Below are 115,343 nucleotides of genomic sequence, written 5' to 3'. Positions count from 1 at the left end.
GTATGCGCGAATCATCACCGCTGGCGGCGATCCGCTGTACGTTGCCCGTCGCTGTCTGGCGATTGCCTCTGAAGATGTCGGCAACGCCGACCCTCGCGCCATGCAGGTGGCGATTTCCGCGTGGGATTGCTTTACCCGTGTGGGACCCGCGGAAGGTGAACGAGCCATTGCTCAGGCGATTGTTTATCTGGCCTGCGCGCCGAAAAGTAATGCGGTTTACACCGCCTTCAAAGCTGCGCTGGCTGATGCCCGTGAACGTCCGGATTACGACGTGCCGGTTCACCTGCGCAACGCGCCAACGAAGCTGATGAAAGAGATGGGCTACGGTCAGGAGTATCGTTATGCCCATGATGAGCCTAATGCCTATGCCGCCGGAGAAGAGTACTTCCCGCAGGAAATGGCACAAACACGCTATTATCACCCCACAAACAGAGGTCTTGAAGGCAAGATTGGCGAAAAGCTCGCCTGGCTCGCCGGACAGGATCAAAATAGCCCTATAAAACGCTACCGTTAGTGTTATCGTTGCGGTAATGTTGTCTCTGTATCCCTGTGACCGCAGGCTGTGGTCACTTTCTCCTATTTTAATTCGATAAGCACAGGATAAGCATGCTCGATCCCAATCTGCTGCGTAATGAGCCAGACGCAGTCGCAGAAAAACTGGCAAGCCGGGGCTTTAAGCTGGATGTAGATAAGCTGCGCGCTCTTGAAGAGCGTCGTAAAGTTCTGCAGGTACAAACTGAAAACCTGCAGGCAGAGCGTAACTCTCGATCGAAATCCATCGGCCAGGCAAAAGCGCGCGGGGAAGATATCGAGTCTTTACGTCTGGAAGTGAACAAACTGGGCGAAGAGCTGGATGCCGCGAAAGCTGAACTTGATACCTTACAGGCCGAGATCCGCGACATTGCGCTGACCATTCCTAACCTGCCAGCGGACGAAGTTCCGGTGGGTAAAGATGAAAATGACAACGTCGAAGTCAGCCGTTGGGGTACGCCGCGTGAGTTTGATTTTGAAGTGCGCGATCACGTTACCCTGGGTGAAATGCACACGGGTCTTGATTTCGCTGCGGCAGTTAAGCTGACCGGCTCTCGTTTCGTCGTCATGAAAGGGCAGATCGCGCGTATGCACCGTGCGCTGTCTCAGTTCATGCTGGATCTGCACACCGAACAGCATGGCTACAGCGAAAACTACGTTCCGTATCTGGTTAACCATGACACGCTGTACGGTACAGGCCAACTGCCGAAATTCGCGGGCGATCTGTTCCACACGCGTCCGCTGGATGAAGAAGCGGACAGCAGCAACTATGCGCTGATCCCAACGGCGGAAGTGCCGCTGACCAACCTGGTACGTGACGAAATCATTGACGAAGATGCGTTGCCGATCAAAATGACCGCGCATACGCCGTGCTTCCGTTCTGAAGCCGGTTCTTACGGTCGTGACACTCGTGGTCTGATCCGTATGCACCAGTTCGATAAAGTTGAGATGGTGCAGATCGTTCGCCCGGAAGACTCGATGGATGCGCTGGAAGAGATGACCGGTCATGCCGAGAAGGTCCTGCAATTGTTGGGTCTGCCATACCGTAAGATCATCCTGTGCACAGGTGACATGGGCTTCGGCGCATGCAAAACTTACGATCTGGAAGTGTGGATCCCGGCGCAGAACACCTATCGCGAAATTTCTTCTTGCTCCAACGTGTGGGATTTCCAGGCTCGTCGCATGCAGGCGCGTTGCCGTAGCAAATCCGACAAAAAGACCCGTTTAGTGCATACGCTGAACGGTTCCGGTCTGGCGGTTGGGCGTACGCTGGTTGCGGTGATGGAAAACTATCAGCAGGCTGATGGCCGTATTCAGGTTCCTGAAGTGTTACGTCCGTACATGAATGGCCTGGAATTCATCGGCTAAGCTACCTTTCTCTGCTAAAAAAGCGCCTCAGGGCGCTTTTTTTATGCCCGTTTGACGTCGGACAATAACGACTACTCCCATAGGAGTAATACTGCCTTCGAATGAAAGTCAGTATTTATCTCTGTCTTTTAGCAAATTCAGTATTTAACAGCCTGTATATCGATATTAACGTTATATAAAAAACTATACAGCGAGTGTTTGTATTTTTTTATTGTGAGCAGCAGAGTGAGCCACTATGAAAACTAAAATCCCCGATGCCGTGCTGGCAGCTGAGGTTAGTCGCCGCGGTTTGGTGAAAACGACGGCAATAGGCGGACTGGCGGTGGCCAGTAGCGCGTTTACCCTGCCATTTACCCGTATTGCAAATGCCGCAGAAGCCCTTAATCCGTCACAGATTAATGAGAAGGTGATCTGGAGCGCATGTACGGTGAACTGCGGTAGCCGCTGCCCGCTGCGTATGCATGTGGTCGATGGTGAAATAAAGTATGTCGAAACCGACAACACCGGCGATGACAACTATGACGGTCTGCACCAGGTGCGCGCTTGTCTGCGTGGTCGCTCCATGCGTCGTCGCGTCTATAATCCCGATCGGCTGAAATACCCGATGAAACGCGTCGGCAAACGTGGAGAAGGCAAATTTGAGCGCATCAGTTGGGATGAAGCCTACGACATCATTGCCAGCAATATGCAGCGTCTTATTAAAGACTACGGCAACGAGTCTATCTACCTGAACTACGGCACCGGTACGCTGGGCGGCACCATGACGCGCTCGTGGCCGCCGGGTAAAACGCTGGTAGCACGGTTGATGAACTGCTGCGGCGGCTACCTTAACCACTACGGTGACTACTCTTCAGCGCAAATCGCTGCCGGGTTGAACTACACTTACGGCGGCTGGGCTGACGGTAACAGCCCGTCAGACATTGAAAACAGCAAGTTGGTGGTTCTGTTCGGGAATAACCCTGGTGAAACCCGTATGAGCGGGGGTGGGGTAACCTATTACCTTGAACAGGCGCGTCAAAAATCCAATGCCCGCATGATCATTATCGATCCCCGCTACACGGATACCGGCGCTGGTCGTGAGGATGAATGGATCCCGATCCGTCCAGGAACTGATGCGGCGCTGGTTAATGGTCTGGCGTATGTCTTGATCACCGAAAACATGGTTGACCAACCGTTCCTCGATAAGTACTGCGTAGGTTACGACGAGAAAACCTTACCGGCCGATGCGCCGAAGAACGGTCACTACAAGGCGTATATTCTAGGGCAGGGCAAGGACGGTATTGCCAAGACTCCGGAGTGGGCGGCGCAGATTACTGGTATTCCCGCTGATCGAATCGTCAAACTGGCGCGTGAAATCGGTAGCGCTAAACCAGCATACATCAGCCAGGGATGGGGACCGCAGCGTCACGCCAACGGTGAAATAGCGACCCGCGCCATTTCTATGCTGGCTATCCTGACCGGTAACGTAGGGATCAACGGCGGCAACAGCGGGGCGCGTGAGGGCTCATATAGTTTGCCGTTTGAACGTATGCCTACGCTGGAAAACCCTGTTGAAACCAGCATTTCGATGTTCATGTGGACGGACGCGATTGAGCGAGGCCCGGAGATGACGGCCCTGCGTGACGGCGTACGCGGTAAAGACAAGCTTGATGTTCCTGTTAAGATGATCTGGAACTATGCCGGTAACTGCCTGATTAACCAGCATTCTGATATCAACCGTACGCATGAAATCCTGCAGGATGAGAACAAATGCGAGATGATCGTCGTCATCGACTGCCATATGACTTCCTCGGCGAAATACGCGGACATTTTGCTGCCGGACTGCACCGCATCTGAGCAGATGGACTTCGCGCTGGATGCCTCCTGCGGCAACATGTCCTATGTGATTTTCACCGATCAGGCGATCAAGCCGCGATTCGAATGCAAGACTATTTACCAGATGACCAGCGAGCTGGCGAAGCGCCTTGGCGTCGAGCAGCAGTTTACAGAAGGTCGTACTCAGGAAGAGTGGATGCGCCATCTCTACGAGCAGTCGCGCAAAGCGATTCCTGAACTGCCAACGTTTGAAGAATTCCGTAAACAAGGGATCTTTAAACAGCGCGATCCGCAAGGGCATCACGTGGCGTATAAGGCATTCCGTGAAGATCCTAAAGCTAATCCGCTGACCACGCCGTCAGGTAAGATCGAAATTTATTCGCAGCAGCTTGCTGAGATCGCGGCAACCTGGGAGCTTCCTGAAGGTGATGTGATCGATCCCCTGCCGATTTACACCCCAGGCTTTGAGAGCTTAAACGATCCGCTGGTGGAGAAATTCCCTCTGCAGTTGACCGGCTTCCACTATAAGTCTCGCGTCCACTCGACCTATGGCAACGTAGATGTTCTGAAAGCATCCTGCCGCCAGGAAATGTGGATCAACCCGATGGATGCGCAGCGACGCGGCATTAACAACGGCGACAAGGTGCGCATCTATAACGACCGCGGTGAAGTGCATATCGAGGCGAAGGTCACACCACGTATGATGCCCGGCGTGGTGGCATTAGGAGAAGGCGCCTGGTATGACCCGGATGCAAAACGCGTGGATCAGGGCGGGTGCATTAACGTTCTGACGACCCAGCGTCCGTCTCCTCTCGCGAAGGGGAACCCGTCACACACGAACCTTGTTCAGGTTGAAAAGGTGTAAGGAGTAGCCGATGACAACCCAGTATGGATTTTTTATTGATTCCAGTCGTTGCACCGGTTGCAAAACCTGCGAACTGGCCTGCAAAGATTTCAAAAATTTAACCCCTGAAGTCAGCTTCCGCCGCATTTATGAATACGCAGGCGGTGACTGGCAGGAGGACAACGGCGTCTGGCATCAGAACGTCTTTGCCTATTACCTCTCCATTGCCTGTAACCACTGTGAAGATCCGGCCTGTACCAAGGTATGTCCGAGCGGTGCGATGCACAAACGTGAAGATGGCTTTGTCGTAGTCGATGAAGATGTGTGCATTGGCTGTCGGTATTGCCACATGGCCTGTCCTTACGGCGCACCGCAGTACAACGCTGAAAAAGGGCACATGACTAAATGTGACGGCTGCCATGAGCGCGTCGCTGAAGGCAAAAAACCTATCTGCGTGGAGTCCTGCCCACTGCGTGCGCTGGATTTTGGTCCGATTGAAGAGTTGCGCAAAAAACACGGTACTTTGGCAGCGGTCGCACCACTGCCGGGTGCGCACTTTACCAAACCGAGTATTGTCATCAAACCTAACGCCAATAGCCGCCCGACCGGGGATACAACAGGTTATCTGGCTAATCCGAAGGAGGTGTAAGATGGGAAGTGGATGGCATGAATGGCCGCTGATGATCTTCACGGTCTTCGGACAGTGTGTGGTTGGCGGCTTTATCGTTCTGGCGCTGGCGTTGATGAAAGGCGACTTACGTCCAGAATCGCAGCAGCGCGTGATTGCCTGCATGTTCGGGCTGTGGGTATTAATGGGCATTGGCTTTATTGCTTCCATGCTCCATCTGGGCTCGCCGATGCGCGCTTTTAACTCACTCAATCGCGTAGGATCTTCTGCATTAAGTAATGAGATTGCCAGTGGCTCAATTTTCTTTGCTGTTGGCGGTATCGGCTGGTTGCTGGCTACGTTGAAAAAAATGTCGCCCGCATTACGTAATCTGTGGTTAGTTGTCACCATGGTGCTGGGCGTGGTTTTTGTCTGGATGATGGTACGCGTGTATAACACCATCGATACCGTGCCGACCTGGTACAGCGTCTGGACGCCGCTGGGCTTCTTCCTGACGATGTTTATGGGCGGGCCGCTGCTGGGATATCTGTTACTCAGAATTGCTGGCGTGGATGGTTGGGCAATGCGCCTGCTGCCGGCTATCTCAGTGCTTGCTCTGGTCGTGAGCGCCATCATGTCTGTCATGCAGGGGGCTGAACTGGCGACGATCCACAGTTCGATTCAACAGGCTTCTGCGCTGGTTCCGGATTACGGATCGCTGATGGCGTGGCGGATTGTGGCGCTGGCATTAGCGCTGTGCTGCTGGATTGTGCCGCAGGTGAAGGGCTACCAGCCTGCCGTTCCGCTGCTTTCTGTGGCGTTTATTTTGCTTCTGGTCGGTGAGCTGATTGGTCGTGGCGTGTTTTACGGTTTGCATATGACCGTTGGTATGGCGGTGGCGGGTTAATTTATAGTATCTCGGATTAACTCAAGTCTTATCAGGCCTGCACGATCTGTAGGCCTGATAAGTGAAGCGCCATTAACAATACATCAGGCCAGGGGGTTCGCCCTGGTTTTACTTCTGCTTGGTCAACGTGTCGTAGCTGGTCATCAGATTGCGATAATCCGGAATGTGATTCGAGAACAACGTCGCCAGACCTTCGACATCGTTACGCCAGTCGCGGTGCAGCTCACATGCGACGCCGAACCATGTCATCAATTGAGCACCGGCCTGCGACATCCGATCCCATGCTGAATGGCGGGTAATTTCATTAAATGTGCCTGAAGCATCGGTGACAACAAAGACGTCAAAACCTTCTTCAATCGCCGAGAGCGCAGGGAAGGCAACGCAAACTTCCGTCACGACACCGGCGATAATCAGCTGCTTTTTGCCGGTCGCTTTTACTGCTTTCACGAAATCTTCGTTATCCCACGCGTTAATGTTTCCGGGGCGAGCAATATAAGGCGCATCGGGAAATTGAGCTTTTAGTTCCGGCACCAGCGGCCCATTTGGTCCAGTCTCAAAACTGGTTGTCAGAATCGTCGGGAGTTTGAAGTATTTTGCTAAGTCACCGAGCGCAAGCACGTTGTTTTTAAATTTATCGGGATCGATATCCCGAACCAGAGAGAGCAGGCCAGCCTGATGGTCGACCAGCAGTACTGCCGCATTATCTTTATCAAGTCTTACGTAAGGTTTAGTCATGGTATTTCTCCTGTTCTGCATCGGTGGGGGAAATTTGATGAGTTTAAGTCTACGAAAAGAACGATATTTGGATTAGATAGATAAATAAGAACTCACTGTTCTATTTTGAAGACAATGCAGCTCTGTATCCCGCATAGAGTTTAGTAAGAAATAAAAGTAAGGGGAGTCCATGAAATTTTTCGACTGAACGCAACGCGAGATTTTTGTTTTAGATCAATAAAAACAAGCAGATGTGTTTTTGTGCTTTTTATCTATTCACATTAAGAATCAGTAATGCAAATCGATCGTCCAGAAAGCGCCTCAGCCCTCTGATTACGCCGATTGACAATGTTTTTGGCAGTGGCATGATGCGCATGAAATTTGAACTTCCTCACGGTTTTTATTCATGTCCACCTATACCCGTCCCGTCATGCTATTGCTATGCGGGCTGCTTCTGTTGACCCTGGCGATCGCCGTGTTAAACACGCTCGTCCCGCTTTGGCTCGCCCATGAAAATCTGCCCACATGGCAGGTAGGCGTGGTGAGCTCGTCCTATTTTACCGGTAATCTGGTAGGGACGTTGCTGACCGGGTATTTAATAAAACACCTTGGTTTTAATCGCAGCTATTACATCGCCTCGCTTATTTTTGCCGTAGGTTGTGTCGGGCTGGGGATTGTGGTGGGATTCTGGAGCTGGATGACATGGCGCTTTATTGCCGGTGTTGGCTGCGCCATGATTTGGGTGGTAGTGGAAAGTGCGCTGATGTGCAGTGGGACTTCGCGTAATCGCGGACGTTTGCTTGCCGCTTATATGATGATCTATTACGTGGGGACGTTTTTAGGCCAGTTGCTGGTTAGTAAAGTATCAACTGAATTGATGAACGTTCTGCCGTGGGTGACGGGTACAATCCTGGCTGGCGTTTTACCACTGCTCTTTACGCGCATTGCCAATCAGCAGGGTGATGAACAGCAGTCTACGCCTATTGTCTCCATGCTGAAGCTGCGACAGGCGCGTCTGGGCGTTAACGGCTGTATTATTTCCGGGATTGTATTGGGGTCCTTGTATGGCCTGATGCCGCTGTATCTCAACCATCAGGGGGTGAGCAACGCCAGCATTGGTTTCTGGATGGCGGTTCTGGTTAGCGCCGGTATCCTGGGGCAATGGCCGATTGGCCGTCTGGCGGATAAGCTGGGACGCCTGCTGGTTTTACGCGTTCAGGTTTTCGTGGTAATCGTCGGGAGTATTGCCATGCTGAATCAGGCGGCGATGGCGCCCGCGTTGTTTATGTTGGGGGCGGCAGGTTTTACTCTCTACCCGGTAGCGATGGCCTGGGCCTGTGAAAAGGTGGAACACCATCAACTGGTCGCCATGAATCAGGCATTGTTATTAAGCTATACCGTGGGCAGCCTGCTTGGTCCTTCATTTACCGCGATGCTGATGCAGAATTATTCAGATAGCTTGCTGTTTATCATGATCGCCAGCGTATCGTTTATTTATTTACTGATGCTGTTGCGTAAGACGGGCCATACGCCCAATTCTATTGCGCATATTTGACCTGATTTAACAGAATACGAACAGGTTCCCATACATACTGTTTATGTATGCTTTATGGGAACCTGCATTATTTAATCACACGCTTTTGCCCTGAAAATAAAGTGTGCAGAAGATTATAGTTTTACACCCTGCCGTTTCCGCTCGCTCATTTTACCGCGCATAATCCCACGCCTGATTTTATCGTGACGCCGTTTGTGCTGGTAGGATTGGGGCTGATTTTCCCGCTTCTGGCGCGCAGGAAACAGTAATGCGTTAACTCACTTCAAGAATAGAGAGAAACTGCGCCAGGCTGGTGGTATGGGATAACTGGTGTAAGCGCTCCGCTTCATCCAGCCAGCACACCAACTGTTGGATCATTTCGATATGTTGAGTGCTGTTGGCTGCGGCAAGAACAATGATTAACCGCACATCCGGGTGTCCGGGAAACAGGACTGCTTCTTTCAGGCTCAATAGCGACAGATGTGTTTTACTGCCAATCACGCCTTCATCCGGTCGAGCATGAGGCAGGGCAAATTCTGGACTTAATATATACCATGGGCCATGTTTTTCTGTTTCATGGATGATTGCCTGAGTATAACTATGTGTAATTACGCCTTGCACTTCGAGAGGGTGACAGGCCAACTGCACGGCTTCCTGCCAGGTGCCGCATTGTTCGCGAAACTGCCAGGCTGAAAATAGCGTAGATAGCATCGTTTTATCCCCATTGTAGTTGGCAGACCGTGTAACGGTCTGCCAACCAGATTATTTGAGTGCTTCACAGATTGCAGAGGCTGAAATTCCGTATTTCTCTTTCAACTGCCGGCTGTTGCCCGATTCGGTGAATGTGTCCTGAGTACCAAGGCGACACAATCGTGAGTTGATTCCTTCTTCAGCCAGCACTTCAGCAATCTGGCCACCCAGTCCGCCGTTAATCGTATGATTTTCAATCGTGACGATACGTGGGCAATTGGCAATGAGGTGCAGGAAACGCTGACGATTGAACGGTTTTAGCGTTGCCACATGAATCAGTTTGCCCCTTTTCCCCTGCGCACTGAGCTGGGCGTAACCCGTACTCGCTTGTTCAAGAACTGTTCCTTCATAAACAATGGCGAAGTCGTTGCCTGAACTCTCCACGGCCTCGATATCGGATACTCGGGGGACAACTGATTTATCGCGTACGGGCATCGGTTCCCGGGCAACACGAATGTAGACAGGGCCGGGGATGTTTACTGCCTGCTCAAATGCAGCCTCAACTTCTTCGGCATCTGCCGGAGTCAGAATCGTGATTCCTGGCAATACACGAGTCAGGGCTAGATCTTCCAGCGCATGGTGCGAAGCGCCATCCGGGCCGTCATCCATACCTGGATGGCTACCGACCAGCTTAATGTTGGCCTTTGCGTAACAAGCCTGACGAAGCTGTGTCCATGCTGTACCAGTCACGAACATCGCGAAGTTAACGTAAAAAGGAATGTTACCTTCCAATGCCTGACCTGTGGCGAAACTCATCGCGGAGCCTTCGGCAATTCCCATTTCAAAGAATGCTTCAGGCCAGATCTTCTGAAACTGATCGGTGCGGGTGGAGCTCGCCAAATCGCTGTCGATAACGACAACTGGATAGCCTTTCTCCCTCAAAGCGAGCAGGGCATTACCAATCTCATCGCGTGGTGCTCTCATGACTGTAATTCCTCCATAGCTTGCTGGTATTGTTCCGCACTGGGTGTTTTAGAATGCCAGTCGCCGTTATTTTCCATATAGCTCACGCCGCTGCCTTTGGTGGTGCGGGCGATAATAGCTACCGGCTTGCCTTTCAGATAACGAGATAGCTGCAAAGTGTCGGCAACCTGGCACATGTTGTTACCATCCTGTAGCTCAAGTACGTGCCAGCCAAAATTACGGATTTTGTCGGCCAGTGGCTCGAGATTGATGACGTCATTGACCGGATCGTGTGAGGAAAAACCGTTGTAGTCGATGATGGCGACCAGATTGTCCATCCGCATATGAGCGGCCTGTTGCAGTGACTCCCATATTTGGCCTTCGTGCATCTCCCCATCGCCGATGATTGCGAAAACGCGGTTGGGATCCCCCGCGCGATTTTTGGCAGCAGCCATCCCCAGCGCAATTGACAGACCCTGGCCAAGCAGTCCAGTCGTTGCATCCACATCGGGAAGTGATTTCACGCTCGGATGTCCCTGCAGACGCGAGTTAATCTGACGAAAGGTGCTAAATTCGCTGCGGGATATTTTCCCCAATTGATACAGCATGGCGTACTGTGCCGCGACGGCGTGGCCTTTACTCATCACCACCCGGGCACGAGGTGTTTCATTCAGACGAACTTCTTCATGATAAATCCAGGTCAGAATATCAATAATGGAGAGTGCGCCGCCGGGATGACCAATACCGGATTCGTAAATAATGGTGACAATATCGCGGCGGGCAGATCGCGCATGAGATTTCAATTCATCAATATTCATGTTTACTCCTTATCAGGGCAGCATTTTGCCGATGTAATACACCACCAGACCAAGCGCGACGAAATCGGTTTCCGGGAAGCTGGTACCGGAAAGTCCTACCGATTCCATAATTGGGTAGATAAGTGCGGGACCAATGCCGATGAGAATGCCTGTAATAAAGCTTCCCACCACTGCGCCTTTCCAGCCTCCTGAAGCGTTGCCAAAGACGGCAGCCGTTGCCCCAATGAAGAAATAGGGGATCGCGACGGGGATGATTACCGTCTGACCAATCAGCGCAAGTATTCCCATCACCACCAGTCCGCCGACGAACGAAGAGATAAAACCAAGTACGGTAGCGGTTGGCGCGTAAGGGAATACAACCGGGCAGTCGAGCGCCGGTTTGGCATTAGGAATGAATTTTTCCGAGATCCCGAGAAATGCCGGAACGATCTCTGAAAGCAGTAAACGAACACCGGTAATAATGATGTAAAGCGAGGCGGTAAAGGTCAGTGACTGAAAAAGCGGGTAGACCAACCAGTGCATGCCACCTGCTACCGCGGTAACCGCTGTTTTCCCTGCTGCCAGTGCGGCGATGTAATAGAAAATACTGACCGAAATAGAGACTGAGACAATGTAATCTTTAAAAATCCCCAGCCATCCGGGGAGATTCAGTTTCTCCGTCGACTCTTTGGGATCGCCGACCTTCGAGCCAATCCAGCCTGAGGCCGCGTAAGCCAGTGTGACATAATGACCCATGGCGATTTCATCATTGCCGGTGATCTTACGCATCCACGGTTGGGCAATGGCCGGGTAGATGCAGGCAGCAAGGCCTAACAATACAGAACCAACCATAATCGTAACGCCATCGCTGTAACCGAGCGCTTTCAGCGTGACGGTGAGCAATGCCGAGAGATACAGATTATGTTGGCCGGTCAAAAAAATGTATTTAAACGGTGTAATACGGGCAAAAAGTAAGTTCCAGCCAAAGCCGATAACCATGATGAGTGATACGCACATGGCAAATTTGGTTTGGGCCAGGCCGGTTAGCGCCTCCGCCAACGGCATCACTCCTTTGAGTCCAAATCCATCGCTAAACAATGTCTGGAAATTACCCAGAGATGTCACTGCCAGCCCCGCGCCACCCGCAAAGACCAGAAATCCAACGATGGTTTTGAAGGTGCCGGATAATACTTTTTCAATCGGCTTGCGTTGAATGAGCAGACCGATTAATGCAATAAATCCAACTAAAAGTGGGGTTACACCCAAAATGTCGAATACAATAAACCTGAGGAGATCCATATTGCCTCCGGGAGAGGTTAGTTGCCCTGAATTACGCTGGTGAGCGCAGTTTCCATTTCTTCGCTATTCATCAAGTCGGTTATACCGATGGCTCTGAATCCAGCAGCTTCGATTTCATCGGTGAGGTCGCGCATGGTGATAACAAAATCAATCCCTTGCCAGGTGGCAAGACCGGACAATACGTCATGTTCGAGTTCAATATCCCAGCCATGCTTGTCGATGATTTTTTGCGCTTTGATTTTGAGCATTAAGGAACTGCCCATACCGGTACGACAGACAATGAGACCTTTCATTTATTTTTCTCCTGTTTTGTAAAAATAATTATTTTCATTGCTCTTGTTGTGAAAAAAATTATTATCTTAACGTGGGCAGAAAGATGTGACTGTGTTTGCATTTTGAGCAAAAAGGCGAAAAATGAGTCAGATTGACACTAACTTACTGATAAACATCAGAAATGAGGCTGGAGGGTTAAGCCCAATTCTGGAAAAAGTGGGCCGTTTTGTGACGGAGAACCCTGATTTTGTGATGAGACATACGATCACAGAGTTAGCGGATTCTATTGAAACCAGTGAAGGGAGTATTACCCGTTTTTGCCGCGCATTTGGTTTTAAAGGTTTTTCTGATTTCAGAACTGCGCTTGCGCTGGAGCAGGGAGCTGCGCGTCCTGAAGAGCAGGAAAATGATGAGGTCTCTGCCGTAGTGGCGAGCATTCGTGACAGCCATGCCATCATTAATACGCAAGAATTACAGGCTGCTGCGGCGTGGATCAACCAGGTTAATTCTGTCGCGATATACGCTGTTGGTACGGCGGTGCCCGTCGCGCTGTTCTTACAAATGAACCTGATTAAAATGGGTAAGGCGGCAAGTTTTGTCGATCGTTTTTACCTCACAACCTCATCCATGATGGTTGAACCGCAGAGCCAGGGAATCATTGTGGTGCACACTGAGCAGGCATCGGCTGATATGATGCAAGCGCTGGCGTTGGCGAAGCAGCATGGCGCGCGGATCCTTTCGCTGACCCGCGGCACCTTTGCGCCGCTTAGCCGTCTTTCGGACTGGAATCTACAGGCCGCCGTAGCCCTGAAGGGTGAGGGGGAGTATGGTTTCGCAGAAATCGCCGGTGCAATGATGGTGGCGGACAAATTACTCAATGCGCTGGAGGAGCAAGATGAGCGCTATGCGGAGTGCCGTAAAGCGCATCAGAAGAGCATTTTCTCAATTGAAAGCGTGGCGAATAAGCTCTCGGAATATTTTATGTCCTGAACCGTTTACTCAAGTGGCGCCAGATTTTTGGGGACGACATACTGTTTTCCATTATAAAGCAGGGTCCAGCTCGCCTTGCTGGACTTATCTTTTGAGGTACACTCAGCATCAGCCTGAAGATTGGCGTTGGATGCTACACTTTTCTCTCTTACACGAATATCAACGTATCCATTATGCGAGTCAGGCGTAAGTGAGAGGGTACGAGTAATATCGTTGAATGTTCCTTCACAGTTCCCGTCCCATTCCCCGGTACTGTTTTCAAGGACGATACCGTTTAATATCGTTCGTAGTTGGTCATTTTCAATAACAAACAGCGATAGCACATCTTCACTAAATGGATTTACACGGGAACTGCCGGTGCGGGCTATCCGCAAGCCAAATGCGGTTTGGTTAGTGGCGACTTTCCAGCGAGCGGTATCCAGTATCAGACCGGAAATTCGAATAGCGTCGTCATTCATCCTTTCGGGCAGGCGTAATCGTTGTTTAACGTCGAGGCTCGCGGAGTCCAGTACCAAAAGTTCCAGATCGCCAGTATGATCGTAATCGTTATCCTGTTGTGCCATCAGCGGAATCGCCGCCAATGTCAGTTCCGGGTGAGCGGGCCAGACGCGGCAAATTACGCTTTGCGCTGAGTTGCCCGTGATATCGATAACCTGATTGCTTTTGGTGAGCATCTTACCTTCCGCTGCTGGTTTTGCCTCCGGCCACGCATGCTGCACAATGGCGTTGATATCACAGGTGCCGGCGGCATTCGTACTCTGAGCGAACAGCAAAAAAAATGCTGAAACAAGTACTCTCATCGTGAAATCCTTTAGTGGCCTGAGAGGTAGAAGTGGGCAGCAACCAGCTCACTGTCGGTTAAATCAATGATTATTGGTACATGACCAGGGCGGTATAACAAGGAATCAATGGGCAAGCCATCGTTACCTTTTTGCATATCTACCGTGATTTTCAGCCCATTATCAAGGGGAAAAACCAGGTAACGTTTTTCGGTATCAACAATCTGGAGCTTATATTTTTCAAGAGATTCCATGGTTTGCGCGACGTAGTAAGCGTGGTCGGCGCTGGTTTCATTACCGTCTTCTTCACTGACTGACGGATCTAATTGGAACCTGGCGGTTATCAAACTGGCTTGTGTAATTTCCTGTTTTTGCGCTGCGGGTAATTTATTGTTATCTAACTGATAGTCAGGTGTGTCAGCAACCCAACGATAATCAATTATCTTCCAGGGGGACTCTTTTGGAATCTTTAATGGGAGAGGGAAACACTCTGCTGCGTTGATGCAGATTTTGTTATCAGCGACTTTATAAATATTGCCCATTCGGGTATCGAACGGCGTTGAGCGTAGCGCATCGATATCACTTTGACTGTACGGATTGCATTCGGCACAGCGAGCAAAGGAGTTATCGTAGAAGAAAGCGACTGTTTCTTCGGTGGTGTCATCGTTATACAGATAACGAATCTTCGGTCCGGAATCTGACCGGACCGAAGCTGTATGGAATATAAAGAGCAGTGCGAATATTCCGTATCGCAAAAATCTATCCATGATTTACTTCCTTAATGCATAAACATTAATACATCACTTTATGTCCATATTGCTCGAGAATGCCTTTCACGCGCTCCATGGTCTCTTTCTTTGGTGGCTTGACGCCATCCAGTTTGTACTCTTCGCCCATTGCCACCCATTTGTGTTTGCCCAGCTCGTGATATGGCAGCAGCTCGATTTTTTCAACGTTGCCCATATCGCGGGTAAACTCACCCAGGCGGTGCGCAGAGTCGTCATCGTCAGACCAGCCAGGCACGACAACGTAGCGGATCCACACTTTGATGTCTTTATTGGACAGGTAACGCGCGAACTCCAGCGTACGATGGTTCGATACGCCGACCAGATTCTGATGGATTTCATCGTTCATCTGTTTGAGATCGAGCATGACCAGGTCGGTGACTTCCAGCAACTCATCGATAACCGGATCGTAGCGGCGAACAAAGCCGTTAGTATCCAGACAGGTATGAATACCTTCTTTTTTACAGGCCCGAAACCAGTCACGTACGAATTCAGCTTGCAGAATAGCTTCGCCGCCGGACGCCGTCACACCGCCACCGGATGCGTTCATAAAGTGGCGGTAGGTCACGACTTCTTTCATTAACTCGTCGACGGTGACTTCTTTGCCGCCGTGCGTATCCCATGTGTCACGGTTATGGCAATACAGGCAGCGCATCAGGCAGCCCTGGAAGAAGGTAATAAAACGGATGCCCGGGCCATCAACAGTGCCACAGGATTCAAAGGAGTGAATGCGACCAATAACTGACATTGCGGTGTATCTCCAGGTGTGGCCCATCCGGGGCCTGTGTTAGTGCACAGTTATTAACTGTGTCGAGTCTGTTTTGGCTGCTATCCATACTTTTCGTCTTTCAAGCTGCATCTTTGTTAGCTACCTTCGCTCACCCCAGTCACGTACTTCTGTACGCTCCAGGGGATTCACTCCGTTGCCGCCTCAATGCAACTCGAAATCCATCGAGTATATAAGTATAGATAGCTGACAAAGCAGGCTATTAAAAAGGCCCCACTTACGTGGAGCCTTTATTGTACGCTTTTTAAAGTACGATTTCAGTCAAAACCAATTACATGGTCTGAGTGAAGGTACGAGTAATAACGTCCTGCTGCTGTTCTTTAGTCAGGGAGTTAAAACGTACAGCGTAGCCAGAAACACGAATGGTCAGCTGCGGATATTTTTCCGGATGTTCCATCGCATCCAGCAGCATTTCACGGTTCATGACGTTCACGTTCAGGTGCTGACCACCTTCGATGGACGCTTCATGGTGGAAGTAACCATCCATCAGACCAGCCAGGTTGGTCTTACGAACTTCGTCGTCTTTACCCAGTGCGTTCGGAACGATAGAGAAGGTGTAAGAGATACCATCTTTAGCGTAAGCAAACGGCAGTTTAGCAACGGAGGTCAGAGAGGCAACAGCACCTTTCTGGTCACGACCGTGCATTGGGTTAGCACCCGGTCCGAACGGCGCGCCAGCACGACGACCATCTGGGGTGTTACCGGTTTTCTTACCATAAACCACGTTAGAGGTGATGGTCAGAACAGACTGAGTCGGGATAGCGTTACGATAAGTAGTCAGTTTCTGAATTTTCTTCATGAAACGTTCTACCAGGTCAACCGCCATATCATCAACGCGAGGGTCGTTGTTACCAAACTGCGGGTATTCGCCTTCGATTTCGAAGTCTACAGCCAGACCGTCTTCATCACGAATCGGTTTAACTTTCGCATATTTGATTGCAGACAGGGAGTCAGCAGCAACGGACAGACCAGCGATACCACACGCCATGGTGCGGATAACGTCACGGTCATGCAGCGCCATCAGAGAGGCTTCGTAGCTGTACTTGTCGTGCATGTAGTGGATAACGTTCAGCGCGGTGACATACTGTTTAGCCAGCCAGTCCATGAAGTGATCCATGCGGTCCATAACTTCGTCGAAGTTCAGAACGTCGCCTTTGATCGGTTCAGATTTAGGACCAACCTGCATTTTCAGTTTTTCATCAACGCCGCCGTTGATTGCGTACAGCATGGTTTTCGCCAGGTTTGCACGCGCACCGAAGAACTGCATTTGTTTACCAACAACCATCGGGCTTACGCAGCAAGCGATAGCGTAATCGTCGTTGTTGAAGTCCGGACGCATCAGGTCATCGTTCTCGTACTGCAGAGAAGAGGTGTCGATGGACACTTTAGCGGCGAATTTCTTGAAGTTCAGAGGCAGTTTTTCAGACCACAGAACGGTGATGTTCGGCTCCGGAGAAGGACCCATGGTGTACAGGGTGTTCAGGAAGCGGAAGCTGTTTTTGGTAACCAGAGTACGGCCATCAACGCCCATACCACCGATAGATTCAGTTGCCCAAATCGGGTCACCGGAGAACAGTTCATCATATTCAGGAGTACGCAGGAAACGAACCATACGCAATTTCATGACCAGGTGGTCAATCATTTCCTGAGCGTCTTGCTCGGTGATTTTGCCTGCTTTGATATCACGTTCGATGTAAGCATCCAGGAAGGTGGATACGCGACCGAAGGACATTGCTGCGCCGTTCTGAGATTTAACAGCGGCCAGGTAGCCGAAGTAAGTCCACTGGATAGCTTCCTGAGCGTTGGTAGCCGGACCAGAGATATCGCAGCCATATTTAGCAGCCATTTCTTTGATCTGACCCAGTGCGCGGTGCTGTTCAGCAATTTCTTCACGCAGACGGATAGTTGCTTCCAGGTTTACGCCGTTTTCCAGATCGGACTGCAGAGAGACGAACTGAGCGTATTTGTCTTTCATCAGGTAGTCGATACCGTACAGCGCAACGCGACGGTAGTCACCGATGATACGGCCACGGCCATACGCATCTGGCAGACCAGTCAGAACACCGGATTTACGGCAGTTCAGAATGTCTTTGGTGTAAACATCGAATACACCCTGGTTGTGGGTTTTACGGTATTCGGTGAAGATTTTTTTCAGCATCGGGTCCAGTTCGCGATTGTACGCTTTGCAGGAACCTTCAACCATTTTGATGCCGCCAAACGGAATGATTGCACGTTTCAGCGGAGCTTCAGTCTGCAGACCAACGATTTTCTCGAGCGCTTTGTTGATGTAGCCAGCGTCGTGAGAAGTGATGGTAGAAGCAACGGAGGTGTCAAAGTCAACAGGCGCGTGAGTGCGGTTTTCCTGTTTAACGCTTTCCATCACGCTGTCCCACAGTGCAGTGGTCGCATCAGTTGCGCCAGCCAGGAAGGACTCGTCACCCTCATACGGAGTGTAGTTTTTCTGAATGAAGTCACGGACGTTTACTTCATTCTGCCAGTCACCTTTGGTAAAACCTTCCCAGGCTGTGGCTAACTTTTCATTAAGCTCGGACATGTAACACCTACCTTCTTAAGTGGATTTTTTATTTACTGCGTGTAATGGGCATCATCAGATTAATGATGATCGTTACCACGCAGATAAATGACCCAGTATGTCAACCCGACCAACAAACCGCCGCCGATAATGTTACCGATCGTAACCGGAATCAGGTTATCGGTGATGAAGTTCATCACGGTCAGGTGAGAAAAATTCTCCGGAGAAGACCCAACAGCGGCCCAGAATTCCGGGGTGGCGAAATCGCGTATTACAATACCCATAGGGATCATAAACATGTTTGCGATACTGTGCTCAAAACCGCTGGCAACAAACATTGCGACCGGTAATACCATGATAAACGCTTTGTCCATCAGGCTGCGGCCCGAGTAGCTCATCCATACCGCCAGGCACACCATCAGGTTAGCCAGGATGCCAAGACTTACCGCCTCAACAAAAGTATGGTGCACTTTGTGGTCGGCTGTCTGCAGGACGTTGAGCCCCCACGCGCCGTTGGCGGTCATGTATTCGCCGGAAAGCCACATCAGTAGTACGAAGAGCAAGCAACCAACCAGGTTACCGACATAAACGTTAAGCCAGTTTTTAGCCAATTGGCCCCAGGTAATACGACCACTGGCTTTTGCTACGACAATCAATACGGTTGAGGTAAAGAGGTCTGCGCCGCAGACAACACAAAGAATCAGCCCCAGGGAAAAGCAGATACCACCTACTAATTTTGCCATGCCGAAAGGCATAGCTCCGGTACCGGTTGTGGCGGTGATATAGAAAACAAAGGCAATTGAAATGAATACACCGGCAGTAATTGCCAGATAGAACGTCTTAAGCGGATGTTTCGTTGCTTTATAGACGCCTGCTTCTTCGGCAACTTTGGCCATTGCAGCAGGAAGAATAAGATCAAAAGGGTTGTCAGCTTTCACACTAACTCTCTCTTTATTAAGTCGGCGACGAGATACTAACAAAGCATTATAGATGAGAATTTGATATAGATCATATCTCGCCTGGCTTATAGGCCCGTAAGACGCATGGTTTTTATGCGATTACGGAGTAACTTGTTGATTATCCATATAAAAATAAATTTTAAAAATTATAAAGTGAGTTGAATTTTTTCTTTTTGTCTCCTGTCAGATGGTTAATTAAAATGGAGTAATTGAGATAAAAAACCACATTAATAAGCTAATTTTTTTAATATCAACTACTAATATTTAACCTTGTTTTTACATTTATTTTTTGATTTGACCAAAATAAAAAACAGGGCGCATAAAGCGCCCCGTAATATAGCCCAGACAATACCTTTAGCCTACTCAGCGCAGGTTGATTGTCACTATTTTGACCAGTGTGCAGCTTTCGCGCGCTGCAGTTTTTCGTAGGCTTTCAGCAGAGACTGATGCGCCGGGAAAGCCTGCAGATCGCTATCAACGGGTTGCAGCCCGTAGAACGGCGCTTCGCCACTTAATGCCGCACTTGCCGCTTCAACCGCATCGGCTCCGTACATGCGAACGAATGCGTTCAGATATTGCAGCGGTTGGCGATCTTCTTCCTGAGATAGCAGTAGCAGCGTTTGCAGGCAGCGGTAGTAGTTGGCTCGTTCAGCGCTAAAGACAGATGCGTTGAATTCCATCGTCCATTCAGTCCAGATCAGCGCCTGTTCCAGGTCGCCACCAGCCAGCGCCAGCATCACTTTAAGCTCGCCAATGCGCAGGGTATACCAACCGTTATCCGCGCCGGTCGCCAGACCAAGCAGTTCACGTACACGGGTGAAGTCGTCAAAGCCTTCTTCGTCCAACTGTTCGATCAGATTGAGATAGTCTTCTTTATCCCATTCACTGCCTGGCAGAGAGAGGATGGTGTCACGCAGATGGGCACCCATGGCGTTGTTGGCTAACCACAGATCTTCTGCCGGATAGATGTCAGACATTCCCGGAACAATAATACGGCAGGCGTAAACGCTCAGATGCTCATAGTCGGCGATATACACTTCTTTATCTTCAGCATTGAAGATAGCCATCAGGGTGGCGAACTCTTCTTCCGTAGTGCCGGAGAAATTCCAGTCAACGAACGGATAGTCGGCATCCTGCTTGAACAGATCCCAGGAGATCAGGCCGCTGGAATCAATGAAGTGGGTTTCAAGGTTAGTGTGTTCCGCCACTTCTTCATCGTCGAACGTCGGCGGGGTGAAGACATCAAGATCTTTCAGACCACGGCCCTGCAACAGTTCAGTGACGGTACGCTCCAGCGCAACACCGAAATCTGGGTGCGCGCCGAAGGAAGCAAAGCAGGTACCGTTGGCCGGGTTGAACAAGACAACGCAAATCACCGGGTACTTGCCGCCCAGCGAGCCATCGTAGGCGAAAATTGGGAAACCTTCCGCTTCCAGTTTGGCAATGGACTCCACCACTGCTGGATAGCGCGCCATCACTTCAGCCGGGATTTCCGGCAGGCTGATGCTTTCCGCGATAATGCGGTTCTTCACATGACGTTCAAAGACTTCAGACAGGCCCTGAACACGCGCTTCGTTACGCGTATTACCCGCAGACATGCCGTTAGAAACATACAGGTTGCCGATAATGTTCATCGGAATATAGACAGTCTGGTTATCCGACTGGCGGGTAAACGGCAGACCGCAGACGCCACGTTCTTCATTACCAGACTGTAGATCGATAAGCATGCTGCCGGTCAATTCGTTATCTGGATCGTAAAACGCACGCAGACGTGTATCCAGCAGACCTTCTGGTACGTCGTCATTTTCAGTCAGCGGGAACCATTTTTCGTTCGGGTAATGTACGAACGGGCCGTTGGCGATAGTTTCACCCAGCCAGAAATCCGCAAAGAAATAGTTAGTCGACAGACGCTCAAAATATTCGCCCAGCGCGGAAGCCAGCGCCGCTTTTTTCGTCGCACCTTTACCGTTGGTGAAGCACAGCGCGCATTCTTTGTCGCGAATATGTACCGACCAGACGTTAGGAACGGGATTCAACCACGAGGCTTCTTCAATTTGAAAACCGAGGTCGAGCAATTTTTGCTGGAAGCGAGCGATGGAGTCTTCCAGAGCGGCATCTTTGCCGGGGATAAATGTTTGCGTCATGAAAATCACTTTTGTCGTACGGAAAGCGCGCAATGATACGGGTTTTCAATGAACGGCGCTATCGTCGCCGGAGTTCAGGCGTAAATAAAAGTATTAGCTATGCTTTCCTACAGCCAACCACGTTTAGAGCATAATAATGAAAGCTTTCGATTTACACCGTATGGCGCTTGATAAGGTGCCCATGGATTTTCTGGGAGAAGTCGCGCTACGCAGCCTCTATACCTTTATATTGGTTTTTCTGTTTTTAAAAATCACCGGACGTCGCGGCGTACGCCAGATGTCGCTTTTTGAAGTCTTGATAATCCTTACGCTGGGTTCTGCGGCGGGAGACGTGGCATTTTATGACGATGTTCCAATGTTGCCGGTGCTGGTGGTCTTTATTACTCTTGCCGTGCTGTATCGGCTGGTGATGTGGCTGATGGCGCATAGCGAAAAAATGGAGGATTTGCTGGAGGGGAAACCCGTCGTGATCATTGAGGACGGAGAGCTGGCATGGTCAAAGCTCAGTAGCGCCAATATGACGGAATTCGAATTCTTTATGGAACTGCGTTTGAACGGTGTGGAGCAACTGGGGCAGGTGAAACTGGCTATTCTGGAGACGAACGGGCAAATCAGCGTCTACTTCTTTGCCGATGAAGACGTAAAACCGGGGCTCAGTATTCTGCCTAAACGCTGTACGCAACGATTTAAAGTCATACCTGAAGCAGGGGACTATGCCTGCATACGTTGTAGCGAAGTGGTGCACATGAACGCCGGAGATCACCAATTATGTCCGCGCTGTGCAAATCCAGAATGGTCGAAGGCCAGTCGGGCAAAACGGGTCACCTGACAGCGAAAATCTCGGTTTTTACCCGTCAATCCGATAGATTCTGTTGTGTGACGGATGACACATTTTTACCCTGGTCAGTTTTACCCATTGCGGCGCGTGTCACTGAATGATAAAACCGATATCCACAGGAATAACTTATACCAATGTCTGTCACCGGATTATCGTCAATGACAGGATGTTGATTGGACAACAACACAACGTGGTGAGGGGAAATGGCTCAGGTCTTCAATTTTAGTTCAGGTCCGGCAATGTTACCGGCAGAAGTTCTTAAACTGGCTCAACAGGATCTTCGCGACTGGAACGGTCTTGGCACGTCGGTGATGGAAATTAGCCATCGTGGCAAAGAATTCATCCAGGTCGCAGAAGAAGCGGAGCAGGATTTTCGCGATCTTCTCAGCATCCCCTCCAACTATAAAGTGTTATTCTGCCATGGCGGTGGTCGCGGACAATTCGCCGGTATCCCGTTAAATATTCTCGGTGATAAAACAACTGCGGATTACGTCGATGCCGGTTACTGGGCCGCCAGCGCAATTAAAGAAGCGAAAAAGTACTGCACGCCAAACGTTATCGATGCCAAAGTTACCGTTGACGGACTGCGCGCTGTTAAGCCAATGAGCGAATGGCAGCTTTCTGACAACGCGGCGTATCTGCACTATTGTCCGAATGAAACCATCGATGGTATTGCGATCGAAGAAACGCCGAATTTTGCCAGCAACGTGGTGGTCACGGCGGATCTGTCCTCTACCATTCTTTCCGCACCGCTTGACGTTAGCCGCTATGGCGTAATTTACGCCGGGGCGCAGAAAAACATCGGCCCGGCCGGGCTGACAATTGTTATCGTACGCGAAGATTTGCTGGGTAAAGCCCATGTGTCCTGCCCGTCAATCCTCGACTATACCGTGCTGAACGACAACGACTCCATGTTCAATACGCCGCCAACCTTTGCCTGGTATTTATCTGGCCTGGTCTTTAAATGGCTGAAAGAGCAGGGCGGTGTTAACGCGATGGATAAAATTAACCAGCAAAAAGCGGAACTGCTGTACGGCGTCATTGATAACAGTGATTTCTATCGTAACGATGTGGCGAAATCCAACCGTTCACGCATGAACGTCCCGTTCCAGTTGGCTGACAGCGCACTGGATAAACTCTTCCTGGAAGAGTCATTTGCTGCGGGTTTGCACGCATTGAAAGGGCACCGTGTGGTCGGCGGTATGCGCGCGTCCATCTACAATGCAATGCCGCTTGAAGGTGTAAAAGCGCTGACTGATTTCATGGTCGATTTCGAGCGTCGCCGCGGTTAATCTGCTGTATTTTTCATCCCCACAGCCTGTCTGTGGGGTTTTTATGTCTGTTTTTGAGAGTCGAGTTTAATGGAATCCCTGACGTTACAACCCATTGCGCGGGTGGATGGCACCATCAATCTGCCTGGATCCAAAAGTGTTTCTAACCGCGCTTTGCTGCTAGCTGCATTAGCAAATGGCACCACTGTCCTGACCAACCTGCTGGACAGCGATGATGTCCGCCATATGCTTAATGCTTTGAATGCGTTAGGGATCAGCTATACCCTTTCTGCCGATCGCACGCGTTGCGAGATAATCGGTAATGGCGGTGCGCTGCACGCAGAAGGTGCAGTAGAGCTGTTCCTTGGCAATGCCGGAACCGCAATGCGCCCGCTGGCCGCAGCGTTATGCCTGGGCGCCAATGACATCGTGTTGACGGGTGAACCGCGCATGAAGGAGCGCCCGATTGGTCATCTGGTTGATGCGCTGCGCCAGGGCGGAGCGAATATTGAATACCTGGAGCAGGAAAACTATCCGCCTTTACGTTTGCGCGGTGGCTTCGCCGGGGGACAGGTTGAGGTAGACGGTAGCGTATCCAGCCAATTCCTGACTGCGCTGTTGATGACTGCGCCGCTGGCGCCGCAGGATACGACGATCGCAATCAAAGGCGAACTGGTATCCAAACCTTACATTGATATCACACTGAACCTGATGAAAACGTTTGGTGTTGAAATTGAGAATCAGAACTACCAGCGCTTTGTCGTACAAGGGCAGCAGCAGTATCAGTCTCCGGGGGCATATCTGGTCGAAGGCGATGCTTCTTCCGCTTCCTATTTCCTCGCGGCGGGGGCCATTAAAGGCGGTACGGTAAAAGTAACCGGGATTGGTCGCAACAGTATGCAGGGAGATATTCGCTTCGCTGATGTACTGGAAAAAATGGGGGCGACTATTACCTGGGGCGATGACTTTATTGCCTGTACCCACGGTGAACTCAATGCGGTAGATATGGATATGAACCATATTCCTGATGCGGCGATGACTATTGCCACGGCTGCGCTGTTCGCAAAAGGGACGACCACACTGCGTAACATCTACAACTGGCGCGTCAAAGAGACCGACCGCCTGTTCGCGATGGCGACTGAGCTGCGTAAAGTGGGCGCGACCGTTGAAGAGGGCGAAGACTATATTCGCGTCACGCCGCCAGTGACGTTACAGTTTGCAGATATCGCGACCTACAACGATCACCGCATGGCGATGTGTTTCTCGCTGGTGGCGCTCTCTGACACGCCGGTGACCATTCTGGATCCGAAATGTACGGCCAAAACCTTCCCGGATTATTTCGAACAGCTGGCGCGTATTAGTACTCCTGCCTGATTCTCCCGGAACGCCGGTCCTCCAGGACTGGCGTTCCGAGGTCCGTAACCGCACTGTTTTTATGCTTTCAACTAATGCTAATTTGTTGATGATTTAACTTATTTATTTGTTTTTACTATAAATATCAACGGAAGATTAGCATGAAGCATAAATCACTCTTTTTGGCGTTAGCAGTTTCCGCCACGTTGCTGGCTGGTTGTAAAAATGGTGTGAATGGCGACCTTGTTGCCAGTTCCGGTATGGCTGCTTATAAAGCAGCGACACTTTCTGATGCTGATGTCAAAGCCCTCTCTAACAGTTCATGTAAGCAGATGGATAGCGAAAATCAGCTGGCGGGCGCGAAAAGCAAGTACACTAAGCGCCTGAATAAAATTGCGAAAGCGTTGGGGAATAACATTGATGGAACGCCGGTTAACTATAAAGTTTATATGACCAGTGATATCAATGCCTGGGCAATGGCGAATGGATGCGTACGTGTTTATTCGGGCTTGATGGACCTGATGACCGACAATGAAATAGAAGGCGTGCTGGGTCATGAGCTGGGCCATGTTTCTTTAGGGCACTCGCGTAAAGCAATGCAGACCGCGTATGCCACTCTGGCTGCGCGTGATGCTATTTCTGCGACCAGCGGCGTCGCTTCTCAGCTTTCCCAGTCTCAGTTGGGCGATTTGGCAGAAGGCGTGATTAATTCAGCGTTCTCCCGTAGTCAGGAATCAGATGCGGATGACTTTTCCTATGACTTGCTGAAAAAACGCGGTATTGACCGTCAGGGCTTAGTGACTGCGTTTGATAAGTTTGCCACGATGGACGCAGGCCATGCCAAATCGCTGATGGATTCTCACCCAGCATCTGACGATCGCGCTCAGCATATGCGTGAACGCATCGCTGCAGATAAAAAGTAAATCAGTGTCATCTTCCGGGCTGGTTTCTCACCAGCCCGCTATAATTGCGCAATTCTTCCTCATATCGTTACAGACTAATCGGGTTTTTACACTCTGTGTTAACGATTATTTGCGTTGGCGCGTATAATGCGCGGCGTTCACGTTAACGTATGCCCGTTTAAGGAGAAAAAGATGACGGCAATTGCCCCGGTTATTACCATTGATGGCCCAAGCGGTGCAGGTAAAGGCACCTTGTGCAAGGCAATGGCGGAAGCATTGCAGTGGCATCTGTTAGATTCAGGCGCGATCTACCGCGTACTGGCGCTCGCAGCGTTGCATCACCATGTTGATGTCACATCTGAAGATGCCCTGGTACCGCTTGCCTCACACCTGGATGTGCGTTTTATCTCAACGGACGGCAACCTTGAAGTCATTCTGGAAGGTGAAGATGTCAGCGGCGAAATCCGCACCCAGGAAGTGGCGAATGCCGCCTCTCAGGTCGCTGCGTTTCCTCGCGTACGTGAAGCGCTGTTACGCCGTCAACGCGCGTTTCGTGAAGCGCCCGGTCTGATCGCCGACGGACGTGACATGGGGACCGTGGTGTTCCCGGATGCGCCGGTGAAAATTTTTCTGGACGCCTCCTCGCAAGAACGTGCGCATAGACGTATGCTACAGTTGCAGGAAAAGGGCTTTAGTGTTAACTTTGAACGCCTTTTGGCCGAGATCGAAGAACGCGATTATCGCGATCGTAACCGTGCTGTAGCGCCGCTGGTTCCCGCTGCTGATGCTTTAGTTTTGGATTCAACCCGATTAAGCATTGAGCAAGTGATTGAAAAAGCGTTACAATACGCGCGCCAAAAACTGGCACTCGCTTAAGTGCGACCGAATTTGCAGTACCCCCGTTGCAATGGATTGACAGCGGGTATGTTAAACAACCCCATCCGGCATGGAGCCAGGTGGACGTTAAATATGAAACCTGAAGATTAAACATGACTGAATCTTTTGCTCAACTGTTTGAAGAATCCTTAAAAGAAATCGAAACCCGTCCGGGTTCCATCGTTCGTGGTGTTGTTGTTGCTATCGACAAAGACGTAGTACTGGTTGACGCTGGTCTGAAATCTGAGTCCGCCATTCCGGCAGAGCAGTTCAAAAACGCCCAGGGCGAGCTGGAAATCCAGGTTGGTGACGAAGTTGACGTTGCTCTGGATGCAGTAGAAGACGGCTTCGGTGAAACCCTGCTGTCCCGTGAAAAAGCTAAACGTCACGAAGCTTGGATCACGCTGGAGAAAGCTTACGAAGAAGCTGCAACCGTTACTGGTGTTATCAATGGCAAAGTCAAGGGTGGCTTCACTGTTGAGCTGAATGGTATTCGCGCGTTCCTGCCGGGTTCCCTGGTAGACGTTCGTCCGGTCCGCGACACGCTGCACCTGGAAGGCAAAGAGCTTGAATTCAAAGTAATCAAGCTGGATCAGAAGCGTAACAACGTTGTTGTTTCCCGTCGTGCCGTTATCGAATCCGAAAACAGCGCAGAACGCGATCAGCTGCTGGAAAACCTGCAGGAAGGCATGGAAGTTAAAGGTATCGTTAAGAACCTCACTGACTACGGTGCATTCGTTGATCTGGGTGGCGTTGACGGCCTGCTGCACATCACCGACATGGCATGGAAACGCGTTAAGCATCCGAGCGAAATCGTAAACGTTGGCGACGAAATCACTGTTAAAGTGCTGAAGTTCGACCGCGAGCGTACTCGTGTATCTCTGGGCCTGAAACAGCTGGGCGAAGATCCATGGGTAGCTATCGCTAAGCGTTATCCAGAAGGTACCAAACTGACTGGTCGCGTGACCAACCTGACCGACTACGGCTGCTTCGTTGAAATCGAAGAAGGCGTTGAAGGCCTGGTTCACGTTTCCGAAATGGATTGGACCAACAAAAACATCCACCCGTCCAAAGTTGTTAACGTTGGCGATGTAGTGGAAGTTATGGTTCTGGATATCGACGAAGAACGTCGTCGTATCTCCCTGGGTCTGAAGCAGTGCAAAAACAACCCATGGCAGCAGTTCGCGGAAACCCACAACAAGGGCGACCGTGTTGAAGGTAAAATCAAGTCTATCACTGACTTCGGTATCTTCATCGGCCTGGACGGCGGCATCGACGGCCTGGTTCACCTGTCTGACATCTCCTGGAACGTTGCAGGCGAAGAAGCAGTTCGTGAATACAAAAAAGGCGACGAAATCGCAGCAGTTGTTCTGCAGGTTGACGCAGAGCGTGAGCGTATCTCTCTGGGCGTTAAACAGCTCGCAGAAGATCCGTTCAACAACTGGGTTGCACTGAACAAGAAAGGCGCAATCGTAAACGGTAAAGTCACTGCAGTTGACGCTAAAGGCGCAACCGTAGAACTGGCTGACGGCGTTGAAGGTTACCTGCGCGCTTCTGAAGCTTCCCGCGACCGCGTTGAAGATGCAACTCTGGTTCTGAGCGTTGGCGACGACGTTGAAGCTAAATTCACCGGCGTTGATCGTAAGAACCGCGCAATCAGCCTGTCTGTTCGTGCTAAAGACGAAGCTGATGAGAAAGATGCAATCGCAACTGTTAACAAACAGGAAGATGCTAACTTCTCTAACAACGCAATGGCTGAAGCTTTCAAAGCAGCTAAAGGCGAGTAATATCGAGTGCTCCTAAATCCTTTGTGCTGTTAACAGCACAAAGGGTGACGAGTAGCTTGACAGATTACAGGATTCGTCCTGTAATCAATGACAAAGGGCGGCTAAGGCCGCCCTTAATCAATGCAGCAGCTAATTATGCCTTTAAGGAACCGGAGGAATCATGACCAAGTCAGAATTGATTGAAAGACTTGCAACCCAGCAACCTCATATTCCCGCGAAAGCGGTTGAAGATGCAGTGAAAGAAATGCTGGAACATATGGCCTCGACTCTTGCGCAGGGCGAGCGTATTGAAATCCGCGGTTTCGGCAGCTTCTCTTTGCATTACCGCGCACCGCGCACCGGACGTAATCCGAAGACCGGTGATAAAGTGGATCTGGAAGGAAAATACGTTCCGCACTTTAAACCAGGTAAAGAACTGCGCGATCGCGCCAATATTTACGGTTAAGTTTTTAGCGAGACTTAACGCCGAGAAAAGCACCCGCATGGGTGCTTTTTTCATTTCTGCCTGCCCATCCTGGAATCCTCCTCCCAGTTAATTTGTACGTTACATGCGCTGTTAAATACCAGCGGAACGCACGCCGTATAACGCTAAATTGGCACCAGACAACCGGTGCATATTACCGCACACTTCCTGTTACAGGGAGGTGACTGATGAAAATAACAACGGTTGGTACGTGTGCATTATTCGGCATTCTCCCGCTTATGCTCTTACCTGGGCTACCTGACATGCTGTGCATCAGCGTCGTATTTTGCCTGGCATGCTTGCTCTGTCTTATTTCTCGCAGGCCTGTATGTTTCGCCGGTGTAACTCTGCTGTTTTTTCTTTGGGGCGTTCTCGCCGCGAAAGATGCGCTGTGGGCCGGTAATACGCTGCCTGCGAAAACCCAGCAGGCTATCGTGCGGATAACCGCAACCGATAACATGACAACGCACTACGGCCAGATCACGCATCTGCAGGGGAAGCGGATATTTCCCGCCATCGGAATTATTCTGTATGGACAGTACTTACCCGACGGCGTTTGCGCGGGTCAGACATGGGCGATGACGCTGAAGGTTCGTGCTGTACATGGCCAATTGAACGAGGGCGGGTTTGATAGCCAGCGTTACGCGTTGGCGCAGCACCTGCCGCTGACGGGAAGATTTTTGCAGGCTTCGGTTATCTCACCACAATGCAGTTTGCGTTCGCGGTATCTCTCCTCGCTGAAAACTGCGCTCGCCGATTATCCCTGGCAGCAAGTCATATTGGGTCTGGGAATGGGTGAGCGTTTATCGGTGTCACAAGAGGTGAAAACCATTATGCGTGATACCGGTACGACCCATTTGATGGCGATTTCCGGGCTGCATATTGCGTTTGCCGCACTTCTGGCTGCAGGGTTAGTTCGCGCGGGACAATTTTTTATGCCAGCCAGTTGGATTTGCTGGCAGGTTCCTTTAGTGGGTGGGGTAGTCTGTGCAACATTCTATGCCTGGCTAACGGGACTACAGCCCCCGGCATTACGGACGGTTGTTGCGCTGCTGGTCTGGGGGGCGCTAAAACTCAGTGGCAGGCAGTGGAGTGGATGGTCGGTTTTGGTCTGCTGTCTGGCAGCCATTCTGGTGGTGGATCCTGTCGCCGTTCTTTCACAGAGTCTGTGGTTGTCTGCTTTTGCCGTTGCGGCACTGCTGTTCTGGTATCAATGGGTTCCAATGCCAGATTGGCCGCTATCGCGCGTTGGACGTCAATTTCTGGCGCTTGCTCATTTGCAATTGGGAATTACGCTTCTGCTTCTGCCAGTACAAATCGCGATGTTTCATGGTTTCAGCCTGACCTCATTTCTGGCGAATTTATTCGCCGTACCTCTGGTCACCTTTATTTCCGTACCGTTGATATTAGCAGGCATGATCGTGCATTTAACCGGGCTGGCGATGATTGAATCGGGCTTGTGGTATTCAGCAGATCGCTCGCTGGCGCTGTTATTTTGGGGGCTCAGGAGCCTGCCTGAAGGGTGGATCAATATTGATGCACGTTGGCAATGGCTTGCATTTTTACCCGCACTCCTGCTCATCGTATATCGATTGAACGTCTGGCGAACGCTACCGGTAGTTTGTGTCACAGTGCCCCTTTTATTGAGCAGCCCGTTCTGGCAAACGTCACGTACTGACGTGTGGCAAGTGCATATGCTGGATGTCGGGCAGGGGCTGGCGATGGTGATTGCGCGTAATGGGAAAGCGCTGCTTTACGATACTGGTCTGGCATGGCCTGAAGGCGATAGCGCGCAACAGCTGATTATTCCCTGGCTACGCTGGCACAATCTGGAGCCGCAAGGGGTAATTTTAAGCCATGAGCATATGGATCACCGGGGTGGGTTGCGCTCGCTGCAGCAAGCCTGGCCGTCGTTATGGATAAGAAGTCCATTAGGTTGGGAAGGGCATCGTCCGTGCTTTCGTGGGGAACGTTGGCAGTGGCAAGGGTTAACCTTCACTGCGCACTGGCCGGTACGTGGAAACACAGATGCGGGGAATAACCACTCCTGCGTGGTAAAGGTCGATGATGGGAATCAGAGTATTCTGCTGACCGGCGATATTGAGTCTCCCGCTGAACAAAAAATGCTAAGTCACTATTGGCAGCATCTGCAGTCTACGGTGGTGCAGGTTCCGCATCATGGCAGCAATACCTCATCATCACTGGCGCTGATTCAGCGGGTGGGCGGACAGGCCGCGTTAGCCTCGGCATCCCGTTATAATGCCTGGCGTCTACCGTCCTGGAAAGTGGAGCAACGTTATCGACAACAAAATTATCAATGGCTGGATACACCACATCAGGGGCAGATTACGCTGGATTTTTATCCAAAAAACTGGCGAGTACGCAGCTTGCGGGATCAGATTTTACCTCGTTGGTATCATCAGTGGTTTGGCGTGTCGGATGATAACGGGTAGAATATGCGGCTATTCTAACAAATGCTGGTTTTTTGAATGCATAACGATAAAGATCTCTCTACGTGGCAGACGTTTCGCCGACTATGGCCAACCATAGCGCCTTTTAAATCGGGTCTGATCGTGGCGGGTATAGCGTTAATACTTAACGCGGCCAGCGATACCTTCATGCTATCGCTCCTTAAGCCATTACTGGATGATGGTTTTGGTAAAACGGATCGCTCGGTGCTGCTGTGGATGCCGCTGGTGGTCATTGGACTAATGGTTCTCCGCGGCTTTACCAGCTATGTTTCTAGTTACTGCATCTCATGGGTGTCAGGCAAAGTGGTCATGACCATGCGTCGCCGCTTGTTTGGTCATATGATGGGTATGCCGGTCTCCTTTTTTGATAAGCAGTCTACAGGTACGCTGCTGTCACGTATTACCTATGATTCAGAGCAGGTAGCGTCCTCGTCTTCCGGCGCGCTGATCACCGTGGTACGTGAAGGGGCTTCAATTATTGGCCTGTTTATCATGATGTTTTATTACAGCTGGCAACTGTCGTTGATCCTGATTGTACTGGCGCCAATTGTTTCAGTGGCTATTCGTATAGTTTCTAAGCGCTTTCGTAGCATCAGTAAAAACATGCAAAACACCATGGGGCAGGTTACGACCAGTGCGGAGCAGATGCTAAAAGGGCACAAAGAAGTTCTGATTTTTGGTGGTCAGGAAGTCGAAACCAAGCGCTTCGATAAAGTCAGCAACAAGATGCGCTTGCAGGGCATGAAGATGGTTTCTGCCTCTTCTATCTCCGATCCTATCATCCAGCTGATCGCGTCTCTGGCGCTGGCCTTCGTGTTGTATGCAGCCAGCTTCCCAAGCGTGATGGAAAACCTGACAGCAGGGACAATTACGGTTGTCTTCTCGTCAATGATCGCGCTGATGCGTCCATTGAAATCGCTGACCAACGTCAACGCGCAGTTCCAGCGCGGTATGGCGGCATGCCAGACCTTATTTACGATTCTGGATAGCGAGCAGGAAAAAGACGAAGGTACACGCGTAATCGAACGTGCTACCGGTAATCTTGAGTTCCGCAACGTGACTTTCACCTATCCAGGACGTGAAGTGCCTGCGCTGCGCAACATCAACCTGAACATTCCAGCGGGCAAAACCGTTGCTTTGGTTGGGCGTTCGGGGTCAGGTAAATCCACCATCGCCAGCCTGATTACGCGCTTCTACGATATTGATGAAGGGCAGATCCTGATGGACGGACACGATCTACGCGAATATACCCTGGCATCCCTGCGCGATCAGGTTGCATTGGTTTCGCAGAATGTGCACCTGTTTAACGATACGGTTGCCAACAACATCGCCTATGCGCGTACCGATTTGTACAGCCGCGAGCAGATCGAAAAAGCGGCGCAAATGGCCTACGCCATGGATTTCATCAATAAGATGGACAATGGCCTCGATACGGTGATTGGCGAAAACGGCGTCCTGCTTTCCGGTGGTCAGCGCCAGCGTATCGCTATCGCGCGCGCCTTGTTGCGTGACAGTCCGATTCTGATCCTTGATGAAGCAACGTCGGCACTCGATACCGAATCTGAACGCGCGATTCAGGCTGCTCTGGATGAGTTACAGAAAAACCGTACTTCTCTGGTGATTGCCCACCGCCTTTCTACCATTGAACAGGCGGATGAAATCATCGTGGTGGAAGACGGTATTATTGTTGAGCGCGGAACCCATAGCGAGCTTATTGAGCAGCGTGGGGTGTATGCGCAATTACACAAAATGCAATTCGGTCAATGATCGCTCGAATCTGGTCTGGTGAGTCGCCGCTGTGGCGACTGTTACTCCCACTCTCCTGGTTGTATGGCCTGGTGAGTGGCGGGATCCGTTTATGCTACAAGCTTGGGATTAAACGCGCGTGGCGTGCGCCAGTACCGGTTGTGGTGGTCGGAAACCTTACCGCCGGCGGCAATGGCAAAACACCGGTGGTGATTTGGCTGGTTGAACAACTACGGCAACGTGGGATCCGCGTGGGCGTGGTGTCGCGTGGTTATGGCGGGAAAGCGCCTGCTTATCCGCTGTTGCTGACCGCTGATACTACTACCGCAGAAGCGGGCGATGAACCGGTGCTGATCGCCCAACGTACCGGCGTGCCGGTGGCGGTATCCCCGGTAAGATCGGATGCGGTAAAAGCCATTTTGGCCCAACATGACGTGCAGATTATTGTGACAGACGATGGTCTACAGCACTATCGTCTGGCGCGAGATGTTGAAATCGTGGTTATTGATGGCGAACGTCGGTTTGGCAATGGCTGGTGGCTTCCCGCTGGTCCTATGCGGGAGCGCGCAGGTCGGCTTAAATCGGTTGATGCGACTATCGTTAACGGTGGCGTTGCGCAGCCAGGGGAAATCCCTATGCGACTTGAACCGGGGCTGGCCGTTAATTTACGCACGGGTGAACGCCGCGATGTGGCGCAGTTGACCAATATTGTCGCCATGGCGGGCATTGGCCACCCACCGCGTTATTTTGCCACGCTGCAAGCGTGTGGTGCCAGCATACAAAAAAGCATTGCGCTGGCAGACCATCAGTCTCTGACCTACAGTGACGTCAGTGCGTTTGTAGACGCCGGACAAACGCTGGTAATGACGGAAAAAGATGCGGTTAAGTGCCGGGCATTTGCCGATGAAAACTGGTGGTATTTACCTGTTGACGCTCATTTGTCAGGCGATCGGCCTGATGTGTTGTTGGATAACTTAATCTCGCTGACTCGCTAACTGATTCACGCTGCGGCAGCGAATCATTTATGAGGCCATAAATGTCGTTGCCGCGTCTTTCTTTGACGGATGCCCGTCATCTTCACCTTGCCGCTCAAGGGCTGCTGAAAAAAACACGCCGTCGGGCAACCCCAGCAGATATTCTTACCACCATTTCTCGCATGTCGTTACTGCAAATCGATACCATCAATATTGTGGCGCGCAGCCCTTACCTGGTGCTGTTTAGTCGTTTGGGCGATTATTCCCCCCAGTGGCTGGATGACGCATTGCAGCAGGGCGCATTGATGGAATACTGGGCGCACGAGGCCTGCTTTTTGCCGCGCAGCGACTTTATGCTGATACGCCACCGCATGCTGGCCCCGGAGAAAATGGGCTGGAAATATAAAGCGGCATGGATGAAAGAACATGCGCATGAAATTGAGCAACTGCTCCAGCACATCCAACATAACGGACCAGTACGCTCTGCCGATTTTGAGCATCCGCGCAAGGGGGCCAGCGGCTGGTGGGAATGGAAGCCGCATAAGCGTCATCTTGAAGGGCTGTTCACTGCCGGGAAAGTCATGGTGGTGGAAAGGCGTAATTTCCAGCGAGTGTATGATCTAACCCATCGCGTCATGCCGCACTGGGATGATGAACGCGACCTGCTTTCGCAGGAGGATGCTGAAAGCGCCATGCTGGATAACAGCGCCCGTAGCCTGGGGATTTTTCGCGAACAGTGGCTGGCAGACTACTACCGTCTCAAGCGCCCGGCGCTAAAAAACTGGTGTAACGTGCGCGCGCAGCAGCAACAAATTATTCCTGTCGACGTCGAAGGGCTGGGAACCCTGTGGCTGCACAGTCACTTTCAGCCGCTGCTGGAGCAGGCGCTGGCGGGTAAATTAACGGCGACCCATAGCGCAGTATTATCGCCCTTTGATCCGGTGGTTTGGGATCGTAAACGGGCAGAACAGCTATTCGATTTTAGCTACCGGCTGGAATGTTATACACCGGCGCCGAAACGTCAGTATGGTTATTTCGTCCTGCCGTTGCTGCATCGCGGGCAATTAGTTGGGCGGATGGATGCCAAAATGCACCGCAAAACGGGCGTGCTGGATGTGATTTCATTGTGGTTACAGGATGGCGTCAAACCTGGGGTTACTCTGCAAAAAGGATTGTTTCAGGCGATTGATGATTTTGCCCGCTGGCAGCAGGCAACACGCGTGACGCTGGGACGCTATCCTGAAGGTTTATTTGCTGATGTACGCCATGGTTGGGAAATAGACCCAGCCCTTTAAGCGATTATGTTAATATTTACGGATTCACAATCCGGTCCATCTGGAGGAACTATGGATCATCGTCTGCTTGAAATCATTGCCTGCCCGGTATGCAATGGCAAACTCTGGTTTAACCAGGAAAAACAGGAACTGATTTGTAAACTGGATAACCTTGCTTTCCCACTGCGTGATGGTATTCCCGTTTTACTGGAAACTGAAGCCCGCGTTCTGACTGCTGATGAGAGTAAATCATGAGTTTTGTGGTCATTATTCCTGCGCGATATGCGTCCACACGTTTGCCGGGCAAGCCGCTGTTGGATATCAACGGCAAGCCGATGATCGTGCATGTTCTGGAGCGTGCGCGTGAATCTGGCGCTGAACGTATTATCGTTGCGACCGATCACGAAGATGTCGCTCGCGCGGTAGAAGCGGTGGGTGGCGAAGTATGCATGACTCGCGCCGATCACCAGTCCGGTACGGAGCGTCTGGCGGAAGTCGTTGAGAAATGTGGTTTTAGCGATGATACCGTTATTGTGAACGTACAGGGTGATGAGCCGATGATCCCGGCGGTCATTATTCGCCAGGTCGCAGAGAATCTGGCGCAGCGCCAGGTCGGTATGGCGACACTTGCGGCCCCGATTCACAGTGCGGAAGAGGCATTTAACCCGAATGCGGTAAAAGTCGTTCTGGACGCCGAAGGGTATGCGCTCTATTTTTCACGCGCGACCATCCCGTGGGATCGCGATCGTTTTGCCAGGAGCCTGGAAACGGTGGGTGACACCTTCCTGCGCCATCTGGGTATTTACGGCTATCGCGCCGGTTTTATCCGCCGCTATGTTAACTGGCAGCCCAGCCCGCTTGAGCATATTGAAATGCTGGAGCAGCTACGTGTGCTGTGGTACGGCGAAAAAATTCACGTTGCCGTCGCCAAAGAAGTACCCGGTACCGGCGTAGACACTGCCGAAGATCTTGAGCGCGTTCGCGCCGAAATGCGTTAGTTTTTCTCACGACACTCCCCCTGGTAACGCGAATTTTTGGGAGGAGTGTCGTATCGTTACGCTTTCCCCCCACTTTTCTTTTCATCAATTGATCTCATCCGGGTGACATCTGTCTGCACGACGCTCATTATGAAAGCAGTAGCATTTATGAGGGCAATCTGAAATGGAACAGTTGCGTGCCGAACTCAGCCATCTGTTGGGTGAAAAACTCAGTCGTATAGAATGCGTGAATGAAAAAGCGGATACGGCCCTGTGGTCGCTGTATGACAGCCAGGGAAATCCGATGCCGCTGATGGCGAGGAGTTTCACCACGCCGGGTATGGCGCAGCAGCTGGCATGGAAAACCTCCATGCTGGCGCGCAGTGGTACGGTTCGAATGCCCGTCATTTATGGGGTCTTAACGCACGAGGAGCATCCCGGTCCTGATGTGCTGCTGCTTGAGCGTCTACGCGGCGTACCAGTGGAAGCGCCAGCCCGAACGCCTGAACGCTGGGAACATTTGAAAGATCAGATAGTAGAAGGTCTGCTGTCATGGCATCGGCAGGATAGCCGTGGCTGCGTGGGAATGGTGGATAACACGCAAGAGAATATCTGGCCATCCTGGTATCGTCAGCGCGTTGAGGTGCTGTGGACTACGCTAAATCAGTTCAACAATACCGGGCTGACGATGCAGGATAAGCGGATCCTGTTTCGCACCCGTGAGTGTTTGCCCGCCTTATTTGAAGGGTTCAATGATAATTGTGTGCTGATCCACGGTAATTTCAGTTTACGTAGCATGCTCAAAGACGCCCGCAGCGATCAGCTTCTGGCGATGGTGGGACCGGGGTTGATGCTGTGGGCGCCAAGAGAATATGAACTGTTTCGCCTGATGGATAATGCGCTGGCCGAAAGCCTGCTTTGGCAGTACCTGCAACGCGCGCCAGTGGCGGAGTCATTTATCTGGCGGCGCTGGTTGTACGTGTTATGGGATGAGGTCGCGCAACTGGTCAACACCGGACGTTTTAATCGCTCCAACTTTGACCTGGCGACAAAATCATTGCTGCCGTGGCTCGCCTGATGAACACGTGAACATCTTACGTGGCCTACAATTTTGCGCTGAACACGTAGGCCTGATAAGACGCGTCAGCGTCCCCATCAGGCAAAAATGCTATCAATGTTCCGATCCTTTTAGCCACTGCCAGATGCGTCCCAGGGTTTCATAACCCACACGATCGCTATGCATTAGCCAGACAGGTGAAGGAATTGCGCGCTCCCACGGATTAAGCGGTGAATCAATCGCTAACTGATTGGCCGGTGCTGGCAGCGGATGTAGCCCGGCCTGCTGGAAGAAAATCATGGCACGCGGCAAGTGCGAGGCAGAGGTTACCAGCAGGAACGGCGCGTTGCCGATGGCCTGCTTTACCGCTGCGGCTTCTTCTTCGGTATCTTTGGGTTGATCCAGGGTGATGATGTCATCGACTGGTACCCCCAGCGACTGCGCTACGCGGGCTCCCGCTTCTGCAGTACTGACGTTATTGCTCTTTGCCGCAGCACCGGTAAAGATAAGCTTCGATCCCGGGTTAGCACGCCAGAGGCGAATACCTTCATTCAGACGCGGAAGGCTGTTGTTGATCAGGTTAGAACTTGGCGCCCACTGCGGGTTCCAGGTATACCCTCCGCCCAGCACTACAATGTATTCCACTTTTTGCGTATCCTGCCATGTTGGATAACTGTCCTCAATTGGTTTCAGCAGACTGTCGGCGACGGGTTGTAAGCTAAGAAGTAACAGCGCCAGCCAACTCAGGCTAATACACACTTTCCCCGTTTTCTGAAAGCGGCTGAACCAGACCAGCGCCAGGCCGATGCCCATCACAAGCAGCATCAACGGAAGCGGCAGCATCATACCGCCAATCACTTTCTTCAGCGTAAAAAGCATTCTTTTTGGTTCCTTTTTTAACCATACAGCAGGGGATCTGCAGGGATATTACACCAGGAAGGTTCATTCTCGGCGTGGGTGTGACAAAATAGCGGTTTTACTTAGTCACCCTAAAGCCAGTATGTGGAGAGCCCGATGCGGGACCGCAATTTTGATGACATTGCAGAGAAGTTTTCCCGTAACATTTACGGCACCACCAAAGGTCAGCTTCGTCAGACGATCCTCTGGCAGGATCTGGACAAACTTCTTGTCGGCTACGCGGGTCAAACATTGCATGTGCTTGATGCGGGTGGCGGAGAAGGGCAGACAGCTATTCTGATGGCGCAGCGGGGCCATCACGTTACCTTGTGCGATCTTTCTGCTGAGATGGTGGCGCGAGCGCAGCGGGCGGCAAAAGAGCAAGGTGTGAGCGACAACATGCATTTTATACATTGTGCCGCTCAGGACATCCCACAGCATTTGGATTCTCAGGTTGATCTGATATTGTTTCATGCTGTGCTGGAATGGGTGGCCGACCCGCAAGCCGTCTTAAAAACACTGTGGTCGATGTTACGCCCGGGCGGTGCTTTATCGCTGATGTTCTACAATGCAAACGGTCTGTTGATGCGTAATGTGTTGGTCGGTAATTTCGGCTATGTACAGCAGGGAATGTATAAAAAGAAACGGCGCACGTTGTCTCCCGATTTTCCGCGCGACCCTCAGCAGGTCTATGGCTGGCTGGAGGAGATTGGCTGGGAGATAACCGGTAAAACGGGCGTGAGGGTGTTTCATGATTATCTGCGTGATAAACAAAAACAGCATGACTGTTTTGACGCTTTAACAGAAATAGAAACGCGCTATTGTCGCCAGGAGCCGTTTATCAGCCTTGGACGTTATATTCATGTCACCGCGCGCAAACCGCAGATGCAAGGATAATTTATGAGTGAATTTTCCCAGACAGTCCCCGAACTGGTTGCCTGGGCCAGAAAAAATGACTTCTCCATCTCTCTGCCGGTAGACAGACTTTCGTTCCTGCTGGCGGTTGCCACACTAAACGGTGAGCGACTCGACGGCGAGATGAGTGAAGGTGAACTGGTGGATGCGTTCCGCCATGTGAGTGATGCGTTTGAGCAAACCAGCGAAACCATCGGCGTACGCGCCAACAACGCGATCAACGATATGGTACGTCAACGTCTGCTGAACCGCTTTACCAGCGAGCAGGCGGAAGGCAACGCCATTTACCGTTTAACGCCATTGGGAATTGGCATCACGGATTACTATATTCGTCAGCGTGAATTCTCTACGCTGCGTCTTTCGATGCAGTTGTCGATTGTTGCAGGTGAACTGAAACGCGCGGCGGATGCGGCAGCGGAAGGCGGCGATGAGTTCCACTGGCATCGCAACGTCTATGCGCCATTGAAATACTCGGTGGCGGAGATTTTCGACAGTATTGATCTGACCCAGCGCATCATGGATGAACAGCAGCAGCAGGTAAAAGACGATATTGCGCAACTGCTGAATAAAGACTGGCGGGCGGCTATTTCCAGCTGTGAACTGCTGCTTTCTGAAACGTCTGGTACGCTGCGTGAACTGCAGGATACGCTGGAAGCGGCGGGGGATAAGCTGCAGGCTAACCTGTTACGCATCCAGGACGCTACGATGACGCATGACGATTTACATTTCGTCGATCGGCTGGTATTTGACTTACAAAGCAAGCTTGACCGTATTATCAGTTGGGGTCAGCAGTCTATTGATTTGTGGATCGGCTACGATCGTCACGTGCATAAGTTTATCCGTACCGCGATCGATATGGATAAAAACCGTGTCTTTGCCCAGCGTCTGCGTCAGTCCGTGCAGACCTATTTTGACGAACCGTGGGCGCTGACCTATGCCAACGCCGATCGTCTGCTGGATATGCGTGACGAGGAGATGGTGCTGCGTGACGAAGAGGTCACCGGTGAGCTTCCGGCAGATCTGGAATATGAAGAATTTAACGAGATCCGTGAACAACTGGCGGCGATCATCGAAGAACAGTTGGCTATCTACAAATCCAGACAAACACCACTGGATCTCGGTTTGGTAGTGCGCGAGTATCTGGCGCAATACCCACGTGCGCGTCATTTCGACGTCGCGCGTATTGTTATCGATCAGGCGGTACGCCTTGGCGTAGCGCAAGCAGATTTCACCGGACTGCCAGCCAAATGGCAGCCGATTAATGATTACGGAGCCAAGGTACAGGCGCATGTCATTGACAAATATTGAACAAGTGATGCCGGTAAAGCTGGCGCAGGCGCTGGCGAATCCGTTATTTCCGGCGCTGGATAGCGCCTTACGTTCGGGCCGTCACATCGGTCTGGATGAACTGGATAATCATGCCTTCCTGATGGATTTTCAGGAATATTTTGAAGAGTTTTACAGCCGCTATAACGTGGAATTGATCCGTGCGCCGGAAGGGTTCTTCTACCTTCGCCCGCGTTCAACGACGCTCATTCCCCGTTCGGTCCTGTCTGAACTGGACATGATGGTCGGTAAAATTCTTTGCTATCTCTATCTAAGCCCGGAACGCCTGGCGAACGAAGGGATTTTTACTCAGCAAGAGCTTTACGACGAACTGCTAACGCTGGCTGATGAAGCGAAGCTGCTGAAGCTGGTGAACAACCGTTCAACCGGTTCAGACGTTGATCGTCAGAAGCTCCAGGAAAAGGTTCGTTCTTCGTTAAACCGCCTGCGCCGTTTAGGCATGGTGTGGTTTATGGGCCACGACAGCAGCAAATTCCGGATTACGGAATCCGTTTTCCGCTTTGGCGCGGACGTGCGCAGCGGTGACGATCCGCGCGAAGCGCAGCGTCGCTTAATTCGTGATGGCGAAGCGATGCCGGTCGAGAACCGCCTGCAGCTCAACGACGAGCCTGAAGAGAATCAGCCGGACAGTGGAGAAGAAGAATAATGATTGAACGGGGTAAATTTCGCTCACTTACGCTGATTAACTGGAATGGTTTTTTTGCCCGTACGTTCGACCTTGACGAACTGGTTACCACGCTGTCCGGTGGTAACGGTGCGGGTAAATCCACCACCATGGCGGCATTTGTTACGGCACTCATCCCGGACTTAACGCTGCTGCATTTCCGTAACACCACCGAAGCCGGGGCAACCAGCGGTTCACGTGACAAGGGCCTGCACGGTAAGCTGAAGGCGGGTGTCTGTTACTCAATGCTCGATGTCCTCAACTCGCGCCATCAGCGCGTGGTCGTGGGTGTGCGTCTGCAACAGGTTGCCGGTCGCGATCGCAAAGTGGATATCAAACCGTTTGCCATCCAGGGACTGCCGATGTCAGTGCAGCCAACCCAACTGGTGACAGAAACGCTGAATGAACGCCAGGCGCGCGTGCTGTCCCTCTCTGAGCTGAAAGAGAAGCTTGATGAGATGGAAGGCGTGCAGTTTAAGCAGTTCAACTCAATAACTGATTATCACTCGCTGATGTTCGATCTGGGCATCATTGCCCGCCGCCTGCGCTCCGCGTCTGACCGTAGTAAATTCTATCGTCTGATTGAAGCCTCGCTGTACGGCGGGATCTCCAGCGCCATTACCCGTTCACTGCGTGACTACCTGCTACCAGAAAATAGCGGCGTACGTAAAGCGTTCCAGGATATGGAAGCCGCGCTGCGTGAAAACCGTATGACGCTGGAAGCGATTCGTGTAACCCAGTCTGACCGCGACCTGTTTAAGCATTTGATCAGCGAAGCGACCAACTATGTGGCCGCGGATTATATGCGCCACGCCAACGAACGTCGTATTCATCTCGATAAAGCGCTGGAATACCGTCGTGAGCTGCATACTTCACGCAAACAGCTGGCGGCAGAGCAGTATAAGCACGTGGATATGGCGCGCGAGCTGGGTGAGCACAACGGGGCGGAAGGCGATCTGGAAGCGGATTACCAGGCCGCGAGCGATCACCTTAATCTGGTGCAAACCGCGCTGCGTCAGCAGGAAAAAATTGAACGCTATGAAGCGGATCTTGAAGAACTGCAGATCCGGCTTGAAGAACAAAATGAGGTGGTTGCGGAAGCCGTTGACCGCCAGGATGAAAACGAAGCCCGCGCAGAAGCCGCTGAACTGGAAGTGGATGAGCTGAAAAGCCAGCTTGCTGATTACCAGCAGGCGCTGGACGTCCAGCAAACGCGAGCCATCCAGTATACTCAGGCGATCCAGGCGCTGAACCGGGCGAAAGAGCTTTGCCACTTACCGGATCTGACCGCCGACAGCGCTGCCGAATGGCTGGAAACTTTCCAGGCCAAAGAGCAGGAAGCTACTGAAAAACTGCTGACGCTGGAACAAAAAATGAGCGTGGCGCAAACCGCGCACAGTCAGTTCGAACAGGCTTATCAGCTGGTGGCGGCTATCAATGGCCCACTGGCGCGTGGTGAGGCCTGGAGTGTGGCGCGTGAACTGCTACGGGAAGGTGTTGAACAGCGCCATCTGGCGGAACAGGTTCAGCCGTTGCGTATGCGACTCAGCGAGCTGGAGCAGCGTCTGCGCGAACAACAAGACGCCGAGCGTCTACTGGCTGAATTCTGCAAACGTCAGGGTAAACAGTTCGATATCGATGAGCTGGAAGCCCTGCATCAGGAGCTGGAAGCGCGTATCGCCGCCTTGTCGGACAGCGTTTCTTCTGCCAGCGAACAGCGTATGACGTTGCGCCAGGAGCAGGAGCAACTTCAGTCTCGTATCCAGCATCTGATGAAACGCGCGCCTGTCTGGCTGGCCGCGCAAAATAGCCTGAACCAGCTTAGCGAGCAGTGCGGCGAAGAGTTTACCTCAAGCCAGGACGTAACCGAGTATCTGCAACAACTGCTGGAGCGCGAGCGTGAAGCCATTGTTGAGCGTGATGAAGTCGGCGCGCGCAAAACTGCGGTTGATGAAGAGATTGAACGTTTAAGTCAGCCCGGTGGGGCGGAAGATCAGCGCCTGAACGCGCTCGCGGAACGCTTCGGCGGCGTGCTGCTGTCAGAAATCTATGACGACGTTAGCCTTGAAGATGCGCCGTACTTCTCAGCGCTGTATGGACCTTCGCGTCATGCTATCGTGGTGCCGGATCTGTCTCTGATTACCGAACAGCTTGAAGGGCTGACGGATTGCCCGGAAGATCTCTATTTCATTGAAGGGGATCCGCAGTCGTTTGATGACAGCGTGTTCAGCGTCGATGAGCTGGAAAAAGCGGTAGTGGTGAAAACCGCCGAGCGTCAGTGGCGTTATTCCCGCTTCCCGACGGTGCCGATTTTTGGTCGTGCAGCGCGCGAAAGCCGTATCGAAACCCTGCATGCCGAGCGTGAAGGGCTGTCTGAACGTTTCGCCACGCTCTCCTTTGACGTCCAGAAAACCCAGCGTCTGCATCAGGCGTTTAGTCGCTTTATTGGCAGCCATCTGTCGGTGGCGTTTGAAGACGATCCTGAAGCGGAAATTCGCCAACTGAATGGCCGTCGCGTTGAACTGGAACGTGCGCTAACCAATCATGAAAATGATAACCAGCAAAGCCGTATGCAGTTTGAACAGGCGAAAGAGGGAGTATCAGCGCTTAACCGCCTGCTGCCGCGTTTGAATCTGCTGGCGGATGACACGCTGGCCGATCGCGTGGACGAAATTCGCGAGCGTCTGGATGAAGCCCAGGAAGCGGCGCGTTTTGTGCAGCAGCACGGCAATCAGTTAGCCAAACTGGAACCTATCGTTTCTGTTCTGCAAAATGACCCTGAGCAGTTTGAACAGCTGAAGGAAGACTACGCGTATTCCCAGCAAATGCAGCGCGATGCGCGTCAGCAGGCTTTTGCCCTGACCGAAGTGGTGCAGCGTCGGGCGCATTTCAGCTATTCCGACTCTGCCGAAATGCTTAGCGGCAACAGCGATCTGAACGAAAAACTGCGTGAGCGCCTGGAACAGGCGGAAGCGGAACGTACTCGCGCCCGTGAAGCGCTACGCAGCCACGCCGCACAGTTAAGCCAGTACAACCAGGTCATGGCGTCGCTGAAAAGCTCCTATGACACCAAAAAAGAGCTGCTTAACGATTTACAACGTGAACTGCAGGATATCGGTGTTCGTGCGGACAGTGGTGCCGAAGAGCGCGCGCGTATTCGTCGTGATGAACTACATGCGCAGCTCAGCAATAACCGTGCACGCCGTAACCAACTGGAAAAAGCTCTGACCTTCTGCGAAGCGGAGATGGACAACCTGACCCGCAGGCTGCGCAAGCTGGAACGTGATTATTTTGAGATGCGCGAGCAGGTGGTTACCGCAAAAGCTGGATGGTGTGCGGTGATGCGGATGGTGAAAGATAACGGCGTTGAACGCCGCCTGCACCGTCGTGAGCTGGCGTACCTTTCCGGTGATGAACTGCGTTCGATGTCGGATAAGGCGCTCGGTGCGCTGCGTCTGGCGGTTGCGGATAACGAACACCTGCGCGATGTGCTGCGCATGTCTGAAGATCCAAAACGCCCAGAGCGTAAAATTCAGTTCTTTGTCGCGGTTTACCAGCATCTGCGTGAACGTATTCGCCAGGATATTATCCGTACCGACGATCCGGTTGAAGCCATCGAACAGATGGAGATTGAGCTGAGCCGTCTGACGGAAGAATTGACTTCCCGCGAACAGAAGCTGGCGATCAGCTCTCGCAGCGTGGCAAATATCATCCGTAAGACCATTCAGCGCGAACAGAACCGTATTCGCATGCTGAACCAGGGACTGCAAAGCGTGTCGTTTGGCCAGGTAAACAGCGTTCGTCTGAACGTCAACGTACGTGAGACGCATGCTACCTTGCTGGACGTACTTTCCGAACAGCATGAACAGCACCAGGATCTGTTTAACAGTAATCGCCTGACCTTCTCTGAAGCGCTGGCGAAGCTGTATCAGCGTCTGAATCCGCAAATTGATATGGGGCAACGTACGCCGCAAACCATTGGTGAAGAGCTGCTGGATTACCGTAACTATCTGGAAATGGAAGTTGAGGTTAACCGTGGCTCTGACGGCTGGCTGCGAGCTGAATCTGGCGCGCTGTCAACGGGTGAAGCGATCGGGACCGGGATGTCTATTCTGGTGATGGTTGTACAAAGCTGGGAAGACGAAGGGCGTAGATTACGCGGGAAAGATATTTCTCCTTGCCGTCTGCTGTTCCTTGATGAAGCTGCGCGACTCGATGCGCGCTCTATCGCGACCCTGTTTGAACTGTGCGAGCGTCTGCAAATGCAGCTGATTATCGCCGCGCCGGAAAACATCAGCCCAGAGAAAGGCACTACCTATAAACTGGTGCGTAAAGTCTTCCAGAACACCGAACACGTTCACGTGGTGGGTCTGCGCGGGTTTGCGCCTCAGTTACCTGAGCCGCTCCCTGGCACCGAAGATGCTTCCTCGCAGGCAAGCTAAACAAAAAGGCGGCTAAATGGCCGCCTTCTTTTTTTCCGAAAATTCTCAATACCTGGTGTAATTTCTTTAGACTTCTTTACATTAGGTTAGGCAAAAACTTTTTCATGTTTATATACTAAAGGTAAGCCTAACGCGTCACAGGCTTGCTCGTCATACTTCAGCTTGTATTGGCGTTTTACAGGTCCGACCCCGTTAAAATAAAAGGGGAATACACACGGCCTGGCTACTCAAAGTATGATAAAGAAAACAGGGGGCAAGGGATGTTGCTTAATAAAATGTGTGGTCGTCGGCTGTCGGCAATCAGTTTGTGCCTGGCCGTAACATTCGCTCCACTGTTCAATGCGCAGGCCGATGAGCCTGAAATGATCCCTGGCGATAGCTCAGCGACCGTCAGTGAACAGCCAACAGCGTTATCACAGCCGCAGGTTCAATCTTCCGCGACGGCTATCATGGCGGGTATTCAACCGCTGCCTGAGGGTGTGTCAGTTGATAACGCCCGCGCTGAACTACAATCTCAACTTCCAGCGGGCTATACGCCGGTGTATATGAGCCAGTTGGAACTGCTGTATGCCGCACGCGAAATGAAACCGATGTGGGAAAATCGTGATGCGGTAAAAGCCTTTCAGCAACAGTTAGCCGAGGTGGCGATTGCCGGTTTTCAGCCGCAGTTTACTACCTGGGTCGCACTTCTGACTGATCCGGCAGTTACGGGCCAGGCGCGGGACATCGTCCTCTCTGATGCGATGATGGGCTATCTGCACTTTATCGCCAACATCCCCGTCAAAGGTAATCGCTGGCTCTATAGTAATAAGCCCTATGCGCTGACGACCCCGCCAATTTCCGTGATCAATCAGTGGCAGGTGGCGCTGGATAATGGTCAACTGACTTCGTTTATTGCCAACCTGGCGCCTCAGCATCCACAGTATGCGGCAATGCATGAATCGCTGCTCAAGCTGGTGGGCGATACGCGCCCCTGGCCGCAGTTAACCAGTACCGCAACGCTGCGCCCGGGAGAGTGGAGTAACGACATCCCTGCGCTGCGTGAAATTTTACGCCGCACCGGGATGCTGGAATCCGTTGTCAGTCCGGCTGCCAAAGAAGGTCGTAGCGCTTACGATCGTGAACTTGTTGACGCGGTAAAGCGTTTTCAGACGTGGCAGGGGCTTGGAGCCGATGGTGCGATTGGCCCTGCGACGCGTGACTGGCTGAACGTGACGCCGGCTCAGCGTGCGGGGGTGCTGGCATTAAATATTCAGCGCTTGCGCCTGCTGCCTGGTGAGTTGTCTACCGGTATCATGGTGAACATTCCTGCCTACTCGCTGGTTTATTATCAGAACGGCAATCAGGTGCTGGCCTCGCGCGTGATCGTCGGGCGTCCCGATCGTAAAACGCCAATGATGAGCAGCGCGCTGAATAACGTAGTCGTTAACCCGCCGTGGAACGTGCCGCCAACGCTGGCCCGAAAAGATATCCTGCCTAAGGTCTGGAATGATCCGGGGTATCTTGAGCGTCACGGTTATACCGTGATGCGCGGCTGGAACAGCAAAGAGACGATAGATCCGTGGCAGGTAGACTGGGCTACCATCACTGCCTCCAATCTGCCGTTCCGCTTCCAGCAGGCTCCGGGAGCGCGTAACTCGCTCGGACGCTATAAATTCAACATGCCGAGTTCGGACGCTATTTATCTGCACGACACGCCGAACCACAATCTGTTCCAGAAGGATACGCGGGCATTAAGCTCCGGCTGCGTGCGGGTGAATAAGGCCTCTGAGCTGGCAAATATGCTGCTACAGGATGCGGGCTGGAATGATACACGCATCTCGGATGCCCTGAAGCAAGGGGATACGCGGTACGTGAATATTCGCCAGAATATCCCGGTCAACCTCTACTATCTGACCGCATTTGTTGGCCCGGATGGTCGTACGCAGTATCGTACAGATATTTACAATTACGATCTGACAGCGCGATCCAGTGCACAAATTGTGTCAAAAGCCGAACAATTAATCAGATAAATGAAGCAGTTCGAGGAAAATGATTGTCGTAAGTTATGTTGGAAACGGGGCGAAATGGCTGCAAGCCCCGTATTTCCTGGGGTTGGGAGCCTTGACGTGGACTACTTAGCCAGATAAGGTTTCCTGCGTGCGCTAGAGCATACATACGATAACATTGACCTTGTAGACCTTAATACCATGGACAAATTTGACGCTAATCGCCGCAAACTGCTGGCGCTTGGTGGCATTGCCCTCGGCGCTGCCATCCTGCCTACGCCTGCGTTTGCCACACTCTCTACCCCACGTCCGCGTATATTGACTCTGAATAACCTGCATACCGGTGAGTCAATAAAAGCAGAGTTTTTTGATGGCAGGGGCTATATTCAGGACGAATTAGCAAAACTTAACCACTTTTTCCGTGATTTTCGGGCCAATAAAGTGAAATCCATTGACCCGGGACTGTTTGATCAACTCTTCCGTCTGCAGGGCCTGCTGGGCACGCGTAAACCCGTACAGCTTATCTCAGGCTATCGCTCTATCGATACCAATAACGAACTCCGTGCGCGCAGCCGCGGTGTGGCAAAGAAAAGCTACCACACTAAAGGCCAGGCCATGGATTTCCATATCGAAGGCATCGCATTAAGCAATATTCGCAAAGCTGCGTTATCTATGCGCGCAGGTGGTGTAGGATACTACCCCAGCAGTAACTTTGTGCATATCGACACCGGGCCTGCACGGCACTGGTGATCCATAAGCTTAATGAAACAGGAGCTGTATGAACTATCGTATTATTCCGGTCACTGCATTCGCCCAGAACTGCTCGTTGATCTGGTGTGAGCAGACTCGTCTGGCCGCGCTGGTCGATCCTGGCGGAGATGCCGAGAAAATCAAACAGGAAGTGGATGCCAGCGGTCTGACGCTTATGCAGATCCTGCTTACCCATGGTCACCTTGATCACGTAGGCGCGGCGGCTGAACTGGCACAGCATTATGGTGTACCAGTTATTGGCCCGGAAAAAGAAGATGAGTTCTGGCTACAAGGACTCCCTGCTCAGAGTCGCATGTTTGGCCTGGGCGATTGTGAGCCGCTGACGCCGGATCGCTGGTTGAATGAAGGCGACCGGGTAAGCGTGGGCAATGTAACGTTACAGGTGCTGCATTGTCCGGGTCATACGCCAGGACATGTGGTCTTCTTTGATGAACAATCAAAGTTACTGATTTCAGGTGATGTGATTTTCAAAGGTGGCGTAGGGCGCAGCGATTTTCCTCGCGGGGATCACAGCCAATTGATTGATTCGATTAAACGTAAACTGTTGCCGTTGGGTGATGACGTGACGTTTATTCCGGGTCACGGCCCTCTTTCTACGCTGGGTAACGAACGGCTACATAACCCGTTCCTGCAGGATGAAATGCCCGTCTGGTAACACACAGATTAATAAAAAGGCCGCTATTGCGGCCTTTTTTGTGCGCGATAGATTACAGTACTGCGACAATCGCTTCGCACAGCGGCGCCATATTGTCTGGCGTCATCCCTGCCACGTTTACGCGTCCGGAAGCGACGGCATAGACACCAAACTCTTCACGCAGGCGCAGAACCTGCTCTTTGGTCAGGCCGCTGAATGAGAACATGCCGTTCTGTTTGATGATAAAGCTGAAGTCGCGGTTTGCACCTTTCTCCTGCAGCGTATTCACGAACAGTAAACGCATGCGCTGAATGCGTTGGCGCATATCAGTCAGCTCTTGTTCCCAGATGGCGCGCAGTGCGTCGTTGCTCAGAATTGTGGCGACTACGGATGCGCCGTGTGCTGGTGGGTTGGAATAGTTAGCACGAATGGCGGATTTCATCTGGCTAAATGCACGGTCGACGGTTTCAGCATCGGCAGCCACCAGCGTACAGGCACCTACGCGCTCATTGTACAGACCAAAGTTCTTGGAATAGGAACTGGCGACGATCAGCTCTTGGTGCAGCGCTGCGAATGCGCGCAGACCTTCTGCATCTTCTTCCAGACCGCGGGCAAAGCCCTGGTATGCGAAGTCAAACAGCGGCAACCAACCTTTTTCGACAGAAAGCTGAGCCAGCGTTTGCCACTGCTCCAGCGTAGGATCGATACCGGTTGGGTTATGGCAGCAGCCGTGGAATAACACCACGTCGCCAGCCTGCGCTTCGCTGAGGCTTGCCAGCAGCGCATCAAAATCTAATGAGTGATTCGCCGCATCGTAATAGTTGTATTCACGAACCTCCAGACCGGCAGAGTTAAAGACACTCTTATGGTTTGGCCAGCTAGGATTGCTTACCCATACGCGTTTAGCTGAGGTGTTTTTAGCCAGGAAATCAGCTGCCACACGCAATGCGCCAGTGCCGCCAGGGGTCTGAGCTGTACGTGCGCGTTTGTCGTTGATAAGCGAACTCTCTTTACCAAACAGTAATTCCTGAGTGCAGCGACCAAACTCTGGAATACCGTCGATGCCAAGGTAATTTTTGGTGGTTTCATTTTCCAGTATATATTGCTCGGCTTTTTTAACGCTGGTCAGTACCGGCGTTTTGCCTGTCTCATCTTTATATACACCGATCCCCAGGTTTATTTTTCCAGGGCGGTCATCGGCACGAAACAAATCAGCCAGACCCAAAATGGGGTCGGCAGGAGCGGCAGTAATGTTCTCAAACATGACGAGGTTCCATAGTGATAACAGAAGGGAAGTCCGCTATCAGGTTAACGGTAGATTTACAAAATGCCAACCGTTACTGACGAAAAGCTGAGGTGTTTTTTTAAGACGCAAGAATCCGCTAGCAGAGATAAAAAAACAGGACCGAAGTCCTGTTTTTTAGGCATTTAACAAAGAGGTCTGCTATTAGAACTGGTAAACGATACCCACTGCAACGGTGTCGTCAGAGCCTACGCCCAGTTTGTTGTCAGAATCGATCTGGTTGATGATGTAATCAACATAGGTGGACATGTTTTTGTTGAAGTAGTAAGTCGCACCCACTTCGAAGTAGTTCACCAGATCTACGTCGCCGATTCCTTCGATGTCCTTACCTTTAGATTTGGTATAGGCGAGGGACGGACGCAGGCCGAAGTCGAACTGGTACTGAGCAACCAACAGCACGTCTTCAGTTTTGTTAGCATAACCGTTAGAGATACGGGTTGCGTTACGGGTTTCGCTGTAGTTCGCTGCCAGGTAAATGTTGTTCGCATCGTACTTAACACCGGTCGCCCACTGCTCAGCTTTCGCGCCGCGGCCATAGGCCAGCTGCTCTTGCGCGTTGGTACGGTCAGCTGCACCGTAAGCACCGACGATACCGAAACCATCCATTTCGTAGCTTACGGAACCGCCAACGCCGTCGCCGTTAGAACGGGTTGGGCTGCTAGAGCGTTCGTTTTTACCCAGGTACTGTACAGCGAAGTTCAGGCCTTCAACCAGACCGAAGAAGTTAGAGTTACGGTAGGTTGCGAGACCGCCGTTACGCTGGGAGAAGAACTGGTCAGAAGCAGCGGTATCACCACCGAATTCTGGCAGCATATCGGTGTAACCCAGAGCATCGTATACAACGCCGTAGTTACGACCGTAATCGAAGGAGCCTGCGTCACCAAATTTCAAACCAGCAAACGCCAGACGGGTTTTGTTGCCTTTCTGGGCATCGTCACCGCCTTCTGCGTTATTGCCGCTGAACTGGTATTCCCACTGGCCGTAACCGGTCAGTTGGTCGTTAATCTGAGTTTCCCCTTTGAAACCAAGACGGGCATAGGTCTGATCGCCGTTAGGCGCGTAGGCGTTATCACCGTTGTGCTTGGAAAAATAGTGCAGACCCACAGCTTTACCGTAGATGTCTACTTTGTTGCCATCTTTGTTATAAACTTCTGCAGCGTTAGCTGCCCCGGCTACCAGCAGAGCAGGGATAACCACTGCCAGAATATTGCGCTTCATCATTATTTATTACCCTCATCGGTTTTTATATGACACCTGCCACTGCCGCCAATAAATTCCGTCAATAAAAATTTACGGAACTATTGATGAGAGTTTGGTGTCTTTATGTGTCTGACAGGCATCTTTCCATTCAAACTAACGTTTCGCTACCGTCAAAGTGCTACAAAGCTAAAGATTTAGTTTCAAAAAGAAAAAATGTGTAACTAAATGTTATTTTTGTGCAACTTTGTGAACAACTTCAAACTTCAGATGTCTCTGCGCTAAAAATCACCGCTTCTATTTCTATTTATATGATTTTCTTATGTTTAATTTAGATAATCCCCATTTTTCTCTGATCTGACAGGAAGTTTCTGTTTTACAGATGGCTATTTTTGGACGTCCGGAGCGCCGTGCAAATGGTTAGAAAATGTACTATTTAGTCAGAAAATGCTAATCCACAATAAAAATACTGATTATTTTTTGTTCAAATGTGTTGCGGTGAAATATTACGTAACAGGAAGGGAGAAGAGGAAGGGTTGTGTTTAACGCGGGAGGGGGATCCCAAAATGTGATGTGGCTATAAAAAAGGCCAGCAATGCTGGCCTTTGTCTCTAAATGCAGGTTTAGAACGTAGCGTTACGCGGGGTGCGCGGGAACGGAATAACATCACGGACGTTCTGTACGCCGGTAACGTAAGCGATCAGACGCTCGAAGCCCAAACCGAAGCCGGAATGTGGCACGGTACCGTAGCGACGCAGGTCGCGATACCACCAGTAATCTTCTTTGTTCAGACCCATCTCCAGCATACGGGCATCCAGTACGTCCAGACGCTCTTCACGCTGAGAACCACCGATGATTTCACCGATTCCCGGAGCCAGTACGTCCATTGCTGCAACGGTTTTACCGTCTTCGTTAAGGCGCATATAAAACGCTTTGATATCTTTCGGGTAGTTTTTAACCACCACCGGCGCTTTAAAATGCTCTTCAGCAAGGTAACGTTCGTGTTCAGAAGACAAGTCCACACCCCAGTAAACTGGGTTTTCAAACTGTTTGCCGCATTTTTCCAGGATGCTAACCGCGTCGGTGTAATCCACCTGAGCGAAGTCTGCGTCAATGAAACGTTCCAGGCGCGAAATCGCGTCTTTGTCGACACGTTCAGCGAAGAATTTCATGTCATCTGCACGCTCTGCCAGTACGGCTTTAAACGCGTACTTCAGCATCGCTTCAGCCAGAGCTGCAACATCGTTCAGGTCGGCGAAAGCCACTTCTGGCTCCAGCATCCAGAACTCTGCCAGGTGACGGCTGGTGTTAGAGTTTTCTGCACGGAACGTCGGACCAAAGGTATAAATTTTGGACAGGGCGCAGGCATAGGTTTCGCCGTTCAACTGACCAGAAACGGTCAGGAAGGCTTCTTTACCAAAGAAGTCTTTATCGAAGTCGACTTTGCCCTGATCGTTACGCGGCAGGTTTTCCAGATCCAGCGTAGACACTCGGAACATTTCACCGGCACCTTCCGTATCGGAAGCGGTGATCAACGGAGTCGATACCCAAAAGAAACCCTGCTCGTGGAAGAAACGATGCAGAGCTTGCGCCAGCGTATGGCGTACACGCGCGACTGCACCAATCATGTTGGTACGCGGACGCATGTGCGCCACTTCACGCAGATACTCAATGCTGTGACGCTTAGCTGCCATTGGGTAGGTGTCAGGATCTTCAACCCAGCCCGTTACTTCAACCTCAGTGGCCTGAATTTCAAAGCTCTGTCCTTGTCCAGGTGATGCAACGACTTTACCCGTTACGATAACTGAACAACCCGTCGTCAGGCGCAGTACGTCCTGATTGTAATTGGGCAGAGAATTATTGATGACGGCCTGTACAGGATCAAAGCAGGAACCGTCATAAACGGCGAGGAAGGAGATGCCAGCTTTTGAATCTCGGCGGGTACGCACCCATCCGCGCACGGTGACTTCGCTGTCAACGGCTACGCGGCCCTGGAGTACGTCGGCTACAGGCACAACGCTCATAATATTCTCTCTGTTAATAGTCGGATATATAAACACATGTCCACCCGTAATGGGGGGATACCTATGTTACCTGGCATCTGCAATCAGACAAGCAGAATTCGTAGCTGGAGTGAAAGATTTCGGAAATAAACGCGAATAAGGGAGCCAAAATGGCTCCCTGGAAGGCTTAACTGGCTTTTTTGATATGCGGGAGATCGAAGGCTTTGCGCAGTGCGCGAACAAACGCTTTATCATGGCAGATGGTTTTACCCGGGCTGTCAGATAACTTCGCTACTGGTTTGCCGTTACACTCCACCAGTTTGATAACGATATTGAGCGGCTTAACCTGGGGAATATCGCAGGTTAGTCGTGTCCCAATGCCAAAACTCAACTGCACGCGAGAAGAGAAGTGGCGGTATAGCTCAATCGCTTTTTTCAGATCGAGATTATCTGAAAACACCAGCGTTTTGCTCAGCGGATCAATACCCAGTTTTTCATAATGGGCGATGGCTTTTTCACCCCATTCCACCGGGTCGCCAGAGTCATGGCGTAAACCCTGATAGCGGGTAGCGAACTCAACGCCAAAGTCGCGTAAAAACGCGTCCATGGTGATGCAGTCGGTCAATGCAATGCCGAGTTGGTCAGGATATTCATTTAACCATGCGGCCAGCGCAACGCGCTGGCTGGTGGCAAGCTCAGGGCTGATTTGCTGATGAGCCTGGAACCACTCATGCGCCTGCGTACCCATTGGGGTTAATGACAGGCGGCGGGCCAGATCGTAGTTACTGGTGCCGACAAACCAGGACTCTTGCTGCAGGCGTTTAACGATAGCTTGCTGCACTTCACGCGAAAAACGACGGCGCGTACCGAAATCCATCAGATGGAAGCGAGACATATCGACATCTTTCGTTAAAGCAGAGAATTCTACTAGTTTGCTTTCCAGCTCATCGAGTGCCTGCGGGACGCCTGATTCAGGTGAACGGTAACGGTGTACCAGCTCACTAATCACCGCCAACAGCGGGACTTCCCACATGATCACTTCACGCCACGGACCGGTTAAGCGGATGTTTAGCTTACCGTTATCATTAGTGACGCAAACCTGTTCCGGGTTATAGCGGAAATCACGTAACCAGGTGAGGTAATCAGCTTTAAAGAAAGGCAGGCCGGAGAGCCACTGGTACTCGTCCTCCTGCAGTCGCAGGTGTTGCATAGCATTCACCTGCTCACGAATAGAATCGGCATAAATACCGAGCAGGTCATCGCCACGGCAACGAAATTCAGCCGCTACTTGTACATCATAGTAGTGGTGAAAAACGGCTTGCTGCATATGCAACTTATAAGCGTCTGTATCCAGCAGCGAGTGCAGAACAGGAGAAGCGAATTGTGTCATAGGTGCGCAGTAGCATCCTCTCACGGGAGCGTTTAGTACAATAAACAACTAAGAAAACCGCTGGAGTATACCCTGTTTAGCGATTTATTGAACCCCGATCACACCATAAGCTGTCTTTCTGGTCGATGGCATTTCGTGCCGCGTGTTATAAAAATGTAGCAAAAAGGGTGTTTGTGCCTGAAAAGATGAACATTCTGCGTAGCGCGATTTACGCAACAGGAATAGACTGAAGCCGAGACTCTACCAAAGATGCTAAAGGTTTTTTATGACACAACAGCCACAAGCCAAATACCGTCACGACTATCGTGCGCCGGATTACCAGATTACTGATATTGACTTGACCTTTGACCTGGATGCTGAAAAAACCGTGGTCACCGCAGTGAGCCAGGCTGTCCGTCATGGCGCGCCTGATGCGCCTCTGCGCCTGAATGGCGAAGATCTGACTCTGGTGTCGATCCACGTGAACGACGAGCCTTGGACAGAGTATAAAGAAGAAGAGGGCGCTCTGGTCATCAGTCAACTGCCGGAACGTTTTACGCTGCGTATCGTGAATGAAATTAGCCCAGCGGCCAATACCGCGCTGGAAGGACTGTACAAGTCCGGCGACGCGCTGTGCACCCAGTGTGAAGCGGAAGGTTTCCGTCATATTACCTGGTATCTCGACAGGCCTGATGTCCTGGCGCGTTTTACCACCAAAATTATCGCCGATAAAACCCAATATCCGTTCCTGCTCTCCAACGGTAACCGCGTGGCGCAGGGGGAACTGGAAAATGGTCGTCACTGGGTACAGTGGCAGGATCCGTTCCCGAAACCGTGCTATCTGTTTGCGCTGGTAGCCGGCGATTTCGACGTTCTTCGCGACACCTTTACTACCCGTTCCGGGCGTGAAGTAGCGCTGGAACTGTACGTCGATCGCGGCAACCTTGACCGCGCGCCGTGGGCGATGACCTCGCTGAAAAACTCCATGAAATGGGATGAAGAGCGCTTTGGCCTCGAGTATGACCTCGATATCTATATGATTGTCGCCGTGGATTTCTTCAACATGGGCGCGATGGAGAATAAAGGTCTGAACATCTTTAACTCCAAATATGTGCTGGCACGTACCGATACCGCCACCGACAAAGACTACCTCGATATTGAGCGCGTCATCGGTCATGAGTATTTCCACAACTGGACCGGCAACCGCGTGACCTGTCGCGACTGGTTCCAGTTGAGCCTGAAAGAAGGGTTAACCGTGTTCCGCGATCAGGAGTTCAGTTCCGATCTCGGCTCACGTGCGGTAAACCGGATCAGCAATGTGCGTACCATGCGTGGCCTGCAGTTTGCCGAGGATGCCAGCCCAATGGCGCATCCTATCCGTCCGGATATGGTCATCGAAATGAACAACTTCTATACCCTGACCGTGTACGAAAAGGGCGCTGAAGTGATTCGTATGATCCACACCCTGCTGGGTGAGGCTAATTTCCAGAAAGGGATGCAACTGTACTTTGAGCGTCACGACGGCAGTGCTGCCACCTGTGATGATTTCGTGCAGGCGATGGAAGATGCGTCCAACGTCGATCTCTCGCATTTCCGCCGCTGGTACAGTCAGTCCGGTACGCCGATTCTGACCGTGCGTGATGACTACAATCCGTCAACTGAGCAGTACACGCTGACTATCAGCCAGCGCACGCCGGCCACGCCGGATCAGGCCGAAAAACAGCCGCTGCATATTCCTTTCGCCCTTGAGTTGTATGACAACGAAGGGAAAGTGATCCCGCTACAAAAAGGCGGGCATCCGGTGAATTCCGTACTCAACGTCACTCAGGCAGAGCAGACGTTTGTCTTTGATAACGTCTACTTTCAGCCGGTTCCGGCGCTGCTGTGCGAATTCTCCGCGCCGGTCAAACTGGAATACAAATGGAGCGATCAGCAACTGACCTTCCTGATGCGTCATGCGCGTAACGATTTCTCTCGTTGGGACGCGGCGCAAAGCCTGCTGGCGACCTATATTAAGCTTAACGTTGCCCGGCATCAGCAGGGCCAGCCGCTGTCGCTGCCGGTACACGTGGCCGATGCATTCCGCGCAATTCTGCTGGATGAGAAAATCGATCCGGCGCTGGCGGCAGAGATCCTGACGCTGCCTTCAGTAAATGAAATTGCAGAACTGTTCGACATCATCGATCCGGTGGCGATAACCGAAGTACGCGAAGCGTTAACCCGCACGCTGGCAGCCGAGCTGGCGGATGAATTCCTCGCCATCTATAACGCTAATCATCTTGATGAGTACCGCGTTGAGCATGCCGATATTGGCAAGCGTACGCTGCGTAACGCCTGCCTGCGTTTCCTGGCCTTTGGCGAAACCCATCTGGCTGACACGCTGGTAAGCAAGCAGTACCGCGAAGCCAACAACATGACCGATGCGCTGGCGGCGCTGTCGGCGGCAGTGGCGGCACAACTGCCTTGTCGCGACGCGCTAATGCAGGAGTATGACGATAAGTGGCACCATGACGGCCTGGTGATGGACAAATGGTTTATCCTGCAATCCACAAGCCCGGCGAGAAACGTGCTGGAAACGGTTCGTGGCCTGCTGAAGCATCGCTCTTTCAGTATGAGTAACCCGAACCGAATCCGTTCTCTGATCGGTGCCTTTGCGGGTAGCAACCCGGCGGCATTCCATGCGGAAGATGGTAGCGGCTATCAGTTCCTGGTCGACATGCTGACTGAACTCAATAGCCGTAACCCTCAGGTGGCATCACGTCTGATTGAGCCGCTGATTCGCTTAAAACGTTATGATGCAAAACGTCAGGCGAAGATGCGTGCGGCGCTGGAACAACTGAAAGGTCTGGAGAATCTCTCCGGCGATCTGTATGAGAAGATTGACAAAGCGTTAGCCTGAAACGTTGACCTGTAGTTTAGTAGGCCGGATAAGGCGGTAACGCCGCCATCCGGCAAAAGGCCCGGTAAGCGCTACCGGGCCTTGTTTTCTGAGTGTTTATCCATGTCGACGGATCGGTTGTTCCGTCTCGCCGCGTTTCATGACCCGGTTCAACACTTCCGCTTCCAGCTCGGCTAACCGCACCGATCCCAAACGGCGGGGGCGCTGAATATCCACCGTCAGATCCAGCCCGATTTTTCCATCCTCAATCAGCAATACGCGATCGGCCATTGCCACCGCTTCGCTGACGTCATGAGTGACCAACAGAACGGTAAAGCCGTGCTCTTGCCATAAAGAAACAATCAGATCCTGCATTTCAAGGCGGGTTAGGGCATCCAGAGCGCCGAGGGGTTCGTCCAGCAGCAGCAAACCGGGGCGATGAATTAATGCCCGCGCCAGGGCCACACGCTGTTTTTGTCCACCGGACAGCGCAGCCGGCCATTCGCGAGCACGACTCTCCAACCCAACTGCGGCCAGCGCATCTCGGGCCGCATCGCGCCACTGACCTTTCAGACCCAGGCCCACATTATCGATAACCGTCTTCCATGGCAGCAGGCGCGCATCCTGAAACATCATTCGCGTATCATCCTGAATATCCGCCAGTGGGGTGGTTCCGGCAAGTAATGCGCCTGAGGAGGGGGACTCCAGTCCAGCCAGCAGACGCAGCAACGTGCTTTTACCACCGCCGCTGCGGCCAACCACGGCAACGAATTGTCCGGCCGGAATGTGCAAATTTAACTGATTGAGCACCGTATTGGCGGCGTATTGTTTCGTCACGGCGCTCAGCAACAGCGGCGTGCCCTGGTTCAAGCGAGCGGTATTCATACGGTAGCCTCCTTCACATGGTAAGCCGGGTTCCAGCGCAGCCAGATTCGCTCCAGCAATTGGGCGCTGACGTCGGCCAATTTGCCGAGCAGGGCGTAGAGAATAATGGCCACCACGACCACATCGGTTTGCAGAAATTCGCGGGCGTTCATCGCCAGGTAACCGATACCGGCATTGGCTGAAATGGTTTCTGCGACGATAAGCGTCAGCCACATCAGTCCGAGAGCAAAACGTACGCCGACCATAATTGAGGGCAGGGCTCCTGGGAGGATCACATGAAGGAACAGTGAAAAGCCGGACAACCCATAGCTGCGTGCCATTTCTACCAGCCCACGATCGATATTACGGATCCCATGCCAGGTGTTAATGTAAATCGGGAACAGCGTGCCCAGGGCGACGAGAAAGATCTTGGCGGATTCATCAATACCGAACCACAAAATTACCAGCGGGATCAGCGCCAGATGCGGTACGTTACGTAGCATCTGCACCGAAGTATCCAGCAGACGTTCTCCCCAACGCGAAAGACCGCTGATCAGTCCCAGCGTCAGGCCAATCGATCCACCGATGGAGAATCCGATCAGCGCGCGCCATGAGCTGATTGCCAGATGCTGCCAAAGCTCGCCGCTGGCGGAAAGCGTCCAGAAGGCTTCGACAACGCCCTCCGGTGAGGGCAGGATGCGGGTGGACAGCCAGCCCATTGATGATGCGAGCTGCCAGAGCGCCACCATACCTACCGGTAAAAACCAGGGCGCGAGGCGCAATAACCACCTGTTTTTCGGCGTTGTCATTCGCAGCTCCTTAGCTTTGCGCGACTTTGCGCGGGATAAATTCGTTTGCCACCGCTTCGCCTTGTTGTTGCAGGCGTTGTGGCTGCGGAAGTTCTGGTATAGCGACATCCAGGTGAGGGAACAGCAGCTCGCCAACCTTGTATGCCTCTTCCAGATGCGGATACCCGGACAACACAAAGCTGTCGATTCCCAGTGCGGCATACTCGTTGATACGCGCCGCGACCGTCGGACCATCTCCGACCAGCGCGGTACCCGCGCCACCGCGAACCAGTCCAACACCTGCCCACAGATTCGGACTAATTTCCAGTTTGTCGCGTTTACCGTTGTGCAGTGCCGCCATTCGTTGCTGACCAACTGAATCCGTTCTTGAGAAGGCGGCCTGGGCTTTGGCAATGGTGTCGTCATCCAGATGGGCTATCAGACGATCCGCTGCCTGCCATGCCTCTTGCGTTGTCTCCCGTACGATCACATGCAGACGAATACCAAAGCGGATCTTGCGCCCAAGCGCCGCCGCTTTGGTTCGCACCTGTTCAATCTTCGCTTTCACCTGCTCAGGGGGCTCGCCCCAGGTCAGATAGAGATCAACCTGCTCGGCAGCAAGGTCTAGTGCGACATCAGACGAGCCGCCGAAATAAAGCGGTGGCCGGGGTTGTTGTACGGGAGGGAAAAACAGCTTCGCGCCGCGAACATGAATATGTTTGCCGTTGAAATCCACCGTTTCACCTTGCAGCAGTCGCCGCCAGACCTGAGTAAATTCAGCAGAGGCTTCATAGCGCTCGGTGTGATCGAGGAACACACCGTCACCAGCCAGTTCCTGTGGATCGCTACCGGTCACCAGGTTAAATAACGCCCGGCCGTTTGAAAGTCTGTCGAGCGTAGCAGCCTGACGCGCGGCGACCGTCGGCGAGGTTACGCTTGGACGCAACGCGACCAGGAACTTTAATCGCTGGGTGACCGGGATCATCGAGGCGGCGACCAGCCAGGCATCTTCGCAGGAGCGACCGGTTGGGATGAGAACACCGGTAAATCCCAGGCGATCGGCCGTTTGCGCAATTTGTTGCAGATATCCGTGATCGACCGGGCGCGAACCTTCTTCTGTCCCCAGATAATGGCCGTCACCGTGGGTGGGTAAAAACCAGAACATGTTCAGACTCATAATTTTTCTCCTGCCTGTTGAGTGGGTTGCCAGATACGCTGGCGAATATCGATTTTTTTCGGCAGCAACCGGTTGTCATAAAACAGATCGGCGGTTTGTTGTTGCAGAGCGGCAACAGAAGCGCTGACGGGCGTGATGGTGGTTGGCGGGCGGTGATCCAGATAAGACGCAATGACCGGCTCGGGCAGGCCCATGGTTTTAGCCAGCAGGGAAATGCTTTGTTGGCGCTGGCTGAGGGTTAACGCATCGGCCTGGCTAAAGGTATCCAGCACGCCAAGTACAAAAGCACCATTTTTCTCGGCATAAGGACGTGCTGCGAGATAAAACGAACCGGTCTGTTTGAGGTCTGAACCGTCTTTTAGCACGCGTACATCGCCTTGCAGTAATGCGGCGGAATAGTAGGGATCCCAGATAGCCCACGCATCCACGTTTCCTTGCTGGAAGGCCGCTCGCGCATCTGCAGGAGTCAGATAAGTCGGCTGAATATCGGTAAATTTCAACCCGGCTTGTTGCAGCGCACGGAGCAGTAAATTGTGGGCGCTGGAACCTTTCTGAAAGGCGACTTTATGTCCTTTAAGCTGCTCGACGCTCTGGATCGGGCTATTTTTCGGCACCAGAATTACTTCGGCTTTTGGTTTAGGCGGTTCAACGCCCACGTAAACCAGATCGGCTCCGGCGGCCTGGGCGAAAATCGGCGGAATGTCACCGGTACTGCCGAGATCGATACTGCCGATATTGAGTGCTTCCAGCATTTGCGGCCCAGCCGGGAATTCAACCCACGAGATTTTGGTCTGCGGGTAGCGTTTCTCCAGTAGCTGATGGCTTTTAGCCAGCACCATACTGACGCTTCCTTTTTGATAACCAATGCGCAGGGCATCGGGGGCCGATTCTGCGGCATGCCCCAGAGTTGACAGTGACAACAGCCCGGTCAGCGCCAGCCAGGACGTGTGACGCTTGAGAAGATCAAGCATGGGCGGCACCTCGCAGGGTGTTCAGTTGAGGGAGTTGGATATCGCGACGATGCAACGCCAGCCAGAAGGTGTCGATCGCACTGTCCAGACGCTGCTGCAGGTTGGGCGTAAACTGCGGTTTATGTTGATAATCGATGACCTGCGAATCATCGGCAAACACGCCGTGCAGGATCTCCTGAGCTTTTAACGCGCTCAGGACCGGTTTCAGGGCGTAATCGACGGCCAGTAAATGCGCTACGCTGCCGCCTGTCGCCAGCGGCAAAACCACTTTTCCTTCCAGCGCCCGCTCGGGGAGCAAATCGAGCAGCGTTTTCAGTGCGCCAGAGTAAGCGGCTTTATAGACCGGGGTTGCGACAATCAGCCCGTCAGCATCCTGCAGTTGTTCGATAAATGTCTTCAGCGCCGGACTGTCGAAACGGGCATAGATCAGGTCTTCCGGGGTAAAGTTGTGCAGATTCCAGTGAAAGATTTCGACATCCTGATCGTTTAGTTTTTCTCGGGCATATTCCAGTAACGCACTGGAGCGAGAAGGAAAGCGAGGGCTCCCCGCCAGAGTGATGACGCGCATAATTTCATTCTCCCCTTATAACCAATTGTTTGCTTTTAATTAACATTGATAACAATTTATGCAGTCTGGCAGAGAGGCTTTGTTTATCGAAATGATTTATACGGGATAGAAAAGTTGGAAATTGAATAAAAAGGCAGGGGCGAGGAAAACGATTGCTATTTATTGCCGCAGGTCAATTCCCTTTTTGCTCGCGATCGCACATAATACGCCCCCGGTTTGCACACCGGGAATCCAGGAGAGTTCATGTACTACCCCTTCGTTCGTAAAGCCCTTTTTCAGCTCGATCCAGAGCGCGCCCATGAATTGACATTCCAGCAATTACGTCGCATTACCGGCACGCCGCTCGAAGCGCTTGTCCGCCAGAAAGTACCCGCAAAACCGGTTACCTGTATGGGGCTGACGTTTAAAAATCCACTCGGGCTTGCTGCCGGACTGGATAAAGACGGGGAGTGCATTGACGCACTCGGCGCGATGGGATTTGGCTCCATTGAGATTGGTACCGTGACGCCGCGGCCTCAGCCGGGTAACGATAAACCGCGTCTGTTCCGTCTGGTCGATGCGGAAGGTTTGATCAACCGCATGGGGTTTAATAACCTGGGGGTTGATAACCTGGTTGAGAACGTTAAAAAATCGCATTTTGACGGTATTCTGGGGATTAATATTGGTAAGAATAAAGATACTCCGGTAGAGAATGGCAAAGATGACTATCTGATTTGTATGGAAAAAGTCTATGCTTACGCCGGTTATATCGCGATTAATATCTCTTCACCAAATACGCCGGGATTACGTACACTGCAATACGGCGAGGCGCTGGACGATCTCCTGACGGCAATTAAAAATAAGCAAAATGATCTGCAAGCGATCCACCATAAATATGTTCCGGTGGCGGTAAAGATCGCGCCGGATCTTTCTCTGGAAGAACTGATCCAGGTTGCTGACAGTTTAGTTCGTCATAATATTGATGGCGTAATTGCAACTAACACTACTCTCGATCGTTCTCTCGTTCAGGGAATGAAAAATTGCGATCAAATGGGGGGCCTGAGCGGTCGACCATTGCAATTAAAAAGTACAGAAATTATTCGCCAGCTGTCTCAGGAATTAAAAGGTCAACTGCCGATTATTGGTGTTGGCGGTATCGACTCGGTGATTGCCGCGCGTGAGAAAATAGCTGCCGGTGCAACCCTCGTTCAGATTTATTCAGGCTTTATTTTTAAAGGCCCGCCGTTGATTAAAGAAATCGTCGCCAATATCTGAATGCTACCTTAATCACAATCCAGGGCTTTATTTCTGGCCCTGGTTGTTTTATATTCCTTTACTGTTGCTTATTTAAACATTCTGAGCTTTTATTATTAGGGCAATAAACGAAGCGGCAAAAGGATACTGTCGTAACGGCGATGATTAAGGAAAGGAGAGAAACTGATGCGAATTAAACCCGACGATAACTGGCGCTGGTATTATGATGAAGAGCACGATCGTATGATGCTCGATTTAGCCAATGGCATGTTATTCCGTTCGCGTTTTGCTCGTAAAATGCTCACTCCTGATGCATTTTCTCCGTCGGGTTTTTGTGTCGATGACGCCGCGCTTTATTTTTCCTTTGAAGAAAAATGTCGCTACCTTGATTTAGCCAAAGAGCAAAAAGCGGAACTGGTGCTTAATGCGCTGGTGGCGATTCGTTACCTTAAACCGCAAATGCCAAAAAGCTGGCACTTTGTCGCACACGGTATTAACTGGTCGCCGGTCGTGGGTGACGCTGCCTGTGTTGATTTAAGCGATACCGATGAACAGGTAAACCTGTTAGTGGTTGAGCCGGGGGAAAACGCCGCGCTTTGTCTGCTTGCACAACCTGGTGTGGTTATTGCTGGGCGTACAATGCAACTTGGCGACGCGATTAAAATAATGAATGACAGACTGAAACCGCAGGTTATTGCCGACAGTTTCAGCCTTGAACAGGCGGTTTAACTCTCCAGCCTGATTGTCGTTTTGGGAACGCAACTGCAGCACAGAATCGTCCCGTCATCACCAATCGCTGATTTTTTCAGTGGACTAACTTCGCCTTCCAGCAGTCGAATTCGACAGCATCCGCAAATTCCAGCCCGGCATGAATAGGGAACCCGGATACCCTGGTTTTCAAGCTGTTCAAGCAATACCTGCTGATTATTTCCGCGAAAAGTCTGTCCCTGCCAGTCAATAAGCACGGTGGCATCAGGCTGTTGTTGCTGTACAGTATCGTCTGATTCAGCCGCGCCATACGCTCTCGCAGGACCAGTAGCCAAAATTTCTACTTCATCGCCTACGCGAATAACACCACTGTTGCGCGCGATAAGATTCTGGCCGAAATCAACGTCGCCGTTATCCACCGCAGTTCGGAAGGTTTGCAGCGTGGCGAGCGGCTCACCGGACGGATGTTTCAGGCCTTTTTCTGGGCTAACTGTCGTGAAAATGCAGCGGCTACAGGGTTTTGCCACATCAAAAATGACCTCGCCAATGCGAATCACTTTCCAGGTATCTTCTTCCCAGGCGTCAGCCCCCGAAACTACCAGATTGGGGCGAAACTGTTCCATTTTGACGCTTGCCGGACATCGCTGTTGCAGATCGCGCAGAGATGCTTCGTTGGCCAGCAGGTAGGGATAGCCATCGGCGAAGGACAAAGGAATATCCGCGTGACGCTTCACCCGGCGCGTCAGTTGCTGACCGACCCAGCGTAGTTGTACGTCACGGGAGAAAAAGCCGCTAAGCCACTGGTTGATAGCCGCAGGCGCAATACGCGCGGTAAAATGGTTTCCCCATACTTCTGTCGGCGCATCCTGGGTCGCGAAGTCGGCAAATCGCACGAGCGCGCTGCTGCCGTCTGGGGCCGTAAGATGCAACCCATCGTGGAAAGGGGAAGGCGTAAAGCGGACCATTTGTGGGAACTGTCGGGCGGTAATGAACGTCCCGTCAGTCTCGGTAATCATAAATATACGATCAAAGGCAAGACCGCTAACGTCTGCCAGGGCGTGCGTGAGTCCAATTCCACGCATTGATTTAACCGGATGAATAAAAAGTCGGGTCAACGTTACCACTGCACAGCCCCTTGAACGAAAATAAGCCTTCAACTTTATGACATACAGCCCATATTAGCTATAATGCGCAGCAATTTTCCAGGAGTAAAAGTGACATTATGAATTCTCTGTTTGCCAGTACGGCCCGTGGGCTGGAAGAGCTGTTAAAAACTGAACTTGAAAACCTCGGCGCGCTGGAGTGTCAGGTCGTTCAGGGTGGGGTCCATTTTAAGGGCGACACGCGGCTTGTTTACCAGAGCCTGATGTGGAGCCGCCTGGCCTCGCGCATTATCCTGCCGATGGGAGAGTGCAAGGTCTACAGCGATCTTGATCTGTACCTCGGCGTTCAGGCAATCGACTGGACAGAGATATTTAATCCCGGTGCTACCTTTGCCGTTCATTTTAGCGGCCTGAACGAAACCATTCGTAACAGCCAGTACGGCGCGCTGAAGGTCAAGGATGCGATTGTCGATGCCTTTACCCGTAAAAATCTGCCGCGTCCGAATGTGGATCGTGAATCTCCGGATCTGCGCATCAACGTCTGGTTGAACAAAGATACCGCCAGCATTGCGCTCGATTTGAGTGGTGATGGTTTGCATCAGCGCGGTTATCGCGATCGCGCGGGTCAGGCGCCGATTAAAGAGACGCTGGCCGCCGCTATTGTTATGCGTTCTGGCTGGCAGCCTGGCACACCGTTACTCGACCCGATGTGCGGCTCCGGCACGCTGCTGATTGAAGCGGCGATGTGGGCAACCGATCGCGCGCCGGGCCTGCACCGTGGGTACTGGGGCTTCAGCGGTTGGGCGCAGCACGACGAAGCCGTCTGGCAAGAAGTTAAAGCCGAAGCGCAGGTGCGTGCGCGTAAGGGACTGGCTGACTATACCTCGCATTTCTACGGCTCTGACAGTGATGCGCGCGTGATTGAAAAAGCGCGTAGTAACGCTCGCCGCGCCGGGATTGCCGATCTGATGACGTTTGACGTGAAAGATGTCGCCAAATTGAGTAATCCGCTGCCAAAAGGACCGTACGGGACGGTTATCAGTAACCCGCCATACGGCGAACGTCTGGATAGCGAACCGGCGCTGATTGCCCTGCACAGCCTGCTGGGCCGTACGATGAAAAACCAGTTTGGCGGCTGGAATTTGTCGCTGTTCAGCGCTTCTCCGGATCTGCTCAGCAGTTTGCAATTACGTGCCGACAAGCAGTTCAAAGCGAAAAACGGCCCGCTGGATTGTGTCCAGAAGAACTATCACGTTGCAGAGACCACCGCGGACAGCAAGCCTGCCACGGTAGCGGAAGATTATGCCAACCGCCTGCGCAAGAATATTAAGAAGCTGGAAAAATGGGCGCGTCAGGAAGGGATTGAATGCTATCGCCTGTATGACGCTGACCTGCCGGAATACAACGTTGCAGTGGACCGTTACGGTGAGTGGGTCGTGGTTCAGGAATATGCCCCACCGAAGACGGTTGATGCGCAAAAAGCGCGTCAACGCCTGTTCGACATCATTGCCGCAACGCTGTCGGTACTGGAAATCGCGCCAAATAAACTGGTGCTGAAAACCCGTGAACGCCAGAAAGGGAAAAATCAGTATCAGAAGATGAATGAGAAGGGTGAATTCATTGAGGTAAGCGAGTACAACGCGCGCCTGTGGGTTAACCTGACAGACTATCTTGATACGGGCTTATTCCTCGATCACCGTATTGCGCGCCGCATGCTGGGACAGATGAGTAAAGGTAAGGATTTCCTTAATCTGTTCTCCTACACCGGCAGCGCCAGCGTACATGCCGGACTGGGTGGTGCGCGTAGCACCACGACGGTTGATATGTCGCGTACCTACCTGGAATGGGCGGAACGCAACCTGCGTCTGAATGGCCTGAGCGGTCGCGCTCACCGTTTAATTCAGGCCGATTGCCTGGGCTGGCTGCGCGATGCCAATGAACAGTTTGATCTGATTTTCATTGACCCGCCGACGTTCTCTAACTCAAAACGTATGGAAGACTCGTTTGATGTGCAGCGCGACCATCTGGCGCTGATGAAAGATCTGAAACGTCTGCTGCGTAAAGACGGCACGATAATGTTCTCTAACAACAAACGTGGGTTCCGTATGGATCTCGACGGTCTGACTGAACTGGGATTGAAAGCACAAGAAATTACCCAAAAAACGCTTTCCCAGGACTTTGCCCGTAACCGACAGATCCACAATTGCTGGCTGATTACCGCAGCCTGAAAGGATAAATAGATGTCATTGATCAGTATGCATGGTGCATGGCTGTCGTTCAGCGATGCCCCGCTTCTTGATAATGCAGAACTGCATATCGAAGATAACGAACGCGTCTGTCTGGTAGGCCGTAATGGCGCAGGCAAGTCGACGTTGATGAAGATCCTGAACCGTGAACAGGGTCTTGACGACGGACGTATTATTTATGAGCAGGACCTGGTTGTAGCGCGTCTGCAACAGGATCCGCCGCGTAATGTCGAGGGCAGCGTCTATGACTTCGTTGCCGAAGGTATTGAGGAACAGGCCGAGTATCTGAAGCGTTATCACGATATTTCGCGTCTGGTGATGACCGACCCGAGTGACAGAAACCTGAATGAGATGGCGCGGGTTCAGGAAATGCTCGATCACCACAATCTGTGGCAGCTCGAAAGTCGCATTAATGAAGTGCTGGCGCAACTGGGCCTGGATCCTAACGCCGCGCTTTCTTCGCTTTCGGGCGGCTGGCTGCGTAAGGCGGCGCTGGGCCGCGCGTTAGTGAGCAACCCGCGCGTATTGCTGCTGGATGAACCCACGAACCACCTGGATATTGAAACCATCGACTGGCTGGAAGGGTTCCTGAAAACGTTCAATGGGACGATTATTTTTATTTCCCACGACCGTTCATTTATTCGCAATATGGCGACACGCATTGTCGATCTCGACCGTGGCAAGCTGGTGACCTATCCGGGGAATTACGATCAATATCTGCTGGATAAAGAGGAAGCGCTGCGGGTAGAAGATCTCCAAAACGCGGAATTTGATCGCAAGCTGGCGCAGGAGGAAGTCTGGATCCGTCAGGGCATCAAGGCGCGTCGTACCCGTAACGAAGGCCGAGTGCGTGCGCTGAAAGCCATGCGTCGCGAGCGTGGCGAACGTCGCGAAGTGATGGGCACGGCGAAGATGCAGGTCGAAGAGGCGAGCCGTTCTGGCAAGATTGTCTTCGAAATGGAAAATGTTGATTACCAGGTTGACGGAAAGCAACTGGTGAAAGATTTCTCCGCGCAGGTGCAGCGTAGCGACAAGATTGCGCTAATCGGACCTAACGGCTGCGGCAAAACGACGCTGCTGAAGCTGATGCTAGGTCAGCTTCAGGCTGACAGCGGACGCATTCATGTCGGAACCAAGCTGGAAGTCGCTTATTTCGATCAGCACCGCGCCGAGCTGGATCCGGACAAAACCGTGATGGACAACCTGGCTGAAGGTAAGCAAGAGGTGCTGGTTAACGGCAAACCTCGCCACGTGCTGGGTTACCTGCAGGACTTCCTGTTCCATCCGAAACGCGCGATGACACCAGTGCGTGCGCTCTCTGGTGGGGAACGAAATCGCCTGCTGCTGGCGCGTCTTTTTCTGAAACCCAGTAATCTTTTGATTCTCGATGAACCAACAAACGATCTGGACGTCGAAACGCTGGAACTGCTTGAAGAGCTGATTGATAGCTACCAGGGCACCGTGCTGTTGGTGAGCCACGACCGTCAGTTTGTGGATAATACCGTTACTGAATGCTGGATCTTCGAAGGCGGCGGCAAAATTGGTCGTTATGTCGGCGGTTACCATGACGCGCGTAGCCAGCAATCTCAGTATGTGGCGTTTAAACAACCGATCGCTAAAAAAACAGAGGAAGCTGTTGCTCCTAAAGCAGAAATTGTCAAACGTGGCACGAGCAAACTAAGCTATAAACTGCAGCGCGAACTGGAGCAGCTCCCCGCGCTGCTTGAAGAACTGGAAGCTAAACTGGAAGCATTACAAGCTCAGGTCGCTGACGCCGCTTTTTTCAGTCAGCCGCACGAGCAAACGCAACAGGTATTAGCTAACCTGAACGAAGCAGAACAAGAACTTGAGCAAGCCTTTGAGCGCTGGGAGTATCTTGAGTCTTTGAAGAGTGGCGCATAATTTAAAGGAGCACATATGTGCGAACATCACCATGCCGCGAAGCATATTCTGTGCTCGCAGTGTGACATGCTGGTGGCGTTACCTCGCCTTGAGCATGGTCAGAAAGCGGCATGTCCACGATGTGGCACTACATTAACGGTTGAGTGGGACGCGCCACGGCAGCGTCCTACCGCCTATGTGTTAGCAGCATTGTTCATGCTGCTTTTATCAAACCTCTTTCCCTTTGTGAATATGAATGTCGCAGGGGTGAGCAGCGAAGTCACGTTGCTGGAGATCCCAAGCGTTCTCTTTTCGGAAGACTACGCCAGTCTGGGCACCTTCTTTTTATTATTTGTGCAATTGGTTCCCGCGTTTTGTCTGCTGACTATTCTGCTGCTGGTGAATCGGGTGCAGATGCCCGGCAGACTTAAAGCGGGTCTTGCGCGCGTTCTGTTTCAGTTAAAAAGCTGGGGGATGGCGGAAATCTTCCTCGCTGGCGTGCTGGTCAGCTTCGTTAAGCTGATGGCCTACGGCGATATTGGCGTGGGCAGCAGTTTTATTCCGTGGTGCTTCTTTTGCGTTCTGCAACTGCGCGCATTCCAGTGCGTTGACCGCCGCTGGCTGTGGGATGATATTGCGCCAATGCCGGTGATTAAGCAGGTCTTGAAACCTGGCGTACCCGGCATTCGACAGGGGCTGCGTTCCTGCTCCTGCTGCACTGCTATTCTTCCCGCTGACGAACGGGTATGCCCGCGCTGTCAGACGAAAGGTTATGTGCGGCGTAAAAACAGTCTGCAATGGACATTGGCATTACTGTTTACGTCGATCATGCTTTATCTTCCGGCCAATATTCTGCCAATCATGATTACCGATCTGCTCGGGTCAAAGCTGCCGTCAACAATACTCGAGGGCGTGGTTTTAATCTGGAGCGAAGGCTCTTATCCGGTGGCTGCGGTTATTTTTATCGCCAGTATTATGGTGCCGACGTTGAAAATGATCGCCATTGCCTGGCTATGCTGGGACGCCAAAGGGCATGGCAAACGCGACAGTGAACGTATGCACCTGATTTATGAAGTTGTGGAATTTGTCGGTCGCTGGTCAATGATTGACGTTTTTGTGATTGCGGTACTCTCTGCGCTGGTGCGCATGGGAGGGTTAATGAATATTTATCCTGCGATGGGTGCTTTGATGTTTGCTTTAGTCGTCATTATGACAATGTTTTCTGCGATGACATTTGATCCGCGTCTGTCGTGGGATCGTGAACCAGAACCAGGCCATGAGGAGTCCTGACAGCATGGAATCTAAAAGTGGGGAAGCCAAAGTGCAAAAGGTAAAAAACTGGTCGCCCGTGTGGATATTTCCTATCGTCACTGCACTTATTGGCGCTTGGGTTCTGTTTTATCACTACAGCCATCAGGGGCCACAAGTCACGCTGATTACCACCAATGCCGAAGGTATTGAAGGGGGTAAAACGACGATTAAGAGCCGCAGCGTTGATGTCGGTATCGTCGAGAGCGCAATCCTGACGGATGATTTGACCCATGTGGAGATTAAAGCGCGTCTTAACTCCGGTATGGAAAAACTGCTGCATAAAGATTCGGTCTTTTGGGTGGTGAAGCCGCAGGTTGGACGTGAAGGTATCAGTGGGCTCGGCACGCTATTGTCCGGGGCTTATATTGAACTGCAGCCTGGCAATAAAGGAAGCAAGCTGGAAAATTACCAACTGCTGGATTCACCGCCGCTTGCGCCGCCAGATGCGAAAGGGATCCGTGTGATTCTGGACAGCAAAAAAGCCGGTCAGTTGAGCCCTGGTGATCCCGTCCTGTTCCGTGGCTATCGTGTGGGTTCGGTTGAAACCAGCACATTTGATGCGCAAAAGCGTACGATCAGCTACCAGCTTTTCATCAATGCGCCTAACGACCGTCTGGTGACCAGCAATGTACGTTTCTGGAAAGACAGCGGGATCGCCGTGGATCTTACTTCGGCAGGTATGCGTGTGGAAATGGGATCGCTCTCCACGCTGTTTGGCGGTGGCGTAAGTTTTGATGTGCCGGAAGGCTTAGAGCAGGGCGAACCGGTCGCGCAACAGTCCGCGTTTAATCTTTATGACGATCAAAAAAGTATTCAGGACTCCCTGTATACCGATCATATTGATTACCTGATGTTCTTTAAAGATTCGATTCGTGGCCTGCAGCCTGGCGCGCCGCTGGAATTCAGAGGCATCCGTTTGGGTACGGTAAGTAAAGTACCTTTCTTCTCACCGAATATGCGCCAGGTATTCAACAATGATTACCGTATTCCGGTGCTGGTTCGTATTGAACCAGAACGTCTGAAGGCGCAACTGGGAGAGGACACTGATGTTGGCGCTCATCTGGAGCAACTGCTTAAACGCGGATTACGGGCATCGCTGAAAACCGGGAACCTGGTGACCGGCGCGCTGTATGTTGATCTCGACTTCTACCCGAAAGAACCGCCAATTACCGGCGTGCGCGAATTTAATGGCTATCAAATCATTCCGACCGTGAGCGGCGGTCTGGCGCAGATCCAGCAACGTCTGATGGAAGCGCTGGATAAGATTAACAATCTGCCGTTGAATCCGATGATTGAGCAGGCGACCAATACGTTGTCCGAAAGTCAGCGCACGATGAAGCATCTGCAGACCACACTGGACAACATGAATAAGATCACGTCCAGCCAGTCGATGCAGGATCTGCCAGCGGATATGCAGAACACGCTGCGTGAACTGAATCGTAGCATGCAGGGCTTCCAGCCGGGGTCCGCCGCCTACAACAAGATGGTAGCGGATATGCAGCGTCTGGATCAGGTGCTGCGTGAACTGCAGCCGGTACTGAAAACGCTGAACGATAAGAGCAACGCGCTGGTATTTGAAGCGAAGGACAAAAAAGATCCAGAGCCGAAGAGGGCGAAACAATGAAAAAGTGGCTAGTGGTGATGATGGCGGTCTGGCTGACGTCATGCAGCTCCAGCGGAGAAAATAAAAGCTATTACCAGCTTCCTATCGCGCAAGGGGGCGTACAAAGCTCTGCCAACCAGGGTAATCGTCTGCTGTGGGTTGAGCAGATTGCTGTCCCGGACTATCTGGCGGGTAATGGGGTGGTTTACCAGACCAGCGATGTGCAATATGTGATAGCAAATAATAATCTCTGGGCCAGTCCATTAGATCAGCAACTGCGTAATACGCTGGTGGCGAACCTCAGTATGCAACTGCCTGGTTGGGTTGTCGCTTCGCAGCCGCTGGGAAGCACTCAGGACACGCTGAACGTCACCGTAACCGGGTTCCACGGTCGGTACGATGGTAAGGTTATCGTCAGCGGTGAATGGCTACTGAATCACCAGGGACAGTTAATCAAACGTCCATTCCACATCGAAGCTGTGCAGACTAAAGACGGCTACGATGAGATGGTGAAGGTTCTTGCCAACGCCTGGAGTCAGGAAGCGACGGCTATTGCTCAAGAGCTGAAACGCATCCCTTAAGCTTAAATAATTGTAAATTATGCCGCCTCTGGTTCATTGCCAGGGGCGGTTTTTTTTATTTTTTTAGCCGTGGAGATAGCTGTTCTGACTGATTATTTTTGTACAAATGATTTTGCGGGTAGCTCACAAATATGACACTGGCGTGAATTTTGCGCATTGACGAGCCTGATGTTTAGGGGTATTCGTTTTAGTGTGATTGCACACTTAGTAATCACTGTTTTCTTTTCCACCAGACCCAAAGATGAGGGAAACGAGGCATGAAGAGACAAAAACGAGATCGCCTGGAACGGGCACATCAACGTGGATATCAGGCCGGCATTGCCGGACGCTCAAAAGAAATGTGTCCCTATCAGACGCTGAATCAGAGGTCATACTGGCTGGGAGGCTGGCGAGAAGCCATGGGGGATAGGGTTTTAATGGCCTGATTCTGTCTCTTTAGATAAAAGAAACCTCCGCAGAGCGGAGGTTTCGCCTTTTACAGACCTGATTAGTATCTTAGGCCGACGCCAGGCGTCTTGTCAGGCCTATAGCCAGTCTGCAAATTAGAACGCGGAAGTGTCCTGGAACAGACCCACTTTCAGATCGTTAGCGGTGTAGATCAGACGACCATCAACCAGCACTTCACCATCAGCCAGGCCCATGATCAGTCGACGGTTGACGATGCGTTTGAAGTGAATGCGGTAAGTGACTTTCTTCGCGGTCGGCAGAACCTGGCCGGTGAATTTAACTTCGCCTACGCCCAGCGCGCGGCCTTTACCTTCGCCGCCCAGCCAGCCGAGATAGAATCCAACCAGCTGCCACATGGCATCCAGACCCAGGCAGCCTGGCATCACAGGATCGCCGATAAAGTGGCATCCGAAGAACCACAGGTCCGGGTTGATATCCAGTTCAGCTTCAACATAACCTTTGTCAAAGTTGCCGCCGGTTTCGGTCATTTTGATGACACGGTCCATCATCAGCATGCTTGGTGCAGGCAGTTGTGGCCCTTTTGCGCCAAACAGCTCACCGCGACCAGAGGCAAGAAGGTCTTCTTTTGTATAGGATTCGCGTTTATCTACCATGTTCTCTGTAAGCCTTATTTTATTGAAGCACGCAGGATAGCTAACACGTGTACGCTGAACAAGTCCGATCAGTTCGGAATAATCCAGTTCAGCCAACGTAGCGGCCAGGGAAAACGGTGACGACCTTCCTGTTGCGTTGCTGTCGCAATACGCTCCTGGATAGTTTGCATCAGCGTTGTCTGGCCTTCGCCATCCCACACCAGATTTAATAACAGCGGCAGCGCATCGGTTACGTCGTCCACCGCCCAGATAGTGAATTTTTCTTCTTCTATGGCCTGTAGCAGTGCGGGCTGCAGGCTCAGGTGTCTGACGTTCGCTGAAGGAATGATAACGCCCTGCGTGCCTGTTAGCTCACGCTGTTGGCAGATGGTGAAGAAACCTTCAATTTTCTCGTTCAGACCGCCAACAGGTTGCGCCCGACCAAACTGATCGACAGAACCGGTAATGGCGATGCTTTGATTTACAGGAACGTCGGCGAGGGCGCTAATTAATGCGCACAGTTCGGCCATGGACGCACTGTCGCCGTCTACTTCGCTGTAGGATTGCTCAAAGGTCAGCGAGGCGGAGAAGGGGATTTGCTGCTCAAGCTGGAGTTCCGACATCAGGAACGCCTGCATAATCATCATCCCCTTCGCGTGAATATTTCCGCCGAGCTCGGCTTTGCGCTCAATATCCGTAAATTCGCCATCGCCAATGTGAACCACACAACTGATGCGTGAAGGTTCTCCAAATGCGCGTGGGTGGCCAGGAAATTCAATCACCGACAGGGCGTTGATTTGGCCGATACGCTTGCCTTCCGTCTCGATCAGGATCTGTTCCTGCAAGATCTCATCCTGCATACGTTCGGCGAGGAAACCTTCTCGCCATTCGCGCTGGGCCAGCATCAGGCTGAACTGCTCAGCATTGCAGGTTTCGCTCTCGCATAACGGTGCTACTTCTTTGAACTGCCGGGTTATCCACAGCGGATTAAGCGGCAATGTATCCTGTTCACCGGTATAGCGAACAGCTTCACGGATTAGCACTTGCCAGGCATCAGGGGCTGGGTAGGGTAAATTATTGCGCGTAGCGGTATGCGTTACCCACTGACACCACTGCGTCATGGTTTCGGCATCCACAATCTGCAGATTATCTTCAAACTCGCTATAAATAGCCTGCTCAGCCAGCTCAGGTTCCATGTCCTGGAAATCTGCCAGTGATTCACGCTCACCGACTAATACCACTTTCAGTTTAAGGGGCATAGATGGAACGGAGACGGGCAGTGGGCGAGACTCATCAAAAGCTACCCAGTCAAAACGCTCGTGGCTGACAATGGCTTTCAGGCGCATCCACAGCAATGGTTGGGCCAGCAGGGTGCGCAATGAAATAACCAGCACACCACCGTTGGCCTGGTGCACAAGACCTGGCTGCAGGGTAACTTCGCCGTTGAACTGGCGCAGACAGCCAAACAGTTGTTCGGCTTCAACCCAGTCAGCGCTGACTACCTGAGTTAACGTGGCAAAATTGTCTTCTGCTCTCTCAGCCGCACGATAGCGGATAGTGTGACCGGAGATATCATAATGCCCCCCGGTGAGACTTCCTGCATCTGAATGCAGAGGCCGTGCAGCCTTTGCGATAAGGTCGATATACTCAAGCTCTTCCGGCGCTTTTACCAGCATAAACGAGGACGTCGTCCAGTGCTGTAGAAGCTGCTCTAGCGCAAATTGTAAACGTGGCTGAGTCTCACTAAGTAAGGTATCGGTGTCGTCAGTGACGTGCGGCTGTGCAAATACTTCCTGATAACTATCGGTATCAGGAACCAGATCACGCCATGCAAGTTTCGTAATGGTCAAAGTTGATGTTTTTTAGTCTGTTGTAAAAAACGAGATTATACCGTAACCATCATCACTGCACACGTGGAAAGCGCCGTGAAACGGATGTGATGGCACGCGACAGTTCACAGGCTGGATATTCTTTTCTTCAGATGCCGAAAAAGCTGATATTCTGATAAGAGTTACACGGTAACATTGAGATCGCAATGAAATATCAACAACTTGAAAACCTTGAAAGCGGCTGGAAATGGAAGTATCTGGTGAAGAAGCATCGTGAGGGGGAATTAATCACCCGTTACGTAGAGGCCAGCGCTGCCGAAGAAGCCGTTGATTTGTTGCTAACCCTCGAAAATGAACCGGTTCGGGTTAACTCCTGGATTGAAGAACACATGAACTCTGCGCTGCTAAATCGTATGAAACAAACCATACGAGCGCGGCGTAAGCGGCACTTTAACGCTGAGCATCAGCATACGCGAAAGAAATCAATCGATCTGGAATTTATGGTCTGGCAGCGCTTAGCAGGACTTGCGCAGCGGCGTGGAAAAACGCTTTCTGAAACCATTGTGCAACTGATTGAAGATGCGGAGCATAAAGAGAAGTACGCGAACAAAATGTCGACATTGAAGCAGGATTTACAGGCGCTGCTGGGAAAAGAATAACGACAGAATGGCGATATGTTTGTTTACAGTGATGCTTTGACTGATAAAAGGTGAAAAAAAACCCCGCAAAGCGGGGTTTTTTATAAGACGATAACTTAAGCCTGAGGCTGAGTTACAACGTCTTTGATACCTTTAACTTCGATCTCAACACGACGATCCGGAGCCAGGCAGTCGATCAGTGCAGCGCGAGCTTTCACGTTGTCACAGGTGTTGCCAGTAACCGGGTTGGATTCGCCCATGCCACGTGCAGAGATTTTGTCAGAAGGAATACCTTTAGAGATCAGGTAATCAACAACGGACTGAGCACGTTTCTCGGACAGACCCTGGTTGTAAGCGTCAGAACCGATGCGGTCAGTGAAGCCCAGAACAACTACGGAACCGTCTTTCGGATCCAGGTTGCTCAGCTGGCTGTACATCTGATCCAGAGCCTGCTGGCCTTCTGGTTTCAGAGTAGCTTTGTTGAAGTTGAACAGAACGTCAGACTTCAGAGTGAAGTGCTTGGTCTGTACTTCTGGAGCCGGAGCCGGAGCAACAACTACTGGAGCTGCTTCTTCCTGCTGACCGAAACGGTAAGAAACACCAACGCTCAACAGACCGTTATCCGGACGACCACCAACGGTGTTCGCGTCACCGATGTTGTTGGTCCACTGGTATTCCAGACGGGTAGCGATTTCAGGAGTAATTGCATACTCTACGCCACCAGCGAATACTGGGGATACACCAGTGTCGTGGTCTTTGAAGCCTTCGTTGTTTTTAGCGTCTGCACGCCAAACCATACCACCCAGACGGGTATAAACGTCCAGATCGTCAGTGATTGGGTAACCCAGTTTAGCGGTCAGCTGAACGCCCTGAGCTTTGAAAGCGCCGTTATTGTGGGTAGCATCAGTAGCGCCTTTGTACGGCATACGACCTAACCAGTCGTAACCCATTTCGAAACCAACATACGGGTTAACCTGGTAACCACCGAACGCACCAGCACCAAGTTGACTTTCGTGGGTAGGACCGGAGTTGTTGATCTGGTTGTTGCCAATATCATGGTACTGAGACCAGCCCAGTTTAGCACCAGTGTACCAGGTGTTATCTTTCGGAGCGGCCTGCGCCACGGTAGCGAAACCAGCCAGTGCCACTGCAATTGCGATAGCTGTCTTTTTCATTTTTTGCGCCTCGTTATCATCCAAAATTCGCCATGAATATCTCCGAAGAGAGATAACACGGTTAAATCCTTCACCCGGGGACCAGTTCAATAGTTACTCTACCGATATCTGCGGCTTACGCCGAGCACCCCTGGCGATGTAAAGTCTACAACGTAGTTGAAAACTTACAAGTGTGAAGTCCGTCAGGCATATGAAAAAAAAAGGCTTGTATACACAATATTTAACATTTATAGATGAATAAATGTACTGAGGATTTCCTGAAAACCGCTTCAGACAGGCCTTCAGCCGGAAAACACGTTATAGCTCAACGGCAATTTAAAACATGAAAAAAAATTCCAGGATAAATCCTAATTTTACTCAATGATACAAATTCGAGTGAATTTTTAGCCCGGAATGCTGTCTCCCCGCAAGTGTCTGAGCGCGAACAGGACGCATGATAAACCCCATCGCATTACCTTCATCTGCCGCTTTTACCAGCTCGGCATGTTCATCTTCGGTTAATTCTTCCGTCAGCCAGCCGATGACAGCGCTGTAGTTACCTGTGCGCAGCGCTCGAACCATCGATTCCAGCGTATTGCAGGGGGAGAGCTGGCTGATTTGCATGACTTTGGTCAATGGAAGCCCAGCCGACTGTACCCACTCACGGCTTAATTTTTGCTGAGGGGTCAGCCACAGCTGCCAGCGTGATTGCTGCCCTAACTGTTGCAGCAGGGGCAGCAGCAGAAGCTGCGTCATCATGGGCTGGTCTTCGCGATAGACCACTTCACTGATAAGCCCAGCGGTAGCATTCTCTGATGAAACGCGCGCAATACTGCTTGATGCGGAAGAGAACGACGAAGAACGATTTGCATAGCCTGAAGTGTACATAATCAATCCAGCCCTGTGAGTTACTGTATGGATATACAGTAACCCTGCCATCAATAAAGATCAACCTTATTTTCGGAAACAGGTTCGCAATTTTTAGTCGTCGTCACGGGAAACATTAAATTCATCTTGCCCCATACGCATAAGTTGCCTATTTTCGTCATTAACGGATCAGTTACTGCAAATTATTTGCTTACGTTATGATTTAAAAGGATTTTTATGAAAGAGCTTTCTTATGCAAGGATCTATAAATCACAAGAATATCTGGCTTCTCTGGGAACAATTCACTATCGCTCACTGTTTGGTGGCTACAGTCTGACGGTTGGCGATACGGTCTTTGCCATGGTCGCCAGCGGTGAGTTATATCTGCGCGCCTGTGAGCAGAGCGCACAGTACTGTGTGAAAAATTCTCCTGTCTGGCTGACATTTATTAAGCGCGGACGTCCGGTTGTGCTCAATTATTACCAGGTGAACGATGCCCTGTGGCAAAACCAGCAGCAGTTGGTATCGCTATCACGATATTCACTGGATGCAGCCGTTAAGGAAAAACAGAGCCGCTTTGCACAACATCGTCTGCGGGAATTACCGAATATGACGTTTCATCTGGAGACCTTGCTAAACGAAGCAGGTATTAAGGACGAGGGGACATTGCGATCGCTGGGAGCCCAGATGTGCTGGTTGAAACTGCGGCAGAATAACCCGGCGTTGACGGTAAAAATTCTCTATGCCCTTGAAGGGGCGGTCGGCGGAGTGCATGAAGCCGCGCTCCCGGCAACGCGTCGCCAGGAGCTGAGTGAGTGGGTAAGTTCTCTTACGCCGGAACCGGGGTATTAGATGGCAGCACGGCAATTTGTTGCTGTAAACGCCGAATTTCCGGGAGCAGGGCAATCAGTAACCCAACTTGCTGTACGACCAGTGGCTCCTTACTGTCCGGACGTGGCTCGAGATGCTGAATTCGCTGCTTCAGACCGTCCAACGCCTGGTATACGCGCTGTTCGTCGGCAGGTTGATGGTGAAGCGCATCATCTACATAACAGACGGCATCATCCAGCAACGCCAGAACGTCCGGATTAGTTAACTGCTCACGGTGTGCGCCCAAAGCGGAAATGTAGCTGGTAAACGTATGGTTAAGACACAGCAAGCGAAACGCCGTTTCGCGCGTCTGGGCCGTGACATCCGGTTCACTCGACATATTCGACACCACCGAAGCAAGTTCCGCATCACGATTGTGCGCGTCACGACGGGCGATACGGTATGCCAGACGATTGTCACGCCCCTGATGGTATTGCTCGAGAATAGCATCAAGATAACGACAGTTAGCGTCGGTAGCCCGTTCAATCACCCGCGGCAGATTACGAAAACGCCAGTCTGGCCAGATAAAACTAACAGCAGCCCACGCGATGGCACAGCCGATCAGCGTATCTATCACGCGCGGTAGCGCAACCTCGAAACCTTCACCGAGCAGGTTAAAACACAGCAGTACCAGCAGCGTGATAAACATGGTGGCATGCGCGTACTGAACGTTACGAAAGGCAAAAAACAACACGCCGGTGATCACCAGGAGTATCAGTTGCCCTTCGAGAGAAGGTACAAACCACAGGATCGGTAAACCAATGGCGATCCCGACTAATGTGCCGATAATCCTGAGTGCCAGGCGATGCCGGGTGGCGTTGTAGTTTGGCTGGCAGACAAACAGGCTGGTTAACAGGATCCAGTACCCGTGGTTCATGCCGGTTATCTGGATAATGGCATAGCCGACGCAAAGTACCAGCGACATGCGGACAGCATGGCGAAACAGGGCCGACTCAGGCGTGAAATTACGGCTCAGCCGTAACCAGATATCGCTGAATCCATGCGGACTGTCATCGGCAAGCTGGTTTTCAGACTCATTACGAGAAAGGACCTGGGCCTGTTCGGACTCAATGGTTGCCAACTGGGCATCGATGGCCCGTAGGTTTGACAGCAAAAATCCCAACGTGTTGAGCAGGTCGGCAGGCTCACCACTCGCGCGCATGCGCTCAAGCGCAGCATCTATATGGGTGAAGACGCGCTCAAAGTGTGGATCGTGCTGATAAGGCGTACGTAATAAAATACAACGAGACAGTTGTGCACACGCCTGTCCCTGCATCGACATCAGGCGCTGGAAGCGAAACATCACGTCGCTGTGGCGGAAATGGTCGCGCAGCGTTTGATACTGAATATGCGAGGAACTTGCGCGTTCGTGAATATCCTGCGCCACAAAATAGTAATGTAGCGTGCGACGTGTTCCGCGCTGTCCGCGATCGCCACGCAGGCGAGTCAGCAAAGATACCTTCGTCTGGTTTAACGTCGCCATCAGTTGCCCATTCGCAAGGGCCAAATCATACAACGGCGCCTGGCTTTCATCTTCTATATCGGGATCAAACAGACGCGATTTCAGTTCCAGGTAGTGCGCTAACTGTTCGTAGCTACGCGCCAGATTGTCCTGCAAGGGGCGGATGGGAAACAGAAGATGGCCGGTCAGGGTTAACAGGTTGTACCAAATGGCGCCAGCCAGCAGCAGGATCGGCTGCTGATACCACTGATCGTAAAGCGAGGTGCCCAGCATCGTGTAAATGGCAATCAGCAACGCGCCAAAGGCGATGGTTGCATAGCGCTGGCCTAAACCCCCGAGCAGTATAAAGCCGCTGGTGGAAAGCGTTAACCCAATCGCAAACAGCCATGGCCATGGGAAGAGCAGTTCGACCGAGGCCGAGGCAATGAAAAAGCACACCAGCGTGATGATTAAATTGCGCAGGCGGCCTGCAAGACGATCGTCCAGGTCGGTAAGCGCGGCAGCGACCATGCCCAGCGTGAGCGGAATGGTCAGCTTAACGTCGCCCAGCCACCAGGGCAGCGCCGTTGTGCCGCAAAGTGCGATAAAAATTCGCACGTAGTAAAGCCAGGTGCTGTTCCAGGTATAGCGTTTGAGCAGAGGACTTAACATAAAGGCCATCGGTCCTGATTATTCGAAGCGACGACGCGCATTAGCTTCACGCGCTGCGCGAGCTACTTCTACGGATACCACCCGGCGACCAACTGGCCACAGTGCAATCGCCGCGATTTTGAAATTCGCAATGCCTACCGGGATACCAATAATCGTAATGCACTGGGCAATACCGGAGACTATGTGCATCAGGCACAACCACCAGCCGAAAAAAATCAGCCAGAAAATATTGAGCACCGTGCCGCCAGTATTCAACAGGACGTTTTTGCCCGCTGGATTAAGCTCATCGACATGAATCGCTTCGTTGCCATAAGGAAACAGCGAGAGCCGGGTTATTTCCCAGCAGGAGCGGGTCAGGGGGAGAGTAAAAATAAGCACGATACTGACCAGCGTAGCCAGTAGCCAGGCTAAGGTGGTGGCGAATCCACCGAGCACAAAATTTAAAATATTCAGAACAGTACGCATAAACCCTCGGTTAACTCTGGTTTTCTGTGAATTCGGCAATTGTAACGTTTTTTTGGGCTGGAGCACGTTTTCTCTGGCGGTTACACTGATAAGCAAATCTCTTCGTGTGGATCCGCTTGAGTCTTATGGAACTGAAAGCAACTTCTCTTGGAAAACGTCTGGCACAACACCCTTACGATCGGGCCGTTATTCTTAATGCCGGGATTAAGGTTTCCGGCGATCGTCACGAGTATCTTATTCCCTTCAATCAGTTACTGGCTATCCATTGTAAACGCGGTCTGGTATGGGGCGAGCTGGAGTTTGTACTCCCGGACGATAAAGTGGTACGTCTTCACGGTACGGAATGGGCGGAAACCCAGCGCTTTCATCACCATTTGAATTCGCTCTGGCAGCAGTGGAGCCAGGAAATGAGCGACGTCGCTGCGGGAGTTTTACACCAACAACTCGAGGCGATTGCGGCGCGTACCAGTGAAAATAAATGGCTGACGCGCGAGCAGACGTCAGGACTACAGCAGCAGATCCGTCGTACTTTTGCCGCACTGCCGCTCCCGCTCAATCGGTTGGAAGAATTTGAAAATTGCCGTGAAGCGTTACGCCAATGCCAGGCATGGTTGAAAGACATTGAAGCTTGTCGCTTACAGCACAACCAGGCGTACACCGATGCCATGCTGGAAGAGCATGGCGAATTTTTCCAGCAAATTGAATCCTCGCCGTTGAATCCGGCCCAGGCGCGGGCGGTGGTGAATGGTGAACAATCATTATTGGTTCTTGCGGGTGCCGGAAGCGGAAAAACATCCGTCCTGGTCGCCCGTGCGGGCTGGTTACTTGCGCGGGGGGAAGCGGCAGCTGAACAAATCCTGCTGTTAGCGTTCGGACGTAAAGCGGCCCAGGAGATGGACGATCGCATCCGTGAACGTCTGCATACGGAAGAGATAACCGCACGGACGTTTCATTCACTGGCGCTACACATCATTTCGCAGGGGAGCAAAAAAGTCCCGACGGTCAGCAAGCTGGAAAATGATGCCTCTGCTCGCAGCAAACTTTTTATAACGACATGGCGTCAACAGTGTAGTGAGAAAAAGGCGCAGGCCAAGGGCTGGCGGCAATGGTTAGAAGAAGAGATGCAGTGGTCGGTACCTGAAGGTAACTTCTGGGATGACGAAAAATTGCAACGCCGGCTGGCTTCCCGGCTGGATCGCTGGGTCAGCCTGATGCGTATGCATGGCGGAGCGCAGGCGGAGATGATCGCCAATGCTCCGGAGGAGATCCGCGATCTGTTCAGTAAACGCATAAAACTGATGTCACCACTGCTCAAGGCCTGGAAGGGCGCACTGAAAGATGAGAATGCCGTCGATTTTTCCGGATTGATCCATCAGGCAATTGTCATTCTGGAAAAAGGCCGATTTATCAGTCCGTGGAAGCACATTCTGGTTGATGAATTTCAGGATATTTCTCCTCAGCGTGCCGCTTTGTTAGCCGCACTGCGCAAACAAAACTCACAGACTACGCTGTTTGCCGTAGGTGATGACTGGCAGGCAATATATCGATTCAGTGGGGCTCAGCTTTCGTTGACCACCGCATTCCAGCAAAACTTCGGCGAGGGTGATCGTTGTAATCTGGATACCACTTACCGTTTTAATAGCCGTATTGGCGAAGTTGCAAACCAGTTTATCCAGCAAAACCCCCATCAGCTTACGAAACCGCTCAACAGTCTGGTGACTGGCGATAAAAAAGCCGTCACGTTGCTCGATGAAAGCCAACTGGATCTGCTGCTGGATAAGCTGTCGGGATTTGTAAAGGCAGACGAGAGAATTCTGGTGCTGGCGCGATACCATCATCTCAAACCGGCCAGTCTGGAGAAAGCAGCCACTCGTTGGCCCAAGCTACAGCTGGAATTTATGACTATCCATGCCAGTAAAGGACAGCAGGTGGATTATGTTATTGTTGTGGGGCTTCATGAAGGGAATGACGGTTTTCCAGCCCCGGCCCGCGAGTCGATTATGGAAGAGGCATTGCTCCCGGCGGTGGAAGATTTCCCGGATGCCGAAGAGAGACGCTTGCTGTATGTGGCGCTAACGCGCGCGCGTCATCGGGTATGGCTACTGTTTAACAAAGACGCGCCATCATGCTTTGTTGATGAGCTTAAGCAATTAGACGTTCCGGTGATCCGGAAACCCTGAAAAGCAGGCGGTAATTACCGCCTGCTTAGCGTTTATTTGAGGCGTTCTGCCAGATAACGGGCGTAATCCGGGATCAGGATGTCCGTTGCATCGTTGAAGTTTGGCGACTGGATAATAAAATCAGCAGTCGACACGTTGGTGGCAACGGGAATGTTCCATACCGTCGCCAGACGCAGCAGGGCTTTGACATCAGGATCGTGGGGTACGGCGTTAAGCGGGTCCCAGAAGAAGATCAGCACATCAATTTTCCCTTCTGAAATCAGCGCACCTACCTGCTGGTCACCGCCCATCGGGCCGCTCAGCATGGCGTTGACGTCCATTCCTGTCGCGCGTTGGATCAAGTTTCCTGTTGTTCCTGTGGCGTACAGAACGTGCTTTTCCAGCAACGGCTGGTGGCGTTCTACCCAGCTCATCAGCATCTTTTTACAGTGATCGTGTGCAACCAACGCAATGTGTTTACGCGCTGGCAATGTGCGAGTCGTTAATTCCATAGTACAGCTCCCAAGTTAACCTGGTTACAGAGTACTGGAAGCTCTTGACGCTGCAAGAGAAAGACCAAAAAAATGCGTATGCGAACATAAATGTCATGAAGGCGGCTGTTTCTGAGCCCATTGCAAAAAGTTACTTCGCGTTTGTGCGTCGGCCTGCTGGAACCAATATTTTAAACGCTGCTCGGTCAGCGTTTGCGACTGGGGCGGCACGCGATCCAGTTCAGATACCCCGGAAAGTAGCGAACTGTCATCGGCCATCATCGTAGCAAACTGCGGTAATGAAGCATGTTTAGCCGCTTTGTTATAGCGTTCAGTCTCCATTTCATAATCCACGATTTTTGCCGTGGAGGTGATAGACAAAATATCCAGCTTGACGGGGATAGGCATGGCATCCCCATCCAGCAGTTCCACGCGTGGAGCGTCATCGAAATGCGTTGCGTCCCGCTCATTGTTCAGCCGCGGAAGGTGGAAATTAACCTGGCTGACGAGTTGGGTATCAAAGCTGATGACCAGCGGAGGCGAAATGTACAGACGTTCTTCGTGACTCGATAAACGAATGGTTTTTTCTACACGAAATACAAGCTGGTGCCGACCATTTTCCAGCTCAATACTTTCGGCACCACGCAGTAATGAGCTGGAGACTTTTTTTCCGTCCAGCACCAGAAGGTCAATATCATTAGACAGGCGTAAAGAGGTAGCAAAAACGGTTACCGGCAAACACAGGGCAATTAAGGCTGTCACAATGCCGGCTTTCATAGGTTTCTCCTGTCCAGAAAATATCTGCAAACATGTATCTAAATTTTTCGATAATCATGTTTACTAACATATAGACATATTTTTGAGTTTAGCTCTCATGCGCCAGTATGGGATGAATGGTTGCAGGGGCAGGTTTGTCGTACACTTTGCTAAACAGCCTGGAGGAAAATGATGAAAGAGACCGATATTGCTGGCATTTTGACATCTACTCGTACGATTGCACTGGTTGGCGCAAGCGATAAACCCGATCGCCCAAGCTATCGCGTGATGAAATATTTACTCGATCAGGGCTATCACGTTATTCCCGTTTCACCGAAGGTTGCCGGGAAAACGCTGCTGGGGCAGCAGGGCTATGCAACGCTGGCGGATGTGCCAGAGAAAGTGGATATGGTCGATGTCTTCCGTAATTCTGAAGCGGCCTGGGGCGTTGCTCAGGAGGCTATCGCCATTGGTGCTAAGACGCTGTGGATGCAGCTTGGCGTCATTAACGAGCAGGCGGCCGTGCTGGCGCGTGATGCGGGGCTGGCGGTAGTGATGGACCGCTGCCCGGCGATCGAGATCCCGCGACTGGGGCTGGCGAAGTAGGATTGGGCTGTAGCCGTATGAAATGCACAGGCCCGATAAGCAAAGCGCCATCGGGCCTGTGTTAGGATCAATTACGCAGGCGCGGAGCCTGAAGCTGTTTACGGATTGTTCGCGCCAGTTCATCCATCGACGGTTGCTCCGGATGTTCTTCCTGCAGTTCGCTACTCAACTGTGCTTCGGCCAGATACGTATGCACTGGCAGACCATTATCGTCTTCCATCACCACGTGATACCAGGGAGCGGCGCGAAGTTCGTCGTTAACCGCCAACTCATCGGCTGACGGCTCATCAAGCGAATATTCCGGGTCGATATCCACGACCACTCCGAGGTAACCTAACAGGGAATGGCGGACCTGCTGGCCGATACCGAATTTGCTGGCAATCATAGTCACCTCCCGGGAAATAGATACCCTCTATGTAAGGGTAATATTCCACTTTTCAAGTTACATGATGCGACAGGCAAACCCTTTCAGATACAGCCCTTCCGGGTAGGTAGCGATCACCGGATGATCGGCGGCCTGACGGAACTGCTCTATAAATTGTACATCACGACCAGCATCTATTGCGGCATCGGCGATGATTTTCTGAAATAAATCGGTGGTCATCAGTCCAGAGCAGGAAAATGTCAGCAGTACGCCGCCAGGGTTGAGCAACTGAATTGCCAGCATATTGATGTCTTTATAACCGCGGCAAGCGCCCATCAACTGGCTTTTGTTTTCGACAAATTTCGGCGGATCCATCACGATGACATCAAATTTCTCACCGCGATCGCGATAGGCGCGCAGCAGTTTGAACACATCATCACGCACAAATTCGGCTTTACTCAGATCCAGCTTATTCAGTTCAACGTTCTGGCGGGCAATATCGAGCGCTTCCTGAGAGGTGTCCACGCTGACCACCTGACGGCATCCGCCCATTAATGCTGAGACCGCAAAACCGCCGGTATAAGAGAAACAGTTCAGCACACGCTGGTTCTCCACATAACGGCGCGTGGCCAGGCGGCTGTCGCGTTGATCGAGGTAATAGCCGGTTTTGTGACCATGCTGAATATCAACCAGCAGCTTCATTCCGTGCTCTTCGATAGGCAGCAGGGCAGGAGGCAGTTCGCCCGTTACTGGCCCTTGGGTCAGCTCCATACCTTCTTTTTTACGCACGGCCACATCGCTACGGTCATAAATGGCACAGTCAGGGAAAACAATTTGCAGGGCGCTAATTAGTGCGGCGCGTTGATATTCAGCACCGGCGCTGAGCAACTGCAACACCAGGAAGTTGCCGAAGCGGTCAATAGTGACACCCGGCAGACCATCGGATTCTCCGGCGATCAGACGATAGCTGTCCAGACCGTCTTTTTTCGCCAGCCAGTCACGCCATGTCTGAGCCTGCTGCAGACGACGGGTAAAGAAATCAATATCGATGGATTCAGACTTGTCGAAGGTCCAGACGCGTGCACGGATCTGTGACGCCGGTGAGAAGGCACCGCGTGCTAGCCATTTACCCTGGTGGTCAACAATATCAACGGTTTCACCAAGGTTGGCTTTACCTTCCATACGGGCGACAGCACCGGAAAATACCCACGGATGGCGGCGAAGTAATGATTTTTCGCGCCCCTTGGCTAACACTAAACGAGGATAATGTGGAATTGTAGATTCAGTCATGCGGAGCAACCTCTCACAAACAGTGACGCGGGCTGGAGTAAAGTACCAACCTGAAACCATTAAAATAAAATGGCGCGTAGAGTAGCACAGATGGTGAGGCCAATCATCAGCGTATGACGTTGAGCGTTTCGGCACAAAACGCTATCACAGAGGCACAGTTTCTTTTATGCCCACCGTTTACATTGCTATTTCTTAATCAGAAAAGGAAATGCAATGAAAGCTGTCTACTCATTGGCTACCGCTGCCATTGTCGCGTTGAGTTTTAATGCCTCTGCCGCCTCGACGTTTCGCCTCAACAGCACCGACATACCCGCTAACCTGCAGTTAACGCAAAAACAGGTGTTTAAGGGATTTGGCTGCAGTGGCGACAATATCTCCCCGCAACTGAGCTGGCAAAATCCCCCAACTGATGCCAAAAGTTTTGCCATTACGCTGTTTGATCCTGATGCGCCAACGGGAAGCGGCTGGTGGCACTGGACCGTCGTAAATATTCCTGCTCAGATCCACACTCTTCCTGGCGGGGCCAGCATGGATAAGTTACCCGCAGGAGCAGTTCAGGGACGCAATGATTTCGGTTATGCTGGATTCGGTGGTGCCTGTCCACCGCCGGGCGATAAACCTCATCGCTATCAGTTTACCGTGTGGGCGTTAAATACAGACGCGTTGCCGATTGACAGTAACGCCAGCGGTGCCCTGGTCGGTTTTATGCTGAACAGCCACGTGATTGCCAAAGCTGAATTAACCGCCACTTACGCAAGAAAATAAAGAGGATAATCTGGTGCAGGATGTACATTTTCGCCATAACAACCTTACCACCGCTGAGGTGCGTTCCGGCCACCTGCACCGCTTGCATCGGGTTAAACTGTTTTCTGCTGCTATTTGCCATATTACGCAGGGAAGTAAGGTCATTATTCAGGATGAAAATCGTCTGGTTGCAGGACCGGGTGAGCTGATTATCATCCCGGCGAATACGCCTCTGGAGATTATTAATCAGCCGGAACAGGGAGCATTTCGCTCGGATTTGCTGTTGCTATCGACGAGCATCATTACCGCGTTTAAAAATAACTGGGTCGAGGATTTCCCTCCGGCAAAATTGACGTCGCTATGTACGCCAATGAGCAACGGACTGGCATTTATGTGGGAAAGCCTGCTGGATGCAGTACGCCAGGACTTACCTGCAAAATTGCAGGAGCATCAGGCGATGGGATTATTGCTGGCGCTACTGCATGATGGTGTGGCAGGGCCTCTGCTTATCGAGCGACGGTTTAATCTTACTGAACAGGTGCGACAACTTATTATGTTATCCCCTGCTAAGCTATGGACAGCCCAGGAGATTGCCGGTCACCTGTCTATCGGTACCTCGACGTTACGCAGACGATTACAGATGGAATCGCAGAGTTACCGGCAGATAGTCGAGGAGGTGCGCATGTCCTGTGCGCTCTCTCAACTACAGTCGACCACGCTGCCGATTGGCGAAATTGCGTTACGCTGTGGCTATCTGTCAGGTTCACGATTTACTGCAAGATTTCGCCAGCATTACGGATGTCTGCCGAAACAGGTGCGATGAGGCCTCGGTACCTGTTCCTTCATTTACGTTGATAAGGAGAACCGCAATGTCGAAAGTTTGCATCATCGCCTGGGTCTATGGCCGGGTTCAGGGGGTAGGATTTCGCTACACCACCCAGCATGAAGCGCAACGGCTGGGGTTGACCGGTTACGCGAAGAATATGGATGACGGCAGCGTAGAGGTTGTCGCCTGCGGTGAAAGCGATCGGGTGGAACAACTGATGAAGTGGTTGAAAGCTGGGGGACCGAGCAGCGCCAGGGTTGATCGGGTTCTCAGTGAACCGCACCGCCCTGGCGACGAGCTAAAGGGATTTAGTATCCGCTATTAAATACATTTCACCGGTTTCGGCAGGCCGGCAATTTTAGTCGCCTGCTTAGCCGGACCTTTCGGAAACAGGCGGTAGAGATAACGACTGTTGCCTTTCTCTTCGCCAAACTTGTTGGCCATCGCCTTTACCAGCATGCGAATAGCAGGGGAGGTATTAAACTCGAGATAAAACTCGCGTACGAAACGCACCACTTCCCAGTGCTCGGGGGAGAGGACGATACCTTCGTTTTCAGCGATTTTCTCCGCCAGCGGCTCGTTCCACAGCGTGGTATCTTTCAGATAGCCTTCGCTATCGGTACTGATTTCTTTACCTTCAAAGATCAACATTATTCGTCACTGCGTTAGTCAAACTGGTGGCAGTTTACCAAAAAAGAAAGCCCCGCATAAGCGGGGCTGGATAATGCGAGTGGACATCTTAATCGCGGCTCGCAAAGCCCAGAATGCTCAGCAGGCTGACGAAGATGTTGTACAGCGAAACGTACAGGCTGACGGTGGCACGGATGTAGTTGGTTTCACCGCCACGGATGATATTGCTGGTTTCAAACAGGATTGCGCCTGAAGAAATCAGAATAAATACCGCGCTGATCGCCAAATGTAACGCCGGCAGTTGCAGGAAAATATTTGCAACCATACCAATCAGCACCACCACGATACCTGCCATCAGCATACCGCCGAGGAAGGACATATCCTTACGTGTGGTCAGTACATAAGCCGAGCAACTGAAGAAGACCAGCGCCGTACCGCCCAAAGCCATGGCGATAACATCACCCATGCCCGCAGACAGGTATGTGTTCAGTATCGGTCCCAGAATGTAGCCCAGGAAGCCGGTGAAAGCGAAAGCTGACAGAATACCAACCGGTTTATCAGCCGTTTTATAAGTCAGGAACATCAGACCATACATACCCACCAGCGTCAGGATAAGTCCCGGAGAAGGCAACATCAGTACGGTACTGGCAGTCGCAGTGATCGCCGAAAACGCCAGCGTCAGGCTGAGCAGGAAATAGGTATTGCGCAGCACCTTATGCGTGCTGAGTAGCGATGTACGATCGCGCGAAGAACTAATAATACGATCCATGAGTCACTCTCTTATGACAGATGTAATTAATGATGGAGGATAATGAAATCAAGGGGAATGACACAGCGGTTTTACCCATCTTTACGCATTTTAACCCGCCGGGCTCAAGCATATTATTTCAACAAAAGCTCCCGAATCAGATGTTAGCACTGTATGTGCAAAAATGTCAGATCCACATCTGCCAGGTAACTGAAAAATATTGCGTTATTCCCGAATCTCTCTGACAGTGACAACGGTGTCTACCTAAAACAGAGCAATAAGGTAAAGGGAATGATTCAACATAAATCGAAGATTTTGACGTTTACGCTGTTAGCTGTCTGTTTGATGTCTATTAACGGCGCGGCGAGAGCGGCTAATGTTCCCGCAGGAACACTACTTGCAGAAAAACAGGAACTGGTCAGAAATAACGGCAGCGAGCCAGCGTCGCTGGATCCGCATAAAGTTGAAAGCAACGTTGAGTTTAATTTAATCAGCGATATGTTCGACGGACTGGTGGCAGTTAAGCCCGATGGGTCTATTGAACCCCGTCTTGCCGCGTCCTGGGAGAACAAAGACAATACCGTCTGGACCTTTCATTTACGCCCGGGCATAACCTGGTCAGATGGTTCTGCTATTACCGCGCAGGATGTTGTCTGGAGCTGGCAGCGCCTGGTCTCGCCGCAAACGGCTTCACCTTATTCTTCGTATTTGGGCAATATGCATGTTGCAAACGCCCTCGATATTGCTCAAGGGAAAAAAGATCCCGCCACGCTGGGGGTAAAAGCCCTCGATGACAACACGCTGGAGATTATCCTGACGCAGCCGACGGCGGCGTTTCTGGCGATGCTGGCGCACCCGTCGCTGGTCCCGCTGGATAAAGTGCTAATAGGCCGCTTTGGCGATAAGTGGACCCGACCAGAACATTTTGTCAGTAGCGGACCGTACAAATTATCGCAGTGGGTGGTCAATGAGCGCATTGTTGCCGAGCGTAACCCACATTATTGGGACGATCGGCACACGATTATTAATAAGGTCACCTATTTGCCCATCAGTTCCGAGTCCGCTGACGTTAACCGCTATAAGGCTGGTGAAATCGACATTGTGTATAGCGTACCGGTCAATCAGTTCGCGCAGTTGAAGAAGACGATGGGCGATGAACTCCATGTTTCACCTCAGCTTTCGACTTATTACTATCAGTTCAATACGACCCGAGCGCCGTTTAATGACCCGCGCGTGCGTCGGGCGCTAAATATGGCGTTAGATAAAGACATCATTGCACAAAAGGTGATGGGGCAGGGGCAACGCGCGGCGTGGGTTATCAGCCAGCCGGAAATAGGGGGAGTTCAACTGCATGCGCCGGAATATGCGTCGTGGCCGCTCGAAAAACGTATTGCCGAAGCGAAGAAACTGCTGGCTGAAGCCGGTTTTGGCCCTGAACATCCGCTTAACGTAAATCTGCTCTACAACACCTTCGAAACGCACCAGCGTATTGCCATTGCCGCATCGTCAATGTGGAAGAAAAATCTTGGCGTAGAGGCGAAACTGCAAAATCAGGAATGGAAAACCATGCTGGATACTATGCATACCGGTAATTTTGACGTCGTGCGCTATGCGTGGATAGCCGATTATGATGATGCCTCAAGCTTCCTCAATATTTTCCGTACCGGTGATAGTGAAAATACAACGAAGTACAGTAATCCCGCCTTTGACGAAGCGATGCGAAATGCAGCGAAAGCAACTTCGCTCCAGGAGCGAGGCAAATACTACCAGCAGGCTGAAGACCTTTTAGGCGAGGATGTGCCAGCGATTCCGGTTTACCACTATGTCCGTACGCATCTCGTGAAGCCGTGGGTGGGGGGATTTGCGCCGGATAACCGGGGAAACTACTACACCAAAGATATGTTCATCAAAAAACATTGAGTGCTGCAGTCCTGCATTTGTGCTGAATAAACGGTCAATTTGTTGTTATTTCAGTCGATTAATAACATTTTGGCTGTTTTTCAGGCAAACGAACACATTGGTGCTTTACAGGTCCGTTCGGGATGTTTATAGTGCGCCTCATTGGAAGCGTGGCCGAGCGGTTGAAGGCACCGGTCTTGAAAACCGGCGACCCGAAAGGGTTCTAGAGTTCGAATCTCTACGCTTCCGCCAAACATGAAACCCAAGTCGTTATGCGACTTGGGTTTTTTCTTTTTTATTGGTTTCCAGTATGCCATTGCCGTCTGGTTCGCACTGCCGATCATGACCCGCCATATACCGCGATCGAGGTTGCGGGTGATGACTTTCATAGCAGTTTCAGTTTTTTCCAGTAACCAGCCGCCGCAGCGAAAATCCTGCTTCATAGCCCAGTCCAGAGCCGTTTTGCCACCGATACTTCGGTGATATCGTTAAGCTGGCGTATCTGTGTCTCAATCTGTGTCAGTGCAGCATTACGCCCTGTCACAATGGGCTCAACGCTGGTGGAGTAAATGACATCAGTATGATCGGTTAAGATTTCGGCGTCAGTAGGGGCTTGTTCAATATGGGGCAGCAGTACTGTAGAGTCGGTCGTATCTTCGTCGTTGTTGAATATACCAATTCAGTTGTAATAGGGATGCGGTTGCTGCATCCCTTTATAAACTATTAGAAGAAATCAATACGCGTATTGATTCCGATGGTGCGCCCCATATTGACCTGCGCGACGGCGCTGCTGCCGTTCATGTAACCATAGGTACGGTAACGACGGTCGAACAGATTATCGACATAGACGGAAATGTTCAGCCGTTCAGTCGCCTGCCAGCCTAGGCTGCTGTCCAGGGTGGCATAGGTGCCCTGCCGCAACTGGTTATCGCCATCGAAATAATGCGGCCCGACCAGATTAACCGCCAGTCGGGGCATCAGTGCGCCATAGCGCGTATCAATTACGCCGTTCACACTGCTACCTGCGCCATAACGTGGTACGAACGGCACCCGGTTGCCGTGATACAACTCACTGTCATTGGTGAATTCGGAACGGATCACGTTGCCATTGATATCCCACGACCAGCCTGGCGCAAACCGCCATTTCGCTTCAAGCTCAACGCCGGTAGCGTCGGCTTTCCCCGCATTGCTTAATGTCTGCATCCCAACCGGGCCAGAGTAGAGCTGCATGTCTTTGGTGTGGGTATAAAACGTCGCGGCTTGCAGCGTGACGTCTGCGGTTTCGTAGCGAGTGCCAAGTTCATAGTTGATGGATTTTTCTGCGACGAACGGTTTGGCATCAAGACCGGCAGTAGGCACGATGTTGTACCCGGAAGGTTTATATCCCTGGGCTACACGGGTATACACTCTCCAGTCGTCGGTCAGCATATAGCCTGCGGATAGCTGTCCGAGCACCTGATCGTCATTGCTCTTGCCCTGGTCGCCAAACGGGTTGCCGAGCATGCTGCCGTGATATTGTGTACTGGCCTTATCATGCGAGAAGCGCACGCCACCGCCGATATCAAATCGCTCGGTCAAATGCCAGGTCAGGTCACTGTATGCGGCCAGGGTTTCAGCGGTGGTATAGCCGGTACTGCTTAAATAAGGCATTGTCGGCATATCGTAGGCTGAATTTAACTTCTCGCGGGTGTTCTGCCGGTACAGCCCAAACACCATATCAACGGTACGCGTATCGCCCAGGGTAGCGGCGCGTAGCTCCTGTACATCCTGATTCCAGCGCTGAGGCATATTGACGATTAACGAACCGGAAGGGAAGGTGCGCGAATAATGCTGCTGCTGCCAGGCGCTGATCAGATTGAAAACCCACTCATCGGTGGTGTATTTTCCACTCAGGGTCTGGCTGTCAGTGCAGCGCCGCATGTACGGGTCTGGTGAACCATCGCTAAGTGAGAGCTTACGGCCCTTAATATCATTCCATCCCACATAGGCGTCCTGGGTAGCGCGGGTACATTCGCGTGAGGTGGCAAAGCCCATTTCCCAGGGCTGGTCGTCTGGGGCGAGACGCAGTTTCACATTCCCTATGCTGGCGCGGGTGCCGCCTAAGTCATCGCTTCCCGTCGCGGGGTTAATCATGTCGCCGTCATCAACCTGGCGTAACAGGGTGACGCTGCCGTACAGCAGGCCATCCTGAATAGGGCCACTCAGATTGAACTTACTTCGATAACTGTCGCGGCTGCTGACGCCGCCTTCAATATAGCCGCGCGGCGTGCTGTCCGGCTGCTGGGTGACGATGTTGATGATTCCGCCCTGAGCGCTTTTGCCATATAACGTTCCCTGTGGGCCACGCAGCAACTCCACGCTTTGTACATCGGTAAGCGCCTGGATGGTGTTGGTGGAAAGCTGAGGAACGCCATCGACATACAGGGTTACGGCGGGGTTATAGAAGTCCTGCGCCGAAGAGATGCCGCGTAGCGAGATCGTCGAAAAAAGCATGTTGCCGCTGTTTTCTATATTAAGCCCAGGCAAAACTCTGGGGAGTTTGTCGCTGGCGGTAACGCCGGCGTCGCTTAACTGTGGCGCGCTGACAACGGTAGACGAGACATTGTTGGCTGATGCCGAGCGGGAAGATTGTTTACTGGCGGTAACCACCAGCGTGCTTTCGTCTTGCTGTGAAGTCTGGGCATTAGCAATGGCGGGGAGCAATAATCCCCCCAAGGCCAGAGGATAAAGCCGTGTCATTTTCATTGTTGTGAGTCCCTGTAAGACGGCGAAACGCCAAAAATACCGACAATAGTGAATTGAAAATGATAACTATTTCTAATAGAGGTGCTACCCGAAACGGGTTTATTTATGCCCGTTTCGGGTTGGTGACTAGTGGAAAGAGCAGAGGCCCGGATGGGGTATCCAGGCCTCCGTCAGGGAGCAATTTATGGGGCGGGACCCCGGTTAAATCAAGCGTTTAAAGGTCGAGGGGGTTACGCCGAACTGTTTCTGGAAGGCGGCAGAGAAATGGCTGGCGTTGGCATAGCCCAGATCGGCCGCCACCGTCATGACTGAGGTATTGCCGTTAGCCAGTCGTTTTCTGGCTTCCTGCATTCGTTCAGCCTGAAACAGGCCATAGACGCTGTTGTTGAACAGAACGCGGAAGCCTCGCTTAATTTTGAGAACGCTCAGACCGGATTCTCTGGCCAGTTCCGCGACGCCCGGCGCTTGCGTTAGATCAGCCAGCAGCAGATCCTTCGCCCGCAGTAGTTTCTGGCGTTCCATCGGGTTGAAGTGGCAGGAGAGGCAACTGGCGTCTTCACGATGTTCATCCAGCACCAGACTGAGCATGACCAGACTTTGCCCCTGCAACCATAGCGTCGACGGCTTTTGTTCATGGCTGAAGCCGTCGTGCATGCGCATCAGCGCGTGACGCAAGGCCTGAGCCGTTAAGTGGGTTTCAGCATTACAACGCTGCTGCTGGCAACAGCAGTGGGAATCGATCTTATTCTTAATGGGCGCGCTAATATCCGGTACCCACTGCGCGAGAGTTTCAGGACTGAAGGAGAGGGTAATGCTCTCGAATCGGCCACAATAGGAGGCGCTGCCGCGGCAGTCTGGCGTATGGGTAATGTAATGGCGATTGCGCGTAAGCTCCCATTCGGTGCGGCGCCTGAGTCCCTGAATCGCAAATCGCGATGTGCCTTCCAGGATGCACGAGAAGTTAATCCTGCCCAGATCATCGTGTAGCTGCAACGTCTCAGGCCGCGCAAAATGGCCCCTCCAGAGCAAAATATCCATACCTTCCTGCAACGAATAGCGCAGCAGTTCACACTGAGCAGGAATATTGCCATCGTTTGCAGGTTTCCCGACCACCAACTGGTGAATAGAGATTTCAGATTGCGTTTGCGGTGACTCCGTCATGACCGGGTTATCTCCCTGTGGCTTAGACCAATGCGGGTAAAAAAAGAACTGAATGGGGTAGATGAGTTATTGATAATGGTTATTATTCACATTAATTATCAGAACGCCACCATGAATTGCCGTTTTTGGTGTCTGTAAAAATTCATCAGGAAATTCAGTTACTCCCATGTCATCTCAATCATCCAATACTGAATCACCGTCCCGATTTCCTCTCTGGCAGGTGATTACCCCTGTTCGCAGGAAGGTTATTTTAGCTATGGCGCTGGCAGGACTGGCGGCATTAACCAGCCTGGGGGCTCTTCTTTTTCTGGCGTGGAGTTTACGCGATATTCGTGCGACGCCAGACGATCTTCCGGTCTGGACGCTGGGCGGCTTGATCGGCTGCGTGGTCTTAACTTTTGTTCTGCGCCTACTGGCGTTTAACACTTCTCATTATGCGGCTTTTCATCTGGAGAATATTCTGCGCAGCAGGCTAGCCCGTAAAGCATTGCAGCTTCCGCCTGGTGTGTTACAGCAAATGGGTAGCGGGGCAGTGGCGAAAGTGATGCTGGATGACGTGAAGTCGTTACATATCTTTGTGGCCGACAGTACGCCGCTCTATGCCCGCGCGATCATCATGCCGCTGGCGACAATCGTTATCTTGTTCTGGCTGGACTGGCGGCTTGCAATCGCGACGCTGGGGGTACTGGCGTTTGGCTTAATTGTTCTCGTGCTCACCCGCCAGCGTTCGGAAGATATGGCTCAGCGTTATCATAAGGCGCGTGAGCAAGTCAGCGCGGCGGTTATTGAGTTCGTACAGGCCATGCCCGTAGTGAGAATGTTTGATAGCGGCAGCACCAGTTTTTTGCGTTATCAACGCGCTCTTGAAGAGTGGGTCGATGTGCTCAAAACCTGGTATCGCAAAGCCGGTTTTTCAGCGCGTTTCTCATTCTCAATTCTGAATCCTCTCCCGACCCTGTTTGTCCTGATTTGGTCGGGATACGGCCTGTTGCATTATGGCAGTCTCGATTTTATCGCGTGGGTAGCCGTTTTACTGCTGGGCAGCGGAATGGCCGAAGCTGTGATGCCAATGATGATGCTCAATAATCTGGTCGCGCAAACACGTTTAAGCATTCAACGTATTTATCAGGTTCTCGCGATGCCGGAGTTATCGCTGCCGCTGTTTGACCAGCAACCGAAAGAGGCGAGCATTACCTTCGAGCAGGTGAGCTTTCATTATCCGCAAGCGCGTACTGGCGCCGCGTTGCAGAAGGTAAGCTTTCATGTGCCCGCCGGGAAAATTGTGGCGCTGGTTGGGCCTAGCGGTGCCGGAAAAAGCACAGTGGCGCGCTTGCTGCTGCGTTACGCCGATCCGGACAAAGGCCATATCCGTATTGGCGGCGTGGATCTGCGCGATATGCAGACGGACACCTTAATGAAGCAACTCTCGTTTGTGTTTCAGGACAACTTCCTTTTTGCCGACACGATAGCCAATAACATTCGTCTGGGTGCACCGGATACGCCGCTGGAGGCGGTAATCGCCGCGGCCAGAGTGGCGCAGGCCCATGATTTTATTAGCGCGCTGCCAGAAAGTTACAACACGCGAGTTGGGGAACGCGGCGTATTTCTCTCCGGTGGCCAGCGGCAGCGCATCACCATCGCCCGGGCGCTTTTACAAGATCGCCCCATTCTGGTACTCGATGAGGCGACGGCGTTTGCTGACCCGGAAAACGAGGCGGCGCTTATCAAGGCGCTCGCGGCAGCCATGCGTGGCAGGACGGTCATCATGGTCGCGCATCGACTCTCAATGGTGACTCAGGCCGATGTGATATTGCTGTTTTCCGACGGACAGCTCAGGGAAATGGGGAGCCATACGCAACTGTTGGCGCAGGGGGGGCTGTATCAACGGCTCTGGCAACACTATCAGCAGGCGCAGCATTGGCTGCCGGGTGGAACACAGGAAGAGGTGGCGGAAAATGAAAGACAATAATCCTGCGGATAACCTCGCCTGGCGCGTCATCTGGCGCCAGCTTATCTCCAGCGTTGGCAGCCAGGCCAGGATGCTGCGACGCTGTATGCTAGCCTTGTTGCTGGCGGCATTTATGCAGGGGATCGCCTTTGCCTGTCTTTATCCGATCATTGATGCGCTGTTACGGGGAGACGCGCCGCAACTTCTCAATTGGGCTGTGGCCTTCAGCGTTGCTGCATTTGTGACGCTGGCGCTACGCTGGTATGGCCTGGGCTTTGAATACCGTGGTCATCTGGCGCAGGCCACCCATGAGTTACGCCTGCGAATAGGGGAGCAGTTACGTCGCGTGCCGCTGGAAAAGCTCCAGCGCGGCAGGGCGGGCGAAATGAACGCCTTACTGCTGGGCAGCGTGGATGAAAACCTCAATTATGTTATTGCGATAGCCAATATTTTGCTGCTCACCATCGTCACGCCGCTGACGGCGTCACTGGCGACTTTGTGGATAGACTGGCGGCTGGGGCTGGTGATGTTGCTAATTTTCCCTCTGCTGGTGCCGTTTTATTACTGGCGCCGCCCGGCGATGCGGCGACAAATGCAGACGCTGGGGGAAGCGCACCAGCAGCTGAGCGGAGATATCGTTGAGTTTGCTCAGGGGATGATGGTATTGCGTACCTGCGGCAGCGATGCTGAAAAAAGCCGGGCGCTGCTGGCGCATTTCAATGCGTTGGAAAACTTACAGACCCGCACCCATCGTCAGGGCGCAGGCGCGACGATGCTGATCGCCAGCGTCGTGGAGTTGGGCCTGCAGGTGGTGGTGTTATCCGGGATCGTCTGGGTGGGGACGGGTACTTTGAACCTCGCCTTTCTGATTGCCGCCGTCGCGATGATTATGCGCTTTTCAGAACCGATGGCGATGTTTATCAGCTACACCTCAGTTGTGGAACTGATCGCCAGCGCCCTGCAACGGATTGAGCAGTTTATGGCGGTAGCGCCGCTTCCCGTTGCAGAGCAAAGCGAGATGCCGGAACGTTACGATATCCGCTTTGACAACGTCAGCTATCGCTACGAAGAAGGCGACGGCCACGCGCTTAATCATGTTTCTTTGACGTTCCTGGCAGCCAGTATGAGCGCGCTGGTGGGTGCCTCCGGCGCAGGCAAAACCACAGTCACTAAACTGTTAATGCGCTATGCCGATCCACAGCAAGGGCAGATTTCTATTGGCGGCGTAGATATTCGTCGCCTGACTCCGGAACAGCTCAATAGTCTGATTTCTGTTGTTTTCCAGGATGTCTGGCTGTTCGATGACACACTGCTGGCGAATATCCGTATCGCGCGCCCACAGGCGACGCAACAGGAGGTGGAAGAGGCCGCCCGCGCGGCACAGTGCCTTGAGTTTATTTCCCGTCTTCCGCAAGGCTGGCTGACGCCAATGGGGGAGATGGGCGGTCAGCTTTCGGGCGGCGAACGCCAGCGAATTTCTATTGCCAGGGCGTTATTGAAAAACGCGCCGGTCGTCATTCTCGATGAACCGACCGCAGCGCTGGATATTGAAAGTGAGCTGGCGGTGCAAAAAGCGATCGATAATTTGGTTCACAACCGGACGGTGATTATCATTGCTCACCGTTTATCCACCATCGCCGGGGCCGGAAACATTCTGGTGATGAAAGAAGGGCAGGTGGTTGAGCAGGGTACCCATGCGCAATTGCTCTCTCAACATGGACGTTATCAGGCAATGTGGCAGGCGCAATTGGCCGCGCGCGCGTGGCGCGACGTAGGGGTTTCCGCGCCTGGAGTATGGGAACATGAGTGATGTTCAGTCGAATGTGAAACCACTGACGTTGACGGCCGGACGGGTGATTTTTGCTATTGCCGGCGTCTATGTGACACAAAGTCTGGTATCGGCGCTGTCTATGCAGTCATTACCCGCGCTGGTGCGAGCTGCAGGCGGTTCGCTGGCGCTGGCCGGTGCGACAACCCTGTTCATGCTGCCCTGGGCGCTGAAGTTTATTTGGGCGCCGTGGATCGAACGCTGGCGGCTTCCGCCCGGCAGCCAGGAACGCCGTTCCCGCATGTTAATTCTGCGTGGTCAGGTTGTGTTAGCGGCGATCCTGACGATTGCCGCAGCGATTGGCTGGTTCGGGCGAGAAGGGGGATTTCCCGATACGCAAATCGTCGCGTTATTTGTTCTGTTTATGGTGGCAGGCACGGTTGCCTCCACCATTGATATCGCCAGCGACGGCTTTTGCGTCGATCAACTTACCCGTGCGGGTTACGGCTGGGGAAACAGCGTGCAGGTCGGCGGTAGCTATCTGGGAATGATGTGCGGAGGCGGGGTGTTCCTGATGCTGTCGGCATCATCCGGCTGGCCTGTCGCCATGCTAATGATGGCGGTGTTGATTATGGCGCTGTCATTCCCGTTGTGGCGTATTAAAGAGCCGAAGCGAACAGCGACTATCCCGCATGTTCCGGCCTTAGGTTATGCGCTAAGCAGGGAACAGACGCGCCTGGGCTTACTGCTGGTATTAATGCTGAATTCAGGCATGCGATTTGTGCTGCCCCTTCTGGCTCCGCTGTTGTTGGATCATGGGTTAAGCATGTCAGCGTTGGGCGCGCTGTTCAGCGGCGGCAATATTGCAGCGGGAATAGCAGGAACGCTGGCCGGCGGATTACTGATGCAATACACCTCACCCGGCAGAGCGCTGTTGACGGCTTATGGCATCCAGGGGATCGCGCTGCTGGCGGTGGTGATGACGCTCCTGATAACGCCGGGTCATCTGCTGCTGTCGATTCTCCAGTGTCTGGTTATTGTCCAGTCCATTTCGCTGGCCTGCGCGCTGGTCTGTCTTTACGCCACGCTGATGTCGCTTTCATCGCCTTTGCAGGCCGGGGTCGACTTCACCCTCTTTCAATGTACTGACGCGGCAATCGCCATTCTGGCAGGCGTTATCGGCGGCGTTGTTGCTCAACATTTTGGCTATGTTGTCTGCTTCCTGTTTGCCGGGGGATTAACGTTGCTGGCGGCGTGGATTGCTTATATCCGGCTGCATTCGGCAAAAGAATTGATGACAAGCGCAATTGATTGATCCGGGAATAATACAGAGAGTTAAGGGTTAAAAATCAGTGAATTTTTACACCTGACGTTACCAGAGGAACAATGGCTGCCGACGAATTTCTGGTGTCTTACGCCAGTTTGCAGAAGAAGAGTGTTATGTCTATGAGCGTCAGCTATGTGGGTATTTAGGCAAAGGCTGCCAGGCTCGGTTGCACATAAATGCCGACGGAACGCAGCTATTTTTCGGGTTCCACATTGTTCTGAGGGTAGGTGTCGACCGGCGAGCACAACCCCGCCGCGTTTCCACAACCACTGTCGGAATCCGGGAACAGCCAGTTTATTTAGCCCACAACCACGCACCTTAAAGCGTTTTCGGCGATGTTATTGATTTCCATCTAGCCAGTACTGCAGCATGCGTACATGACATTAATGTTGAAGATGATTAATCTGCCCGGATAGCTTTAGTCAGCGCTCTGGACTTTTGGCCTGCCTTGCAGGCGATCCCTAATTTCCTCATGAATATAATCCAGCAAAGCATATCTTTTCCTGTATTCTGAGCGTTTTTTACTGGGAAGCGCATTAAATGACTTACGCTCGACATTCACCGGTAACTGATACCAGTTACTATATGGACGGCCAGCAATCGATTCCCAAAAATCACTGTATGTGGCAACAAAGGACTTACGTTTCTTATACCGGTATCTCAGTTGCCTGAAAACATGACTTTGTTCGCTGACTGCTAAAACATCAGAAATATCACAGCAACTCATTAATGAGCACAGAGCCTCATAAACGATCCGCTTAGGAAATAGTCCATAGCAGGCCTTAGTTGCATCCCTAATAACGTCAGGTCCAATATTTTTTGGAGCACCCTGTAAACCACCAATAAACGCACAATGCCCTTTTGGCGTTGGGATAATAGAGAATGACAAACGAGCGACCGGGATCGTGTTATAATAGAGCGACAACATCAGTTCTCCCTCGCGATCAAAACCGCCAGAAGAGCAATAAATATTAAGCTCCTCACCATTTTTCCCATTAAACTGAGTCAATAATACATCACTGTCCGGAAATAAAAATTCCTGATATTTTACTGGCAGACTCTGGATAAAACGGTAATGTCCAATGATATTTTTACGTCGAGTCTTGGTTAGTCCACCTTTATGTAAATAAGGGCGATGAATTTTGGCCGGCAACGTAGGTTGTATTTCCAGGATCTTATTCGCTTCACTAAGTGAACATAACTCATAAAAATAAAGAATACTGGAGGCAGGATTGATTATGCACCGTAAAAGATACATGAATCGAAATTTCTTGTTCTTCCATTTGCCATGCAGAGAACCACGAGCCAGTACGATGTTTGTCAGAAATTTTAAAAATGATACATTTTTCATAAATATCGCGTGTTAATCTGTTATTTAGTGTTAAAATTTTTTCGCTCGTAAATCATAACCCTTGATTGGCACATTCAGAATGAATAATAGCTTCATTTCTGGGCGCAACACTTTTCCATTTGGACAGGAGAGAGTTATAAAACCCAAATCTCTGACGGAAATGGACAGGCATTAACTAATTTTTAATTATACAGAGTGAAACCTATATATTTATTAAACAAAGTGCTTTTACAGGCATTGCTATATTCTATGAGATGATGAGTGTATTCTTAAGATAGAGATGGGGACATTAAACTTCAGTTTAAACAAGGTATTACAGCCTCTACCGTAAGCTGCTTAACAGAACCGTATAGATATTTATTTTTCATTTAGATCAACTGCTTAGTTTGGAATGTTTGGCGATCCATGATGGAAAGTCGCTGAAAGGCGAGGATGTGGTCGGTGTGATGGAGGGGGGGTGGGTGCTGGGCAAGCGCCTGCCGGTATGTATTCATTCTCAAATGACATGGCTCCGGCTAAATTCATCCAAAGTCTCTGGAAAGACAAAGATCTCTGATTTAGCACTGCAATGATTTAGGTCAGGGTCAATTTGGCCAAGATCTCAAAAAATGCTTGGAACTAAAACGGGTCTATTAACAGAATCAACAAGTCAACTAAGATTAGCTTAACTGACTTGTTACTCGTCCCATCCTTTTTTAAAATGGTTCTAGCTATCCATACTCTCCGGATACGGATAGCCAGCACTATTTAAAATTTCGGTAAGAGTGAATGCTTCACCAATGTTAGGCCACTCAATACTGTTTTTTGTTATTCTATAGTTTTTTAAATCTTTTATATTTGCCTGCTTAAGCAATGGGAACCAAATGAAAGGGACCGATATAATGAGTCCATTTTGTAACTCAAGACAAATATGATGGGCGGAATACCGTATTTTTTTAACTTGTAACATAAGAGACCTTAAGGTAAGTTAATGTATGGAACACGCTTCATTGAATTGTTGTCAGATAATTTGATTATTTTCCATAAATATCTTTCGATAGTATCCAGTATTGGTAACGTCGATTCCCTTGGGCGGTGATACGTATCGAATGAAGATTAACATGCCATCCTCCGTCACTGTCAGGTGATTCATCAAAGATAACAGTACCAGTAAGAAAACCTTCATCGATTAAAAGAGCCATATACGCATAGGTTTCTTTTGTACTACCAATTGATTTAACTAATTGATTCCACTCGTGATGATTTATTCTTGAGGGAAGTGCTGTTTTGAAAGCATTTAAAATATGCATTTGTTTATTTTCATCTATAATCATTATGGCTACTCCTGTTGATTATTAATGTAATTACTTATTGAGTCTTAGATGGATTTTACCAAAACCAATAAAAATCAAAACAATAAAAAATAAATGCTGCAATTAATATCACCCAGCATAATGCTAACATGATATTTTGTGTTTTTTTATTTCTCTCTAGCGGTTGCATATTTCTTGCCTTTTCATTGATAAGTGTACTTACACCTTGTAGTATCTAACCTTCCTAAATACCCTTAGTAAAAATGAACTGCAAAAGTTGTATTTTCCTTGCACGAACAGCACCTGCACAAGAGTTAAGATAGTAATCGAACGTTCTTCTAAATATAGGGGGGTAATCATCTTCCAAAAGATGCCATGAAGAGTTAAAACGTTGCTCCCATGCTATTAAAGTCTTGTCATAATCTGTACCGAAATTGTGTAAGTCTTCTGTAACAAACCAAGTTTCACTCGCACTCGATATTTGAGAAATTGACGATAAACTGTCATGTTGGAAAATATACTTGTTTATCCATGGATCTACATTATGGTCAGTTTTGTTCGAACAGATAGTATGGAGTAAAAATAAGCCACTTTTTTTTAAAAGCTGATTAATAATATTAAAATAAGTCAGATGGTTTTTAGCTCCAACATGTTCAAACATACCTATCGAGACAATGCGATCAAAGGTTTGTGTAAGTGTTGGGAGATCTTGATAATCAATTAACTTAAAATCTATATCTAATGAGCTACAACGGATACTGGCCATTCTTATTTGCTCGGCTGAGACAGTTACTCCCGTTACTCTAACTCCATAATTTTCAGCCGCATACGCAGCAAGCCCCCCCCAGCCACAACCGATATCTAATAACGTCATTCCTTTTTTAAGCTGCAATTTTTCACAAATAAGTTTTAACTTATTCTGTTGCGCTGTATGTAAATTTTCCGCATTACGCCAATAACCACAAGAGTATTGCATATAAGGATCGAGTATTAAACAGAACAGGCGATTACCAAGATCATAATGATCTGTACCTGCTATCCAGGCCCACTTATTTGATTGCATGTTGAGCAATTTTTCTCCAGCAAGCCTGACCATGTTCTTCATGTTCCTTTTTATTATCCCGTCCAGGTCAGCGCGGAGAGTTTTGGTAACCATTTCATCCAGCTTTTCACAATCCCACCAGCCATCCATATAGCTTTCACCGAGGCCAAGAGCGCCTTGCTGTAAAACTCGCTTGAAAAAACGGTTATCATGTACCTGAATGTCGAATGGTCGAGAACCATTAATTTTGATATCAGCTTCATAAAACAGTCGCTGAGCCAGATCATACCATTGATCATGTTGGCCTTTTCGTACTGTGTTCAATGGATATTTATTCCTGGAATAATAATTATTATTATTCATGAATTAACTCTCTTGTAACTTTTTTTTACAGCTGTAAATAAAAGAAGTCGACCTCCACGTTAACATCTCAATTTCTCGCGGAGTCTTACCATTTTTAAGATGTTGAAGGATTGTTTCACGGTCTTCGTTGATGTTTTTACGACAGTTATACTGGTTTCTTTCTGCATCTTTCAGTCGACTACTAAGGAGTGTGGTCAGTTTTCTTTGTTTCATTATAGCAGTTGACTTCATATCCCCATCACTAATTGACTGAATTTCTCGCCAGACCGATATCGCACGGCGTAACAATCCCATGGATTCAAGTTCATTGGCTTTATTCATCAGTTCCAACGTTTTCTTCATAGTAGGAAGATACCTTTTTATATTCTGTCATTTGTAATACAAATCTGCTTGATGTTTATTTGAAAATATAATGAATTATACGAATAATGATCATTGATGAATGGAATGAGTTTTTTAAGTAGTTGTTTTATAATCGATTATCGTCGTTTTTTATATGGTGTGATTGCTATGATTTATCAATTTTGAAGGCGGCAAATATGTTTCAATATATTAATCTGGACTACGCCTGAGAAAATTTTTATTACTTGTTGTTCGTATATGTTTTGTTTAGTTTTTCAATGCTAATTTTGGATTGTGAATCACTGCGTTAATGTAATAACTAACGTTATATTTTCCAGGTTGTATTGTTCATGCCAGCAGTGGATTACATTTTTTTTACGATAACCAATCGTTACCTGTAAGGTTTGCCTTTGCTATGTCACAAGTATATGCTTCTTCATAGATATATAGACATCAAGATAATTATTTTTTAAATATAGGTTTGTTAAAATGAAATCAAAAGAAATACTGGCTGGAATAATGATGGCCTCAACGATGCTGATGTCAGGTTGTTCAACTTATGATTCGGTGCAGGTGAAACCGAAAAAGCTTGAGAATAATTACTCTTATTACCTTCTCAATCCGCCACTGTACGAAGGTGATGTTGTACAGTACAAATTAAAAGATGGTAGCCATGATACTGTTACTGTTCAGACAACCACACCGCGGGCGCTGCTTACAAGTACCGGGCAGGCGGTTTCCTTTGATGATATGGTTTCGCTTGATAAAAAAGACATATCGAAAGGAAAAACAGCAGCAGCAATAGGGGCTGGCGCTGGAGTAACCGCAGTTGTCATCGTTGCTGTATTTGCTGTAGCACTCGGTGCGGGCTTTGCAGCAATAGCTGCCGGAGGTTAAAACTATTCAAGTCACGTCGTGACTCAGCCGCTCCCATTTAACAATATGTTATGTAACCTATGGCCTGAGCTCACATTGCTATCGAATTCATGAAGCCTAAGCACACAGTTGGTTGTCAGCAGGCAATTTTGTGTAGCGAGTCCGTCTGAGCATCGATAGAGCGACCCATCAAGTCATGCAGGGCATCTGAGGCGAACTGATATCCCATTCGGGTAATGAATTTAGCGACAATAAATACGACCAGTAAATCCATAAAGTGCAGCCCCAGCAAATTCCCGGTGATACCGAACGCCACCACTACGGATGATGCAGCATCGGATCGCGCGTGCCAGGCATTCGCAATAAGTAGTGAAGAGTTATGCCTCGGCCGGTCGCAAGCATATATCTAAAGAGAGTCTCCTTAATCGCTAGAGCCAGTAAAGCAATCCATAATGCGATCGTTTTACTTCCTGATGAGACTGTCCGTGAAAGAGCTTATTACCGGCAGACCACAGCATCCCTGGACCAACAAAAAACAGAATGTCCCCAATAATAAATTTCGCACCATTCTCGAAACGCAGATTTCCGTAATGGTGGTCATCATCAGAGTCTCGCTGGATTTATTATTTTCTACCATGATAACAAAGTCAGAAATAAGTCTAAAAATGAGTGAAGGCCATCAGAAATCAACCCTTGAGAACCAAGGGGCATGCCAGCAACGAATTGAACAATTTAAAGAAAAAGCTCTAATCATTACACTTGTACGATAGTGAGGTAGCAGAGGCTCTGGTCAGTGTTTTGGGTTGAACAGAATGACTGAGGCAGGCATGTCAGAAAACATGCTTATTGCCTGAAAATGGACTTTTTTTTGCCAGCAGGCTTGAACTGAACCCGATGTATTCAACAAAGCCCATTGTTATTAAAAGGAATGAATATGCATAACAACTGTAATGATTAGCTCGTCCATGAGGTAATCATTATCCCCCTTAAATTACGCGCTGGCGGCAATCAGCCCATTGAGAGTGTCGCTTATCTTCTCAACCATCGTAGAAATACTTTCCTTGGTTCTCTGATTGCGCTCGATGTTAATGCTGAAAATATCTGTTATTGTGCTGGGATGCCCGCCAAGAAGACATACCCGGTCTGAAAGCATTACCGCTTCTTCAACGCTGTGGGTTACCAGGAGCATCGAGCGTGTTTTAATAACCCTATTTTCCCACATTTCGATGAGATCCTGGCGTAGCTTGTTGCCGGTGAATATATCCAACGCGGAGAAAGGTTCATCCATCAGTAAAAGATCCGGCTCAACCGCCAGTGCCCGGGCAAACCCGACACGCTGGCGCATCCCCCCCGAGAGCTCCCGTGGATAAGATTTTTCATAGCCGATGAGGCCAATCAAATCCAACATGTCCATCGTCCTTTTACCGACTTCATCAGACGAAAGTCCCAGTGCTTGCAGCCCAAGAGCCACACTATCGAACACATTTAACCATGGGAATAGCGCAAATGATTGAAAGACCATACTGGTATTTTTTCCCGGCCCATTAACTGGCTGATCGCAGCACACGATGGAACCAAAATCAGGTTCGACAAGACCGGCCACCATTCGCAGCAGCGTGGATTTACCCGAACCAGAACGCCCAAGTAATGCAACAATCTCATTCTCCTTAACCTCAAGATTAATATGTTCTAGCACAACAACTTTTTGTTCCCGGTCTTTTTTGAAAGATTTAGAGATGTTTTTAACTTCTAATACAGCTTTTGAATGCTTCATAACATGTCCTGATGGCTGATTATTAATCATTAGTCGAATTTGAAACGGTTTTCTGCATAGCGATACATGGGTTGCCAGATGAAAATAATGCACAGTAGAACCATGAAACACATTGCCAGGCATCCCAGTGCTTCTTGCTGATTTAGGCCGGCATCGCTGGCGAGAGAGATAAAGGCACCGAGCCCATGAGTTTGTAATGTAATTTTTCCCCAGTTCAGTACTTCAGCGGCAATTGCGGTATTCCATGCCCCCCCAGCTGCTGAAATAACTCCAGTGACGATATAAGGGAAAATTGCCGGAAGTGTGAATTTACTCCACCACAGCCATCCACGAAGATGACAAACTTTACTCGCTTCAACCATTTGGCTGGGGATCATCGATGTGCCCGCGATGACGTTAAAAAGCACATACCATTGTGTACCCAGCATAATCATCGGGATGGTCCAGCTCCCCAGGTCCTGGTGCCATACCACAATCATAAAAGCAATCAACGGGTAAAAGACGTTGGCAGGAACCGCGGCTAAAACCTGGATAATCGGCTGGAAAAAACGTACCAGTTTAGGCCGTAGACCGATCCAGACGCCAAGCGGCGTAAAAATAATGACGCTGAGCACCATGGCCGCAATGACCCTCGCAGCAGTCAACCCCATCCAGCCGGGAAGTGAAGCCAGATATTCCTTAGGAATGAATAACCACAGCTGGTGGCCGTAATAAATGCATCCAACAACGATAGCCAGATACCATAGATTTGACCAAAGCCAGTTCATTTGTCCCAGGAAAGCAAACAAGCGATGAAGTCGTAACCCGTACCATGCTTTTGGTAATACAAATAACCAGAATAGGGAGAAACGTTTGCAGGCGAGCCCCAGTCCTCGCCCTGTCATTGAATTGCTCAGGCATTGATAGAACCATGAACTTGGTACCTTTCTGTCACTCACATCCTCGTACTTAAACTGATGGGCATAGCGGACCAGCGGACGGAACAGTAATTGGTCAAAGATGATGATATTAACGATTAGCGCTAATACTCCCCGGACGACGCCAGAAGGACTACCTTCCTGAAGCGCAATACCAATATAAGAGCCAACACCCGGTAAATTTGTACTGCCTCCTCCTACTGTCAGCATCTCTGAGGCAATCAACGCAAACCAGGCGGCAGACTGCGATACCATCGTATTCCACAGTAACCCCGGGAACGAATAGATGAATCCCAGACGCCAGAATTTCTGCCAAGGGTTATAGCGGAATACTTCCGTCGCTTCTGCCAGCTCGTTGGGTACCACTCTGAGTGTCTGGTACAGCGTCAGCATCATATTCCATGCTTGTGCGGTAAAGACTGCGAATATCGCTAAACCTTCAAGCCCCATAACGCTGTGCGGATAAAGACCGAGGAAAAAGGCGGTGGTGAAAGTCAGGAATCCAACTAACGGGACAGATTCCATAAAGTTGACTAAGGGCAAAATGACGCGTCTCATAGGCGCAAATTTTGCTGCCAGCACCGCAAAGACGATTGAAAATAGCATTGAATAAAATAGCCCGATTACCAGGCGCATGGTGGTACGAAGCGTGTAATAAGGAAGAACATGATAATCGAGGCTTAGTGCGGGTAAGTCGTGCCCATTGAATGCGCTATGCATCCCCCGCCAACCGTAGATAAAGAGGACAATACTTGCCACAAGAATAAAACAGACAACCATATCGTTAAGCACAGAAGTCGTCTTGCTTCTATGTTTTGTCAAAGCATGCATAATAAGAATCTCCGCTCATTATTCACGCTCAGGGGATGACCTTCACTGAACATGAGTGAATAATGCAGGATGAAATTTATAAACCCAAAATGGCCATAGAGGCGCGTCAGCTTAACTCAAGCCTCTATGGTACATTACGAATTAAGGCAGTAACGTGTTGATATAATCCTCAACAGCACGCTGTCTTTTATTTGCAAGTTTTTGCAGGAACCCACTGACGAAAGACTTTCCGCTAGCGAGCTTTTTATTGATGGCGAGTGGTGATGAATTCCGGACGGGCAGACAGGCATCCGCCAGAGTTGAAAAATGAATGGTGCTATTAGCATCAACATAAAAAATATAACGTTTGGTTGTGAGCAACATGCTACACCTCACCTAAGTGCATTAAATGAAAGGCCATTAACCGACAGTTTCAAGGCAACTGTCATGACCACCTCCATTGCATACACCTGATTTCAATGCAGATAGTCAGCCTGTGCTTAGCCCTCTCGATGGAGGTTCATCAGAAATGTTATGCGTCATAGCGCTTCTCCTCTTGAAGATACGGGGTTAATTTAGTTATGGCGGGATGATTTTCGATAAGAACATCACGCTAATTATTAGTTATTTTGAGGCGCAATCACATGTTAGGTGAAATTACTGCCCACCGGGACCGGCAAGCAGCGACAGGAACATTTTTGCTAGCTTGCCTTGTTATTTAATTTAGGGTAACTGTCCAACGAATAACTCCTGTTTGAAAGATGCCTTATTATAGCTATGTGGCTTGAACGGTAAATTAAAAAATCACTTCTGGTTATGAATTGTTTAGCTATGACAAGGTAAGAGTTAATGTTTCAAAATAATACGGATTGAATCGCTATGGATAATCCAGACACTCCCTGCCGTTAATGGACTGACCCCACCATCACAGCCGGGTAAACGAGGATACAACAAACCTATACATTGTCGAAAATATCGTTACATCGATGATCTGCAACAGTCATGATTCGTTTCATTGTGATTAGAGGGGCCATCATTAATGATTTTTAGACTATTGATGAGTCTATCTGGTTCTGTTGACTTAAAAACTGAAGTTCAGGAAAAACTGTGATGCCGGTTTTTCAGATAGCCAGCAGGAATATGCACCGGTCTAATAAACTCAGACCGTATTGATTGCGCGTTACGAATAATCCTTAGTCAGCAAATGATTAGAATTGTATATTGATTTTGATCAATTTTACGGCGATTTAGTTCAATGTAAATATCGATCGATTACGCCTTTCGTGATAGTCAATGGCTATCAATAATAATTAATTGATCGTTTTTGTTGATCAATATGTCTACGCATACTATCCTCGGCTTGTTTTCTGCACAAATTTGGTTCTTTTTTTGTTCAATTGGGCCGAGGTCTTTATGAAGTAACTTGAGCTCCGTGAACCGACGCAGAAACAGCGGCCGATGATGCGTGCTCTTATCGAACAGGGTAGGAGCATCTACCGCCTCAGGTTAAGTTGGCTGAATAAGCTGGGTCTGCGAATACGGATACGACTCGATGGAACGCTGATCCCGGCATTTCCTTGAGGATGGTGAACCTGCATGTTGGATAATTCATTCTCTTAATTAAACGAGGTTTTTACATGATATTAAAACTGATTCCGATTGCTTCGCTAGTTTTTCTGGCGGCCTGTTCATCCTCTGGCGCGGCTCATTCCCCGGACAATAAGTCAGTCAGTAAAAATATGACCCCGTCAGTAAAGTACGCCAGCGGAAGAAACTCCCTGACTCCGGTTTATACTATTACTTCCAGCAACAACAGTTGTGTGGATAATTTTAATTTTCTGCGGCGTGCCGGAAGTGAGCAGTATCAAAAATATTCACAGGACTATATAAAAATTGGCAACGGGTATACGTTTCTGAACACCAATAAAAATATTATGGGGGACGATGCGAAAGCAGTATATACCATGAGGCTTGATATGAGGCTGGATACCTTATGTAACCGCGTTAATTATGCTGGATATCAGGTTGTTAAAGCAAAAATAAAAGAGCTATACGGAATTTAAGCTATTTCCTTGGCTGTCTGTCCGGAAATAAATGGTGCCGGGTGCATACTACATGAGGCACTAATGCCGGGTTGTGGAGATAATCATAAAAATACTGAAAGGGTAAGAGAGGCTTGTGATGGAAATGGCACTGACTCTTTTTCTTACGCTGTTATGCATCCTGTTTTATATTGGATGCCTGACCGGTTTTTTTTTGTAATCTGCAGAATGATATTATATATCTCCTGTCCGTTTTTTAATCTGTGTTTATTATTCTAATGATGGAATAGTCCATGTCCCCTGACATCAGACGTAATGCTTTTATTGCATGGCTGCTTATTATTATACAGTTTATTACACCCGTACTGACGCTGCTTCCGGCACCGGTTCGTGCGGATGTGGATATGTCTGCAGATATGCAGGGGACAATTCATGGACTGAACTCACTTATATTTGGAGAACCGGCGGGGCATCACGACTCCCCGCCAGTAGTTTCTGGCGAAGGGCAAACTGTAGCGCCTGTGGTCCCACTCTCTGCCGGCCCGCAAGGTCAGCGGGCAGTCCCCGATGCCAGACTGATTCCGGAGCCCAGGGTATCACCCGGTCTGCCAGATCTGACCCGGCCGGTACTGGGGCAGGGGAGGCCGCTGAAGGTTCCGTCAGAAAACATGTTGGAGAGGCATGTTGCGGGACGGTCGTCTGAACCTGAAGGGACGCTGGCCTCCGGTGCCATGCAGATGGGGTCCATGTTCTCCAGCGAGAACAGAACGGATGCTGCCATTAATTATGCCCGGGGAGTTGGCGAAGGACTGATTAACCAGAGAGTAAACGACTGGCTCAATCAGTTCGGTAACGCTAAGGTCTCGCTGGGGAGCGGCGGGCAGTTTTCCGGTGATATGCTCATTCCTCTTCACGACACCGACCAGAATCTTATTTTTACCCAACTGGGCGTTCGCCGGGGCCAGGAGAGAAATACAGTTAACCTCGGTGCCGGCTACCGGACGTATATGGACGACTGGATGCTGGGTGGAAACGTTTTCTATGACTATGACTATACGGGTAAAAACCGGCGTCTTGGTGGCGGTGCAGAGCTGTGGCGCGATTACCTGAAGCTGGGGGTTAACGGTTATATTCGGCTGACGAACTGGCACCAGTCGGTACTTTCAGAGATGGAGGACTACGATGAGCGTCCGGCAAACGGTTTCGACATACGTGCTGAGGGATATCTGCCCGCCTGGCCCTATCTCGGCGGTAGCCTGAAATACGAGCAGTATTTCGGCAGGGGCGTCTCCGTCAGTGACAGCACCAGTCCTGACACCCTGAAGGACAATCCTGCCGTGCTGACTGCGGGCCTGAGTTACACCCCTTTCCCCCTGATGACCCTTTCTGCCAGCCGCTCGGTTGGTGACTCAAATGATACCCGAATGGCCCTGGATATTAACTATCGGCTGGGAGTGCCGTGGTATCAGCAGGTCAGCCCCGATAACGTGGATTTAATGCGCAGTCTGGCCGGCAACAAATACGATTTTGTTGACCGCAATTACAACATTGTTATGCAGTACCGTAAGCAGGAGTTGCTGCGCATAGGGCTGCCGGAGCGGCGTAGGGCACAGGCGATGGAAACCATCACCATTCCGCTGACGATCGCAAAGGTCAAGTACGGCCTGAAGAGGGTTGACTGGTCGGTTTCTCCGGAGCTGATGGCCCGCGGTGGACGCTACAGAATACTGACTCCCACGGAAATTGAGGTGATGCTGCCGGCCTATATATTCAGCGGTGATCAGAAAACGCCGCAGACGTATCAGATCAGCGCGATGGCGACGGACAACCATGACAACCAGTCCAATACGGCAACGATGCAGATTGACGTTGTGCCATCCGATAACGGGGTGACTATCAAGTCGGACAAGAATAATGCGAAGGCGGACGGTCAGGGTACGGACAGCGTGCTGGTGCAGGTGACGGACAAAAAGGCGGGTCAGGTGGTGGCGCTGACGGCGGACAACGGGGCGGTCATCGCGAAGACGGTGACCACGGACGAGAAAGGCCAGGCGACGGCACCACTGACCAGTATGGTGGCAGGCGCCAGCACGGTGACGGCGACGATGCTTAACGGTAACTACGATACAACTGAGGTTCACTTCGTAGCAGACAGCGCGACGGCGCAGGTGAAGTCGGTTCTGCTGCAGGGGAATGAGGTCAGCAGGGTTGCCGACGGCAACAGCAGCTTCCGCTACGCGGTGATGGTGACGGACGCGAACGGCAACCCGGTGTCGGACCAGACGGTGACGGCGCAGGCGGACAAGCCTGACCATGTGACGGTGGCGGCGGACGGTGCCACCAATGCCGCTGGTCAGACAACGGTGACGCTGACGAGCACCACGACGGCGGTGTCGGACGTTCAGGTGAGCGTGAGGGCGGGCAGCACCGGCAGGATGGTGGACGCGGATAAAAAGGTCAGCTTCGTGGCAGGGGCCGTGTCGCCGGACAAGTCGGACTTTGTTGCCGCCCCCGATCACATTGTGGCGGACGGTCAGGCGGTCTCGACGCTGACGCTGACGCTGCGGGACAGCAACGGCAATGCGGTGTCGGGCCAGGCCGCGACGCTGAGCGCGAAGGTGGCGGGCGCGGGTGACACGCAGGTGACGGGGTTCACGGAGGGGACGGCGGGACGCTATACGGCCGGGCTGACGGGGACGGAAGCGGGGCAGGCGACGGTGCAGGCGATGCAGGGGGCGAGTCCGGCGAGCAACGATAAGCCGGCGGTGACCCTGACGGCGGACGCGGGCACGGCGCAGGTGAGCGCCCTGGCGGTGACGCAGGACGGCGCGAAGGCGGACGGTGAGGACGCGGACAGCGTACAGGTGCAGGTGACGGACGCACATGACAACCCGGTGGCGGACCAGGCGGTGGCGCTGACGGCGGACAACGGGGCGGTCATCGCGAAGACGGTGACCACGGACGAGAAAGGCCGGGCGACGGCGCCGCTGACCAGTAAGGTGGCGGGCCTCAGCACGGTGACGGCAACGCTGGGTGACAGCAGCCAGACCGCGACGGCGCACTTTGTGGCAGACGGCGCGACGGCGCAGGTGAAGTCGGTTCTGCTGCAGGGGGATGAGGTCAGCAGGGTTGCCGACGGCAGCAGCAGCTTCCGCTACGCGGTGACGGTGACGGACGCTAACGGCAACCCGGTGGCGGACCAGACGGTGACGGCGCAGGCGGACAAGCCTGACCATGTGACGGTGGCAGCGGACGGCGCCACCAACGCCGCTGGTCAGACAACGGTGACGCTGACGAGCACCACGACGGCGGTGTCGGACGTTCAGGTGAGCGTGAGGGCGGGCAG

At 51.2% G+C, this 115,343-nt stretch carries 98 protein-coding genes, 1 tRNA gene and 4 pseudogenes (1 of these 103 cut by a window edge); 55 read left to right on the top strand and 48 right to left on the bottom strand.

Annotated elements, in window-relative coordinates; genetic code table 11:
* From rarA to OGV80_RS17620, 5 genes are all read left to right on the top strand, one after another.
* Positions 1-514 carry the final stretch of a replication-associated recombination protein RarA gene (gene rarA, locus OGV80_RS17640; RefSeq protein WP_048212145.1) on the top strand. Its footprint begins 830 nt before the window's first position, so 514 of the gene's 1,344 nt are visible here — the last part of the coding sequence; its start codon lies off the left edge, out of view; its stop codon occupies positions 512-514.
* A 92-nt stretch (positions 515-606) separates the two neighbouring features.
* A complete protein-coding gene (gene serS, locus OGV80_RS17635) occupies positions 607-1,899 on the top strand; it encodes a serine--tRNA ligase (protein ID WP_003836908.1) in 1,293 nt (430 codons plus the stop codon).
* Between the two features lie 235 nt (positions 1,900-2,134).
* Positions 2,135-4,579, top strand: a complete 2,445-nt coding sequence (gene dmsA / locus OGV80_RS17630) for a dimethylsulfoxide reductase subunit A (RefSeq protein ID WP_087052620.1) — start codon at positions 2,135-2,137, stop codon at positions 4,577-4,579.
* 10 nt (positions 4,580-4,589) lie between these two features.
* A complete protein-coding gene (locus OGV80_RS17625) occupies positions 4,590-5,207 on the top strand; it encodes a DMSO/selenate family reductase complex B subunit (protein WP_003035741.1) in 618 nt (205 codons plus the stop codon).
* A 1-nt stretch (position 5,208) separates the two neighbouring features.
* A complete protein-coding gene (locus OGV80_RS17620; RefSeq protein WP_043015747.1) occupies positions 5,209-6,072 on the top strand; it encodes a dimethyl sulfoxide reductase anchor subunit family protein in 864 nt (287 codons plus the stop codon).
* Positions 6,073-6,180: 108 nt separating this feature from the next.
* Here the strand turns inward: OGV80_RS17620 and ycaC are convergent, their stop codons facing one another.
* A complete protein-coding gene (gene ycaC / locus OGV80_RS17615; RefSeq protein WP_043015748.1) occupies positions 6,181-6,807 on the bottom strand; it encodes an isochorismate family cysteine hydrolase YcaC in 627 nt (208 codons plus the stop codon).
* Positions 6,808-7,192: 385 nt separating this feature from the next.
* Between ycaC and OGV80_RS17610 the strand changes: the two genes are divergently transcribed.
* Positions 7,193-8,341, top strand: coding sequence for an MFS transporter (locus OGV80_RS17610; RefSeq protein ID WP_087052621.1), 1,149 nt, complete (start codon positions 7,193-7,195; stop codon positions 8,339-8,341).
* A gap of 179 nt (positions 8,342-8,520) precedes the next feature.
* Positions 8,521-8,589 (top strand): annotated as a pseudogene (locus tag OGV80_RS24530) (transporter); the annotation flags it as partial.
* 4 nt (positions 8,590-8,593) lie between these two features.
* On the opposite strand, the gene OGV80_RS17605 reads toward OGV80_RS24530, so the two are convergent.
* The 5 genes from OGV80_RS17605 to OGV80_RS17585 are packed head-to-tail and all read right to left on the bottom strand — an operon-like array spanning position 8,594 to position 12,362.
* Complete coding sequence (locus tag OGV80_RS17605; protein WP_043015750.1) at positions 8,594-9,031, bottom strand: PTS sugar transporter subunit IIA; 438 nt, start codon at positions 9,029-9,031, stop codon at positions 8,594-8,596.
* A 51-nt stretch (positions 9,032-9,082) separates the two neighbouring features.
* A complete protein-coding gene (locus OGV80_RS17600) occupies positions 9,083-9,994 on the bottom strand; it encodes a transketolase family protein (RefSeq protein ID WP_042309472.1) in 912 nt (303 codons plus the stop codon).
* Positions 9,991-10,791, bottom strand: a complete 801-nt coding sequence (locus OGV80_RS17595; protein WP_087052622.1) for a transketolase — start codon at positions 10,789-10,791, stop codon at positions 9,991-9,993. The genes OGV80_RS17600 and OGV80_RS17595 overlap by 4 nt, the downstream gene beginning before the upstream one ends.
* Before the next feature lie 12 nt (positions 10,792-10,803).
* Positions 10,804-12,069 (bottom strand): PTS ascorbate transporter subunit IIC, encoded by a 1,266-nt coding sequence (gene ulaA, locus OGV80_RS17590; RefSeq protein ID WP_042309469.1) that lies wholly within the window; start codon positions 12,067-12,069, stop codon positions 10,804-10,806.
* Positions 12,070-12,086: 17 nt separating this feature from the next.
* On the bottom strand, positions 12,087-12,362 hold the full coding sequence (locus OGV80_RS17585; protein ID WP_042309466.1) for a PTS sugar transporter subunit IIB: 276 nt from the start codon (positions 12,360-12,362) through the stop codon (positions 12,087-12,089).
* Positions 12,363-12,483: 121 nt separating this feature from the next.
* Here OGV80_RS17585 and OGV80_RS17580 point away from each other — a divergent pair, with 121 nt between their 5' ends.
* Positions 12,484-13,332: a MurR/RpiR family transcriptional regulator gene (locus tag OGV80_RS17580; RefSeq protein WP_042309464.1), complete on the top strand. Its 849-nt coding sequence runs from the start codon at positions 12,484-12,486 to the stop codon at positions 13,330-13,332.
* Positions 13,333-13,337: 5 nt separating this feature from the next.
* Here OGV80_RS17580 and OGV80_RS17575 read toward each other — a convergent pair whose 3' ends face one another.
* The 6 genes from OGV80_RS17575 to ycaO all read right to left on the bottom strand — a co-directional run bounded on the left by OGV80_RS17575 (position 13,338) and on the right by ycaO (position 21,319).
* A complete protein-coding gene (locus OGV80_RS17575) occupies positions 13,338-14,132 on the bottom strand; it encodes a PA3715 family protein (RefSeq protein ID WP_087052623.1) in 795 nt (264 codons plus the stop codon).
* Between the two features lie 11 nt (positions 14,133-14,143).
* Positions 14,144-14,878, bottom strand: coding sequence for a hypothetical protein (locus OGV80_RS17570; RefSeq protein ID WP_043015753.1), 735 nt, complete (start codon positions 14,876-14,878; stop codon positions 14,144-14,146).
* A 25-nt stretch (positions 14,879-14,903) separates the two neighbouring features.
* The gene (gene pflA / locus OGV80_RS17565) at positions 14,904-15,644 is read right to left on the bottom strand and encodes a pyruvate formate lyase 1-activating protein (protein ID WP_003035751.1); all 741 of its coding nucleotides are present in this window, start codon (positions 15,642-15,644) and stop codon (positions 14,904-14,906) included.
* A gap of 310 nt (positions 15,645-15,954) precedes the next feature.
* A complete protein-coding gene (gene pflB, locus OGV80_RS17560; RefSeq protein WP_286515421.1) occupies positions 15,955-18,237 on the bottom strand; it encodes a formate C-acetyltransferase in 2,283 nt (760 codons plus the stop codon).
* Between the two features lie 59 nt (positions 18,238-18,296).
* On the bottom strand, positions 18,297-19,154 hold the full coding sequence (gene focA / locus OGV80_RS17555) for a formate transporter FocA (protein ID WP_140389852.1): 858 nt from the start codon (positions 19,152-19,154) through the stop codon (positions 18,297-18,299).
* Positions 19,155-19,558: 404 nt separating this feature from the next.
* On the bottom strand, positions 19,559-21,319 hold the full coding sequence (gene ycaO / locus OGV80_RS17550) for a 30S ribosomal protein S12 methylthiotransferase accessory factor YcaO (protein WP_080626331.1): 1,761 nt from the start codon (positions 21,317-21,319) through the stop codon (positions 19,559-19,561).
* Between the two features lie 136 nt (positions 21,320-21,455).
* Between ycaO and OGV80_RS17545 the strand changes: the two genes are divergently transcribed.
* From OGV80_RS17545 to OGV80_RS17480, 14 genes are all read left to right on the top strand, one after another.
* Positions 21,456-22,148 (top strand): DUF421 domain-containing protein, encoded by a 693-nt coding sequence (locus OGV80_RS17545; protein WP_043015756.1) that lies wholly within the window; start codon positions 21,456-21,458, stop codon positions 22,146-22,148.
* Between the two features lie 212 nt (positions 22,149-22,360).
* Positions 22,361-23,449, top strand: coding sequence for a 3-phosphoserine/phosphohydroxythreonine transaminase (gene serC / locus OGV80_RS17540; RefSeq protein ID WP_043015757.1), 1,089 nt, complete (start codon positions 22,361-22,363; stop codon positions 23,447-23,449).
* 69 nt (positions 23,450-23,518) lie between these two features.
* Positions 23,519-24,802, top strand: a complete 1,284-nt coding sequence (aroA, locus tag OGV80_RS17535) for a 3-phosphoshikimate 1-carboxyvinyltransferase (protein WP_087052624.1) — start codon at positions 23,519-23,521, stop codon at positions 24,800-24,802.
* Positions 24,803-24,942: 140 nt separating this feature from the next.
* Positions 24,943-25,704: a metalloprotease LoiP gene (loiP, locus tag OGV80_RS17530; RefSeq protein WP_048225883.1), complete on the top strand. Its 762-nt coding sequence runs from the start codon at positions 24,943-24,945 to the stop codon at positions 25,702-25,704.
* A 171-nt stretch (positions 25,705-25,875) separates the two neighbouring features.
* The gene (gene cmk / locus OGV80_RS17525; protein WP_005123561.1) at positions 25,876-26,559 is read left to right on the top strand and encodes a (d)CMP kinase; all 684 of its coding nucleotides are present in this window, start codon (positions 25,876-25,878) and stop codon (positions 26,557-26,559) included.
* A gap of 113 nt (positions 26,560-26,672) precedes the next feature.
* The gene (rpsA, locus tag OGV80_RS17520; protein ID WP_003035776.1) at positions 26,673-28,346 is read left to right on the top strand and encodes a 30S ribosomal protein S1; all 1,674 of its coding nucleotides are present in this window, start codon (positions 26,673-26,675) and stop codon (positions 28,344-28,346) included.
* A gap of 160 nt (positions 28,347-28,506) precedes the next feature.
* Positions 28,507-28,791 carry an integration host factor subunit beta gene (gene ihfB, locus OGV80_RS17515; protein WP_003035780.1) on the top strand — a complete coding sequence of 95 codons (285 nt, stop codon included), beginning with the start codon at positions 28,507-28,509 and terminating at the stop codon, positions 28,789-28,791.
* Positions 28,792-28,997: 206 nt separating this feature from the next.
* Positions 28,998-31,262, top strand: a complete 2,265-nt coding sequence (locus OGV80_RS17510) for a ComEC family protein (RefSeq protein WP_286515418.1) — start codon at positions 28,998-29,000, stop codon at positions 31,260-31,262.
* A gap of 36 nt (positions 31,263-31,298) precedes the next feature.
* Complete coding sequence (msbA, locus tag OGV80_RS17505; protein ID WP_043015761.1) at positions 31,299-33,047, top strand: lipid A ABC transporter ATP-binding protein/permease MsbA; 1,749 nt, start codon at positions 31,299-31,301, stop codon at positions 33,045-33,047.
* Positions 33,044-34,021: a tetraacyldisaccharide 4'-kinase gene (gene lpxK / locus OGV80_RS17500; protein WP_087052626.1), complete on the top strand. Its 978-nt coding sequence runs from the start codon at positions 33,044-33,046 to the stop codon at positions 34,019-34,021. Before msbA ends, lpxK begins: the two co-directional genes overlap by 4 nt.
* Positions 34,022-34,062: 41 nt before the next feature.
* Positions 34,063-35,295, top strand: a complete 1,233-nt coding sequence (locus OGV80_RS17495) for a winged helix-turn-helix domain-containing protein (RefSeq protein WP_047412316.1) — start codon at positions 34,063-34,065, stop codon at positions 35,293-35,295.
* Positions 35,296-35,346: 51 nt separating this feature from the next.
* Positions 35,347-35,529, top strand: coding sequence for a protein YcaR (gene ycaR, locus OGV80_RS17490; RefSeq protein ID WP_003035793.1), 183 nt, complete (start codon positions 35,347-35,349; stop codon positions 35,527-35,529).
* A complete protein-coding gene (gene kdsB / locus OGV80_RS17485; RefSeq protein WP_043015764.1) occupies positions 35,526-36,272 on the top strand; it encodes a 3-deoxy-manno-octulosonate cytidylyltransferase in 747 nt (248 codons plus the stop codon). Before ycaR ends, kdsB begins: the two co-directional genes overlap by 4 nt.
* A gap of 163 nt (positions 36,273-36,435) precedes the next feature.
* Positions 36,436-37,329: a YcbJ family phosphotransferase gene (locus OGV80_RS17480; protein WP_043015765.1), complete on the top strand. Its 894-nt coding sequence runs from the start codon at positions 36,436-36,438 to the stop codon at positions 37,327-37,329.
* Positions 37,330-37,422: 93 nt separating this feature from the next.
* Here OGV80_RS17480 and elyC read toward each other — a convergent pair whose 3' ends face one another.
* Positions 37,423-38,187: an envelope biogenesis factor ElyC gene (gene elyC / locus OGV80_RS17475; RefSeq protein WP_047412313.1), complete on the bottom strand. Its 765-nt coding sequence runs from the start codon at positions 38,185-38,187 to the stop codon at positions 37,423-37,425.
* 135 nt (positions 38,188-38,322) lie between these two features.
* Between elyC and cmoM the strand changes: the two genes are divergently transcribed.
* From cmoM to OGV80_RS17440, 7 genes are all read left to right on the top strand, one after another.
* Positions 38,323-39,102, top strand: a complete 780-nt coding sequence (gene cmoM, locus OGV80_RS17470) for a tRNA uridine 5-oxyacetic acid(34) methyltransferase CmoM (RefSeq protein WP_087051463.1) — start codon at positions 38,323-38,325, stop codon at positions 39,100-39,102.
* Between the two features lie 3 nt (positions 39,103-39,105).
* A complete protein-coding gene (mukF, locus tag OGV80_RS17465; RefSeq protein ID WP_043015768.1) occupies positions 39,106-40,428 on the top strand; it encodes a chromosome partition protein MukF in 1,323 nt (440 codons plus the stop codon).
* On the top strand, positions 40,409-41,113 hold the full coding sequence (gene mukE / locus OGV80_RS17460) for a chromosome partition protein MukE (protein WP_016152457.1): 705 nt from the start codon (positions 40,409-40,411) through the stop codon (positions 41,111-41,113). The genes mukF and mukE overlap by 20 nt, the downstream gene beginning before the upstream one ends.
* The gene (gene mukB, locus OGV80_RS17455) at positions 41,113-45,573 is read left to right on the top strand and encodes a chromosome partition protein MukB (protein WP_087052627.1); all 4,461 of its coding nucleotides are present in this window, start codon (positions 41,113-41,115) and stop codon (positions 45,571-45,573) included. Before mukE ends, mukB begins: the two co-directional genes overlap by 1 nt.
* A gap of 260 nt (positions 45,574-45,833) precedes the next feature.
* A complete protein-coding gene (gene ldtD / locus OGV80_RS17450) occupies positions 45,834-47,585 on the top strand; it encodes a L,D-transpeptidase (RefSeq protein ID WP_043015770.1) in 1,752 nt (583 codons plus the stop codon).
* A gap of 177 nt (positions 47,586-47,762) precedes the next feature.
* Positions 47,763-48,311: a peptidoglycan L,D-endopeptidase MepK gene (gene mepK, locus OGV80_RS17445; RefSeq protein WP_003831948.1), complete on the top strand. Its 549-nt coding sequence runs from the start codon at positions 47,763-47,765 to the stop codon at positions 48,309-48,311.
* A gap of 28 nt (positions 48,312-48,339) precedes the next feature.
* The gene (locus OGV80_RS17440) at positions 48,340-48,987 is read left to right on the top strand and encodes an MBL fold metallo-hydrolase (RefSeq protein ID WP_003035823.1); all 648 of its coding nucleotides are present in this window, start codon (positions 48,340-48,342) and stop codon (positions 48,985-48,987) included.
* A 52-nt stretch (positions 48,988-49,039) separates the two neighbouring features.
* On the opposite strand, the gene aspC is transcribed toward OGV80_RS17440, so the two are convergent.
* The 4 genes from aspC to pncB form a co-directional block, all read right to left on the bottom strand.
* On the bottom strand, positions 49,040-50,230 hold the full coding sequence (gene aspC, locus OGV80_RS17435) for an aspartate transaminase (RefSeq protein ID WP_286515415.1): 1,191 nt from the start codon (positions 50,228-50,230) through the stop codon (positions 49,040-49,042).
* A gap of 183 nt (positions 50,231-50,413) precedes the next feature.
* The gene (gene ompF, locus OGV80_RS17430) at positions 50,414-51,490 is read right to left on the bottom strand and encodes a porin OmpF (RefSeq protein ID WP_075144922.1); all 1,077 of its coding nucleotides are present in this window, start codon (positions 51,488-51,490) and stop codon (positions 50,414-50,416) included.
* A 599-nt stretch (positions 51,491-52,089) separates the two neighbouring features.
* On the bottom strand, positions 52,090-53,490 hold the full coding sequence (gene asnS / locus OGV80_RS17425) for an asparagine--tRNA ligase (protein WP_043015773.1): 1,401 nt from the start codon (positions 53,488-53,490) through the stop codon (positions 52,090-52,092).
* Between the two features lie 166 nt (positions 53,491-53,656).
* On the bottom strand, positions 53,657-54,859 hold the full coding sequence (gene pncB, locus OGV80_RS17420; protein ID WP_043015774.1) for a nicotinate phosphoribosyltransferase: 1,203 nt from the start codon (positions 54,857-54,859) through the stop codon (positions 53,657-53,659).
* A gap of 265 nt (positions 54,860-55,124) precedes the next feature.
* Here pncB and pepN point away from each other — a divergent pair, with 265 nt between their 5' ends.
* Positions 55,125-57,737 (top strand): aminopeptidase N, encoded by a 2,613-nt coding sequence (pepN, locus tag OGV80_RS17415; RefSeq protein WP_043015775.1) that lies wholly within the window; start codon positions 55,125-55,127, stop codon positions 57,735-57,737.
* A 96-nt stretch (positions 57,738-57,833) separates the two neighbouring features.
* On the opposite strand, the gene ssuB is transcribed toward pepN, so the two are convergent.
* The 5 genes from ssuB to ssuE are packed head-to-tail and all read right to left on the bottom strand — an operon-like array spanning position 57,834 to position 62,084.
* Complete coding sequence (ssuB, locus tag OGV80_RS17410) at positions 57,834-58,601, bottom strand: aliphatic sulfonates ABC transporter ATP-binding protein (protein WP_043015776.1); 768 nt, start codon at positions 58,599-58,601, stop codon at positions 57,834-57,836.
* Positions 58,598-59,389 carry an aliphatic sulfonate ABC transporter permease SsuC gene (gene ssuC, locus OGV80_RS17405; protein ID WP_047412294.1) on the bottom strand — a complete coding sequence of 264 codons (792 nt, stop codon included), beginning with the start codon at positions 59,387-59,389 and terminating at the stop codon, positions 58,598-58,600. Before ssuC ends, ssuB begins: the two co-directional genes overlap by 4 nt.
* Before the next feature lie 10 nt (positions 59,390-59,399).
* Complete coding sequence (gene ssuD, locus OGV80_RS17400; protein ID WP_220772070.1) at positions 59,400-60,545, bottom strand: FMNH2-dependent alkanesulfonate monooxygenase; 1,146 nt, start codon at positions 60,543-60,545, stop codon at positions 59,400-59,402.
* A complete protein-coding gene (locus OGV80_RS17395) occupies positions 60,542-61,516 on the bottom strand; it encodes a sulfonate ABC transporter substrate-binding protein (protein WP_043015779.1) in 975 nt (324 codons plus the stop codon). The genes ssuD and OGV80_RS17395 overlap by 4 nt, the downstream gene beginning before the upstream one ends.
* A complete protein-coding gene (gene ssuE, locus OGV80_RS17390; RefSeq protein WP_172862876.1) occupies positions 61,509-62,084 on the bottom strand; it encodes an NADPH-dependent FMN reductase in 576 nt (191 codons plus the stop codon). The genes OGV80_RS17395 and ssuE overlap by 8 nt, the downstream gene beginning before the upstream one ends.
* A 243-nt stretch (positions 62,085-62,327) precedes the next feature.
* Between ssuE and pyrD the strand changes: the two genes are divergently transcribed.
* Both pyrD and zapC read left to right on the top strand, forming a co-directional pair.
* Positions 62,328-63,338 carry a quinone-dependent dihydroorotate dehydrogenase gene (gene pyrD / locus OGV80_RS17385; RefSeq protein ID WP_043015781.1) on the top strand — a complete coding sequence of 337 codons (1,011 nt, stop codon included), beginning with the start codon at positions 62,328-62,330 and terminating at the stop codon, positions 63,336-63,338.
* A 165-nt stretch (positions 63,339-63,503) separates the two neighbouring features.
* The gene (zapC, locus tag OGV80_RS17380) at positions 63,504-64,046 is read left to right on the top strand and encodes a cell division protein ZapC (RefSeq protein WP_016152473.1); all 543 of its coding nucleotides are present in this window, start codon (positions 63,504-63,506) and stop codon (positions 64,044-64,046) included.
* Here the strand turns inward: zapC and OGV80_RS17375 are convergent.
* The gene (locus OGV80_RS17375; RefSeq protein WP_087052632.1) at positions 64,043-65,149 is read right to left on the bottom strand and encodes a YcbX family protein; all 1,107 of its coding nucleotides are present in this window, start codon (positions 65,147-65,149) and stop codon (positions 64,043-64,045) included. The two genes, zapC and OGV80_RS17375, sit on opposite strands and share 4 nt — an antisense overlap.
* Before the next feature lie 98 nt (positions 65,150-65,247).
* Here OGV80_RS17375 and rlmKL point away from each other — a divergent pair, with 98 nt between their 5' ends.
* The 6 genes from rlmKL (at position 65,248) to rmf (ending at position 73,175) form a co-directional block, all read left to right on the top strand.
* Positions 65,248-67,356, top strand: coding sequence for a bifunctional 23S rRNA (guanine(2069)-N(7))-methyltransferase RlmK/23S rRNA (guanine(2445)-N(2))-methyltransferase RlmL (gene rlmKL / locus OGV80_RS17370; RefSeq protein WP_286515411.1), 2,109 nt, complete (start codon positions 65,248-65,250; stop codon positions 67,354-67,356).
* 12 nt (positions 67,357-67,368) lie between these two features.
* Positions 67,369-69,276 carry an ABC transporter ATP-binding protein gene (locus tag OGV80_RS17365; protein ID WP_172862877.1) on the top strand — a complete coding sequence of 636 codons (1,908 nt, stop codon included), beginning with the start codon at positions 67,369-67,371 and terminating at the stop codon, positions 69,274-69,276.
* 15 nt (positions 69,277-69,291) lie between these two features.
* Positions 69,292-70,545: a membrane integrity-associated transporter subunit PqiA gene (gene pqiA / locus OGV80_RS17360; RefSeq protein ID WP_043015785.1), complete on the top strand. Its 1,254-nt coding sequence runs from the start codon at positions 69,292-69,294 to the stop codon at positions 70,543-70,545.
* Positions 70,546-70,549: 4 nt separating this feature from the next.
* Positions 70,550-72,190 (top strand): intermembrane transport protein PqiB, encoded by a 1,641-nt coding sequence (gene pqiB, locus OGV80_RS17355; RefSeq protein ID WP_087052634.1) that lies wholly within the window; start codon positions 70,550-70,552, stop codon positions 72,188-72,190.
* Positions 72,187-72,750 (top strand): membrane integrity-associated transporter subunit PqiC, encoded by a 564-nt coding sequence (gene pqiC, locus OGV80_RS17350; RefSeq protein WP_003035868.1) that lies wholly within the window; start codon positions 72,187-72,189, stop codon positions 72,748-72,750. The genes pqiB and pqiC overlap by 4 nt, the downstream gene beginning before the upstream one ends.
* 257 nt (positions 72,751-73,007) lie before the next feature.
* On the top strand, positions 73,008-73,175 hold the full coding sequence (rmf, locus tag OGV80_RS17345) for a ribosome modulation factor (RefSeq protein ID WP_003035871.1): 168 nt from the start codon (positions 73,008-73,010) through the stop codon (positions 73,173-73,175).
* 117 nt (positions 73,176-73,292) lie between these two features.
* On the opposite strand, the gene fabA is transcribed toward rmf, so the two are convergent.
* Together fabA and OGV80_RS17335 are read right to left on the bottom strand one after the other, a co-directional pair.
* Positions 73,293-73,811, bottom strand: a complete 519-nt coding sequence (gene fabA, locus OGV80_RS17340; protein ID WP_003035875.1) for a bifunctional 3-hydroxydecanoyl-ACP dehydratase/trans-2-decenoyl-ACP isomerase — start codon at positions 73,809-73,811, stop codon at positions 73,293-73,295.
* Positions 73,812-73,879: 68 nt separating this feature from the next.
* Complete coding sequence (locus OGV80_RS17335) at positions 73,880-75,640, bottom strand: AAA family ATPase (protein ID WP_286515408.1); 1,761 nt, start codon at positions 75,638-75,640, stop codon at positions 73,880-73,882.
* Positions 75,641-75,825: 185 nt separating this feature from the next.
* Between OGV80_RS17335 and matP the strand changes: the two genes are divergently transcribed.
* Positions 75,826-76,278, top strand: coding sequence for a macrodomain Ter protein MatP (gene matP / locus OGV80_RS17330; RefSeq protein WP_043015789.1), 453 nt, complete (start codon positions 75,826-75,828; stop codon positions 76,276-76,278).
* Positions 76,279-76,373: 95 nt separating this feature from the next.
* On the opposite strand, the gene ompA is transcribed toward matP, so the two are convergent.
* Both ompA and sulA read right to left on the bottom strand, forming a co-directional pair.
* A complete protein-coding gene (ompA, locus tag OGV80_RS17325; protein WP_016156137.1) occupies positions 76,374-77,432 on the bottom strand; it encodes a porin OmpA in 1,059 nt (352 codons plus the stop codon).
* A gap of 357 nt (positions 77,433-77,789) precedes the next feature.
* Complete coding sequence (gene sulA / locus OGV80_RS17320) at positions 77,790-78,299, bottom strand: SOS-induced cell division inhibitor SulA (RefSeq protein ID WP_286515406.1); 510 nt, start codon at positions 78,297-78,299, stop codon at positions 77,790-77,792.
* A gap of 216 nt (positions 78,300-78,515) precedes the next feature.
* On the opposite strand from sulA, the gene OGV80_RS17315 reads away from it, so the two are divergent.
* A complete protein-coding gene (locus OGV80_RS17315; RefSeq protein ID WP_286515404.1) occupies positions 78,516-79,130 on the top strand; it encodes a TfoX/Sxy family DNA transformation protein in 615 nt (204 codons plus the stop codon).
* Here OGV80_RS17315 and yccS read toward each other — a convergent pair.
* Positions 79,108-81,261: a YccS family putative transporter gene (yccS, locus tag OGV80_RS17310; protein ID WP_043017873.1), complete on the bottom strand. Its 2,154-nt coding sequence runs from the start codon at positions 81,259-81,261 to the stop codon at positions 79,108-79,110. The two genes, OGV80_RS17315 and yccS, sit on opposite strands and share 23 nt — an antisense overlap.
* 18 nt (positions 81,262-81,279) lie before the next feature.
* On the bottom strand, positions 81,280-81,726 hold the full coding sequence (locus tag OGV80_RS17305) for a YccF domain-containing protein (protein WP_016152485.1): 447 nt from the start codon (positions 81,724-81,726) through the stop codon (positions 81,280-81,282).
* 125 nt (positions 81,727-81,851) lie between these two features.
* Between OGV80_RS17305 and helD the strand changes: the two genes are divergently transcribed.
* Positions 81,852-83,906, top strand: a complete 2,055-nt coding sequence (helD, locus tag OGV80_RS17300; protein ID WP_286515402.1) for a DNA helicase IV — start codon at positions 81,852-81,854, stop codon at positions 83,904-83,906.
* Between the two features lie 32 nt (positions 83,907-83,938).
* On the opposite strand, the gene mgsA is transcribed toward helD, so the two are convergent.
* Together mgsA and csgI are read right to left on the bottom strand one after the other, a co-directional pair.
* Complete coding sequence (gene mgsA / locus OGV80_RS17295) at positions 83,939-84,397, bottom strand: methylglyoxal synthase (RefSeq protein WP_016152487.1); 459 nt, start codon at positions 84,395-84,397, stop codon at positions 83,939-83,941.
* 93 nt (positions 84,398-84,490) lie between these two features.
* Positions 84,491-85,153, bottom strand: coding sequence for a curli synthesis inhibitor (gene csgI / locus OGV80_RS17290; protein WP_043015793.1), 663 nt, complete (start codon positions 85,151-85,153; stop codon positions 84,491-84,493).
* Between the two features lie 171 nt (positions 85,154-85,324).
* On the opposite strand from csgI, the gene OGV80_RS17285 reads away from it, so the two are divergent.
* A complete protein-coding gene (locus OGV80_RS17285) occupies positions 85,325-85,738 on the top strand; it encodes a CoA-binding protein (RefSeq protein WP_006685217.1) in 414 nt (137 codons plus the stop codon).
* Positions 85,739-85,805: 67 nt separating this feature from the next.
* On the opposite strand, the gene hspQ is transcribed toward OGV80_RS17285, so the two are convergent.
* Both hspQ and rlmI read right to left on the bottom strand, forming a co-directional pair.
* Entirely contained in the window at positions 85,806-86,123 is a 318-nt protein-coding gene (gene hspQ / locus OGV80_RS17280) for a heat shock protein HspQ (protein WP_043015794.1), read from the bottom strand.
* A gap of 57 nt (positions 86,124-86,180) precedes the next feature.
* The gene (gene rlmI, locus OGV80_RS17275) at positions 86,181-87,392 is read right to left on the bottom strand and encodes a 23S rRNA (cytosine(1962)-C(5))-methyltransferase RlmI (RefSeq protein WP_075144916.1); all 1,212 of its coding nucleotides are present in this window, start codon (positions 87,390-87,392) and stop codon (positions 86,181-86,183) included.
* Positions 87,393-87,605: 213 nt separating this feature from the next.
* Here rlmI and OGV80_RS17270 point away from each other — a divergent pair, with 213 nt between their 5' ends.
* The 3 genes from OGV80_RS17270 to yccX are packed head-to-tail and all read left to right on the top strand — an operon-like array spanning position 87,606 to position 89,287.
* Complete coding sequence (locus tag OGV80_RS17270; RefSeq protein ID WP_075144915.1) at positions 87,606-88,157, top strand: YbhB/YbcL family Raf kinase inhibitor-like protein; 552 nt, start codon at positions 87,606-87,608, stop codon at positions 88,155-88,157.
* A 13-nt stretch (positions 88,158-88,170) separates the two neighbouring features.
* Positions 88,171-88,959 carry an AraC family transcriptional regulator gene (locus OGV80_RS17265; protein ID WP_043015797.1) on the top strand — a complete coding sequence of 263 codons (789 nt, stop codon included), beginning with the start codon at positions 88,171-88,173 and terminating at the stop codon, positions 88,957-88,959.
* Between the two features lie 46 nt (positions 88,960-89,005).
* Positions 89,006-89,287, top strand: coding sequence for an acylphosphatase (gene yccX / locus OGV80_RS17260; RefSeq protein WP_020996508.1), 282 nt, complete (start codon positions 89,006-89,008; stop codon positions 89,285-89,287).
* Here the strand turns inward: yccX and tusE are convergent.
* Together tusE and yccA are read right to left on the bottom strand one after the other, a co-directional pair.
* Positions 89,284-89,613, bottom strand: a complete 330-nt coding sequence (gene tusE, locus OGV80_RS17255; protein WP_087052637.1) for a sulfurtransferase TusE — start codon at positions 89,611-89,613, stop codon at positions 89,284-89,286. The two genes, yccX and tusE, sit on opposite strands and share 4 nt — an antisense overlap.
* A gap of 88 nt (positions 89,614-89,701) precedes the next feature.
* On the bottom strand, positions 89,702-90,361 hold the full coding sequence (gene yccA, locus OGV80_RS17250; RefSeq protein ID WP_043015806.1) for an FtsH protease modulator YccA: 660 nt from the start codon (positions 90,359-90,361) through the stop codon (positions 89,702-89,704).
* Positions 90,362-90,631: 270 nt separating this feature from the next.
* Here yccA and OGV80_RS17245 point away from each other — a divergent pair, with 270 nt between their 5' ends.
* Both OGV80_RS17245 and OGV80_RS17240 read left to right on the top strand, forming a co-directional pair.
* A complete protein-coding gene (locus OGV80_RS17245; RefSeq protein ID WP_047412258.1) occupies positions 90,632-92,260 on the top strand; it encodes an ABC transporter substrate-binding protein in 1,629 nt (542 codons plus the stop codon).
* Positions 92,261-92,403: 143 nt separating this feature from the next.
* Positions 92,404-92,491 (top strand) — tRNA-Ser (locus tag OGV80_RS17240).
* Between the two features lie 95 nt (positions 92,492-92,586).
* On the opposite strand, the pseudogene OGV80_RS17235 reads toward OGV80_RS17240, so the two are convergent.
* The 3 genes and pseudogenes from OGV80_RS17235 to ybtA form a co-directional block, all read right to left on the bottom strand.
* Positions 92,587-92,861 (bottom strand): annotated as a pseudogene (locus tag OGV80_RS17235) (DUF4942 domain-containing protein); the annotation flags it as partial.
* 101 nt (positions 92,862-92,962) lie between these two features.
* Entirely contained in the window at positions 92,963-94,984 is a 2,022-nt protein-coding gene (gene fyuA / locus OGV80_RS17230; protein ID WP_087052638.1) for a siderophore yersiniabactin receptor FyuA, read from the bottom strand.
* Between the two features lie 201 nt (positions 94,985-95,185).
* Positions 95,186-96,145, bottom strand: coding sequence for a yersiniabactin transcriptional regulator YbtA (gene ybtA, locus OGV80_RS17225; protein WP_043015810.1), 960 nt, complete (start codon positions 96,143-96,145; stop codon positions 95,186-95,188).
* 256 nt (positions 96,146-96,401) lie between these two features.
* Between ybtA and ybtP the strand changes: the two genes are divergently transcribed.
* The 4 genes and pseudogenes from ybtP to OGV80_RS17205 form a co-directional block, all read left to right on the top strand.
* Complete coding sequence (gene ybtP, locus OGV80_RS17220) at positions 96,402-98,114, top strand: yersiniabactin ABC transporter ATP-binding/permease protein YbtP (RefSeq protein ID WP_167373424.1); 1,713 nt, start codon at positions 96,402-96,404, stop codon at positions 98,112-98,114.
* Positions 98,101-99,903 (top strand): yersiniabactin ABC transporter ATP-binding/permease protein YbtQ, encoded by a 1,803-nt coding sequence (gene ybtQ, locus OGV80_RS17215; protein ID WP_087052639.1) that lies wholly within the window; start codon positions 98,101-98,103, stop codon positions 99,901-99,903. The genes ybtP and ybtQ overlap by 14 nt, the downstream gene beginning before the upstream one ends.
* Complete coding sequence (ybtX, locus tag OGV80_RS17210) at positions 99,896-101,176, top strand: yersiniabactin-associated zinc MFS transporter YbtX (RefSeq protein ID WP_087050464.1); 1,281 nt, start codon at positions 99,896-99,898, stop codon at positions 101,174-101,176. The genes ybtQ and ybtX overlap by 8 nt, the downstream gene beginning before the upstream one ends.
* Before the next feature lie 33 nt (positions 101,177-101,209).
* Positions 101,210-101,390 (top strand): annotated as a pseudogene (locus OGV80_RS17205) (salicylate synthetase); the annotation flags it as partial.
* On the opposite strand, the pseudogene OGV80_RS17200 reads toward OGV80_RS17205, so the two are convergent.
* The 6 genes and pseudogenes from OGV80_RS17200 to OGV80_RS17180 form a co-directional block, all read right to left on the bottom strand.
* Positions 101,385-101,531 (bottom strand): annotated as a pseudogene (locus tag OGV80_RS17200) (IS66 family transposase); the annotation flags it as partial. The pseudogenes OGV80_RS17205 and OGV80_RS17200 sit on opposite strands and share 6 nt — an antisense overlap.
* A gap of 75 nt (positions 101,532-101,606) precedes the next feature.
* Positions 101,607-102,539 (bottom strand): VirK/YbjX family protein, encoded by a 933-nt coding sequence (locus OGV80_RS17195; RefSeq protein WP_043015814.1) that lies wholly within the window; start codon positions 102,537-102,539, stop codon positions 101,607-101,609.
* Positions 102,540-103,245: 706 nt separating this feature from the next.
* Positions 103,246-103,488, bottom strand: a complete 243-nt coding sequence (locus OGV80_RS24430; RefSeq protein WP_043015815.1) for a DUF2442 domain-containing protein — start codon at positions 103,486-103,488, stop codon at positions 103,246-103,248.
* 64 nt (positions 103,489-103,552) lie between these two features.
* On the bottom strand, positions 103,553-103,852 hold the full coding sequence (locus tag OGV80_RS17190) for a hypothetical protein (RefSeq protein WP_043015816.1): 300 nt from the start codon (positions 103,850-103,852) through the stop codon (positions 103,553-103,555).
* A 223-nt stretch (positions 103,853-104,075) separates the two neighbouring features.
* On the bottom strand, positions 104,076-105,236 hold the full coding sequence (cfa, locus tag OGV80_RS17185) for a cyclopropane fatty acyl phospholipid synthase (protein WP_080625433.1): 1,161 nt from the start codon (positions 105,234-105,236) through the stop codon (positions 104,076-104,078).
* 3 nt (positions 105,237-105,239) lie between these two features.
* Positions 105,240-105,578, bottom strand: coding sequence for a hypothetical protein (locus OGV80_RS17180; RefSeq protein ID WP_043015817.1), 339 nt, complete (start codon positions 105,576-105,578; stop codon positions 105,240-105,242).
* A 489-nt stretch (positions 105,579-106,067) separates the two neighbouring features.
* On the opposite strand from OGV80_RS17180, the gene OGV80_RS17175 reads away from it, so the two are divergent.
* Positions 106,068-106,475 carry a hypothetical protein gene (locus tag OGV80_RS17175; RefSeq protein WP_047412240.1) on the top strand — a complete coding sequence of 136 codons (408 nt, stop codon included), beginning with the start codon at positions 106,068-106,070 and terminating at the stop codon, positions 106,473-106,475.
* Positions 106,476-106,590: 115 nt separating this feature from the next.
* Here the strand turns inward: OGV80_RS17175 and OGV80_RS17170 are convergent, their stop codons facing one another.
* A complete protein-coding gene (locus OGV80_RS17170) occupies positions 106,591-106,818 on the bottom strand; it encodes a cation diffusion facilitator family transporter (protein ID WP_236019705.1) in 228 nt (75 codons plus the stop codon).
* 121 nt (positions 106,819-106,939) lie between these two features.
* Between OGV80_RS17170 and OGV80_RS17165 the strand changes: the two genes are divergently transcribed.
* Positions 106,940-107,224 (top strand): hypothetical protein, encoded by a 285-nt coding sequence (locus tag OGV80_RS17165; RefSeq protein WP_140389853.1) that lies wholly within the window; start codon positions 106,940-106,942, stop codon positions 107,222-107,224.
* Between the two features lie 221 nt (positions 107,225-107,445).
* Here OGV80_RS17165 and OGV80_RS17160 read toward each other — a convergent pair whose 3' ends face one another.
* From OGV80_RS17160 to OGV80_RS17150, 3 genes are all read right to left on the bottom strand, one after another.
* On the bottom strand, positions 107,446-108,228 hold the full coding sequence (locus OGV80_RS17160; protein ID WP_043015819.1) for an ABC transporter ATP-binding protein: 783 nt from the start codon (positions 108,226-108,228) through the stop codon (positions 107,446-107,448).
* A gap of 29 nt (positions 108,229-108,257) precedes the next feature.
* Entirely contained in the window at positions 108,258-109,976 is a 1,719-nt protein-coding gene (locus OGV80_RS17155) for an ABC transporter permease subunit (protein WP_043015820.1), read from the bottom strand.
* Positions 109,977-110,117: 141 nt separating this feature from the next.
* Complete coding sequence (locus OGV80_RS17150; protein ID WP_043015821.1) at positions 110,118-110,339, bottom strand: hypothetical protein; 222 nt, start codon at positions 110,337-110,339, stop codon at positions 110,118-110,120.
* 1,253 nt (positions 110,340-111,592) lie between these two features.
* On the opposite strand from OGV80_RS17150, the gene OGV80_RS17145 reads away from it, so the two are divergent.
* Both OGV80_RS17145 and OGV80_RS17140 read left to right on the top strand, forming a co-directional pair.
* Entirely contained in the window at positions 111,593-112,018 is a 426-nt protein-coding gene (locus tag OGV80_RS17145; RefSeq protein ID WP_286515396.1) for a YuaE family lipoprotein, read from the top strand.
* 725 nt (positions 112,019-112,743) lie between these two features.
* On the top strand, positions 112,744-115,343 hold a 2,600-nt coding region (locus OGV80_RS17140), incomplete at its 3' end, for an inverse autotransporter beta domain-containing protein (protein WP_286515394.1).

This window comes from Citrobacter sp. Ce119 (genome assembly GCF_030334525.1).
GTDB classification, from domain to species: Bacteria; Pseudomonadota; Gammaproteobacteria; order Enterobacterales; family Enterobacteriaceae; genus Citrobacter; species Citrobacter europaeus.
This window is presented reverse-complemented; position numbering and strand designations above follow the sequence as displayed.

What these genes read in the sequence shown, in the direction of transcription:
- OGV80_RS17245 (WP_047412258.1), top strand. Translation starts at nt 90,632, where the DNA reads ATGATTCAACATAAATCGAAGATTTTGACGTTTACGCTGTTAGCTGTC.
- ybtP (WP_167373424.1), top strand. Translation starts at nt 96,402, where the DNA reads ATGGCGCTGGCAGGACTGGCGGCATTAACCAGCCTGGGGGCTCTTCTT.
- pqiA (WP_043015785.1), top strand. Translation starts at nt 69,292, where the DNA reads ATGTGCGAACATCACCATGCCGCGAAGCATATTCTGTGCTCGCAGTGT.
- OGV80_RS17595 (WP_087052622.1), bottom strand. Translation starts at nt 10,791, where the DNA reads ATGAATATTGATGAATTGAAATCTCATGCGCGATCTGCCCGCCGCGAT.
- OGV80_RS17610 (WP_087052621.1), top strand. Translation starts at nt 7,193, where the DNA reads ATGTCCACCTATACCCGTCCCGTCATGCTATTGCTATGCGGGCTGCTT.
- OGV80_RS17285 (WP_006685217.1), top strand. Translation starts at nt 85,325, where the DNA reads ATGAAAGAGACCGATATTGCTGGCATTTTGACATCTACTCGTACGATT.
- OGV80_RS17510 (WP_286515418.1), top strand. Translation starts at nt 28,998, where the DNA reads ATGAAAATAACAACGGTTGGTACGTGTGCATTATTCGGCATTCTCCCG.
- OGV80_RS17495 (WP_047412316.1), top strand. Translation starts at nt 34,063, where the DNA reads ATGTCGTTGCCGCGTCTTTCTTTGACGGATGCCCGTCATCTTCACCTT.
- ybtX (WP_087050464.1), top strand. Translation starts at nt 99,896, where the DNA reads ATGAGTGATGTTCAGTCGAATGTGAAACCACTGACGTTGACGGCCGGA.
- OGV80_RS17190 (WP_043015816.1), bottom strand. Translation starts at nt 103,852, where the DNA reads ATGATTATAGATGAAAATAAACAAATGCATATTTTAAATGCTTTCAAA.
- OGV80_RS17175 (WP_047412240.1), top strand. Translation starts at nt 106,068, where the DNA reads ATGAAATCAAAAGAAATACTGGCTGGAATAATGATGGCCTCAACGATG.
- aspC (WP_286515415.1), bottom strand. Translation starts at nt 50,230, where the DNA reads ATGTTTGAGAACATTACTGCCGCTCCTGCCGACCCCATTTTGGGTCTG.
- yccA (WP_043015806.1), bottom strand. Translation starts at nt 90,361, where the DNA reads ATGGATCGTATTATTAGTTCTTCGCGCGATCGTACATCGCTACTCAGC.
- cmoM (WP_087051463.1), top strand. Translation starts at nt 38,323, where the DNA reads ATGCGGGACCGCAATTTTGATGACATTGCAGAGAAGTTTTCCCGTAAC.
- ssuC (WP_047412294.1), bottom strand. Translation starts at nt 59,389, where the DNA reads ATGACAACGCCGAAAAACAGGTGGTTATTGCGCCTCGCGCCCTGGTTT.
- cmk (WP_005123561.1), top strand. Translation starts at nt 25,876, where the DNA reads ATGACGGCAATTGCCCCGGTTATTACCATTGATGGCCCAAGCGGTGCA.
- pqiC (WP_003035868.1), top strand. Translation starts at nt 72,187, where the DNA reads ATGAAAAAGTGGCTAGTGGTGATGATGGCGGTCTGGCTGACGTCATGC.
- rpsA (WP_003035776.1), top strand. Translation starts at nt 26,673, where the DNA reads ATGACTGAATCTTTTGCTCAACTGTTTGAAGAATCCTTAAAAGAAATC.
- pflA (WP_003035751.1), bottom strand. Translation starts at nt 15,644, where the DNA reads ATGTCAGTTATTGGTCGCATTCACTCCTTTGAATCCTGTGGCACTGTT.
- sulA (WP_286515406.1), bottom strand. Translation starts at nt 78,299, where the DNA reads ATGTACACTTCAGGCTATGCAAATCGTTCTTCGTCGTTCTCTTCCGCA.
- OGV80_RS17305 (WP_016152485.1), bottom strand. Translation starts at nt 81,726, where the DNA reads ATGCGTACTGTTCTGAATATTTTAAATTTTGTGCTCGGTGGATTCGCC.
- ycaR (WP_003035793.1), top strand. Translation starts at nt 35,347, where the DNA reads ATGGATCATCGTCTGCTTGAAATCATTGCCTGCCCGGTATGCAATGGC.
- OGV80_RS17145 (WP_286515396.1), top strand. Translation starts at nt 111,593, where the DNA reads ATGATATTAAAACTGATTCCGATTGCTTCGCTAGTTTTTCTGGCGGCC.
- kdsB (WP_043015764.1), top strand. Translation starts at nt 35,526, where the DNA reads ATGAGTTTTGTGGTCATTATTCCTGCGCGATATGCGTCCACACGTTTG.
- OGV80_RS17580 (WP_042309464.1), top strand. Translation starts at nt 12,484, where the DNA reads ATGAGTCAGATTGACACTAACTTACTGATAAACATCAGAAATGAGGCT.
- OGV80_RS17195 (WP_043015814.1), bottom strand. Translation starts at nt 102,539, where the DNA reads ATGAAAAATGTATCATTTTTAAAATTTCTGACAAACATCGTACTGGCT.
- helD (WP_286515402.1), top strand. Translation starts at nt 81,852, where the DNA reads ATGGAACTGAAAGCAACTTCTCTTGGAAAACGTCTGGCACAACACCCT.
- yccX (WP_020996508.1), top strand. Translation starts at nt 89,006, where the DNA reads ATGTCGAAAGTTTGCATCATCGCCTGGGTCTATGGCCGGGTTCAGGGG.
- pncB (WP_043015774.1), bottom strand. Translation starts at nt 54,859, where the DNA reads ATGACACAATTCGCTTCTCCTGTTCTGCACTCGCTGCTGGATACAGAC.
- ybtA (WP_043015810.1), bottom strand. Translation starts at nt 96,145, where the DNA reads ATGACGGAGTCACCGCAAACGCAATCTGAAATCTCTATTCACCAGTTG.
- rlmI (WP_075144916.1), bottom strand. Translation starts at nt 87,392, where the DNA reads ATGACTGAATCTACAATTCCACATTATCCTCGTTTAGTGTTAGCCAAG.
- yccS (WP_043017873.1), bottom strand. Translation starts at nt 81,261, where the DNA reads ATGTTAAGTCCTCTGCTCAAACGCTATACCTGGAACAGCACCTGGCTT.
- pyrD (WP_043015781.1), top strand. Translation starts at nt 62,328, where the DNA reads ATGTACTACCCCTTCGTTCGTAAAGCCCTTTTTCAGCTCGATCCAGAG.
- ycaO (WP_080626331.1), bottom strand. Translation starts at nt 21,319, where the DNA reads ATGACGCAAACATTTATCCCCGGCAAAGATGCCGCTCTGGAAGACTCC.
- OGV80_RS17155 (WP_043015820.1), bottom strand. Translation starts at nt 109,976, where the DNA reads ATGCATGCTTTGACAAAACATAGAAGCAAGACGACTTCTGTGCTTAAC.
- pepN (WP_043015775.1), top strand. Translation starts at nt 55,125, where the DNA reads ATGACACAACAGCCACAAGCCAAATACCGTCACGACTATCGTGCGCCG.
- OGV80_RS17395 (WP_043015779.1), bottom strand. Translation starts at nt 61,516, where the DNA reads ATGCTTGATCTTCTCAAGCGTCACACGTCCTGGCTGGCGCTGACCGGG.
- tusE (WP_087052637.1), bottom strand. Translation starts at nt 89,613, where the DNA reads ATGTTGATCTTTGAAGGTAAAGAAATCAGTACCGATAGCGAAGGCTAT.
- dmsA (WP_087052620.1), top strand. Translation starts at nt 2,135, where the DNA reads ATGAAAACTAAAATCCCCGATGCCGTGCTGGCAGCTGAGGTTAGTCGC.
- OGV80_RS17625 (WP_003035741.1), top strand. Translation starts at nt 4,590, where the DNA reads ATGACAACCCAGTATGGATTTTTTATTGATTCCAGTCGTTGCACCGGT.
- mukF (WP_043015768.1), top strand. Translation starts at nt 39,106, where the DNA reads ATGAGTGAATTTTCCCAGACAGTCCCCGAACTGGTTGCCTGGGCCAGA.
- ihfB (WP_003035780.1), top strand. Translation starts at nt 28,507, where the DNA reads ATGACCAAGTCAGAATTGATTGAAAGACTTGCAACCCAGCAACCTCAT.
- msbA (WP_043015761.1), top strand. Translation starts at nt 31,299, where the DNA reads ATGCATAACGATAAAGATCTCTCTACGTGGCAGACGTTTCGCCGACTA.
- fabA (WP_003035875.1), bottom strand. Translation starts at nt 73,811, where the DNA reads ATGGTAGATAAACGCGAATCCTATACAAAAGAAGACCTTCTTGCCTCT.
- OGV80_RS17545 (WP_043015756.1), top strand. Translation starts at nt 21,456, where the DNA reads ATGAAAGCTTTCGATTTACACCGTATGGCGCTTGATAAGGTGCCCATG.
- serC (WP_043015757.1), top strand. Translation starts at nt 22,361, where the DNA reads ATGGCTCAGGTCTTCAATTTTAGTTCAGGTCCGGCAATGTTACCGGCA.
- ssuE (WP_172862876.1), bottom strand. Translation starts at nt 62,084, where the DNA reads ATGCGCGTCATCACTCTGGCGGGGAGCCCTCGCTTTCCTTCTCGCTCC.
- cfa (WP_080625433.1), bottom strand. Translation starts at nt 105,236, where the DNA reads ATGAATAATAATAATTATTATTCCAGGAATAAATATCCATTGAACACA.
- rlmKL (WP_286515411.1), top strand. Translation starts at nt 65,248, where the DNA reads ATGAATTCTCTGTTTGCCAGTACGGCCCGTGGGCTGGAAGAGCTGTTA.
- mgsA (WP_016152487.1), bottom strand. Translation starts at nt 84,397, where the DNA reads ATGGAATTAACGACTCGCACATTGCCAGCGCGTAAACACATTGCGTTG.
- OGV80_RS24430 (WP_043015815.1), bottom strand. Translation starts at nt 103,488, where the DNA reads ATGTTACAAGTTAAAAAAATACGGTATTCCGCCCATCATATTTGTCTT.
- fyuA (WP_087052638.1), bottom strand. Translation starts at nt 94,984, where the DNA reads ATGAAAATGACACGGCTTTATCCTCTGGCCTTGGGGGGATTATTGCTC.
- OGV80_RS17315 (WP_286515404.1), top strand. Translation starts at nt 78,516, where the DNA reads ATGAAAGAGCTTTCTTATGCAAGGATCTATAAATCACAAGAATATCTG.
- serS (WP_003836908.1), top strand. Translation starts at nt 607, where the DNA reads ATGCTCGATCCCAATCTGCTGCGTAATGAGCCAGACGCAGTCGCAGAA.
- mukB (WP_087052627.1), top strand. Translation starts at nt 41,113, where the DNA reads ATGATTGAACGGGGTAAATTTCGCTCACTTACGCTGATTAACTGGAAT.
- OGV80_RS17600 (WP_042309472.1), bottom strand. Translation starts at nt 9,994, where the DNA reads ATGAGAGCACCACGCGATGAGATTGGTAATGCCCTGCTCGCTTTGAGG.
- OGV80_RS17440 (WP_003035823.1), top strand. Translation starts at nt 48,340, where the DNA reads ATGAACTATCGTATTATTCCGGTCACTGCATTCGCCCAGAACTGCTCG.
- ssuB (WP_043015776.1), bottom strand. Translation starts at nt 58,601, where the DNA reads ATGAATACCGCTCGCTTGAACCAGGGCACGCCGCTGTTGCTGAGCGCC.
- OGV80_RS17365 (WP_172862877.1), top strand. Translation starts at nt 67,369, where the DNA reads ATGTCATTGATCAGTATGCATGGTGCATGGCTGTCGTTCAGCGATGCC.
- elyC (WP_047412313.1), bottom strand. Translation starts at nt 38,187, where the DNA reads ATGCTTTTTACGCTGAAGAAAGTGATTGGCGGTATGATGCTGCCGCTT.
- OGV80_RS17575 (WP_087052623.1), bottom strand. Translation starts at nt 14,132, where the DNA reads ATGAGAGTACTTGTTTCAGCATTTTTTTTGCTGTTCGCTCAGAGTACG.
- asnS (WP_043015773.1), bottom strand. Translation starts at nt 53,490, where the DNA reads ATGAGCGTTGTGCCTGTAGCCGACGTACTCCAGGGCCGCGTAGCCGTT.
- pqiB (WP_087052634.1), top strand. Translation starts at nt 70,550, where the DNA reads ATGGAATCTAAAAGTGGGGAAGCCAAAGTGCAAAAGGTAAAAAACTGG.
- hspQ (WP_043015794.1), bottom strand. Translation starts at nt 86,123, where the DNA reads ATGATTGCCAGCAAATTCGGTATCGGCCAGCAGGTCCGCCATTCCCTG.
- ompA (WP_016156137.1), bottom strand. Translation starts at nt 77,432, where the DNA reads ATGAAAAAGACAGCTATCGCAATTGCAGTGGCACTGGCTGGTTTCGCT.
- OGV80_RS17160 (WP_043015819.1), bottom strand. Translation starts at nt 108,228, where the DNA reads ATGAAGCATTCAAAAGCTGTATTAGAAGTTAAAAACATCTCTAAATCT.
- rmf (WP_003035871.1), top strand. Translation starts at nt 73,008, where the DNA reads ATGAAGAGACAAAAACGAGATCGCCTGGAACGGGCACATCAACGTGGA.
- ssuD (WP_220772070.1), bottom strand. Translation starts at nt 60,545, where the DNA reads ATGAGTCTGAACATGTTCTGGTTTTTACCCACCCACGGTGACGGCCAT.
- OGV80_RS17480 (WP_043015765.1), top strand. Translation starts at nt 36,436, where the DNA reads ATGGAACAGTTGCGTGCCGAACTCAGCCATCTGTTGGGTGAAAAACTC.
- OGV80_RS17150 (WP_043015821.1), bottom strand. Translation starts at nt 110,339, where the DNA reads ATGTTGCTCACAACCAAACGTTATATTTTTTATGTTGATGCTAATAGC.
- OGV80_RS17270 (WP_075144915.1), top strand. Translation starts at nt 87,606, where the DNA reads ATGAAAGCTGTCTACTCATTGGCTACCGCTGCCATTGTCGCGTTGAGT.
- matP (WP_043015789.1), top strand. Translation starts at nt 75,826, where the DNA reads ATGAAATATCAACAACTTGAAAACCTTGAAAGCGGCTGGAAATGGAAG.
- loiP (WP_048225883.1), top strand. Translation starts at nt 24,943, where the DNA reads ATGAAGCATAAATCACTCTTTTTGGCGTTAGCAGTTTCCGCCACGTTG.
- pflB (WP_286515421.1), bottom strand. Translation starts at nt 18,237, where the DNA reads ATGTCCGAGCTTAATGAAAAGTTAGCCACAGCCTGGGAAGGTTTTACC.
- OGV80_RS17620 (WP_043015747.1), top strand. Translation starts at nt 5,209, where the DNA reads ATGGGAAGTGGATGGCATGAATGGCCGCTGATGATCTTCACGGTCTTC.
- ldtD (WP_043015770.1), top strand. Translation starts at nt 45,834, where the DNA reads ATGTTGCTTAATAAAATGTGTGGTCGTCGGCTGTCGGCAATCAGTTTG.
- ybtQ (WP_087052639.1), top strand. Translation starts at nt 98,101, where the DNA reads ATGAAAGACAATAATCCTGCGGATAACCTCGCCTGGCGCGTCATCTGG.
- lpxK (WP_087052626.1), top strand. Translation starts at nt 33,044, where the DNA reads ATGATCGCTCGAATCTGGTCTGGTGAGTCGCCGCTGTGGCGACTGTTA.
- zapC (WP_016152473.1), top strand. Translation starts at nt 63,504, where the DNA reads ATGCGAATTAAACCCGACGATAACTGGCGCTGGTATTATGATGAAGAG.
- mukE (WP_016152457.1), top strand. Translation starts at nt 40,409, where the DNA reads ATGTCATTGACAAATATTGAACAAGTGATGCCGGTAAAGCTGGCGCAG.
- aroA (WP_087052624.1), top strand. Translation starts at nt 23,519, where the DNA reads ATGGAATCCCTGACGTTACAACCCATTGCGCGGGTGGATGGCACCATC.
- ulaA (WP_042309469.1), bottom strand. Translation starts at nt 12,069, where the DNA reads ATGGATCTCCTCAGGTTTATTGTATTCGACATTTTGGGTGTAACCCCA.
- OGV80_RS17605 (WP_043015750.1), bottom strand. Translation starts at nt 9,031, where the DNA reads ATGCTATCTACGCTATTTTCAGCCTGGCAGTTTCGCGAACAATGCGGC.
- mepK (WP_003831948.1), top strand. Translation starts at nt 47,763, where the DNA reads ATGGACAAATTTGACGCTAATCGCCGCAAACTGCTGGCGCTTGGTGGC.
- OGV80_RS17585 (WP_042309466.1), bottom strand. Translation starts at nt 12,362, where the DNA reads ATGAAAGGTCTCATTGTCTGTCGTACCGGTATGGGCAGTTCCTTAATG.
- csgI (WP_043015793.1), bottom strand. Translation starts at nt 85,153, where the DNA reads ATGAAAGCCGGCATTGTGACAGCCTTAATTGCCCTGTGTTTGCCGGTA.
- ycaC (WP_043015748.1), bottom strand. Translation starts at nt 6,807, where the DNA reads ATGACTAAACCTTACGTAAGACTTGATAAAGATAATGCGGCAGTACTG.
- ompF (WP_075144922.1), bottom strand. Translation starts at nt 51,490, where the DNA reads ATGATGAAGCGCAATATTCTGGCAGTGGTTATCCCTGCTCTGCTGGTA.
- OGV80_RS17570 (WP_043015753.1), bottom strand. Translation starts at nt 14,878, where the DNA reads ATGGATAGATTTTTGCGATACGGAATATTCGCACTGCTCTTTATATTC.
- OGV80_RS17180 (WP_043015817.1), bottom strand. Translation starts at nt 105,578, where the DNA reads ATGAAGAAAACGTTGGAACTGATGAATAAAGCCAATGAACTTGAATCC.